The following is a 115,343-nucleotide window of genomic DNA, read 5'->3' on the forward strand; positions in this document are numbered from 1 at the left end:
TCAGTAATGCATTTTCATTAACTGGTTTATTTGCTTTAGCATGAATGGCTATATTTTTAGGATTTTGTAAAAATATAGCAAAAGCTGATAATGTCTGCTGTAATAATTTATCCTGCTGTTGCACTGCAAAAAGTTGTAATAATGCGCCATAAGATCCTAAGATTTGTTGTGGTGTTGTATTTGGATCCCTATTTGTCTGACGAGCTACTTTTTCAAGTAATCCATAGTTAGCAAATTTAACATCGACATTACTTAAACATAACTGGTTAGTACAATCATACAGATTAGTTTGGTTTTGTACATTTGTACCAAGATATGGCAGTAAATTTAGCTTACCATTTACTACTGCATTAGCATTGGCACTTAAGCTAGCCAAACCATCTGCTTTTAGATAAAAGTTAGTATTATAACTAGTACCCTCAAACTGATGCTGTGAAATAATCGTAAAATTAATATTGTTTTTGTCTAAAGCTGAAAATACTTGTGTTATTGGTGAATTTTTAGGGAAAAAGTCTTTTGCAAAATTAAGCTCAATCCGCGAGCTCGAGGTGCTTGACTGTATGTAAGCATTATCTAAAGCATTACTAGAACCAGCAACAATATCATTGATTGTTGAGTTCGCTAAATTAATACCATTAATAACAATATTATATTTAGCATAATTTTGAGAACCTAACTTACTATCAACATTTAACATCAACTTGCCTGGATTTTTACCCAACTGAGCTTTAATGTTTAAAATAGGGGTTTGCTTGTAATCTTTACCAAGGTACTTATTAGTAATATCTCTTAAAACTTCTGAGAAATTAGCATCAAACTCAAGTGTTTTAATCTTAGCACTCATTGATTCATCAAGCAGAGTCGCTAGAAAGTCCGTATTAACATTAGTATTAGATAAATCGATATTATTTAATTGTGCTGCTGCTTTTAGTAATGGCTTGTTATTTATTGTAGAATCAAGATTATAGTTAATTGTACTATTGTTATAATCATAGTTAATTTCTAAATTATAGATAGTTTGTCCTAAACTATTCATAGCAATGCTAAATAATCCTTGATTATCAGCTAACTGTTTAGGATCTATTTCTGCACTGACTAGGTTACTATTAGCCACCGCAGCTGCTAAATTAGCTATACTTAAACCTTCCACTTTGATAGTAAAATTATTTTTGATTGTTTGATTTGCATGTAAGCCTTTGAAGATAAGTTTATTTATAGTTAGATTTGGATTTTTTGAGTCGCTGCTCATTATGAGAATATTTGACGCTACAACACTACCTTTATCAGCTTGATCAATTTTTCCTATAGTTATCTGTGTTTGATATGGGAATAGAGAATCAAGATTACTTTTAAGTGTGCTTTTAATATTATCTTGCTGTTGGCTACTTAACTGCTGAGTATTAGTAGTTGGTGCAGCATATAAGTTGCCTATAGCAAGTGTAGCAGTACATAGTGATGTTAATAAGAATATTTTTTGTAAACGCATCTTATAGCCTCTTTTTTTAATTTATTTTTTCTAATTTTAAAAACTCTAGGTCTTTTTTACGCAATGAAAATGAGCCACAATTAGTTTCAAAAGCAATTGGTCCACCTAAGATTGATTTGTTTGTTACAATCATTTGCTGACCTTCAATCACACCCATTGCGATTATCTTATCTTTGAATGCGGCTGGACAATTTGTATGAAAGCCTCTAACAATAAATTTATCATTTTTGTTATAAGTCATAATAAAACCCTATATATTTACATAACTATTAATTATAATCTTTTCTAGTATAACATTAACATATTAAACACTTACCAAGTTTAATAAATTTATTGAAAAAAATAAAACTTATGAAAGATCTATCAAGACTTGATATTCCAAAAAAAACAGCCAAAGATAGCTTACAAGAGCCACAAAAGCCAAAAAACTCTAAGAAAAAAAAGATTTTGATAGCTCTGATTGTATGTCTTTTATTTGTAGCTGTAGTATCTAAACTTATAAATAAACACTTAAAAAAGATAAAAGCTGAACAAGAAAAAGCTAAAATAGAGCTACAAGCAGAAAAAACTCAAATATCAAAATCTCCAGATAATAAAAAAAATAATCAAACAGCTGATTTAAGCACTAAAGAAAATACTTCGAATGATAAAATGGTATTTACATTTTACAATAATCTCAAACATGATAGTGTAGAAGTAGATGTAGTTCCAGAAGCGCAAAGAGCGCAATACAAATACACTTATATTTATCAAATTGCCTCTTTCAGAAATATGGATGAAACTACTTGGTATGTCAAAAAAATGAAAGAAGACGGGCTTAATCCTCAATTTGAACGCGTAGGCAACTGGATTAGAATGTACATAGGCCCTTATGATAGTAAGCGTGCAATGGCTCCAGATATCATCAAGCTACAAAGAATCGGACTAAATGGCGGTTTCCCTCGTGAGATCAGTCGTACTAAAATAGAACCTAAAGATACTAACAAAGATTCTAATTCTAAAACCTCTAACAAAGATTCAAGTGATAGTAATTCAAAAAACTAATAATAGAGTCTAATTTAGACAATTTTAATAGTTCAACTTAGTAAATCGAGGCTATTTAAGAAAAATATCAATCCCTTAACTAAAAATTATTTTTTAATTGTCTTAATTTAACAAACATTTCTCGACCCAAACTATAATCAGGCAAGGCTTTTAAAAGTGCTCTATCTGACATCGCTCTGATAAAAATATTTAATTTGGCTTCTTCTGCTAAATTAACTATTGGTTTATCTTCAGCTGCTAATTCAGCAACTTGATTTCTATAATAATTAAAATAGCTATCATCAGCAACGATACTTAATGCAAAATCGAGATTACCAAGCCAATAATCATGGGCAGGATATGGCTTAATATCACCATCTAACTTAGTAATTTTGACTAATGAGTCATATAATTGATTTATATCTGCTGATTCTGCTTGAATACCACCTACTCCAGCGTTAAATAATGTATCACCACAGAAAAGAGCTCGCTCTCGCTCAAATAGAAAGCACACATGATCATCTATATGACCAGGCGTATACATAACCCTAAAATTAGTAAAACCAAGATTTATAAAACTTCCATCCTTGACATAAATATCTGGCTTGAATAAGTCATTTTCACTATATGCATAAACTTTAGCATTTGGATATAAGGCTGATAATTTTTTGACCCCAGCAATGTGATCACCATGCTTATGTGTAATCAAAATAGCCTCAAGCTGTAATTTATTTTGTGCAATAAATTCAGCGAAAATATCAGACTTTAGAGGATCTATAACAATAGCATGGGTTTTATCATATAAGAGATACTGATAGTTTCTTAAGCTATTATTTAAAAACCATCTTTTAATTTGCATAGTGATAACCTCGCTAGTTATTGGCGTAAACCAATCTTGCCACTGATAAATCCAATCCTGCTACTTCGCCATTTTTTATAAAGAATTTACATAGAATATGAGAGTATTTTTCTAATTCCGCAACAGATAACAAGTCCTTAAGATATCTCTCAATATAATCATAAATCATTTTAAAACAATAATTATCAGATTTAAGCATCGCAAAATCTAATAAAGTAAGGATACTATCATAATCATGATTTGCTCTATCAAGTACCTTATCACAAAGTCTAGCAATTGGCATATTAAAAGCATTAATATAAAGCTTAAGCATTTCTGCAGATATATTTAAATTTGCTAACTGTTTCTTTGCAAACTTCTCTGCACTAACCATTTCACCAAATTTAATCAGTTGTTCCAAATATACTCTACTTAGAACTTTTGTTGTATCAGACTTATTATAAATATCAGCTAGTTTATTAGCGTCTTTTGCAGCTGTTAAAGCCAAAATTATAAGATTTTCTTCAAGATCCTCTTTTAGATAAGCATCATACTTTTCTAAAATCTTCAACGCAAAAGCATCATCTCCATCTGCTAAAGCAATATTACCAGCAAGATTGACAATATTAGGCATAAATCTTGGATCATTTTTCTCTAACATTACAGCTATCTTTGTTTGCGCTTCACTAAGCTTTTGCACCAGATAAAGCTTATATACTTCGAAAAACTTGTATGTAATGGTTTTAGAATCAATATGCTTAAGAGCTTTTTCTAGTTCTTTAATATCTTTTGTAGCCGCAATTACATTTAGCTTTCTAAAAAGGATATAGTCTTTTAGATGTCTAGGGGTTAATCTCATGATGTGACCAATACTAAACTTTTTAACCAGCCTATTATTTTCGAGAGTCATGTCTGCAACAAGATCAGTAAATCTCTCGTGCTTATCAACACTAAATAGTCCTATAACCCAGCTAAATAACAAGTATGGAAATTTAAAAGCTGATCTAACGATCCTAATACAAAGAACTAATATAAACAGCAGAATAAAAGCTATAAATACAAACGCAACTAAATTCATTTTGATAGTTTTATCTGCTAATACCAGCATGATATAACCATGATACTTAGTTGCCCATATCCCAACTAAAGTAGCTAAAGCAACAGCTATTATAAGTTTAAAAACTTTTATCATTTTTGACTTCCTTCTGCGCTTATATTAGTTTTATTCAAATTTGGTTGTTGAGCTAGAAGTTGATTTTGTTGTTTTGATAACTGACTAATAAGCTTATCGATACTAGTGTTAAAACTATCAAGATTTTGAGCTTTAATACCTTGTATAGCATTTATAAGTTTTTTAGTATCCTCATTTTGAACAAAATATTTTTTAACAATAGCAACAAGATTATTTTTAGCCTTATCTATAGCTTCTTGATTGTTAATATACATAGCACTTTGCAATGAAATTAAAGATCTATACAGACTATCTGCAACAAACTCTTTAGCATATTTAGTTGCTACTAAAGTTTGATTTTTTGGTATATCTTGAATCTCAACAATAGAGCTTAAAAGCTTCATATACTTATTTTTTGAATCTTGAGACTTAACTGTAGTAGAGATATCTTCTGGTGTTAAATACTCAAGTTTAGCAAACTGCTGCTCAATTGCGATAAACTCTTTGATAATTTCATCTCTTGATGAATATTGCGTTAAAGCACTTTTTATATTTTGACGTTCACTGACACTTACAGTCGCCACTCTACTAGCTTGTATTTTATCAAAGGCATCATCCACTAACTCAGATGCTTTTTGAGAATCTCCATCAAAAATCATCACATCTTTAGCTAAAATCAAATAATTTATAGCTGATTGAATGTTTATCACACTCATTTGCATATACAAATCTTTTGCAGGAGTAGCAATTTGATTATTAATAGTTATCAGTTGTGATTGAAGTGCCTTAACACTCTGTGTTAGCGCATCATTTTGTGCACTTAAGTCATTAGCGATATTCTTTTGCTGATCTTGATTTGATTTGATTGCTTTAAGTTGTTTATCAAAAGCTGTGTATACCTGAAAATTAGTATTAGAATTTTTAGCCTGAGATATTGCGTTAACAAGCACATAACTAGACAGTCCTAATGCAGCTATAGATACTACTAAATTAATCTTAGCAAATACTCCTATCGAAGATTTATTGTCTACTATTGTTGTTTTTTTAGCTGGCTTATCTTGAGTGCTATTTTGTTGCTGGGTGTTTTTTTCTACTGACATCTTTTGCCTCTGTAAATTCTAGTATTCTTTGACAGATATAACTATTATCTAGTTTCTCAAGTTTTAAGGTATTTTTAAAGCCTTGTTGATTAACAAATTTTAGCATCTTTGGGCTTGTTATGGTAATTGTTGCAGCCTTTGGAGTAGTTATTTTTTCAAAAACTCTGCTTAACGATTTAAAAACATCAAGGCTCGTAGCGATAATAATATCCGGTTGATGATGTAAAAAAAGTTTATTATAGGTTTCTACCAACTCATCAAGATCTATAAAAACTCGTGAATATGTCTCAAATTTATGGCACTGTGTTAACTTTGATAACTCTTCAAGTAAAAGATTATTCCCTGCAACACCGGAAATTATTGCGAACTTTTCTGTTGAAATATCACCCTGTAATATAATACTCAAAAGCTCTTGTGAGCCATGACTGAGTGGATATATAGCATCAAATCGATATTTTTTTAGTATAGTAGCAGTACTAGCGCCAACACTATAGATCTTTTTATTTTTAAATAATCCAATCGGATATTGGCTAAACAAGCTTTCAACAGCATATTTACTGGTAAAAACTAAACTTGTATAGTCAAGAACACTCTCAGTAATTTTTTGATAACAAATTTTGATAGTTGGTAAACTTAGCGCTAAAAGACCTTTTGTGCAGAGTTTTTCGGTTAAACTAACAGCATCATCCTGAGGTCGACAAACTAGTATTTTCATTTATTGATTTTGTTTAGCTGTAGCATATATATAATCAAGCATTGATCTTAAGCCATTTGCTCGCGTTGTACTTAAGTTATTGCCAAAACCTATTTGCTTAATAAAATCAGTATTTGAAGCCAGTATTTCTGTAGGAGTAGCATTATTATAAACTCTTAATAGCATTCCTATTAAACCAGAGACTATCAAAGCATCACTTGTAGCTATGAAATTTAGTCTACCTTGATCTATATTACTATCAAACCAAACCTGCGACTGGCAACCTTTTACTAAATTTTCTTCAGTTTTTTTGTTCTCAGGGAATTCTGGTAACTGCTTAGCTAATGAAATAACATAATCATACTTATCTTCCCAATCTTCAAAAAATGATAACTCCTCGACTAATTCTTGCTGTCTTTGAACGACTTGATTTCCCATCACTTTATTAATTTATTAATAGTATTTTTTGATTTAGAATATCTTACCATATACATATAAGTATATAAACTTATTAAAAAGTTAACCTATATGTGCCAAAAAAATACAATTGATATTTGATATAGCCTACTAGGTATAAAAATAGCATATTCTATCATCCCGAACTAGTTTCAGGTTGTAAATAAAATCAATACTTATAGTGAGATACTGAAATAAATTCAGCATGAGATTTTTGTGTGTAATTAGCTATAAATACAATAATCTTTCAAGCAATATTAAAATAATTAGTATTAGAGAGAAAAAGTTATAAAAAATATAAAAACTAGTTGACAGTCTCAAAAATCATCCATATAATACTTCACAAGTTCCCCGATAGCTCAGTCGGTAGAGCAGTTGACTGTTAATCAATTGGTCGGCGGTTCAAGTCCGTCTCGGGGAGCCACAAAATTTCAGAAAAATTTTTCCACAATACTAAAAAGTTTTACTTAGGGCTGTTTGGTAGTTTATATTTTTCTCCTCCTTTCTTATCTCTAAATTTATGAATTCTAAATAGCCCTAAGTGTGCCTATTACTAGCATATAAGAGTTATTTATATATCAATTCAGAAGTTTCAATTTAACTTATGCTATAAACTAGAATATAATCTGATTATCTAAACAAACAATTGGTTTTGATAAGATGATACTATTAATATTCTCAACAACTCTACTTAGCCTAATATTTGCGATAACAAATAAATATAAAATAGCTAAAACGCTGTTTTTTATATCACTAGGATTACTATTAGTGGTATTTATACCTCATACTATTAGATACATAAATATTCAGTTATAAGGAGATCAATATGAAAAAAGATATTTTAGATTTTTTTGACTCTTTAGCTATTATTGGCATCTGTATAATCTTAGCTATGGCTTTTTACTATCAGCTATTTCTTCAAGAATTACCTTGCGCCCTATGTGTATTTCAGCGAATGGCTTTAAGTTTATTAGCTTTTGGCTTGTTACTAAACCTAACTCACGGCAATAATTATAAGCATTATCTGCTTATAATTTTAGTTGCTTTATTAAATGCAGCTATGGCAATTACTCAGATACTTTTGCATATTGTTCCAGGCACTGGCAATTATGGTGAGGCAGTATTTTCATTACATATGTATACTTGGAATTTCATTGTAAGTATTATTTTCATCTTGTACGCTGCTATTTGCGGCTTAATCACCCCAAATGAAAATAAAAAGAAAAAACTAAGTATCTTAGCAAAACTAGCTATAATCCTAATCTTAATTCTAACATTAGCAAATACATTAAACGTATTTGTTGAATGTGGTCCACATTTATGTCCATCTGATCCAAATAGTTATTGGCTCTTTAGCCACTAAAATAATCATAAAATAATATTGACAAGCAAATTAATAAGCATATAATTATAAGTCCTTAAGATAATTTCTATCTTAGTACTGCAAATTATTTTAGTAATTGTTTAGAAGCTACAATTACTAGTTATAAAAATGACTCTAGGTAGTACTCCTTAGTTTTTTCATATCTCCTTAACTTCCTTCTACCTAGAGTCAATTTTTATATTTTATAAATTATTTTTTGCTATAATTTAGCTCATATTTTTATTTTTAGATTTATAGATCTTATGAAAGCAACACAAACTCTAATTGCTACAACAAAAGAACTTCCAAAAGAAGCCGTTTTAATTAGTCATCAATATATGCTCAAAGCTGGTCTTATCAAAAAACTAGCTTCTGGTATTTATACATGGATGCCACTAGGTCTAAAGGTACTCCAGAAAATCCAAGATATAGTGCGCGATGAGATGAACAAAGCTGGGGCAAGCGAGTTACTCTTACCAAGTATACTGCCTTCAGAGCTTTTACAAGAGACTCATCGCTGGGATAAATTTGGTCCAGAGCTTTTAAAATTACGTGATAGACATAATAGAGATTTCTGTTATGGTCCAACACATGAAGAACCAATTGTTGATATGGCTAGAGATACTATCAAAAGCTACAAACAATTACCTTTAAATCTTTATCAAATTCAAACTAAATTTAGAGATGAGATTCGTCCTCGCTTTGGTGTAATGCGTGCACGTGAATTTATTATGAAAGATGCTTATTCATTTCATGAAAATAGTCAATGTTTACGCAATACTTATAATATTATGTACACAACCTACTGCAACATCCTTGATAAAATAGGCTTAGCTTATCGCCCTGTTAAAGCTGATACTGGAGCTATAGGTGGTGATAATAGTCATGAGTTTCAGGTATTAGCAAACGCTGGTGAAGATATTATTTGCTATAGTAATGGTTCTGACTATGCTGCAAATATTGAGTTAGCTACTTATGCTAAGCCTGATCTAAGCAAAAGAGTAGTTTCTCAAAATTTAATTACAAAAATCCATACGCCTAATATTAAAACGATTGATAAACTTTGTAATCAAATGAATTTTGATATCAAACAGACAATTAAAACTATGATTATCAAGGATGCTAAAAACAACTTCTTTGCTTTAGTTATTCGTGGTGATCATGAATTAAACGAAACCAAGATTAATAAGCTTGAGCAAATTGTTGCACCATATACGTTAGCGACTAAAGAAGAGATTTTCTCACTATTTAATGCAAATCCTGGTTCACTTGGTATATATAACTGCCCTATTAGTATAATTGCTGACTACAGTGCGGTTGCAATTACTGATCTAGTTTGTGGCGCTAATCAAGATGATTATCACTTTACAAATGTAAACTGGGATAGAGATGTAACTAACTATCAAGTTGCTGATATTAGAAATGTAGTAACTGGTGATATCTCCCCTGATGGTAAAGGAACTCTAGAGCTTACAAATGGTATCGAGGTTGGTCATATTTTTGAGCTTGAAGATGTTTACTCAAAACCAATGAATGCAAATATAATCGGTCAAGATGGTAAATCTAAACCTATGCTTATGGGTTGTTATGGTTTCGGTGTATCACGTGTGATGGCAGCAGCAATCGAGCAATCTCATGATCAGAATGGAATTATATGGCCAGAAGCTATCGCCCCATACCAAGTTGCTATCCTGCCAATCAACTACAATAAATCAGATAAGGTTAAAGAAGTAGCAGATAAACTTTATCAAGATTTGCTTACAAATGGTATCGATGTACTTTTAGATGATAGAGGTGCTAGACCTGGTGTGATGTTTGCTGATGCTGATTTAATTGGATATTCTCATCATGTAGTAATTGGTGATAGGCTACTTGAGCAAGGACTGATTGAATATAAGAATCGCAAAACTCAAGAAAAACAAGAAATAACAGTTACAGAATTGATTAAGATTCTAAAATAAATCTTTCTATAATTTTCTTGTAGTTTATAAAGCTTCGAATATATTTTAAATACTAACGAATTTCGAATAATATTATTATTTTTATGTTTTAAAACATAATTTGCAATAGGTAAAGAAAAGTTAGATAAAGTTTACAACCACGCCATTTTTAGAAGAATAACAAACCAATTGTGTATTTTTTCTAAACAATGGTTTAGAAGAGACTATCTTTTATAGAATAGAATTAATGATACAATCATTACATAACTTACTACAATTCAACGATTAAGGAATAAAGTTATGAGTAATTTTGAATACAAAGTACATATTTCACTTCCAATGAAAAATAAAAAAGAGACTAAAGAGTTTTATACTAAACTAGGTTTTAATGTATTAGATTTTTCACCTTCTGAACTAATGGTTAATTTTTTTGAACAGCAAATAGCATTTCATGAATTAGGACCTTCGGGGATACTTAAATCTCCTAGTATTATAGCTAAAACTCCTAAAAATGATGATATTGCTATTCCATCTGCTCACTTTGGAGCTTTTATTACTGCTAAAGATTATCATGAAATGTTGAATAAACTAGAAAAAATGGATGTAAAGATAATATTTGGTCCAAATGTCTATAGTCAAAAAGATGGAATAGAGGAATATATGACATTTTTTGAAGATTGTAATGGTATTCCACTTGAGATTAAAGCAAGTAGTAATGATAAATATCCTATCGATAAAATCGCAGAATGGAGTCATACTAATACTCATTCATACAACAAATAGCTTTATAATAATTATCTACTCTATCAACTTGTAAATTATTAACTTAATTTATATTTATATCTTCATATTGACCTGGAATCATTAGAGAGCTTGATTTTTATTATTATAGTTAATAATTAGTCTATTGAGTGTAATTTTAAAGCATCAATACCATACAAAAAATCAACAATAGTACTTTATCAAAATTTATACTATAATCTAGTCAATATCTTTGTATCAAAAAAATTACTATGATTCAAGCAAAATCTCATATTGACACTACACCATCTGTATATGGCAAATTTGCTTTGATGGCTACTGAGCATAAAGCTATAAACTTCACTCAAGGCGCTCCTGATTTTGATACCCCAGAGTGGCTAATTGAGCGTACATACTTCTATATGCAGCAAGGCAAAAACCAATACTCTCCAATCCCAGGAGCTGTTACGCTACGCAATGCAATAGTACAAAAAACTAAGCGATGCTACGATATAGATATAACCATCGATAATGTAGCGATTACCGCAGGTGCACAAGAAGGTTTGTTTTGTGTAATTTCAGCTTATGTTGGTCAAGGTGATGAAGTTATTATGTTTGATCCAATATTTGATACTTATGCTGGAGTTACAAAGTTTAATCAAGGTAAATGTGTCAGACTAAAACTACTGCCAAATGGTAGAATTGATACAAAAGCTATTGTAAATGCTATTACAAATCGTACTAAACTTATAATTCTAAACTCTCCTCACAATCCAATGGGAACGGTTATATCCAGAGATGAATTCAAAGAAATTGCAAAGATTGTTAAAGATAAAGAACTTCTGGTAATCTCTGATGAAGTTTATGAACATATCTATGCTGGAGAGAGTTTTACAAGTGCTATACAAATACAAGAGTTACATCATAAGCTAGTAGTATTCCAATCTCTTGGCAAAACTTACAACGTCACTGGCTGGCGCCAAGGTGTAACTATTGCTCCCCCACAAGTAATAAAAAATATGCTTGCAATAAAGCAGTTTGCAACATTCTCCGCGACACATCCAATGCAATTAGCGTTAGCTGAGGGGATCCTAGAACATCCTGAATATTATGAGAACTTACATAAACTCTACAAAAAGCAAAATCAGTTATTAAGAGAAAACCTAAAAGGTACAAGATTCAAAATCCTTGACTGGCAAGGCTCGCCATTCCAAATTCTTGACTATAGTGATATAAGTAATCAAGATGGTGATAAATTCGCTAGTGATCTAATCAAAGAACATGGTGTCGGTTTAGTGCCAATATCATCACTTTTTGAGACTCCTCAAAATGGTCTTTTAAGATTATGTTTCGCTAAAAAAGATAATGACATAATCAAAGGAGCTAGAATCCTAGCGAATATCTAATATAAAAGAACTCTAAAATAAATCACCGATACTATCTTAGATTTTTTGATAGGATTTAAGTAGATTTTGGGTAATTTTAATGGGAAATATCAAAAATAGAATTTTAAAATTACCAATCATTTGTGTATTATACAGCTTAGCATTTATACCAATATCAGGCCATGCCAATAATTTATATTGCTATATAAATGGTGAGCTTCAAGGTGATAAACCTATTAATATTAAAAATATAGCTATAAAAAAAGTAAGATTCTTCGAAAATGGTATGCATAAGGATGGATATGCAGTTTCTCTTAAAGATTCTCAGGCTTTATTAAACTGCTGTAAAGAATTAGACTCAGAATTTAGTATCTTAGAAGGTGTTCCAATAGAAGCTCGAGTTGATAGAAATACTTGGTCTAGTTCAATTACTAATCTTGTCGGTAAACAATATGGTTACCCAATAGTTGTGAAAAATAAAAAAAACGAATATGTTAGATCTGCATATACTGTAGCTAAAGGTAATAAAGAAATTTTAAGTGTTAACAGCTATCTTAAAAAGAATGCTAATACAATAAATAAAAGGTCAGAAACTTATTTAGTTGAAAAGATTTATGGAGGGTTGAAACACTACTTTGACGGAGTTGTCGCAGGCGAAAAAATCTTCGAAGCAAAATATGGTGTTTCTGGTACTAGTAATTTTGTGGCTGATAATTATATAAAGAATCTTGCCAATATCAGAGGAGATAGAGGTATTTATAAACCATCTGAAGATGAAGTTGTTATTTATAGTAATAAAGAAGGAAAGAGATTATCTTTTAGAGCCAAAAACTATGAGCAATATATGACTATTGTTGAAAATATTACAGAATATGCAAATGAATATTTTGATAAAAATATAATAAAGATTTTATATGGAGGAACTGTAATATCATCAAATAATGCACCTCATGCTGTGCTTCTTGAAGTAACTATTGATAATTATGATAAAACAATAACTCTCAATATGGTTGATTCTCTAATATCACATGCTGCAAATAATGCTAGTTTTTCTGTATTACAATCGTTAAAGCAGGGACTTGAAAGAGTAAATTCATCTATTGCGTATATTGATAAAAATGATGCTCATAATATACCAAAGATTGCTAATAATACATACAAAGTAGAAACCTCTTTGGATAATATACATCTTCAAATGCCTTTACAAACAGATTGTGGCAGATATGTCGCGATTTGGATTGATGCTATTATTAATGGTATAGATTATAGAAAACTAAATTCTACAGATTATAATAAAACTTTAACAATTTTAAATTCTGCTAAAAAATTAGCTCTTCAAGATAATAGTTATGCTTCAAAGTCTCTTAATTCAACAGAGCAAAAACCGACAGACACTAAGTCTAGTAATATCGGTGATCTAGGTTTTGATAATATTGATCATCTAGATATAGTAAATGAAAATTTAGTGGAACCAGAGCTTACAGAGAGAGAAAAAATGTTAAGAAATATTTTTGAGATCACTAAAGAATAAATCAATTATACATAAAAGTTTCAAGTTTTATATATTGTTATGTATTAGCGTAGCGAATATTTCCTTCTATTATACCTACTAGAGCTGAAGATCTAATTGAGTTGCCTTGACTACCATATTTAATTGAAATTCTCGTAGCATTATTAGGTAACTTCTTCATTGCTACTTGTAGTGAATCTGTAGGATCACTATCACTAGCAGAATCTATCTCCGCGTCAGTACCATTATTTTTATTAACTGATATATCATATGGGTTACCTTTGTAATCAAATGTTTGACCATTTTGTATTGCTTGAAGAGTAGCATTATAAACAGTGTCAAAATTATAGTTAATAGTAGTTATATAATAACCATCTTCATACTGTGTTCCTTTGTCACTAGCACAACCTGAAATAATAGCTAATGCTACAGCCAAAAAAATTATATATATTTTTGATTTTAATACTTTCATATTATTTTGATATATAGTTTAGTTAAGTGCTATTATGTTATCACCTTATTTATTTGTCAATATACAAGATAGCTTTGTAATAGCATAAATTTACTATTAAATAATTTACTAAAGCTTGCTAAACTCTCTATAAAAATACAACTTTTTTTATATAAGGATAATAGCCATGTCAAAACTAAAAGTTAGTGTAATCCAATCAGATATTATCTGGGGTGATAAACAAGCAAATTATAATAAGCTAGAAAATACTATCGCGAATATTGACCAAGATACTGATGTTATCGTAATGTGTGAGATGTTTAATACTGGTTTTTATAATGAATCCAACTGATCAAGCAAGTACCCAACAAGACATCGTTAATTGGATGTACAGTCAAGTAAAGGGCAAAAATTATGCGATAGTCGGCAGTGCTGCTACTTATAATGATGATAAGATTGTTAATCGCCTGTATTTTGTAACCCCTGATAAACAAGTTTATACATATGATAAAAATCATCTTTTTATCCATGCAGGTGAAGACAAAAAGTATACAGCTGGCAATAAGCGTCAAATTGTTAATTATAAAGGTTTTAACATCCTTGTAACAGTTTGCTTTGACTTAAGATTCCCAGTATTTAACTGCAACAATAATGATTATGATATACTTATCAATGTCGCATGCTGGCCAGAATCTCGCCGTCAACATTGGCAAGCGTTACTAAAAGCTCGAGCTATAGAAAACCAAGCTTTTGTCATAGCATGTAATCGAGTTGGTAGCGATCCTAATTTTGACTATGCTGGTGATAGTATGATTATTGATTATAATGGTGATATCTTAGCTCATCAAGAATTCAAACAAGCTACTTTAAACGCAACTTTAGATAAAGATAAACAACTACAACATCGTAGTAAGTTTAATTTTCTTGCATCTCAGGATAAATTTACTCTTCACCTCTAATCGATTTTGCAAGGTTTTGCAATACTGCATTAACAAACTTATAGCCTTCTTCGGTACCCATACTATAACATATCTCAACATACTCTTTTATAATCACCTGATATGGATTTTCTAGACATTCTATCAGTTCTGCTATAGCTGCTTGTAAAACTGCATAATCAACATAATTAATTGATGCTACACCATTATTTGAGTTTTCTTGAATATATTTGTCTATAGTATCTTGATTTGATTTAACTGCATCTATGAGTCTATAGAAAAGATCCCAATCAGTATAGTGTCTATCAGCATTATCGGCATAGTACTGAACTTTAAGCTCAGCAAATGTATTATCAGCAACTCTCTTTTGGTACAAGGCTTGTACAGTATATAAACGAGCATTATTTCGAGCTCTAGCAGTAGTTTTCATAATTTTATGTAGATGTAGTTGATTAGCGAATTTTATAGCTTTCGATTATACCCTATTATAGATTATATATACAGTTCTTATGAGCTATTAATACTGCTAAAATAGTAAAGTTTTATATACCATTCTCTTAATATCTGTAATAAAATGTTCTCGACTAAAACACTTTATATCATTTCGTGAGGCGATTATGAAATTTAATATTATCTGTATGCTAGGATTAGCATTTATCCTTAACTCTTGTGTGAGTAATACCAACCCAGAAAATGTTGGTTTTGTAAAAACTCCATATACTTCTGGTAATGTCTCTTTAACACTTAAAAAAGGAGTAACTACCAAAGACCAAGTGATAAACGCTTTTGGCTCTCCTAATATAGTTACTCAAAATGCAAATGGTGAATCAGTATGGACATACCAAACCAATGCAACTGTTGAAAATGATGCTTCTAGAGATGGATTTTTAACTCTTCTTATCACAGGTGAAAATACTCAAGAGTCTGGTTTTATGCAATCACAAAAAACCATGACTATTATTATTACCTTCAAAGGTAATGTTGTTTCTGACTATAAATCATTATCAACTAACTTCTAGATGAGGCTTTTATAACTATGCTAAAAAAACTTACCCCATTAGTTTATTTGATTGTTTTAGTTTTATCTGGTTGTGCATCTTCAGGACCACAACAACCTAACTTAACACCTTTACAAATTCAGCTAATGCAAACAAAAGTCTTTAATGTTGATTTAAGAACCGCTTTTGATGCTACTGTCACAGTTATGCAAAATCTTGGTTATATAATTCAAGATGCTAATTTTGACACTGGAATAATCACTGCAAAGAGTACTCAAACCGCAAACTTCTGGGGTGATTCAGAATATACAGAAGCTACTGCCTTTATCCAACCTTATAGACAATCAAATAAAAACTCAAGTATAAGAATAAACTTTGTTGTTTATAACTCGATGCCAAATCCAAACCAGGGTGGAGCTCCGATAAATACTTCTTCAGCAATACTTGACCCGCAAGCTTATGAAAATGCTTTTGCTAAAATTCAACAGCAAATTTTTGTACAAACAGGCATTTCACCTGTTCTAACTCAACCGATTCAACAGGTTTCTTAAACACTCTCTATTTAGTCTAAAAACTAACTACACACAAAAATGTAATGCTGAATACTGAATCAACTCCAGCACATGTTTATTTCAGCATTTCACTATAAGTATTGATTTTATTGAGATCCTGAAACTAGTTAGAATGGAATGTATTACTTTTGTACCTAGTAGACTGTATTTTTCTTAAAGAATTTAGTTTAATATTTTTAAAATTAGCAGAAATAGAAATAAATTATGAGTAAATGGTGGCAACAAATTGATTTGAAGGATATGTCTAGTGAACAATGGGAGTCAATCTGTGATAGATGTGGGCTTTGTTGTCTAAACAAACTTCAAGATGATGAAACAGATGAAGTTTACTACACTAGAGTCAGTTGTAAGCTTCTTGATATTGGCAAATGCCAATGCAGTATGTATCAGAAAAGAAAACAGCTTGTACCTGAATGTGTAAACCTAACCTACAAACAACTAAAAAATCATGCTCATAAGTGGCTACCTAATAGCTGTAGCTATAAACTTTTATTTGAAGGTAAAGATTTACCTGACTGGCATCATCTAAATACTGGCTCAACCGAAGAAATGCATAAACAAAAAAAATCAGCAAAGCATTTTGCTATTTCCGAATATGAATTAGATGTCGATGAGTATTTAGAAGACTTTATTATAAAAATAGATAACTAAGTTAATATTTCTAGTATATAATCCGCTTACTCTATACTATTGGGCATTATGATGTCTGATTTACTTGTGCTTAATCCTTTCTATGAAAAAATAATTAATGATTACCTTAATAAGGGTTTTTGCATCATTGATAACTGGCTAACAACTGATGAAACCAGCAAGCTAAGACAACAACTAGAAGAACTCTATCAAGCAAATTATTTCAAAAAGTCTGCTGTCGGTAATCGTTTAAATGAAAACCTCGAAAGATCAATCCGCAATGATTTTATTTTTTGGCTAGATGAAACAAAATATGCACAAGTATTTTTTGAAAAAATAAATAGCTTTATTGAGTATATTAATAAAACCTGCTTTGCTGGAATTGTTAATAAAGAGTTTCATTATGCTATTTATCCTCAAGGATCATTTTATAAAAAACATATTGATACTTTTCAAAATGATGATCGTCGTACTATATCAGTAGTTTGCTATCTTAATCAAGATTGGCAAGATTATTTTGGAGGACAGCTAAAGCTTTATTTAAAAGATCAAACACTAGAGATATTTCCAACTAATGGCAAAATAATTCTTTTTGACAGCAAAAGTATCGAACATGAAGTCTTACCGGTACTTACTGAGAATAAAAGATTTAGTATTACAGGCTGGCTAAAAACTAATTAATAAAATATAAACCTACTCCCAAAACAACTAGCATAACAGCAAATATTGTTTGCAAAACTTTATCATTGAGGCTTTTTTTGACTTTAGTTGCCAAAAGCATCCCAATAGCACTACCAACTATAAACATACTCGCGATGTACCAGTTCATACTAGTTTCATCATAATGAGATATAAAGCCAGATATTGATACCACAAAAATTACTAACAACGATGTATTAATAGCTCTTTTAAGCGGCATCGCTGTTATAAAAACTAATGCTGGTACAATTAAGAAGCCACCACCAACACCAAAAAAACCAGTCAATGTACCAACGACACCACCACTTATCAATAATGCAACTATACATCTTGGTCCGATACTCTTACAAACTGATTTCCCTGAGTTAGAGATTAATTTTGCTTTTATCAAGCTCCAAACACCTATCAAAATCATCAATATTGAGAAGCTTAGCATTAATAGTTTATCTGATAATCCTTGCGAGATATAATTACCTATTGGTGCAAAAACAACCCCAGTAACAATCATTACAGCTGCTGCTATATAGTGGATGTCATGTTGCTTATAATTAACTACAAGACCAAAAATTGCTGTAAAACCAACCACAAGCAAAGATATTGTAACAGCACTATGAAAATCTAAACCAACACCATAAGTAAGCAAAGGAACTGCCAAAATTGAGCCACCACCGCCTGTCAATCCTAGCGCGATTCCACAGATAAAGCCAAAAACTATCAAAAACATTTATTCTTCCATACCACATTTCAAATTTGCTGGAACTGCAATATCTATATAGTTTGGCGGTGGTAGCTTTAAATCAGCCATTAACTTAGCGTACTCATCTGGTGATTTAACCTTTAACCTTGGATTATTTTGTCTTTCTTCGGCAACACTACTACTGGTTATACCATTATAATCATGACCAGGATAAATAATTGTACTACCTGGTAAAGTCATTAGCTTATTCATAATACTATCATATGCTGCATATGAGTCACCATTTTGAAAATCAGTTCTACCAGATCCTCTTATCAATAAAGTATCGCCTGTGAAAAGCATATTTTCAGTAGTAAAACAGTATGAATCATCTGTATGACCTGGAGTATACAAAGCTTTTAGTTGATAGTTACCAAATTCTAGGATATCACCATCAAATACTTTTTTGGTTGCACACTCTGCTTTGCTTTGACCTCCGATAACGATATCACAACCAGTCTCTTTTCTTAAAATTCCAGCTGCGGTGACATGATCAGCATGGACATGAGTGTCTATTGCATAGATCAGTTTAAGATCTAGCTCTTTTAGCAACTTGAGATACTGATTAACATTAAATCTTACAGAATCTATTATCACTGCTTGTCTTGTCTGCTCACAGCCTAGAATATAAGTATATGTATAAGTATCTCTGTCTATTAGTTGTCTGAATAACATAATTCTCCCTAGATGTAATCATCACATTAGTTAAAACATTCCTTTATCTATTAAAGGATTTTTTTGCCTGTCATACGTTCAATAGTATCATAATAATCTAAGATCATAATATATCCACCAGCAATATTATAAGCATCATAGCCATGTTGCTGTAACAGCAAAACGACATTATATGATCTTTGCCCTGTTTGGCAATGCACATATACAGGCTTATTTTTATCAATTTCTGCTAGTCTAGTTCTTATTTCAGACAACGGTATATTTTTTGCATTTTTGAGCATACCTCGACGAGTTTCGTTAATCTCTCTTACATCGATAATTTGTGCATTTTGTGCTAATAATTCTTCAACTTGGGTAAAAGCAACTTGCTTAAAATCACCTTTAAGCAAGTTATTGGCAACATAGCCTGTATGATTGACTATGTCTTTACCAGTTGAATATGGTGGTGCATAGCATAGTTCAAGGTCTTGTAAATCCTCAACCGTCATCCCTGCTTTGATAGCTGTAGCAAATACATCTGCTCTTTTATCAACAATTCCTCTACCTATAACTTGAGCTCCTAGCAGCTTACCGGTATTTTTCTCAAATAATATCTTTGTAAAGACATTTACCGCATTTGGCATGATACTAACCCTATCAAACGGTGCAGTATAGGCAACTTCATAATCAATATCTAAATTATGAAACTTAATCCAAGCCTCGTTTAGACCTGTTGCAGCGCCAGTATAATTAAATATTTGAATAATAGATGAGCCAATATAGCCTTTATTTACCACCTTATGACCATTGATGTGATCAGCTATCAGACGACCTTGTTTGTTAGCTGGACCTGCCAAAGGCAAGTTGAAATCTTGGGCGGTTAGAGCATTTTTAACCAAAATAGCATCACCTGCGGCATAGATATTTTCATCAGATGTTTGATAGTTATCATTGACAATAATATGACCAGTTTTTGCTAGATTGATACCTACTTCTTTTAGGAAGTTAGTATCTGGTGCAACTCCTATAGCTAAAATAGCCAAATCTGTTTTTATCTCTTTACCTGACTCAAGTAAGACCTTATCAGATTCAAAGCCCACAACTCTTTCACCAAGTAATAGCTTAACACCATTATCTAGTAGCTCTTTCTCTAAGAATTTTGCCATCTCATAATCAAAAGGGCGCATAATCTGATTAGCCATCTCGATTATAGTTACATTAAATCCTCTTTCTTTGAGATTTTCTGCAACCTCAACTCCAATAAAGCCAGCGCCAATTACTGTTATATCTTTGACAGGTTTTTGTTTATCAAAAACTGCTTGATGAATCTTTTTGACATCGACAACATTTCTTAGGATAAAGTGCTCAATCGTCTCAAGTCCTCTAAAAGGTGGCACTATCGGCTTAGCTCCTACAGCCAAGATTAACTTATCATAACTCTCGCTATATTTCTCACCACTATGGCAATTTATGACTGTTACGAGCTTATTTATCCTATCAATAGCTATAACTTCAGAGTTTGTACGTGCATCGATATTATATTGTTTATCAAACTTCTCTGGAGTCATCAAAATCAGCTTTTCAGCTGGCTCGATATAACCACCAAGATGATATGGTAAACCGCAGTTTGAGAATGATACATGTGGACCTTTTTCAAACATGATAATCTCAGCTGACTCATCTAGCCTTCTTAGTCTTGCAGCAGCAGAAGCTCCTGCAGCAACCCCTCCGATAATTAGATATTTCTTAGTCATCATAAGCTCCTATTTACAATTTTATTATCTTCTTTTATTGTATGGTAAAAACTCTAACATCACTGCCAAACCACAAGTCCCAGTCAAGCCTGCAAATAAAAGTCCAGCACCAAAGAAGCCACTTAAAATTGCAAAATATTGTGATACTGTAAACGAAAGCACCACACCTAAAAGTACTAAAAAGCCAACAATGATTTGTACTTGACGCATGATAGGTAGAGGCTCTTTAACATTTTTTTGTGTTGGTTGCTTATGCTGTTTCCAAGCATTGATACCACCATCTAGCAAGTAAACTTTCTTAGCGTTTAAGCCAACAACTTTACTAGCTGCTTGATTTGTTCTGTTACCAGATTGGCAGTGAAGAACCACTACTTCATCGGATTTAATATCAGCATCATAGATATCATCAACAAGGATATTCTCAGCACAATCAATACACTCTCTGCTATGCTCAGCAGGAGTTCTAATATCTATTAGCTTAACCTTCTCTTTTTTTTGTAAATCAAGAAATTGTTTTACTGATATTTTTTCTACTTTATTCATCTTAGTCTCCTTATTTTAACTTTATCTAATTTAGATTTTACTAATATAAACTTTAAATTTTTTAGCTTTTATCACCACAATATATGCTATACAAAGCCTCTAATATTTTTGTTACCGAAGGATCGTTGATACTGTAATATACATTTTGCGCCTCTTTCCTACATTTGACCAGACTATTATTTCTCAATACTGATAAGTGCTGAGAAAATGCCGATTGACTCAAACTAGAGTACTCTGCTAACTCTCCTACCGTCATTTCTCGTCTAAGTAGCAAACATAATATCAATAGTCTTGACTCATGAGATATTGCTTTTAATAATGAAGAAGCTTTACTAGCATTATCTTTCATCTGCATTAAATCCATTTTCATAAGTCTGTAATTCCTCAAGTAAGTTTTATATTAGCAAATTCTAATTTAGAAATCAATAATATATTGGCAGAATTATTTAAGGTTCTTAGACATATTACTAGCTATAACGAAATAAAATATCTACAACAGTAGAAATTATTTAAAGTTCTTAGACATTAATCTAAGTGTTATTAGACATTATATCTACAACAGTAGAAATTATTTAAAGTTCTTAGACCCGTTTTTGCCTAAATGAGCAAAAAAAGACCTAAAATCTATCATCTTTTTAGCATTTTGGTATATAACAACAGTCATATTTTTAAATATCTCTAAGAACTTAATGGTTATTTTAACATAAAGACTAAGGTTTGCAATTTTTAGTCTATAAACACAACCTCTTGTTCTCTATGAATGGCATAACCATATTTTATCACATCCTTGTCTGGAGCGTTAAAAATTAAAACACTATCAGCATTTGTAAATAATGGCACATAGTTGTTTTCTATTTCAGCTAAAATCAAGTCTAACATTCTCTTGCTATATTTGAGCTCAAATACAGAATACTGCAAACGTACACCATACCCTTCCAAAAATTTGGCAAATTTCGCTCTAACTTTATTATTACTAAAATCATAACTGACTATTAACATACACCCTCCTAGTTTCATAACAAAATATCGGATACTCTGCAATTTCTTTATCTCGCATAAAGGCACGATAAAACTCTCTTACATACTCAAATATCTCTAGCTTGTAGCTAATGATCTCGGCAAAGAGTATTTTTGAGTAGTCTTTTGATTTATCTTTTTTTATATAAAACTGTTCATTCTTACAACCAAAATCCTCTATAGAAAATTGTCCAAGGTTCCATGATTTTCTGACTTGATTATCAACAATACATCTAAATGGTTCAACAAAGTCACAAACCAAAGATTTACGCTTATACCAAGTCTGATGACAAAAACCCTTGTATAAATCAAAGCCAAAAAGTCGCAAAAAACACTCTACAAAATTAAACAACATACTATAGCCTAAATCTAAAACAACATTATATGGATCTTGTTTTATTCTTGGTTTGCGTCCTTGCCAATTATCCAAATGCCCATAAAATCCTTTGAAAAAATTTTTTGCAATATTACCCTCTACACCCATTAGTTCGGCTAAGCTTGTTGTATTTTCTAATTCTGCTATAAGCTGTTTATTCTTTTTGACTATCTCTTTCTGCTCTGGAGTTTTATCTCTTAGACTTCTAACTAGATTATGTTGATTATGTATTTTTGATGCTATAAAAATCCTTGCTAAACTTATATCTTGCTCAACTACACTATATTGCTTATATCTAGCTAAAAAATTAGCCTCAGCAATATCACCAAAACATAGATATGGTCTAAAGCTATTTTTCATAAAAACTAGCTGTATGGCATTTTTCTTACAGGTCTCTAAAAGTTGCGATGTCATAGTCATATTACCTACAATGAACAATGCAAGAACTTTATGAACAGAAAGCTTAGTTTTCACCTCATCAGTTTCTTTATCTTTTATAACTATATTCCCCAATGATAGACTAAGCTTCACTCCATCAAAAATATTAACAAAAACTATATTCTTTGATTCAATATCATTTCTACTAAACATAATCTACAAGTCCGTTTTATCACATAAGTTTGCATATATACAAAATTTACATTTTTCAATATTTTGCCTAAATGAGTTATCCATTGGATTATATTGTTTGATTGTTTGAATATGTTTTTCAAACTTTTCTAACTCAGCTGAAGTTGGTATCTCTATTGGGTATGACTTGTTGTCAACCATTGAATAAAATTTGATGGCTTTGACATCATAGCCCATTTCTTGGAGGCAAAAATATTGCGCATAAAGCTGATATTTATAACCATCATAGATAGTCTTGATTTGCCTTTTTCTCTCGACAAGTAAGCCCTTATCTTTATGAAAAATATCAATTTTGCCAACCAAACCATATTTGTGGTTAATAACATCAATACCTATTAGATCATCTTTTTTGGTACTGTATATGCCATTATCAATACTTTTATGAGCTTGTCGCCCTTTTGTTTGGCTAGATGAATAGTATGTAGTATCTGACGCATTACTATAGATATTATGCAAATATATTGAGTATGGACAGAATATAAAATCATTTAACCATGTTATTAGAATATAATTTTCCATATAATCAATAACTCTTTATGTATATTCATTAAAATAGTTCCCCTGCAAATCATTGAAGGGGTAGCAGTCGTTAGACTGAAGCGATAGTATATTTCTGAATGAACTAGTTATTCCTACTCTGCACAAACTCAAAATACTCTTCATTTTTGATAACCAAATTAAGCTTTTTACCTTCTTGATTATTTTTGATCCTATCGAGTAGCATCAGACCTTTTAGCCCTATATGATATGCACCGTTTGCATCAGCATCTTGAGGCATATTTTTTGGCGCCTGTCGCGAATCAAAGAAGTTACCATTTACATCAGCTACTGGTGAAATTAGATAATCTATCTCAGTACCTGTTTTTGAATTACGCATTTGTAAGATAGTATTTAGGATACTAGTTAGTTTGGCAAAAAACTTTTTGTCACCCTCTGCACTAATAGCTGCTTTGATACAGTCACCATGCCCATATTCGATAGAATAATCTTTTAGCAATTTCTCCAACTCTTTAGTCGGATAAACTTCTCGAGTATCCCAATTATGATTTTTATCTGAATTTCTAAAGTTAATTAATCTACTCCCAAAGCTAGCTATAGTCCACTTGTCTTTGGCAGCCTTGTCACCAAAGTTCTTATAATCAAAACTAAACTCAAAATAGCCCTTATCTAAGTTATATCTAATCTTATCAAACTTACTAAAGAACTCCTGAGATTTGCTGACACTTTCATACTTAGGATATAACTGATTTACAAAGCCAGTTACAGGACAAATTTTTGAAGTAAAACCAGCTGGTACATAGTAGATAATACCTGTTTATTTACCCATCTTTTTAAAAGTCTCAAAAGGTGATGTTAGCTGATAAGCTCTAAGCACTCCACCAGCTTTATCAAACTCATTATCTTTAAAAACTAGATAGTTTAGCTTTTCAATTAGCATTTTTTCTAATTTTTGATAGACCTGCTTCTCTACCTTGAAACGTCCTCTTTTAAATCCAAAATTTAAATCCTCAAAAATCACAATAGCGTTATAATCTATCACTAGCGTTGCTATTTCATGAACTACCTGAGATAAATAACCCTCTTTCATCTCTTTGATGTTATTTATCTTTTTCCAGTCTTTCCTAGCTGAATCCCTATCTTTCTCTATTGCAGTAAGCTTATCATGGTAGTTTGTTTTCATTCTATCGTTACCAATGATGTTGAAAGTATCTTGTTTGATAATGTTTCCTTTACCATCTACTAAAGTATAGTAAGCCAAATGTCTTTCACCTCTATCTATACTTAGGATATGAACATCATTTGCTTTTTCTTTTAGCAATAAATTAATTTCATCATTAAACTTATTAGCCCCACTAGATTTGAAATTCATTGTAATAGGACAGTGAAAGAAAAACTTATCTTCAGTAAAGCGTTTATCCTTGATTAAATCATATTCAAAAACACTCTCTTTTTTAGGATTATCTTTATTTTTATTAGCTATTACCTCTTTGGCTGGGTGAGTGATTTTTTTAGGTATTGATTGTTTACGATAAAAAAGCTCTGCCTCACCATTTAGCTTATAAACCACATCTTGAAGATTTCTCTCATCAAACAACGCTTTCCAATATAAAGTATGTAGATTTGGTCGCCCTTTGCTATAAGCTGAAAAATCTTTGTTATAAATCTGAAACAAGTATAGTTTGCCTTCATTGACTAAACTATCAATATAGCTCTTTGATATATTTTCAAATGTAAGTTTGTAGCCTTGATTTTCAACTTCTCTATAAAATTCATCTATAGAATTGTATTTTTTAGTATCAGAAAATCTAAATCCAAAATCTTTCCACTCTGGGTGCCTACTTATAGACTGTTTATAAAAATCTATAAACTTTCTACAATCTTCGATATTAAACTCAAATTTTTCATATCCTTTTTGAGGACTACCATTTTTTGTATGTGTTGAATGGTTTCTTATTCTAAGGATTTCTTTGTCTGGATTATAATAATTTACAGATTTAGCAGAAAAGAAAACCTTAGGTAACATTTTATTTGCCCCAGGTAAAAGTTTATAAACAACTTTCTTATAGTCTTCACCTTTGTTTTCTTTAATAGCTTTATCATTAAAGATTTTGTTATTTTTCTTATCCATCACACCCAGATAATACTTATCATCTTTGATAAATAAAATTGCAGTATTATCAGACTCTTTGTTTTTGTCCCAACCATTAGCTAAAGTTGAGTTATCAAAATTTAACTTAAACTTCTCATCACTATATGGTTTCTGAGTTATATAGTTTCTAACTTTATTATAGATAGGAACTATATTTGCTAATTCAAAATAGCATTCTTCAAATACCAAATAAAAATGCTCATCCTTATCTAAAATATTTGCCTTATCTTCTGATTGGGTAATATGAAATATTTTTAGTTTATGTAAGAGATTATTAGTCTGATCTAAAAGCTCTTTGATAGCTTTAACATCTCCTTCTGCACTAGTTTGAAGTAGGTCTTTTTTATCTTGATTCTGATACTTGACAAATATATGTGCCAAATTGCCTTTATGTTGAGTTATCTCATCAAGTAGCCTTGGAATATCTGCAAAATTTGCAAGTATTTTCTCAAACTGACATTGTTTATCTATATCTCTATGCTTGTTAAACTCATTAAGAGCATCTCTTATAGTTTCTAAAGACAGATATTTTGCTTTTTGAGTTTTTTTGGCTATTAATTCTTGCTCTTTCTTAGTAGGATTATCAACATTTTTTGGTGCTACTTGTTGAGTTATATATTCTAGTACTGCTGTACTAATAACACTATAGTCATCAAAAACTTGTTGCGATAAATCAGTAAGAGATTTATCATTTTTAAAATAGACTTTGCTCAAATCAAGTTTTTGAGCTTTTAAATCATCAAATAGTAAAGATAGTGTTTCTTTAATAGACTTTTCTTCTACTATTTTAAAAGCTGCTATTTGCTCATAAAAACTTTGGATTGTTGTAACTACATCACTATCATCCTCTAACTTGTCAATCACAAAAGATTTAGACTCTGTATCACTTAAAATTTGCTTAAACAAAACACTCATTTTAAATTTTTTGAGTGTTTTATCATTTGTTTGTTGTGAATATAGATTTATATATTCATTTATACCCTTTCTCTTTGCACTTTCACCGTTTACAAATTTACCACCAATAACAGTATTAAATTTGCTAATACCACTTTGATTTAGATAATTGTTAAAATTAGCTATCTCAAAAACTTCATCAAGTGAAAAAACTCTTTGATTAACTTCAGATGTTTTGTAGTCAATATCAAAGGTTAGCTCTTCTGCTAAATCTTTTTTAATTTGTTCATAGTTTATAGCTTCTGGAGCTTTGTCTTTTAAACTCTCATACTTAGCTTTATTTTCTAGAAATTTAGGCAAATTATCATCTACTATTCTATAAATAATAGATGTAGGAATATCATCGGTACTATAGACATTTTTTCTATTATCATGAAATCCTTTAAAATAAGTTGTCCAACCTTTAAAAGATTTGATTATCTCTAAAGCCTCATCTATATCTGTAATATCATTATTTGCTTTAAATAACTCTATGCCATTATCCTTAGATTGCTTTAGCCATAGAATTAAATCTGACTCTTGCCCTTTTTTAGCATCAATAAGGTTTTGATTAAACAAATTCTTAAATCTCTCTGAGTCATTTATATGTTTAGATATTTGTTTCTTTATTGTATCTTTTGCATTCTTGAACTCTTTTTGTAAATTATCATCATCAGTTTTTTTAAGTTTAAAATAAATATTAGAATAGTTTTGTAATAAATCTTCGCCAATACAAACAGAACTTAATATTTCTTCTATAAAAAACTGATGGTATTTATCAATGATTTGTTTAGCTTTTTTGTAATCTTTGGCTCTTTTCTCATCATCTAAGATTAAACCTTTTATTTTTATGTTCTCACGTGTTTTACCTTGTGGAATTAGCTCAAATCTTAGAGTTTTACTTAAATTATATTTGTTAACAAATCCTTGATAAATTGACATAATAAAGACTTCTTATAAAATTCTCTACATTTCGATTATATATAAAGTTATTATAAGAATCTTTATTTAGTTTATAATTTTATCGATCTAAAAATTTTGCCAAACTCTTCGGCATAGTAGACAGTTTGACCTTTTAATTGAGATAGTTTAGCTGACAAATCTAAAACCATAAAAACATCAGCTGGGACATCATATTCACATTTTATCTGATATTCTGTAGCCGGTTTAAAACCAAACTTTGGATAATAACTTGGATGACCTAAGACAAATATTGCATCAATATTATTTTTTGTTGCTTCTTTGATGATTGCTTCTATAAGCTTAGAACCAATTCCTTGATGCTGATATTTTGGTGCTACACACATTGGTGCAAGAGCATATATTTTTAGTTTATCATTTTTCTCAACGGTCATTTTTGAGATAATCGCCTGCCCTATTATACTGCCATCATCAGTTTCGGCAACTAGCGATATCAAACTTTGATGATCAGTATGCAAAAGTCTAACTAGTTTCTCTTCATCACTAGTATCAAAAGCTTCAGAGATCAATTTATAGATTAACTCTTGATCTTTTAATTTTTCATGGAGGATTTTTACATGCATATTTTTTAGTCCCTAATAACTAAATCACGTGTCGAACGAATTTCTAAGTTTATAAATTTACCAACTTTTTTAAATCTGCCAAAAACAGCAAATTTCGCTCTTTTACCTTTATCAAAATCTAAATACTTTATCTGACTTGGTACAACAAATAGCGAAAAGCGTGAATCTTGATCAGCTTTAAAAAACAGCTTCTTGCTATCACCAACATCAGCAAGTGTAATTCCAGCTACTCCATATATCAAACAATACTTATTATTAGGTTGTTGTGTATCAATATCACTTAAATCAATAATATTAATTGTATAAATATCTTGCTTAGCGTACTCTCTAATACGCTTTTCTGTTATCTGTTGTTTTTTTTGTGGCATCAGATTAAGCTCGTCAGCTTTTTTAAGCTCACCATTATTTTCTAATTTTGTGACAAGATTTATACATTTTTCAAGGTTTTTATTAACCAAGAAATTAAGTTTACTCATATCTTTTTTTGATTCACTTAAAATCAACTCTTTGATTTTTTGATCTTGAATTGGTTTAGCTACTCTTGGACAAAGCTCATCATGCTGTTGATCTTGGACAAATACAAAATATGGCTCTTGGTCAGCCTTACGTACTATCTTTACTTTAGCTTTGCCACAATCTGGACAAAAAATATTATCAAAATGTAATTTACTGTTATATTCAGTTGCTTTTATAAAGCCTTTTTTATATCTGGCTATTTTCACTATTTTTCCTTTAACTAATTTAGTCATCCTGAACTTGTTTCAGGATCTCAATAAGACCAATATTTATAGTGAGATGCTCAATTCAGCATGACCGTTTTTATCATAAATTATTTATATTGTTCAATCTTTATTTATTTTCAACCCTTTCAAAAAGTATATCTGATATCGGATAATCGAGATTTTGTCCCCGCTTCTCAAACTTTGTCAAAGGTCGCCACTCTGGTCTTGGCGCAAAGCCACTATATAAATTTCTGTATTTACTATCATTCTCAAGTAGCTCTAAAACTTCCTCTGCATATGGTAACCAATCGCTAGCATAGTGAAACACACCACCATATTTTAATTTCTTAGCAAATAGATCAATATTTGTCTGATTAACAAGCCTACGCTTATTATGCTTTTTCTTATGCCAAGGATCTGGGAAATATACTTGTATACTAGATAAAGATTGATCTGCTATCATATTCTCTAATATCTCAACTGCATCATGGCTCATCACTAAAAGATTAGATATATTTTGATGTTCGATTTCATAGAGAATATTACCCACTCCTGCTTTATGAACCTCGATACCAAGATAGTTTTTCGCTGGATTAGCCAATGCCATTTCAACCAAAGATCCACCCATACCAAAACCTATTTCTAATATTACATCATTAGAGTTTTTAAATATCTGAGAAAAGTCTAAGCTCTTATTTTGATCATACTCAATCATATATTTAGACGCATAATCATCGAGAGCTTGTTGTTGTTTTTTTGTTACTCTACCTGCTCTTTGTACATAACTTTTTATCTGACGCAGATTTTCTTTAGATTTGTCACACATTTTTCTAGATTTATTCCAATTTTATTAATACTATTCTATCTCAACTAAATCAAAAATAAGAGTATAACAGTGCTAATCTTTCTAACAATTCTAGCTTTACAGATAAGTTGCCTTATCCTACCTGGTCCAGATTTTTTTGTAACTATCAGTAACTCTATTAAATTTGGACATAAATCAGGAATATATACAGCAAGTGGCGTTGCTAGTGGAATTTTTTTAAATACCTTTATCGTCTACTGGTTTGGATCATTCTTATTATACAAGCAACCCTTATTATTTAAGATGCTAATTCTCATAGGTGCGGCATACCTTGCATATATCGCTTTTAGCTTGTATAAAAGTATTTTTACAAAACAACAACTTAACCCAAATGCTAATCAACATATAAAAAATCTAGATAATTTTGACAAACCCTCAAATACCAAATTTTTTCTAAATGGCGCTTTTACTAATCTTGCCAATGCTAAAGTATTAGTCTTTTTTAGTTCAATGCTAAGTCTAGTTGATGGGCTAAACAGTTTTGGTAAAGTTGCCATTTGGATAGCTATAGCTCTTACAACACTTGTATGGTTTTGTATTGTTGCGACTTTCTTTGGTAACGATAAACTTAGACAAGTATTTTTTAGAAATATTAAAAAGATAGAGTTTATTTCAGCTATTTTTATCACTATTTTTGTGATAGTTATATTAGTTGAGCTTTTCTAAAACAGAACTTTACTCCATCCTAACTTCTCTCTTAGAGTATCATAATAATTATAATCTTTTGTATGTAATACTGTAACTTTCTTTCGCGCTTTTTGGATAGTTACTTTTTGACTTGCTTTGAGGATAGTATCATGTCTACCATCAATACTTAAAACTGGTTCTGGATCATTATAATCAGTTATATAAATGTCAATAACACTCTCATCTGAGATAACTAAAGGTCTACTGTTTAATGAGTGCGAGCATATTGGCACCAAAACTACACTATTTTGATTAGGATTCAAAATTGGCCCTCCCGCTGACATTGCATGTGCTGTTGAGCCAGTAGGTGTAGAAACAATAAGCCCATCACCTCTTTGGTCAAAAGCGTACCTACCATCGATAAAAACTTTGAGCCCAAACATCAAACCCCTACTAGCTGTTATCGCTATCTCATTTAGAGCGATTGATGCTTCTAATGGTGCACGCAAATTATTATCAACACGACACTTTAGCATACTCATTTTTGTCACCGAACTATCACCTTTTAATATCGCATAGAGATCATTTTTTAGAGCATTATCATCTGCAGCAAGTGTTGTCAAAAAACCTAATTTACCTTTATTTATACCAATAACTGGGATATTACTGTACAAGGCTAAAACTCTAGATGCTTTAAGAAAGTTACCATCACCACCAACTATTATTGCAACATCGCATTTTAGCGCAATCTCTTTTAGGCTAGCAGTAGCAATATTTACAAGAGAAGTATCAGCTGCTGTATCATTTTCTATAGTTATTTCTAAGCCTTGTTGCTGTAAATAAGCCGATAGCGTCTCAATCATTTGACTTACTTCTTTTTTATAATGCTTACCAATGATCGCAACCTTATTATATTTAAAAACCATCTTTTATATCTTTAAGACAAACTTGGATGTATTATAGCAAAAAGACTTAATAGCATAACAATCGTTTGACTTATATTTACAAACAAAAATAAATTATAATTTTTCTTGAACAAAAAAATATATAAGTTGCCCAATCCTATTGATAGATTTAAAATAACTAACAAAATATTTATAAGCAGATTAATTTTATGGATAATAAAGATAAGCTAACAAGTATAATAATACCAGTAAAAGATGAAGCAGAAGGCATAGAGCATTTATTTGCTAGACTTATGCCAATCCTTGAAAAACTTCCAACCAAATACGAACTTGTCTTTATCAATGATGGTAGTAATGATAATACTCTTGAACTACTTTTAGAAAAACAAAAAGATATTCCTGAGATTGCTGTAGTTGATTTATCACGCAACTTTGGTAAAGAAGCGGCTTTGTTTGCTGGGTTTGCAAACTGTAACGGTGATGCTGCAATATCAATAGATGCCGACTTACAGGATCCTCCAGAACTTATTTTAGAAATGGTACAACATTGGTTAGATGGCTATGAGGTTGTCACCGCTGTTAGAGAAAATCGTGATACAGATACTTCAACCAAAAAACACACTGCTGGACTTTTCTACAAAGTTATGAATAGAATTAGTGACACCAAATTAACTCCTAATGCTGGTGACTATAGATTATTAAACAGAGCTGCTATTAATGCTTTTCTAGAACTCAAAGAAAAAATACGCTTTAATAAAGGGCTACTTACTTGGATAGGCTTCAAAGAAAAAATAGTCTACCATGCTCGCGAAGAAAGAGCTGCTGGACAGACTAAATGGAATTATTGGAAATTATTTAAGTTTTCTATAGATGGTATCACAAGCTTTAGCCGCGCACCTTTAGAAATATGGTCTTACATTGGAGTTTGTGTCGCACTTATCAGCTTTATCTACGGTTCTATAATAGTTCTAAAATCACTATTATTTGGTATAGATGTCCCGGGTTATCCATCCCTTGTAACCTTTATACTATTTTTTAGTGGTTTACAGATGATAGGTATCGGAATGCTAGGTAGTTATATAGGCAGAATATTTATCGAAACAAAGCACAGACCACTGTACATTATTCGTCGAGTACATAGAGTAAAAGAATAATCTCTAAGCTTTCAATCTAATACCTTTCTCAAGTAAGTACCAACATAGATAGTATAATAAAAATGTGAAAATTACTATCGCTGCAAATGCAAAGTATGGATTAACTGTAGAAACACCTATAAAACCATATCTAACAAAATCAACAATATAAAATAATGGATTACAAGATGAGATAAAGTGCCAGAATCCAGTTAAATTATCTATATTATAAAACACTCCACCTAAGTAAATAAGTGGTGTAAGTATAAATGTAGGAAATATCGTAGTATCATCAAACTTTTGTGAGAATATTGCATTTATCAAACCACCAAGAGAGAATAAAGCACCACAAAATATAAAACCAGCTAAAACCAATAGTATATTGTGTATAGTAGCGAAGCCACCTAATAAAAACGCCGCTACACTAACAAACATCCCTACGATAAATCCTCTAAATATACCACCAGAAATATATCCTAGTACTATCACATGATTACTAACAGGTGATACTAATAACTCTTCTATAGCTTTACTAAAGCGAATACCAAAAAAAGAGCTGACAACATTACCATATGAGTTTTGAATCACCGCCATGATTATAAGACCCGGAGTGATATACTGCATATAAGTAACTCCATCTCCCATAGTGCCTATACGTGATCCAACAACCTTACCAAAAATCAGAAAATATAAAACTATAGTTATCACTGATGGAAGTAAAGTCTGTGGCCAAATTCTAAAAACCCTTTTACACTCACGATTAAAAATTGTTACGTATGTTATCCAATAATCTCTTAAATTCATAAACTTACCTATTTATTTCTTGCTACTTCAATAAATAACTTCTCTAACTTAGCTGCTTTTGAACGCACATCCAAAACATCTAAATCATACTTACTACTTAATTCAGCAAATATTTGATTAAGTACGACTCCTTTTGAAACCTCAACCTCGATTGTATAATCATCAACTCGCTTAACCTCACCTAAGTCAAGTTGTATCTCTTGCTGACACTTATCTTTAAGGTCAAAGATATAAGTATGTTTATCAGCTGATTTTAAGAAAGTCTTCATATCTGTATTAACACTTAACTTACCCTTATTAATAAGCGCAATATGTTTACACATCGATTCAGCTTCTTCTAAATAATGAGTTGTCAAAATTATTGTCAAACCTTCTCTGTGAAACTCTGAAATCATCTCCCACAATGAATTTCTAAGCTCAACATCAACACCAGCAGTTGGCTCATCAAGGATAAGAAGCTTAGGTTTATGAATAAGCGCTCTAACAACCATCAATCTTCTTTTCATACCACCAGATAAAAATCTAACTTGGGTATTCCTCTTTTCATAAAGATCTACTTTTTTTAGTAATTCCTCTGCATACGGTATAGCATCTTTTTTAGAAATCCCAAAAAATCCAGCTTGGGTTATCAATATGTCTATTGGTTTTTCAAAAATATTAAGATTTATTTCCTGGGTCATTACACCTAGGTGCTTTCTAGCTTGGATATAGTCAGTATCTATATCATGACCAAAAATCTTGATTTGACCAGATGTTTTATTTACAAGTGAAGATATCATTCCTAAAGTTGTTGACTTACCAGCGCCATTTGGTCCTAAAAGTGCAAAAAAATCGCCTTTTTTAACCTCAAAACTAATATCATCAACCGCCTTCAAACCACCTTTATAAACTTTAGTAAGGTTTTTTATTTCTAGTGCTTTTTGATTATCCATAATAATTAATCTATATTAGAAAATATATTGGCATATTATAGCATTGCTAGATAATCATTAACATTAAGATTTATTTATACTAACCCGGTATAACAAGCTTACTATGAAAAATATCGCGTTTTGATCATTAGCAAAATACTTGCACCAACAACAATTATAAATATTGGTCTAACTAATTTCGAACCTTTCAAAATAACCATTTTTGAACCAGCGATACCACCAAAGAAACTTCCTATTGCCATCAAAAGTCCAAAAGCGATATTAACCTGTCCAGATAATGCAAAAACAGTCAGTGAAAAAACATTACTTTTTAGATTAAGCATCTTTGCATAACCTGAAGCTTGCAAAAATGTGTAACCAAGAAAGTATACAATTGCAATAATCCAGAAATTACCCGTTCCAGGTCCAAAAAAACCATCATAAGCCCCTAAAATAAAACCAAATAGTGTAAAAAAAGCTACTTCTGACATTCTTTTTTTGCCCTGAGTTACTCCAAGATTTTTATTAACGATACTGAAAATAAAAACAGCAATCAGCAGTATTGGCACAATATTGTTCATAAAATCATTATGTATCATTAAAGTTAGCAATGTTCCACAACATGCGCCGATAAAGCCTGCCACCAAACCTCTTACTACTGTCTTGATATCAATAAGACCACTTTTATAATATTTAAGGACTGCCATACCTGTACCAATACTAGCTTGAAACTTATTTGTTCCTAAGACAGTAACAATCGGCAAACCTGTCAAACTCAATGCTGGAATACTGATTAAACCTCCACCACCTGCTATGGCATCAATAAAACTCGCCAAAAAACCCATCGATATAATAAAGATACATAAGATATAAAAATGCTCAGCAAAAAAATGTTGCATCATAATCTCCCAAAATGAATTGCTAACCAGATAGTAGGATTACTTGTAAAAGTAACCCAATGTCTTGTATTTTTAGCGATAAATAAATGCTGCCCTTGCTTGAGAGTATAGTACTTATCTTCTAGTTTAAGTCGTGCTTGACCTTTTAATACTACAACCCACTCATCATGAGCTTGTATATATGGCTGATCAGCTGGCGTTACTTGCCCATAGGAAATTATTTTTTCAATGCGGATATCATCACTTTTAAATAAATCAGTAAATATTTCCTGATTAGAGTTTTTAGGCTCCAAATCATAGACATTATTAATACTAGTTTGTTTAATCATATTTGGCTACTTGTAAGGGTTTATTATCGTTATACTAATAACCTGAGCAGTAAGCTTAATAGCAAAGCAATTACTGAAAAATTATTAGTAACTAGATATTAGCACAAAATCTATTTTACTTAAGAGCCTATTGTTAAAATTTGAAAATTTCACAAGTATTTTGATACGTCTGTGTTGCGACTTGCTGGTAAGATACGCCTTTTAAATCAGCTAAAAACTGTGCAACATATTTAACATACTCTGGATAATTTGGTTTACCACGTAACGGTACAGGTGTTAAATACGGAGCATCTGTCTCAATGAGAATTCTGTCTAATGGTAGTTTCTTTGCTGTTTCTTGAATATCTTTAGCATTTTTAAAAGTTAAAATCCCTGAAAAAGATATATACATACCCATATCTAGAGCTTTTTTTGCCATATCGTAATCTTCAGTAAAACAATGCAAAATCCCACCACAACCCTCTACATTTTCAGCTTTTAAGATATCTAGAGTATCTTGCTTAGCAGATCTAGTATGGATTATAACTGGTTTATTGACTTCATTTGCTGCTTGAATATGCTTAGCGAATTTATCTATTTGGGCTTTTTTAGTATCGCAAGAATTATAGTAATAGTCTAAACCTGTCTCACCTACAGCAACACATTTTTGGTGTTGTGATCGTGATATAATCTCATCAACACTTGGTTGATGAGTATCTAATTCGCTAGGATGAACCCCTACAGAAAAATAAACATCGCTATAATCTTCAGCTATTTTTTGTATATCTCCAATTTCATGCCATGCTACAGCTATTGAAACAATTTTATCAATATCGGCTTTTTTTGCATTATCAATAACTTGCTCTAGAGTTATATCGTCAAGCTTCAGATAATTAAGGTGACAATGTGAATCTATTATCATAATTTATCAAATATATTATATCTATGAGTATTATAAATTATTCGCAGTATAAAAACTATTTGCAAAGCTCTTAGATAACTAAGCTTTTTCTCTAAGATTATCCATTCTTAAGGCTATCCATACTACCATAATAAGCTGAACTACAGCACTAGTCGCTACTACACAGAAATAAGCCTGCTCAAATATTTGTAACCAATGATGATACATACCAAAATTATGATAAATGTCGTAGACTAATGTAAAAATGGTTAATGCAAAAGCTGAAGAAATCATATTACCAGAGTTTTTTATGGTGTTAACACTATCTAACTTCTCGTGATCTATCACTGAATACATCACAGCATTTGATGAGGTTTGATACATCCCTAGTACAAAGCCATAAGCCATAGCAACAGTACAAAAGGTTATATAACTATAATGAATATCAAAAATTATAGATATTAGCATTACTACTGATATACCAACTAATCCAAGTATCATACAAATTTTATAGCCATAGATATAAACTAGCTTTTTAGTGATACTTTTTGAGACAATTGTCCCTAACATCAAAGATACTGACATAATCGATATATATATAGTGTTTAAGTGGCTTAAATGATATAAAACAACAGGCCAAGCAAAAAATATCCAGTATGTAGTTAATCGACAAAAAAAGTTTGACATAAAAGAAACTCTAAAGTCCTTATTCAAAAATATACTAAGATCAATTATTGGATTTTTTATTTTATTGTAACTAAAAGCATATAAAGATATGAAAATTATTATAAATATAGTTAAAACTATTTTTATTGTCATAGACACATCTTTTAGGAGTATTTCACTTAATATAAAAAGTGTTGATATCGATAGTCCAAGCAATGTAAGACCAACAAAATCAATTTTCTTATTTTGGTTATTATGCTTTTCATCAGGAAAATGTTTATATATAGCTATCACAGCAAAACAAGCAAACGGCACTTGCATCAGAAACGCCAAACGCCATGACTCAGCAGATATTGAAGCAAAAATACCGCCTAAAACTTGACCGGCGATAGCCATTATCAAAGTATAATTAGATAATGACGCTGTACCTTCTAACATATTTTCAGAAAATTTTAAATATGCTAATCCTGCAACTGGAGCCGAAAATGCTGCAAACAATCCCTGAATTGCCCTATATGTAAAAAGTTGCGTATCTATCATTGCTAAACCAGATAATAATGAGAAAAAGCCAAATCCAGAGGCTGCAAATATAAGAGTATACTTATAGCCTATCTTCTCTGCCATCCATGAACTAAGAGGTAAAAACATACCCATAACTATCATATAGATACTAATTCCCATCTTTAAATGCTCTGGTGTAGTATCAAGGCTCTCTGAAATTTTAGGCAAAATATTATTCATAACTGTAGTATCGATAAGATCCATACCCATGATGGTTATTATTGCCATCATCACAATATTAAAATTACTTTTCTTCATTTATTTTACTTAAGTATTATTATTACAAATAGTAAATTTAACTTATCTAAAAATAGCATAATATTATTTTTATTAAAATATCTAGATTGAATTGTTAAATACTTTAATACTAAACTGATAGTTTCTGAAGGATTAAATTTCTACTCTTTATAACTTGTTAAATAATTTCCTAGCTTAAAAACTTTACAAAGTATGATTTAAGAAGATTATTAAGTGAAAGTATAGGAATTAAATTTTGTTTTGTATTATTAACTTGATTGCTAATATGAATGATATTAGCTAACATGTTAATTGTAATCGTTAAAATTTTAAGTGAAGGAAATAGCAATATGGAACTTAAATTAGAAAATAAACAAGAAATTATTGATCAGTTAAATAAAATTTTAGAACTCGAAATGTCTGGAGTCGTGCGTTATACTCATTATTCTCTTATGATTATAGGACATAATAGAATTCCTATAGTTAGTTGGATGCAGTCTCAAGCAAAAGAAAGTTTAACTCATGCAACACAAGCTGGGGAAATGATAACTCATTTTGGTGAGCATCCATCTTTAAAAATAGCAGATTTGACCGAAACTTATCAGCACAATATTAATGATATATTGATTGAAAGCTTAGAGCATGAGAAAAAAGCTGTTTCAGCCTATTATGAACTTCTAAAACTTGTAAATGGCAAATCAATAATATTAGAAGAATATGCTAGAAAACTCATAGTTGAAGAAGAAACGCATATTGGTGAAGTAGAAAAAATGTTAAGAAAACCTATATAGATCATTATCTCACATGAGTCTTTCTTATATTATCTAGGCTACAACTTTTCTGGTTTTATATCAATTTATAGTTCTAGTACACCTTAGGATACACTTTGACAAGGGTTCTAATGGTTTTTAATGATACTAAATGGAATAGTAAAAGTATCTGTAAGTATTGAATTTAAAGGGTTTTTGGACTATTTAGAATTGTATGAATAATGTTAAATGGTGCCGAAGGCCGGACTCGAACCGGCACTCTGTTGCCAGAACCGGATTTTGAATCCGGCGCGTCTACCAATTTCACCACTCCGGCAGAAGTGATTATAAATCTTGAGGCCAATTTTCAATAATAGTGCCTAAAGATAGGCTAAGCTCAGATAACTTATCCTTAATCTCTGTTAATGATTTTTTACCAAAATTTGGCGCCTTAAGAAGTTCATTCTCTGTCTTCTGTACTAGTTCACCAATTAGTTTAATATTTACAGCCTTTAAACAATTAGAAGATCTAGCCGTAAGATTTAATTCTTCAACATGCTTTAATAAAATAGGGTTTATATCTTTAGTTGGATCTTCTACAAAAATACCCTTATTAATCTCTTCAATATCTACGATATTTCTTAATTGATTTTGGATTTTAGTAGCTGCTAGTCTTAAAGCTTCCTCGCAATTTACATTACCATTTGTTTTAATATTAAGCTCAAGCTTATCAAGATCCGTACGTCTACCAACACGAGCATCTTTAATCTCAAAATCACAAAAAACAACAGGTGAAAAAGTCGCATCTAAGAGGAATTCGCCATCTTTAAAATTATCTTGTGCGGGTCTAAAACCTACGCCTTTTTCAACTTTAGCTTCTATTTTTAGCTTTTTGCCACCATTATAACTACAGATAAATACTTCTTCAGTTATTGCCAAACCTTCAGACAGCTTAGCTTCTTCTGAAAAAATTTCTTCTTCTGATCCTGATAGTTCAAAAGTTATTATCCCAGTTTCAACACCTTCAGCTAAAGTTACAGGTAGAGATTTGACATTTAGGATAATATCAGCAACTGTCTCATCACATGGAATCACATCTTCTAAAGAAGTAACTTTACCGTCATTAATTTTTATACTAGTAACACATGCACCTGCAATAGAGTAAAGCATAGTTTGCTTAAGAGCAAATCCAAGTGTATAACCCACCCCTCTTTCTAGGGCTTCAAAAGAAAACTTAGTAGCATTTTTAGCATATTCATCAATTTTAATATTAGTAGGATGTAGTAAATTTTCTAATGCCATAGCAGTTTAAAACCTAGTTATAATTGTATAGATATAATTTAATTCCAAAGATTATAACATACAAATGCAAAAATTTAATAACTTAATTTTATAACTTCTTGATTTTGTTTATACTATCAAGCTTAGTTTTTATCTTAGCTTCAAAACCACTTGCTGAAGGTTGATAAAAGCTTTGTGTGATATTATATGGTAAATATTGTTGAATAACATATGAGTTTGAATAATTATGTGGGTAGAGATAGTTACTATCCTTATAGTTTTTTAGATGTTGGGGTACTTGGATGTTACCTAAGCTTTTAACAAGCTGCTGAGCTTGTGCTAATGCTTTATAACAAGCATTACTCTTTGGTGCTACTGCTAAATAAATAGCCGCTTGCGCTAAAATTAACCTCCCCTCTGGTAAACCTAGCTTTTCATAAGCATTCCAAGCATCCATAGCTACTCTTAGTGCTTGTGGATCAGCATTACCAATATCCTCTGAGGCGATACATAGCATTCTTCTAGCAATAACTAATGGATCAACCCCATTATCTAACATCAAACTTAACCAAAAGATTGCTGCATCAGGATCTGTTCCGCGTACTGATTTATGGAAAGCTGACAGCTGCTCATAAAACTCCCTACCCTCACGATGAAAATCTCGCGAAGTCTCACCCACAGCTTGATCAAAAAGCTCTTTATTTAGGTAAATTTCATCGCCTCTAGTACTAATTAAAAACATTCTTTCAAGCAGATTGAGAATTTTGCGACAATCTCCTTCACTATAATTATGAATAGCATTATATAAGCCATCATCAATTTTGAATTTATGTTTCGCTAGCACCTCATCTTGTGATAATGCTTTTTGGATAAGTTTTTGAGTGGCTACTAAACTTAATCTTTTAAGACGCAAAATAAATAACCGTGAAACTAAGGCATCGTTTAGATAATATGTTGGATTCTCAGTAGTAGCACCAATTAAAATAATTTTACCTGACTCCACATACGGCAAAAGTAAATCTTGTTGTGATTTATTAAAGCGATGAATTTCATCTAGGAATAATACAAAACTATCTAAATGTTGATTATCTGCAATTATTTTTTTGACATCCTTAACACCAGAATCAACCGCTGACAATTCAAAAAACTCTAGTTTTTTTGAGTTTGCAATAATCCTAGCTAAGCTTGTCTTACCAACTCCTGGTTTCCCACACAGCACTAAAGAGCAAATTCCATCAGCGGCAAGTATTTTTGTTAAAATACCATCTTGTGATAATAAATGTTCTTGACCTACTATTTCATCAATAGATTGTGGTCTTATTCTTGCTGCTAATGGGATATATTTCATTTAGTAAATCCTATTTTCTAAAAAAATTAGTACATTGCGGTTAGCTCTGTTCTGATATCAATCAAAAATGGCCACACCTCTTTTGAAAATAGTTCATTTTGTAGCCACTATTGATTAACAATTAAGCAATAGCTAAGTGCTAGGCAGTTGTGGAATCTTTTCAAATATTAGTTAATAACAATCTTATACTTACTTTTAACAAGCTCATAGAGCATACCTTCACGTACAGCACCATTTGATAGCTTCATCTCAGAAATTCCAAGACAATCAAATATCGTATACAAAATAACAACACCTCCAGCAAGGACACTCTCACGATCTTCCCTAAGTCCTTCAAAACGAATATGCTCAACTTCACGTTTATCCATCATCATAGTAATTAGATCATTTAAAAACTCTTTAGTAATAACAGTATTACCCGTAAGCTCTTGACAAATATTTGTAACTGAAATAATTGTCCCAGAAGAACCCAGAACTGTACTCCAACCTATTCTTTTATATTTGTATAGAATTGGTGCTATTATTTCTCTAGCTTTAGTTGCTGCTGTATGAAAATTGGCAAAATCAAGCTTTTCATTCGCAAAAAAGTCTTTTTGCATTCCGACACAACCCATATCTAAACTACGTGCAATTAATATCTTATTACCTCTACCTATTACAAATTCTGTCGAGCCACCTCCGATATCTATAACTAATGTTTTTTGTTTAATATCGTGATTATCTCTAGCTCCAACATAAACAAGCCTCGCTTCCTCCGGGCCTGAAATAATTTTAATCTTAGTACCAAGAGCTTTATCTAACTTCTTTTTAAAACCTTTGATATTATTTTTTGCTTTTCTAAGAGTATATGTCCCCACAGCACGGACATGCTCAACTTTGTATTTTTGAATTTCCTTTGCAAAAAACTCAAGACATTCAATAGCTCTTTCTTGAGCATCCTTACTAATTGTTAGATTATTATTAAGGCCAGCTCTTAGTTGCACTTTATGCTTCTGCTTAGATAATGTAACAACCTCGCCATCAGGCTTGATTTCACTTATAAGCATATGAAAACTATTTGAACCTAAATCTACTGTTGCTACTATCTTTGACATATAAAACAAAAGCTTATTTCTTAACTACCCCCATTATAAAAAAATATCTGTAAAATAGCTAAAAAAATTTGTCTAAGAAGTTTTTTTGTTTATAATAACTAGCAATTAGTTTAACTTCTTATAAAATTATCAAGTATACAGCAGTGGATTCTGCTTAATCAGTTTTAAAATCAAAAAACTTAAAGGAAAGTCAAAGCATGTCAAAATGTATCGATATATCAGATAGTCAATTTGAAAGTGAAGTAGTTAATAGTGATATCCCAGTATTGTTAGATTTTTGGGCACCATGGTGTGGTCCTTGCAAAATGCTTGCACCAATTCTTGACCAAGTTGCAGAGCACTATGGTGACAAAATCAAAGTCTGCAAAATAAATATCGATGATAATGAAGAGACGGCGATGAAATTTGGTGTACGTGGTGTACCTACGCTTATGGTTTTCAAAGATGGTGAAAACAAAGAAACTAAAGTTGGTGTAGTACAAAAAACTCAGTTAATCTCAATCGTAGACAAATATCTATAATTAGTTATATCAACGTATTATTTTTAATAAATAGAGAACCCAATGAACTTAAATGAATTAAAGTATAAATCTGTTAATGAGCTAATGGATATAGCTCAAAGTCTAGATCTTGAGTCACTTCGTGCCAGAAAACAAGAGCTGATCTTCTCAATCTTAAAATATCATGCTGATAAAGGTGAAGACATTTATGGTGAAGGCATTTTAGAAGTTCTCCAAGATGGCTATGGCTTTCTACGTTCTTCTGATAGCTCATACTTTGCATCTCCAGATGATATCTATGTTTCACCTGCTTTTATTAGAAAATTAAACCTACGTACTGGTGATAGCATAGTAGGTAAAATTCGTCCTCCACGTGAAAATGAGAAATACTTTGCTGTCAAGCACATCGATAGTGTTAACTTTGATTCTCCAGAATTAGCTAGGAAGAAAATTTTATTTGAGAACCTGACTCCAGAATACGCCAAAGAAAGGCTAACTATGGAAATTGGTAACGGCTCAAATGAAGATATTACTGCTAGAGTTATAGATTTAGCTGCACCATTTGGTAAAGGTCAGCGTGGCTTAATTGTTGCACCACCAAAGACTGGTAAAACAATTATGATGCAAAATATCGCCACATCTATTGCTAAGAATCATCCAGAATGTAATCTAATCATGCTACTAATTGATGAGCGTCCTGAGGAAGTTACTGAAATGCAACGCTCAGTTCGTGGTGAAGTTGTAGCCTCTACATTTGATGAACCAGCAGCACGCCATGTACAACTTGCTGAAATCGTAATTGAAAAGGCTAAAAGATTAGTCGAACACAAACAAGATGTGGTAATTCTACTCGACTCAATCACAAGGTTAGCTCGTGCATACAATACTGTATCTCCAGCATCTGGACGCGTATTATCAGGTGGTGTCGAGGCAAACGCTTTACAAAAACCAAAAAGATTCTTTGGTGCTGCACGTAACACTGCCGAAGGTGGTAGCTTGACAATCATCGCAACTGCTCTTGTAGAGACTGGTTCGAAGATGGATGAAGTTATCTTTGAAGAATTCAAAGGTACTGGTAACATGGAACTTCATCTTGATCGTAAGATTGCAGAGCGTCGCGTATTCCCTGCTATTAGTTTTGATAGATCTGGTACGCGTAGAGAAGAGCTTCTTACAACTCCAGAAGAACTACAAAAACTTTGGGTACTACGCAAGATTCTTGGTGGTATGGAAGATGTTCAAGCTATGGAATTCCTAACAGAAAAAATGAAAGGTTCATTAACTAATGAAGAGTTCTTCGAGACTATGAAGAGAGGAGCTATTTAGAACAATAATCTAAAATTAGATACTGATAATTATTAAATAACCTTAAAGCATTTATTACATATAAAATAGTTCACAAGCTACTACAAATTTATCTCTAAGTATTTTGCCTATTAACGATTACTAGTGTCAACTAGGTCCTCGGACAGTTCTCGTCTCGGAGTTCCTAAAGAATTGTTTACCGTCGACACTCATACTTTCGGGATGAACAAGCACTAGCGTTGGAGGACTCCACTTTTTTAATTCGGAGGTTGCCCTAGTTTTTATTTTATAATTTTTCATAACTTTGTTATTTTTATATCCAACTATATCTTAAAAAATCAAATGGACAATCTAAGTAAGTACATTTTATTCTAGATATTGGATTATAGCGCATTATAAATAAAGTTGTCAATTTTTTGAATTTTCTTATATGTAAATAAGCCTGTACATAACTAAAGAAAATAGTTAACCCAATAGGCAAAAGCATTCTCTCTTTACTCAAAAATTCAGTAAGGGATTCAACACAAATCTAGAGATTCAAATTTGATTAACAATCATCAAACAAATTAAATAAGTCGATTGCTACTCAAATTTATCTCTAAATATTGCGCCCTGTAGAGTTTCTAATAACTAAAGTAAAGTGGGCAGTACCACACAACCAAACCCAGATTATATCTTAACCGAAAACAACAGCCAAATTTTAGGATAGGATCACTAATTTAACTAGGGATGAAAAAACATTTGAAAGACAAGGTTATACTAAGTATAAAAGTAGTACATTCTGTCATCCTGAACTTGTTTCAGGATCTCAATAAAATCAATACTTATGATGAGATGCTGAAATAAATTTAGCATGACATTTTTATCTGCGGTTAGCTATAGATAAGGTTAGTAATGGTTCAATGGTGAAGAGAAAAGTTAGGGAATATTTTTGACTGGTCTTCAAAAGTTTTTGTTAATCAAATCTACACAACATTGATTAAGTCTCTTAGCGGATTCTTCAGTAGTAGCTTCTGTATAACATCTTAACTCTGGTGCATTACCTGATGGTCTAAGGTGAATAATATCTTGATTTGTCAAAGTTACTCTAACACCATCTGTAATGTCTATATTTTCAATACCATTATTTCCATCAAAATTCTCTGATATAATTTTGTCTAACAAATCAGATTCACTGGCTAATATTGCTTTTAATATTTCTTGGCTTTTCACGGTGGCAAAATTATCAATTTTACTACTCGCTGTATACCTTGATGGTAAGTCAAATAAAAGCTCTGACACTGTTTTATTAGAGTTGATAGATAGCATCATCACAGCCAACATTGGTATAACAGCATCTCGGGTCGCTAATGCTTTTAGGACTTTTCCATCTCTAGCTATATCACTAGCTAATAGAAACCCACCGTTTGCTTCATAACCAACTACAGTATTTTGATTACTAGAAACTAATTCATTCATCGCGGCGATGACATATGGTGAGCCTATTTTAGTTCTGACAACATTACTAAAATAACCTATCTTTTCAGCTACAGTATTACTACTTATCGGTGTTGCGATAACATTGGCTTGTAAATATTTAGCTGTCAATACACCTAAAATATCACCTTTTAGCCAGTTACCATACTCATCACTAACTAATGGCCTATCAGCATCGCCATCAGTTGATACGATACTATCAATTTTATATTCGCTTGCCCACTGCTTGGCAAGCTTCACATCTTCTTGACGAATTGCCTCGGTATCTACAGATACAAATCTTTCAGAGAACCCAAGCAAAATAATCTTAGCTCCTAATTTCTCAAGAATTTCTTTGACTATTTTACGTCCTACAGATGAATGTTGATAAAGCCCCATAGTTTTATCTACTAGACAATTTTTTGGGAAAAAATCTACATATCTATCTACATACTGCGTATATGCTTGCTTACAAGGTTCTGGTAATTCTAATTTTTGTAAAAACATACCATTTTTATCAAAAATACCTTCATCAATGCTAATAGTTTGAGTAACTATCAGTTCTTCATCTTCTTTGAGGACTTCACCATAAGCTGTATTAAATTTAATACCATTTCTATCCTCTGGAATATGACTACCAGTAACCATAACCGAAGGAAGCTGATTAGATATACCATACAACATCACAGCTGGTGACGGTATCTCGCCACAATATATTGGCTCATAGCCACTATCTAATATTGCTCTGATAACAGCTTTTGTTATTCTAGGGCTACTTTCGCGCAAATCATGAGCTATTGCAAATTTAGTACCTTTAGCAATAGAATATTTCTGCTCTAGAAATTGAATAAAAGCTTTTGTATAAAGCCAACAGATTTTATCTGTCATAGCAGAAACAAGTCCTCTAACACCGCTAGTGCCAAACTTAACGCCACTTGATTGGATTATTTCTTTTATTATAGTTTGTCTCATTATATTTTTTCTATTTAATAATTTTTATTATTAACTACTTGTATCTAGTCTAATAATATCATCTTCACTTATATATTCTCCGACTTGCACTTCTATAAGAATGACTGGAATTTTACCATTATTTTCAAGTCTGTGAGATTCACCTATTTTTATATATACTGACTCATTTGGTCTAACAATTGACTTTGTAGTACCGATAGTTACAGTAGCAGTTCCAGAAATTACAATCCAATGTTCACTACGATGATAATGTTGCTGTAATGATAACTTCTTGCCTGGTTCAAGCTGAATCGCTTGTATCTTATAGCCAGATTTATCTTCTAATATCGTCGCTGAACCCCAATGTTTATAAATTTGTTTATGCTGTAATAGCTCACTACGTTGCTGATTTTTCAAAGTTTCAACTATTTTTTTGACATCTTGAGTTTTGTTCTTATCCGCCACAAGTATAGCATCTGCTGTTTCAACAATTATTAAATCATTAACTCCAACTGCTGCTAACAAACGATCATGTGAGCGTAAATAACTATTTTTAACATTACTAGTAATCACGTCTCCAATAACCACATTACCACAATTATCTTTTGCAGCAATATCGTACAAAGAATCCCAAGAACCAACATCAGACCAGCCACTTTGTTGCATAGGTACTATAGCAACATTAGTCGCCTTCTCCATAACTGCATAATCTATTGATTGTGATTGAACTGTAGCAAAGCTTTGTTTATCAAAACGCACAAAATCTAAATCTCGTTGTGATTTTTGATAAGTTTCTTTACATCCCCTGTAAATCTCTGGCTGTAATTTCTCTAAAGCCTCTAAATAAGCTCTAGCTGTAAACATAAACATACCGCTATTCCAATAGTATTGTCGACTATCTAAATACTCTTGTGCGACAGTTGCGCTAGGTTTCTCAACAAACTTATCTACATTATAAACTCCATTTACAGTAGTCTGTACTCCTTGTTTAATATAACCATAGCCTTCATGAGGACAAGTTGGCGTAATACCAAAGGTAACTAAAGAATCATCTTTAAGAACTTTTTGCTGTGCTTTTTCGATAGCTTGGTGAAAAACCTTTAAATTTTCAATATGATGGTCGGCAGCTAAAACCAACATAATTGTATTTGGATCATTAGCAGCCAAATGTAGTGCTGCAAGTGCAATTGCTGGGGCAGTATTTTTGGCTAATGGCTCTAGGAGTATATCGCCTTTTTTATTGATTTTCCGTAACACTTCAGCAACTTGGAACCTGTGATTTTCATTACAGACAACTACAGGTGAAGTTATATCCTTGACATTATCTAGTCGCTTAATTGTATTTTCTAGCAGGCTATGTTCATCAACTAAACCTATAAACTGCTTTGGCGATGCTTCACGAGATAATGGCCACAATCTCGAGCCAGACCCTCCAGATAAAATAACAGGAGTAATCATCATAAAAACCTAAATAACTTTGATATTGATTAATTATATAGAAAGCTAATATATTCAACAATAAATCAGCAACTTAAATATTGTAATAACTTAACTTGTTAAATAAATTTAGATAGTAGGTTTATAATAGGATCTCTAAAAATTAACTTTGTGTGTTTGTTTAGATAATAGTAGCAAACCTTATACAAAGTAGTGCATGATTCTACTAGGCTTGACCACAGAATCCCAAAAATGTCTTAACAGCAAGATATTCTTGTAAACACTATAGTTTCAACAAAAAAATAAATTGAAGTAGATACTCATAAGATAAACCGTTACGCTATAGATAAAACTCTATAGTTTGTCTAAACATCTTATCAAAATCTTGTGATGGCTTCCATCCTAACTCATTCTGAATCTTACTGTTATCAATAGCATAACGCCAATCATGACCTTTTCTATCTTCCACAAATGTGATTAATTTAGAATGTGGAGCATTTTCTGGTTTATATTCATCCATTAGTTTACAGATAGTTTTTACCAGGGTTAGATTATCAACTTCATTAATACCACCAACATTATAAACCTCTCCAACTACTCCTTTCTCAATAATTGTCTGGATAGCATCACAATGATCTTCTAGATATAGCCAAGTAAAACCACGCCTAAGAAGCTCTACATTAAACTTGTAAATTTTAAATGGGTCTAGATAACTTTAGCTTCTCAAAAATGATTGATAAAGCTATATTTTATCTATGTTTGGAAGGTATAAAAAACGTTCGCATATTTCAGATGCTAAAATTAGAGAATTTTTAAAGTGTTTTTGTTTAGATTTAACAGCAACAAACACGAGTAAAATTACTAATGTTAGTAGAGTAACAATTAATCGCTATTTTGATAGATTTCGTAAAATAATTGTATTGTCTGATGAAAAATTTTTAGCATCTGCTGGAGAGTTTGAGTTAGATGAATCTTATTTTGGAGCTAAACGAGTACGAGGTAAATGTGGCTGTGGAGCTGTTGGTAAAACACCAGTTATTTGGCGTTTTAAAACGAAATGAGCACAATAAAGCCTATGTTTCTATTGTACAAACCGCTCTAAAGAGTCCTTAATGCCTATAATACAGGGCAAAATACTCGAAAACAGTACAATCTATACCGATGGCTGGAAAACGTATGATGGCTAATTCTTAACGGTTATGATCACTATCGAATTTATCACTCTCGTAACCAGTTTGCTCGTGGTAAGAATCATGTTAATGGTATTGAATCATTTTGGTCTTTCTCTAAGAAGAAGACTTGCAAAATTTAATGGATTTAATGATGATAAGTTTGTTTTACACTTATAGCTAAATCAATATATTTTAGTTATAATATTTTCTATTTGTAACGATGACTTATTCTTTAGATTTCCGTCAAAAAGTACTATTGGTAAAAGAGTCAGAAAATTTAACGTTTGAAGCCGCAGCAAGCAGATTTGCATAGGTAAGAATACGCTATATCTGTGGAGTAAAGAAATAAGACCTAAGCAAGGTAAATCAAGACCAGATATAAAATTAGATAAATCTAAGTTATTACAAGATATTAAAGATCGTCCTGATGCTTACCAGTATGAACGAGCTGAAAAGTTTGGTGTAAGCCAAAATTGTATATACTACACTTTAAAAAAACTTAATATAACATATAAAAAAAGACTTATACTCACCCTAAAGCAGATCCTATTAAGCAAACTGAATTCCAATAGAAGTTAGAAACTTATATCTGTATGGACAAGAATATAGTTTATGGTGATGAAAGTGGCTTTGCATATAGTATGGCTAGGACACATGGTTATACACCTAAAGGACAAAAGTGTTATGGTGTTAAAGACTTTGGTAATAAAAATAGAACAAATGCAATTGGTGTTTTATATAATGGTAATTTAATATGTGTAGGTTTATTAACTGTAATATCGATACAAGCTTATATACTCAATGGATTAAAGATGACCTATTAGATCAATTGCCTGACAATTGCGTTTATATTATTGATAAATGCTAGGTTCCATAAAGAAACTGAAATTAGACCATTATTAGAAGCTAGAGGACATATACTTTTATATCTACCTCCATATTCTCCTGAATATAATAAGATTGAAAATAAATGGGCTCAAGCTAAACACTACAAAAGAAAATATAGGTGTGATGTTGATACTTTATTTAAACAATACATGTAACTAAAATATATTGATTCAACTATAAAAGAGTGTGAATTTAGATGGAATAACAAAGATAATGATTTGTATAAAATCATGTGTGCTTTAGTAAAAAAATTCAGTACTAAAGTTATCTAGCTTTTAAATATATAAAAAAATAATAAGATATAGATAATAAAACAAATAATATACGTAACCATAAATCCAAATGATAATCCTTCCAATCCAAATATTTTAAAAAAAACTAGAGAAAGAATCATTAAAATAACTGATGATACAATCTGAAGAATAATATAGATAAGAATTTTACCTTTCGCCATAAATGCATTTATAACTATCCATGAAGCAATCATGAAAATATCTCCTATCAACTGGAAATGAAAAAGAATGGACATAGGCATAAATTCTCTGGAAAAAAGTACAACTATGACTACTTTTTTAAGGAAAAAAATAATTAATGCTGAAAAAGCTACAAAAGGTACGAAAATCACCAACAACTTTAGAACTTCTTCTTTTAATAAATCACTCTTCTTAATAGCAGAATACTTTGGTATAGTATACGCTGCAATTATAGTGGTAAATATTATTAGATAAGCATTAGATACCTTATTCATTGCATCCCAATAACCAACTTCAGACCAACTAGAGTTACTTGCAACATAAAGCCTTACTATTATTAATGATAAAGGCAAACATATCGCAGCAAAAACTGACATTACTGAAAATTTTATCAACCTTTTAATTATGGATACTTTCATTGTTATACTAAACAATGACATCTTTACATTTAATCTATATAAATATATCAATGTAGCAACAAACATAAGCACCTGTCCTAATATAAACCCAGAAATAACACCATTCGTAGAATATTTATAAACCATAAATGGAATAGCTATAATAGACATAACTGATGATATTATTGATAAAATCATATAATCAAACATCTTATTCAAGCCATTTAATACAGAAAGAACAAAATTATTAATCACATAACCCCAAAGAGTCACCCCAAACAAATAAAAAACCCAAATATAGTCAATAGAGTTAAAAGTTAATACTGCTAAATACTTTGCAAAAATAATAACCACTACTCCTGTTAAAATTGACATAAGAAAGCTTACAGATGAAGCTGATGATATAATCAAACCCAAAGTTTCTTTCTTTTCTCTAAACTGAGATGTGTATTTAACTATTCCATTACGAAAAATTCCACCAGAAAAAACTTGTACTAGTGCCACAAATGATAAAAATTGTCCATATAAACCATATGTAACTACACCGCAGAATGAAGCTATAAATTTAGCAATTACAAAACTAGATAAAACACTAAAAATAGTTGATACGAGTATATATACTGAAGTACTAGCTAATCTCACTTTATTATAAGCCTTCTTTTTTAAACCACTCCTGAAACATTAGAATATTCCATAATATAGCTTGCCAATTTCTTTTACCACTCAAATGCTCTTGCCAATATTTTTGCACCACCTCAGGACTTAAGTAACCTTGCTTTTCTATTTTACTATAATCCAGTAAATTATCTGCCCATTCTCGTAAATCCTCCCTTAACCATTTAGCAAGTGGGATGCCAAAACCCATTTTTGGCCTTTCTACCAAATCTTTTGGCACATATTTATATAACAAATCTTTCAAAACCCTTTTTCCATTACCTCGTTGTATTTTATAGTCAATTGGTAAGGAATAAGCAAATTCATAAATATTATGATCTAAAAATGGCACTCTTGTCTCTAGAGAGTTAGCCATAGCTGCTCTGTCAACCTTAACTAATATATCGTCTATCATATATGTATTAGAATCAACAAACATCATCCACTCTTGGAAAGTTAACTGTGGAATATCATAAATATTCTTATCTGTTAATATGTCATACTCTTTTGCTCCTAACACAAAGCTAGTATCATTTGTTTGAGAACAAAGTAGGACATAGAGTTCTTTATTTGTTTTTGCTTTTTCGAGAACTCTTTTTAGTTTTAGTAGTTTATCTGCTAATAAAGCGAACTTACCAAAATTTAATATCTCAGTTTTTTTTATCCAAGCATCTGGTGCATATTTAAGTAACTTAGCAAATTTGATTTTTTTAGCGATATTTGGCGCTAAAAAGTATCTATTATAACCACCAAACAGCTCATCACCAGCGTCACCTGATAGTGCAACTGTTACTTTTGACTTAGCTATTTTACTCACAAGATATGTTGGTATTTGTGATGAATCAGCAAATGGTTCATCATATATTCCAGCAAGGTTTGGTATTACATCAAGAGCATCTTTCTCTGTCACATACATATCAGTATGATTAGTCCCTATATGCTTTGCTACTGCTCTTGCATGCTCAGCCTCATTATATTCTTTTTGATTAAAGCCTATACTAAAAGTATTTATCTTATCTTTAGACATACTTTGCATAAGGGCAACTATAGTTGTTGAGTCAATTCCCCCGGATAAAAATGCTCCTAGAGGAACATCTGACTGCATTTGTATTGATAATGTACTTTTAAGCTTAATTTCTAAATCTAGGATTGCTTGATCATACGAATCTTTATATTTTTCTGAATCTAGTACTTTTTTAGAATCCCAATATTTATACTCTTTACTATTACCCTTAGCATCAAATACTACGTAACTACCTACATTTAGTTTAGATATATTTTTGTAAATAGAGTATGGTGTTGGTACATAAGCATACCTCATATATGTTGCTAAAGCATCTCTATCTATATCAAACCTCCAGCCACATTCGTTTAATGGCTTAAGTGCCTTCAATTCTGATGCAAAACCCAAAATACCATTTTGGATACCAAAATATAATGGTTTCTCGCCAAATCTATCTCTAGCTAGTATTAAACAACTAGTTTTTCTACTGTAAACTCCAAATGCAAACATTCCTATGCATTTTTCTAAAGTTTTATCTATACCCCAAAGTTCAATAGCATTGACCAAAACCTCAGTATCACTGTTACTTTTAAATTTAAGATTTGAATATTCACTTAATAGCTGATTTTTTATTGATAAGTAATTATATATTTCTCCATTAAAAACAATAGCAGTATTACCGCTATTAGATAACATTGGCTGATGTCCAGCGTTAGATATATCGTGTATTGACAATCTAGTATGCCCCAAAGTAACTTGATCGTCGCACCAATACCCACTATCATCCGGCCCTCTATGCTTTATAGAAAGCAATGATTGGTTAATTATTGATGTAAAATCTTCATTTCTTTCAAATAAATAAAAACCTACTATTCCACACATATTACATACTTCTCATAAATTCTATTAACTTTTTTTGTTCTGTCTGGTTATTAACTAAAACACTAATAGTTTGCATTATATTATTGTTTTTAAAATCTAATATCTTTTTAGATGTATCATTTATATCAATTATTATTTGATTCTCACTAAGTAGTTTCCTATTGTCTCCAACATCAGTTGATAGTGAAAAAACTCCACAACTGACAGATTCATATAAAGTATTACTAAACCCTTCATTTAAAGATAGTAATACGTATACATCCGCAATATTATAAAATTCTTCAATATTAAATCTAATATCCCCAGCAAAGATAACTTTTGACTCTAAATGATATTGACTTATCATTCTATCCAATTCTTTCTTATATGATTCAGAATACTTGCCTACAATTAGCAGCTTATTTCTTTTATTATCAGAGTCTTCACTATCAAACATATAAAATTGATGTATTATCTCGTCAACATTCTTTTCAGGAATAACTCTAGATACAGACAAGACTATAAAATCACTTTCTAAAAAGCCATATTTTTTTCTTAATTTATTTTTTTTATCTAAACATACTGGATAAAATTTTTTATCTTCAATAAAGTTGTAGATAACTTCTGATTTACTAGCTTTATACTTTAAATTCTCCATATAAAAGTCTAATCCTCTTTTAGAGTTAGCAATAAGCAATATTTCCTTAGAAAAAATTCTATTAAGTTTCTGAATAAAAGACAACTTTCCACTCACTATAGAGCTATTCCTAATTGCCCATACATTTCTAACATTCTTTTTAAAAATACTTGCTACCCCTGATATAAAGTTTGGTATCTCAAGCCAGCTATACAAAATAATTTGTTCATTTTTCAGTCTTCGTCTTAAAAGAAAAAGAGCTTGTAATAACAATACTATTTTTTTAATTTTAGATTTATTATTTAAGTCAACTAAATATTCTATATCTAGATTACTTTTTTTATCTCCTAAAAACTCCATATCATTTTTTTTCTTTTGTAAACTATAAATAGTTACATTATATCCAAAAGCTGACAAAAACTTTGCCTGTAATAAGAACTGCTTCTCAGCTCCTCCACCATGCAATGACCCAATAAACATTACTATTTTTTTATCCATAAAGTCTCTCATGCATATCAACAACATTTTTAATTGAATAATTACTTTTTACATAATCTCTCATTGCACTTCTTATATTCGAATCTATTTTCAAAACATTTATTATTTTTTCAACGACTTGCTTATTACTATCTGCAAGCTCAAAAATTTCGCCATATCCATTAAGTATATCTTTACAATCTCCAACATTAGAAGCAACAATAGGAACTTCACATAGGATGGCTTCTGCAAGTATATTTGGAAAACCTTCAACTTTTGATGTAGACAAATATAAATCTAATACTGGTAAATATTCACTAGAATCCACAGATTCAAATACAAAAAACTTATTTACATTACTTTTATTATCTAGATAACTACCTATATCTATTTTCGAACACTCTCTTCCAGCAATCAAAAACCGTAGATTAGAATCATTTTTTACCAATAAATTAGCTATTTCCAAGAAACGAGAAATATTTTTATTAGCATGATTTCTTGCTATGATACCTATAATTTTAACATTATCATCTAAATCATTATTTAAACGAAATTTTTCATACTTAAAAAAGCTCGGTTTAAAAACATCTTTATCAAAACCATTTGCTATAAAGCATTGGTTTTTAAAACCTATATTTTGATGATCTTCCAATGATTTCTTTGAATTATTTAATGTTAAATCTGAGAACTTAGAAAGTTTCGCATTCAACTTTATCATAAACTTTGTAAGATTCTTATGACCATCATAATTTTCTAATCCAGTTCTTATACTATTTATATATTTAGCCTTTCTATAAAAAGGCTTGCATAATATAGAAATTACATTTGCATGATACATCCAAGCATGAATAACATCTGGCTTTATTCTTCTGATAATCTTAATATATTTAAACAATACAAATAGTACATTAAATTTATTTAAATCTAATGTATAAACTTTAACACCACAAGCTTCTAACTTATTTGCAAATACCCCCCTACCCATAAGTGATATAACCGTAATATGATATGTTGACTTATCCATAGATTTGCAAAGTTTATAAAGCATTGCTTCAGCACCACCTTGGTTAAGGTTTATTATTAAATGAACTATTTTTTTCATAACAATATACTCTAACAAAATAGTCAAACAAAATTATTGCTATAACTATAAACAATATTCTTTTTTCAATATTGATTAGATAATTAAAGTCATTCCTAAAATAATAGTAGGAAAATATAGTCGCACCAAAGAGTATAACTAGCCTCAACTTTTCTGGTATCAAATAGCCATCAATTTTGACTCTGACTCCACTCAACAGTAGGTAACTAGCAACCATAACAGAACAAGAGAATAGGAATGAAAATAAAATAACCCCGCCACCACCACCTAAAATATAAAACTGTGCAATGATATTATTAGCCATACCATACCCCACGTCAGGAAAAAGAATGGGCTGAAAAAAAGAATTAAATCCTTCAACATTTCCTTGCAAGTTAATTGGCAAAATAACTGAAATAAAATTATCAAAAAAATTGATAAAATTATAATGTATCTGATGAGAGTGCGATGCGATACTGTTGAAAACTTGAACAGTAACCATTCCTTCATAATTCATTATTGATTTTAAAAAAACATTTCCATGTAAAAGACTGTCCCATGCATTACTTATAGCTAAAGCTTGGATCATAGCACTAATCTGCTTGTATACAAAAGCATACATAAACAAAATAAAAAGTCCTATCATAACTTTTCTTGTAAAAATTTTTTTTGATAGAATCTCGTTTGTTCTATTAAGCATTATAATTAGTTCTATAATAATAAAAAACACTAGAGGCGTTCTATCACCAATAAAAGAAAACCATAAAATAATCACAAATATCATAAGGAAAGATATATATTTTTTGTTATTAAATGATATTACCGCGAAGAATACAACAATAAATTCAAACAATATATATACTCGAGCAGAAATAAAATTTTCTGCAATATACATCTTATCACCTAGTATCAACTCATTATTATTAGCAAGTATAGCTATAAAAGTCACAAATACCAATATACTTAAAAATGATGTTGTAATACTAGCTATTCCATTAAAAAAATTTAAATCGAGACACCTATTTTTTCTAATGAAAAAGTCATAATAAATCATCATAAGCAATATAATTAATATAAATACAAAATAGTATAGATACACTATATTATTTACATTCTCATATATCCATTGACCATGAATTGCATACCCACACTCACCTATAAGTAATGGAATAGAATAAACCCAAAACATTACTACTGATAAACTAAAAAAATCAAAAACATTTCTTTTTAAGAGCAAATAAGCTGATAATAAACATATTAACCAAGATAAAAATATCATAACTCAGAACTATACCACTCAACAGCATGCTTTATGCCTAATTCAAAATCAAACTCAGGTTCATATCCGAGCATATCCCTAGCCTTCGAAATATCAGCATTACTATGCTTAATATCACCCGCTCTATCTGGGCCAAAATTTGGCTCTATTTTTTTACCCAAGGCATCACAAAGATTATAGTACAAATCTATAAGATACTCTCTACCTCCATAAGCTATATTAAAAGCCTCTCCGGCATACTTACTATCTGCTAAACATGCTTTAAGATTTGCCTCAATAACATTCTCTATATATGTAAAATCTCTCGACTGTTTACCATCTCCATTTATAGTTGGCGCTTCATCATTTAATAACTGTTTGATAAATTTAGGTATAACTGCTGCATACGCACCATTAGGATCTTGTCTTCTACCGAAAACATTAAAATATCTTAGACCATAAGTATCTAGACCATATAACTTTGTGTATAGTCTCGCCCACTCTTCATTAGCTTTCTTTGTAAATGCATAGGGTGATAAAACATTTCCTTCTCTACCTTCTTTTTTAGGTAAATTTAGCTCATCACCATATACTGATGAACTAGAAGCATAGACAAATTTTTTAACACTATTTTGCCTAGCCGCTTCAAGCATATTTAATGTACCTTTGACATTTATATCTTCATACACTAATGGCATTTCAATACTTCTTGGTACGCTTCCCCAAGCAGCTTGATGTAGAACATAATCAATACCTTCACAAGCTTTCATGCAAGTACCTAAATCTCTAATATCACCTTTTATAAACTCATAATTAGAATTAGTTAAAAACGGCTCAACATTATGATAATGACCATTTGAGAGATCATCTAAACACCTAACTCTATAACCCTTATCAAGTAAAACCTCACATAAATTAGAGCCAATAAAGCCCGCACCTCCGGTCACCAAAAAAAACGAACCCTGAGGAAATTTAACATTATCGTAAGCCACTACAATCTCCAATAAATATAATCTTTTTCAAACTCAGATTTATCTAAACCACCTTTGATATCAAACATAATCTTTCTAGAATTATGCGCATATAGCCCATCAAACTGTTGCTTTGTTATATCTTTAAACTGTTCATGACTAACAGCAATAATGATCGCATCTAGATTGACCATTTTACTTAGATCATCAAACTCAAGTCCATACTCATGCTTAGCCTCTTCTTTATCAGCTACCGGATCTATAATATATGGCCCTATACCATACTCGTTGAGCTCTTTCACCATATCTATAACTCGAGTATTCCTAGTGTCAGGGCAGTCTTCTTTAAAAGTAAAGCCGAAATTGCTACTCTAGCTCGCTTAACAGGTATATCTGCAGATATCAGTTTTTTTGACTAAATTCTCAACTACAAATTTGCCCATGCCATCATTTATCCTACGACCAGATAATATAACCTGAGAATGATATCCAAGCTCAGCTGCCTTGTACGTTAGGTAATATGGGTCAACACCAATACAATGTCCACCTACTAAGCCTGGCTTAAAGTTTAAGAAATTCCATTTAGTTGCAGCAGCTTCTAAAACCTCTAGAGTATCAATACCCATCTGATTAAATATTATCGATAACTCATTAACAAAAGCTATATTAACGTCTCTTTGAGAGTTTTCTATAACCTTAGCAGCTTCAGCCACTTTTATACTACTAGCTCTATAAACTCCTGCATCTACTACTAGCTCATAAACTTTTGCTATAGTATCCAAAGACTCTTCATCCATACCAGATACTACTTTGATAATTGTTTCTAACCTATGAACCTTATCACCAGGATTTATCCTCTCAGGAGAATAACCAACTTTGAAATCTTCACCAGACCTCAAGCCAGACTCTTTTTCAAGTATTGGTACGCAAACATCTTCTGTAACACCAGGATAAACAGTTGACTCAAACACAACATAAGCGCCTTTGACAAGATTCCTACCAACCGTCTCACTTGCCTTAATAATCGGCGTCAAATCAGGAGTTTTATCTGCTTTAACTGGTGTAGGAACTGCAACAATATGAAACTTACACTCTTTAAGACTTGTTTCATCACAACTAAATTTCATTGTCGTATTTCTGACAGCCTCATCTCCTACTTCTTTTGTTGGATCAAAACCATCCTTATAATGTTGAACTTTTGTTTCACAAATATCAAATCCTAACACATCTATTTTTTTTGCAAATGCAATAGCTATTGGCAAACCAACATAACCCAAGCCAACCAATGAAACCTTTTCTCTTTTAGCGACTATATCATCATATAAACTCATAATTTAAACCCTTACTACTAATTGCTGTAAGTATACATTGACAACAATACTTCTATCAAAATCTTTTTCTATCTTAGCTCTAGCTTTATAGCTCATAGCCATTTTATCATTATACGACATATTTATAAACTGTTCTAATGAGTTACGTAAAGAACTCACATCATTAGGATTACATGATAAGCCAGAGAAACCATCATCAAAAACTTCTCTACACCCAGGAATATCTGACGCAATTACAGGTCTACCTATCGCAGCTGCTTCTAACAGTACATTTGACATTCCTTCATGGTAGGATGGCAAAATAACTGCATGTGCACTAGCTATTTTTTCTTTAGTATTATCAGTGAAACCATAAAATTTTACTGATTTTATCGCATTAATTTTTTGCATAAAATTAGATTTGTTTTCATCACAAAAACCATAAATGTCTAGACTAATATTTTTATATTTTTTCTCAAGTATAGCAAAAGCTTCTAACAATTCATAAATTCCCTTTTCTTTCATTATTCGACCAAGAAAAACGAATTTTAATATTCCTTGATCTTTAGGATAGTCAACATATTTATTTTCATCTAGATTTACTCCAGAACCTGGTAATAATATTGATTTTTCTTCACTGATTATTTTCTTATCTATAAATAACTTTTTATTCTGCTCATTCTGAAAGAATACTTTTATGGCGTTTTTAAATGATAACCTATATAAAAATATAATAAATTTTTGAATAATACCATCATTAGCAAAAACACTTCCTAAGCCAGTCACATTTGGATAAAACTTCTTTCTAAAAAACAAATTCACTAATCCAACATACAAATTTGGTTTAATTGTATAGCTAAAAATGCAATCAGGTTTTTCTTTTTTTATTATTTTGAAATAGTTAAATAAAAGAAACAAATCCTTAAAAGGAATTTTGCCTCGTCTATCTATATCAATATTTATATATTCAACACCAACACTTTTACAAAAATCTATTACTTTGTTAGAATATGGTGTTACTAGTATTATCTCATACTCTTTAGCAGCAAAAGCCTCGATTACTTCTCGTCTGAAACGATATATTACAATATCAAAATCATTAGCTATGAATAATAACTTACTTCTCATAAGTCAAATTCCCAAAAACTTTATTAACAAAATCTACTTTTTTAGCAAGCACTCTAATAATTGGATTAAATATTGCCGTTAGATAAGTGCTCTTAGCCAAAACATTTTTCCTGTAATCTCTAATAAATTTTGATGTATTAAAATATTCACTATCTTGAGGTAGAAAAACCCCATGTTTAGTTTGTAAAATTATTTCTGCAATCTCTTTAGATAAATTATCTATCGATATAACACTTCTTTGGTTATTAATATTAGGAAAAATAAAAGCATACTTTGCAAGTTTTAGCAGCTTTGGATAATTACCTTTAGATCCATTACCATATACCATAGGAAGTCTAATTATAGCAATATCAAAGTCATCACTAATCAATGTATTTAGCTTAATTTCAGCTTGTAACTTACTATCTCCATAAAAGTCATCTGGTTTAGGCTCGGTATCTTTAGTTATAACTTTTTCCTGACCTATAGGCGCACTATCACCATAAACTATAATACTACTTAAAAACACAAACTGTCGAACACCTTGATCTTTAGCCTTCTTTGCTAGATCATAAGTTAGTTGTGTATTTACCTTATAGTATTTTTCTTTTAATTTAGGATCTTTTGAAGTATGGGCAATTCCTGCTACATGCAATATAGCATCATAACCACTCAAATCTATATCCGACAAAGAAACATCTCGCAATGATATTTTATGAATATTAAAATCTGAGTTATATTTAGCCGCAAATGAATTACCAATATAACTACTTAAACCTGTAACTAAGATTCTTTTTTTCATACTACTTTAAATCCTCTTTGTTACCTAAAGCTCCCGTACCTCCCTCAACAACGCCCTTTTTGGCAAAAACAGAAAATACTGTCAAAAAAATACATTTTAAATCAAACCATGTACTTTTATTTTTTATATAATCACCATCAAGCTTAGCTTTATCAGGTATCGGTAATTCATCTCGTCCATTTATTTGCGCCCAACCAGTAAGCCCCACAGGTACAGCATTTGCCCCATATTTATCACGTTCAGCAATCAAATCATCTTGATTCCACAATGCTGGTCTTGGCCCAACGATGCTCATTTCACCTTTTAAAATATTTATGATTTGTGGTAGTTCATCTAGAGATGTTTTCCTTAAAAATGCTCCGACCTTAGTTATACATTTAGATGGATCCTGTAATAAGTGTGTTGGCATATCTTTTGGAGTATCTACATACATAGTTCTAAACTTATATATATAAAAAAACTGCTTATCTTTACCATAGCGCTTTTGCTTAAAAAATATAGGTCCTTTTGAATCTTTCTTTATCATAAAAATGATAACTAAAAAAAACGGGCTTAATAACACCAGTCCAATAAAAGAAAGTAAAATATCAAGCAATCTTTTAAAAAATTTGTAAAACATAAAACTATTACCCATTCAACCTATGTTCAAACTCTGGAACAATTTTCTTTAATATCATGAGATGATTAACATCATCTTTCATCAATAATTCAATATCTTGATTGAGGATATTAATATCATAAAAAGTCCTCCTGCCAATAAAAATATCTTTATAGTCTGTACTAATATCATCCTCTTCTATCAAAAGCTCTTCGTAAAGCTTCTCTCCTGGACGTAGACCAACTATCTCAATATCAATATCATCTCTACCAGAGAGTCTAATAAATTGTTTAGCAAGATCAATAATCTTGACAGGCTGCCCCATATCTAAGACAAAAACTTCTGAATTTTTTGCAATAGCACCAGCTTGTAGGACCAGTTCGCAAGCTTCCGGTATCAACATAAAGTAGCGTGTAATTTCAGGATGAGTCACTGTAACAGGCCCACCATTTCTTATTTGTTCCTCAAATTTTGGAATCACGCTACCACTGCTACCAAGTACATTACCAAAACGCACTGCAGCAAGCTTGGTATTTTTTGGATCAACATTCTGTAGATACAGCTCACAGACCCGTTTAGTAGCTCCCATCACATTCGTTGGTCGCACCGCTTTATCAGTAGAAATCAATATAAATGACTCAACACCTGCTTCTATAGCCAGATCTATAGCATTCTTAGTACCTAAAATATTATTTCTAATCGCTCTAGAGATATTCTCCTCAACTAAAGGAACATGCTTATATGCAGCAGCATGAAAAACTATATTTGGTGAACACTTTTGAAAAACTTCAGCCAATGCTTTTCTATCACAAACAGAACATAAGTTACTATTAATATTAAAATGCCTACATTCTTCCGTAACCTTATACAAATTAAACTCACTATGATCAACCAATATCAGTTCTTTTGCTTGATACTTGATACATTGACGCACAATTTCAGAACCTATACTTCCCCCAGCCCCAGTTACCAAGACCACTTTGCCTTTGATAAAATTAGAGATAGACTCTTTATCTAAACTCTTAGAATCCCTTGATAAAAGATCATAAAGCGAAACAGGCTTTAATTGTGACATAAAACTCTCGTCTTGAAGAATCTCCTCAAGAGGTGGCATAATTCTAATTTGGTCAAAATCTTTCTCAAATTCTCTATATATATTTTTGACTACTTGGTTAGCATTTCTTGGTAATGCAATAACTAGAAGGGCAAATTTTCTAGACAATAACAATCTTCTTAAACCAGCTTTAGATATAACTTTTTTACCATCAATACTTCTTTTTTGCAAAGTCTCATCATCATCAACAAAACATTTGATACGATATCCAGCTGAAGCAAGCTCTTGAGCAATCTTTGCCCCTGCAGCACCTGCACCATAGATAACTGCTGTTTTACTTTTATCTACTGATCTTCTATTCATCAAGTGCCAATAAAGATAAACACTCAAATTTATCAAAAAAACATAAAATAAAAACTCAGAAAATATTAGTGAAAAAGCGACTTTGCCATAAAAAAATAATGTAACTATGAAAAATACTGGTAAATTAATAAAAACCTTACGCAAAAAAGTCTTTTGAGTCGACTTGCGCCAACTAGCCATATAGTCTCTAAGTAGCAAAAAAGATGATAAACACCTCAGCAAAACTACTGCAAGCAAAAAATGCAAATTAACATCTTGTTTGAAAATATAGAAAGTCCAATTAACAGTAATAACAGTTAAAACTATTATCACTAAGAAATTAAGCGTTCTATTATCGTAGAAAGACATTTGTTAATTTTTGGAAAAAATCTTATTAAAACCGATTATATCAAAAAAAATTTTTTTGTGCACAAAAATGTAAATTAGATTAAAAATAGTTAAACAGTTGATATATAAGAGCTGGAAGCACTAAATATTAAGGGAATTAACAAGTTTAATTATCATATAAAAAACAATATCCTACTCAAACATTTCACTATTTTTAAATGGGCAAAAAGCATAATAAGTTCAGGTTATTTATTGTATCTCCTTACACTTAGGACCTAAGTGAAGAACGTTAGCTTTATATGATTGTATAGATTTCAAGCATTCTTTGAAAAAACGACTAAAAATAATACCATGAGCATAGTTTTTTTTACAAATAGTAAATTTTTAATGATTATATAGACTTGAAAATAAGCCTATCATATAGATCGGTAGCCCTCTCACAAAATAAATATTAAACTTATTCAGACACAGAACCTAAATTTTCTTAACTATAGCTGATATATATGAACTAGTATTTTCTTAACTGAAACTGATTCAATAGTTTTTACATTTTGTAAATACCAAGAAATCCATAACTCTTTTATCAGAAAGCCAATTTTGGTTACCTCCTCGCTACTAGCACCAAGATGTTTAGTAACAAGCTTTTTAGCTAGCTTAGCTTTTAGATCGTCAACCTCCAATTGATGGGTCCTATCTCTTTGCAGATTTAGTTTAGCCTTATCTAATCGAGCTTCTAAAGCTTGAATATAATACTTATATCGCTGCAAGTAAATCATAGATTGCGATAGATAATTGTTAGTAAAAAGCTCATTAAGCTCATTTCTAGTAGCTGTAAAAAGTTCAATAAAATTAAGCGGTATTTTTTTAACATTTAGTTTTTTTTCAAGCTGTGATTTAAACTTAGTTATTTCTAAAAACAATGCTTCGACTTTAGCCTTATTTGAAACAAACTTTTGCATCCCTAAAGCATAGAATCTTTCAAAATCTTCTTTAGCATATGGTAGCTCAATATTATCAAAAAAACTCAAATCTATAGCCTTATCAACCACATTATCTTTTGAGTCACTTAGCTTTAATGACATTGATAAACTTGTCAAATCATTGTTTTTAATACTTTTTGATAAGTTATGATGTAAACGTATTTTAATAAGTTTCTTCAAAGCCCTTTTCATACAGGATTCTGATTCTGCCAAAGTTGCTTTATAAGACAATTTCACACCGTCTTTATATTCCTCAAGACAGTTATAGACTTTGACTATTATAGCGTACTCTTTAATTTCGCTAGTCAAAGCAATATCAGCAAAATCCCAATCATAATAAATTTTCTCATCGACTGCTTGCTTAGGTTTATTAACTAGGTTTTTGAGCTTTTGTTTTAAAGTATTGATATCTTTACCCAGCGCAAGTGTTTTACCATGCTCATCAACAACTTTTATATTTAAAACTAAATATTTCTCTAACTCTTCATTCTGCCATACTGTCTCATCAACTACGAATCCAACAATACGCGTAATATGTTTAGCAATGACAGATTTTAAAGGAGTATATGTATCTTTATCAAAATCTAGCGACTCAAATATAGCTTGAGCATAAGTTGGCACTGGCACACAGCTTTTACGAATATTTTTAGGTAAAGCGCGTAACAAAGCGACAATCTTGTCATACAAGAAACCATACACACCCCACTCTAAAACTGTAGGATTTATATCATTAATAAAAACTATCGGTACTGTAACCGTTGCACCATCTCGTTCATCTAAAGGGTCAAAGTGGTATTCTAATGGCAAGTGCATATCACCAATAGTTAATACATCAGGAAACTTCTGTTGTGTAATCTCTTTAGCATCATGTTGCATCAGACTTTTTAAATCAAAAATGAAACTCTTCTGCTGCTCTTTTCTAACTGTTTTTAGCCACTTATCAAATGTTGCACCATCACAAACCCCATCCGGAATAAAAGCATCATAATGCTCAAACATCGTCTGTTCATCCACCAAAATATCTTTTCGGCGTGATTTATTTTCAAGCTCCTCAATATGATTTATAAGCTTGAGATTTTGCTGATAGAAATACGCTTTAGAGTCAAAATTACCATTTACTAAAGCTTCTCTAATAAAAATTTCGCGAGCCTCTTGAGGATTTATCTTTGAGTATTGCACTACTCTTTTTGAAACTATCTCTAAGCCGTACAATATTACCCTTTCATTTACTATTACAGCTCTACGCTTCTTACTCCAAATAGGCTCATCATAATGCTTTTTGACAAGATGCTCCGCTAAGCTCTCTAACCATTCTGGCTCTATTTTTGCAACATTACGAGCGTATGTTTTAGTGGTTTCGACTATTTCTGATGCTAAGATCCATTTCGGCTTAGACTTAAATTGTGAAGATCCTGGAAATATAAAAAACTTAAGCCCTCTAGCTCCTAAATACTCAGCATTTTCATAATTAAAGCCAATATTACTTAAAAAACCGCTGGCTATGGCTTTGTGTAAGTTTTCATAGTTTATATTATCACCAACATTGTCATACCCGTGCAGATGGGTATCTTTCAAACCTTGATCATCAACCATAAGATTCCCACTTGCGTGGGAATGACCAGTCTTTCTTCGCACTGGAGACTCCGCGGTCAAGCCCGACTTAATGACATTATTTAGTCTCCAACCAAATCCATGAACAACTTCAACAATTTGTCGATAAATATCATTCCATTCATTAAATCTAATTGGAGAAATAAAGTTCTTTTTAAAATAATCTTTTTTCTCTCTATTAGATAAGCTTTTAAAATCAGAATTTAGTCTATTTGCTAAATTTAAAATTGCGATAAAATCAGAAGATTTATCTTTATCTATTGAATGTTTTTCATCAGCTTTTTGCTGAAAGTTCAGAGGTCTCTCACGCGGGTCCTGTACACTCAAAAAGCTAACAATCGAGACAATCTCTCTAAGCGTATTTTGCCTATGGCCTTCTATGACTATTTTTGCAAGTTTTGGATCTAAAGGCATAGTCGCCATTTTGATACCATCTGCAGTAATCTTTGGTTTGCTATAGTTAAGCTCTGAGATAGCTCGTAATTCAAACAAGAGTTTGAAACCATCTTTTACAAACCTTGCATCAGGAGCATCAATAAATGGAAAATCTTGTATGCTTCCTAATTTTAGAAATAACATCTGTAAAATAACCGATGCCAAATTAGTACGTAAAATTTCAGGCTCTGTGTACTCTTTGCGATTATTAAAGTCTTCCTCACTATAAAGGCGTATACAGATACCAGCAGATAACCTACCACAGCGACCTGCTCTTTGATTGGCGCTTGCTTGAGAGATTTTTTCTATTGGTAGACGTTGTACCTTAGTACGATAACTATATCTACTTATTCGCGCTAAACCTGAATCTATAACATACTTTATGCGTGGTACTGTCAAAGATGTTTCCGCAACATTTGTCGCTAAAATAACTCTACGTGCAGAACCTTCTGGATTAAAGATTTTATTTTGATCTTTATTTGACAACCTCGAAAACAAAGGTAAAACTTCTGTAAATCTAAGATTTTGTTTATTCAAATATGCTAATGTTTCATGAATGTCTCTTTCTGTAGGCAAAAAGACTAAAACATCTCCTCTGCCGAGCTCATCAAGAGCATACAATATTCTTTCTTGTAATGACAGCTCTTCAAAATCCTCATCATTTTGATAGCGAATTTCGACAGGATATGTTCTACCACTAATTATAATATCTTTAGCATTTTGAAAAAAATTTATAAATTTTTGATGATCTATGGTTGCTGAAGTAATAATTACTTTTAAATCAGGTCTAGATGGTAAAATCTTTTTTATACAGCCAAGTAGAAAATCAATATTTAAGCTTCTTTCATGAGCCTCATCAATGATAATAACCTCATACTGCGACAAAAACCTATCATTCTTGATTTCAGACAGTAATACCCCATCGGTCATTACTTTTATTAAAGTATTTTCAGAAGTTTGATCAGAAAAACGAATTTTAAAAGATACTTTTGACTGATCACCTATTTCACTAGCAATTCTACTAGCAATAGATCTAGCTGCAAGTCTTCTAGGTTGAGTGTGTCCAATTAATCCACGCTTACCAAGTCCTAAATCTAGACAGATTTTAGGAAGCTGGGTTGATTTACCAGAGCCTGTCTCTCCTGCCACAACTATAACTTGATTATCTTGGAGAAGCTTTTTTATATCATCAACTCTTTCAGCAACAGGTAGATCTGGATAAGCTATTTTAGGCAAAATCTTTTGGCTAGTCTGTTCTGCTAAGAGTTGTAAATCAGTCAGTAATTGTTGTTTTGGAAACTTATTGTTATTTATAGCTGATATAAAGTTACTACGAAGCTTAGTAGGTATTTGGTTAAGAAGTGTATCAATAGTTTGTTTAGGCATTATAAAACATCAGAAAAAATTTAAGCTTTTTGTTTAAGGCTTCTATATTCAGTAATCGCTTTAGAGAATATAACCTTCAAGAAAACTACTGCTAGAGCGAAAATCACCGATAATATCACACCAATTATAATTAATTCGAGAATAGATAGCTTAGAGTCTTTTAAATAAATAACCTCACCAACTCTAACTACTTTTGGTTGTAAACTTTCTAAAGTTAGTTTTAAATCTCTTTGGGAATCTTCTAGTGAAAAAACTTTGTTTTGATAGCTATCTATTCGTTCCATATAACTTGCCAATAAAGTTTGACCCTGTAAACTACCAACATTCTTACTAGATGATAATTGCTTTAAATAGTCTTGATCACTTTTAATAATCTGATTATATCTATCAATATTTTGTTGATTAGCCAATAGAGTTCGTTGTAGATTCTCTTTCCATAATTGAATTTGTTTTTGCACTATATATGAGTTAGAGAATTTATCCATAATAGTATTAAAGAGTTTATTAACTGTAGCTTTATCATCCAACTTAGCTGATGTTAATAGTCCAAAGTAGATAGATTTTTCTTGTTTTTTAGAATTTATATTTAGATCATCACCAGGTTCTATAATATCAATCTTACTTAAGATTTTGTCATCTGATTGTGACTGCTGCATATCTTGGAGAATATTGTTTAGTATAGCATTCAATTTATTGTCAGTGATGATATTATTATTAGAATAACCTTTTAGATAATATGGTGGTTGAATCATCTGCATATAAATATAGCTTGGTTTAAAGAACCAAGCTGCAACTGCGGTTAAACAAAAACCTAACACTAACACCACAAAAAATGTCTTTATATTACTAAATAATCCAACTAAAATTTTAGTTAAACTAATTTCTATATACTCATCATTTTTAATATCAGCCATTATTTTCCCTTATATTTGTGCCAAAATTTTGTTTAAAGTTTTGCTAGGTCTCATTACTGAATCTAGCTTTGTTCTATCCATATGATAGTAACCACCAACATCAACTTTTTTACCTTGAGCATCATTAAGCTCTTTAACAATTTTATCTTTATTAGCTTTTAGTTCAACATAAATTGGTTCAAATTTAGCCTTTAGCTCAGCATTACCTGTTTGCTCAGCTAGGGCTTTGACCCAATAGTAAGCCAAGTAGAAATGACTTCCTCTTGTATCTAGCTCACCGACCTTACGACGTGGTGATTTGTCATTATCTAAGAAATCTTGGTTTGCTTGTGATAGTGTCTCAGCTAAAATCTTGATTTTAGCATCTCTAGTTTTGATAGCCAAGTCTTCTAATGATGCTCCTAAAGCTAAAAACTCACCTAAAGAATCCCATCTTAGATGGTTTTCCTCAATAAGTTGCTCAACGTGTTTAGGAGCAGAACCACCAGCACCTGTTTCAAATAAACCACCACCTGCCAGAAGAGGCACTATAGAAAGCATCTTAGCAGAAGTGCCAAGCTCTAAAATAGGGAATAGGTCTGTCAAATAATCTCTTAAAACATTACCTGTCACAGAAATTGTATTCTTACCCTCTTTCATTCTTTTTAGAGAATACTTAGTAGCCTCTATAGGCGATAAAATCTGAATATCTAGACCAGTAGTATCATGATCAGTTAAATACTCATTTACCTTAACAATTAGATTTCTATCATGTGCTCTTTTTGAATCTAACCAGAAAATTGCAGGATTTCTTGTAATTTTAGCTCTATTAACAGCTAGTTTAACCCAATCTTTGACTGCGATATCTTTGGTTTGACAAGCACGCCAAATATCTCCTTTACCAACTTGATGCTCAAATATCACATTACCTTCATCATCAATAACTTCAACTTTACCATCAGCTTGGATTTCAAATGTTTTATCATGAGAACCATACTCTTCAGCTTTTTTTGCCATTAAGCCAACATTAGAAACATCGCCCATAGTAGTCACATCAAAAGCACCGTTTTCTTTGCAGAAATCAATAGTTGCAGCATATACACCAGCATAGCATCTATCAGGAATCATAGCCTTCATATCTTGAAGTTTGCCATCTTTGTTCCACATCTTACCAGATGAACGAATAGCTGCTGGCATAGAAGCATCAATGATTACATCACTTGGAACATTTAAGTTTGTAATACCTTTGTCAGAATTAACCATCGCGATATCAGGCTGCTTTGCAAATACCTTTTCAATATCAGCATTGATTTTGTCTTGAACATTTTGAGGCAGTTGCTTAATCTTTTCTACTGCATCACCCCAACCATTACGAGGATTCACACCAAGCTCTTTAAACTCTTTGGCATATTTTTTGAAAACATCTTCAAAGAAAATCTCTACAGCATGACCAAACAAGATTGGATCAGAAACTTTCATCATCGTAGCTTTCAGATGAAGTGATAATAGTGTGCCTTCTTTTTTAGCTTTAGCAATTTCAGTTTTGTAGAACTCTCTTAGTGCTTTTATTGAAATCTTAGTAGCATCAATAATTTCTTTTTCTTCTAGCGCAAGATTATCTTTAAGTACTGTTTGAGTACCTTTGGTATCTGTATGGACTATTTTAACCTTAGTTGCTTTTGGCACAATATAAGATTTCTCATTAGCATAAAAGTCATTATCAACCATACTAGCCACATGAGACTTAGAATCTTTTGTCCATTCACCCATAGAGTGTGGATGTTTCTCAGCATATTTTTTAACTGCATCAGCAACTCTACGATCAGAATTACCCTCTCTTAAAACAGGGTTTACTGCACTACCTAAGACTTTTGCATAACGTGCTTTAATTTCTTGCTCTTTGTCGTCTTTTGGCTCAAATGGGTAATCTGGGATTTTGTAACCCTTTGACTGAAGCTCTTTGATAGCCGCAGTAAGCTGAGGAATCGATGCACTAATATTAGGAAGTTTGATAATGTTTGCATCTGGAGTCTTCGCTAGTTCTCCAAGTATTGCTAAATCATCAGAACATTTTTGCTCTTCAGTTAAGTAGTCATTAAAGTTAGCTAATATACGCGCTGATAAAGAAATATCTTTGGTTTCTAGTTTTATATCAGCGACTTTAGTGAAGCTTTCAACTATCGGTAAAAATGAGCCTGTCGCTAAAGCTGGTGCTTCATCTGTGAATGTATAAAATATTTTATGCATAAAAAATCTCCTATAAATAGAATTTCATTATTCAAATACTAACATAAAACTAGTAGGTATTTAATATCTCTTGTATTTTCTCATCAGACCTTGCAACTACTGCAAAATCGCCATGTTCAACTATTGGTCGCTCTAGTAATTTAGGATTGCTAGCTACTATTTCTATGAGCTCTTCATTAGTAAATTCACCATCTTTAAAGTTTTCACTCCAGACAGTCTCTTTAGTACGAATTATATCTGTTATAGAAAGCCTTAACTTTATTAGCAACTGTTTTATTTCCTTTGCTGATAAAGGCTTATCTAGATACAACTGTACATCATAATTGATATCGTTTTGATCAAGAAATTGCTTTGCTTGGCGTGATTTTGAACATTTTGGATTATGATAAATCTTCATAAAATTAGTAATACGCTTATGATATCTATAATTATAAATCACATTGGTGTAGAAATCATAAAAAATAATCCAATTAAACTTATTTAATGTATCAACATATACAAATAATATATAATGTTTACTATATATAGTTAGTAAACTAATTCTAGATAAAACATCGGAGGCTTAGTAAGATAAAAAATAACATTAGTAACTAATCTAAAAGCTTCAGGAGGTCTTTATGATCACTAAACCATGGACAAAAAACTATCCTAAGAAAGTCCCTCTTAATATAGATATCCCCGATATTACTCTAAAAGATATGCTTCAACAAGCTACTAAAAATTTTACTGATAAAAAAGCTCTTAGTTGTCACAGCGAGAAATTAACTTTTAGTGAGATTGATAGTTATTCTGATAAATTTGCAGGATTCCTTCAAAATAAGTGGGAATTACAAAAAGGTGATCATATTGCAATTATGTTACCCAACCTATTACAGTTTCCTATTATCATTTTTGCTTTAGTTAAACTTGGCTGTGTTTTTGTAAATATAAATCCACTCTACACAAGTAGAGAGGTCAAGGGGATTATTCAAGATTCTAAAGCTAAAGGAGTAATTGTACTATCTGGGCTTGCCCATAATGTTGAAGCAATAGCTGATGAATGTAAAGACCTAAAATATAAGATGGTTACTGGTATTGCTGATTTATACCCGACTCCAAAAAAACAAATAATCTCCTTTGTAGTCAAATATGTCAAAGGCATGAAGGATAAATACTCAAAAGATAAGTTTGATAGATTTACAGATGCTATAGAGTCTAACCGCACTCCAGACTACTCAAGTATTGGATTAAAACCTGATGATATCGCAGCCCTACAGTACTCTAGTGGTACAACAGGCACGCCTAAGGGTACTATACTATTACATAGAAACATTGTAGCGAATATCTATCAAATAAAAGCATGGACTGAAGGCTTTGATATTGAACTTAGCGAACAAATTGTCTTAACTGCTTTGCCGATTTATCATATATTTAGTTTAACTGCTAATCTATTTCTTTTTTACTGTTTTGGCGCGTTTCAAATACTTATACCTAATCCTAAAGATATCAAGAGCTTAGTTGCTGAAATGAGAAAAAGTAACTTCTCAACCATATTCGCCGTTAATACTCTTTACATTGCTCTCTTAAACAATAAAAAATTTAGACAAAGCAAATTCACTAATTTTAAGCTCTCAATAAGCGGTGGCATGTCAACTTCTGAAGCTGTAGCTAACGAATGGAAAAAAGTTACAGGTGTTAATATCAAAGAAGGTTATGGCTTATCTGAGATGTCTCCCGTAGTTACAGTTAACTCTCTTGAGGATTCAGATTTTAATGGTAGTGTTGGATTTCCACTACCAAACACTGATATCAGAATCTATGATGACAAAGGTAACGAACTACCTCAAGGTCAAACAGGTGAAATATGGGTGACTGGACCACAAAAATCACCTGGATTTTGGAGTCTCCCAGAAATTAATAAAGAGCATTTTACAGATGATGGCTGGCTTAAGACAGGAGATATGGGCTATCTTGATGAGCAAGGTCGTCTAGTAATATCAGGACGCATCAAACACATGATTATTGTCTCAGGATTTAATGTTTTTCCTAAAGAAGTTGAGTTAGTATTAACCGAGAAAGATGAAATCGAAGATGCTGCTGTTATCAAAGGACATTCTAATGAAACAGGGGAAATGCCTGTTGCTTTTATCGTACTAAAAAGTGACAAAAAACTAACCGAAAAAGAAATTTTTAAGTACTGTGAAACTAAATTAGCTCATTATAAACTACCTAGAAAAATAATTTTCATAAATGAGTTACCAAAAAATACTGTCGGAAAAATAGATGTAAATGCATTACAAAAAGAATATGCTGAAAAATATGAAAATAAATAACTAAACGGCTTTTTGCTTAAGGAGCTAAAGATGTTCAATAGAATTTATAAAATAGCAAAAAAAGCTACTCCTAGTATTTCTCAAACTGAGCAAACTGCTCTTAATGCCGGTGACAACTGGTTTGAACAAGATATATTTCAAGGAAAACCCGATTTTAACAAACTACATAGTTTAAAAAAATTTGAGCTAACAGCTGAAGAAAAATCTTTTTTAGAAAATGAAACAACCGAACTATGCAAACTAATCGATGATTGGAAAATTAATTATCAAGAAAAGGATTTAAGTGTTGAAGCTTGGGAGTTTATCAGTAACAAAGGCTTTTTAGGATTAGTAATCGGCAAAGAATATGGAGGCAAAGGCTTCTCAGCAGCAGCACACTCAGAAATAGTAATGAAATTAGCAACTAAAAGTGTCACTGCAGCAATCACGGTGATGGTACCTAACTCACTTGGTCCTGGTGAGCTTCTAGTTCACTATGGTACAGATGAACAAAAAGATCACTATCTACCAAGACTCGCATCTGGTCAAGAGATCCCTTGCTTTGCCCTAACTGGACCAACAGCAGGATCTGACGCTACATCATTACCTGATTATGGTGTTGTCTGCCATGAAGAGTTCAATGGCAAAAAAACTTTAGGGATTAAACTAAAAAACATCAACAAACGCTATATCACGCTAGCTCCAATTGCAACTTTAGTTGGTCTAGCTTTTCAACTCCAAGATCCAGATAATCTACTTGGTGATATAGGTAAACAAGGTATAACGTGCGCACTACTTCCATACAACCATAAAGGTTTAGAGATTGGTAGACGTGGCTTTCCACTAGGGCAAGCTTTTATGAATGGATATATCAAAGCTAAAGATGTTTTTATACCAATTGACTGGATAATTGGTGGACAAAAAATGGCTGGTGAAGGTTGGCGCATGCTAGTTGAGTGTCTATCTATAGGTAGAGCAATTTCATTACCAGCATGTGGTACAGCTAACACTCTAATGTCAGCTGTAATGACCGCAGCTTATGCAAGTGTGCGTGAACAGTTCAAAGTTCCAATTGCTCAATTTGAAGGAGTCCAAGAAAAACTAGCTCAAACGGCCGGTCTTGCATATATTGCCAATGCTACTCGTCAATTCACGGTTGCTGCTGTTGATAGCGGTTTGCGACCATCGGTATCATCTGCAATTGCTAAATATCATCTAACTGAGATGGGACGGACAACTATCAACAATGCTATGGATATCCATGGTGGTCGTGCAATCATTATGGGACCAAATAACTATCTAGCTATCCCATATATGGCAACACCAATTGGTATAACTGTAGAAGGTGCCAATATCATGACACGAAATCTGATGATTTTTGGTCAAGGTGCGATGAAATGTCATCCATATATTCGCAACGAGATAGAAAGCTTAATGAATGATGATGAAAAACAATTTACAGACAACTTCAAAAGTCATTTCAAATATATGGCTCTAAATGGCTCGCGTACACTTTGGTATGGTTTGAGTGGTGGTTTCACTGCTCCTAGCTATCCTTCTAAATTTAAACGTTACTATCGCTATATCTCACATATGAGTACTGCTTATTCTTATATCAATGATATTTCAATAACAGTTTTAGGTGCCGGTCTAAAACGTAAAGAAAGATTATCCGCTCGCTTGGGAGATATCATGAGTTATCTATATATGGCTGTAGCTGTACTAAAATACTATAAGGATACAGGAGAACCTCAAAGTGACGATATCTATGTTGACTGGAGTATTCAGCACTGTCTGTATCAAACACAACAAGCGATGTTAGACTTATTTAGAAATTTCCCAAATAGAATATTTGCTACTAAGATGAAGCTTTTTGTTTTTCCTTATGGTAAAAAATTCAGAAGACCATCTGATAAGCTTGAAGCACAAATTTGTAAATCATTAGTGAGCAATAGCGATACTAGACAATGGATGAAAGATAAGTGCTATATACCAAATGATGATAATGATCCAATTGGTAGAGTTGAGAACGCTTATCTTGCATCACTAACTACACAACCTATTAAGAAAAAAATCATTGATGCTATCAAAACTGCTAAGCTACCAAAAGCAAGCTGGCAAGACTCTATTGAAATAGCTTTAGAGAATAAAATAATCTCTCAACAAGAGGCAGATATTGCTAATGAGATGCTCACAAAGGTTAATAATATAATCCAAACAGATGAGTTTGATGATTATGCTTTAGGACCTAAAAATGCTCATCCAGAATGGCAAAAAAATAGCGAAAAATAATATGTACCAATGTCATTTCGTTTAAATAACGGAATCTAAAAACGATGTATAAACCAACATCGGGAGGAAAATATGACAGAGTTAGAAAAAAAGTTTGAAGAAATGTTGATAGCTGTTCGTGATGCAACTATTGATTTCAAGCCTGATAATAGCCAAAAGCTAAAGCTATATGCTTTTTATAAACAGGTAAAAGAAGGTGATAATAATACAAAAAAACCTTCTGCATTAAAAATGGTTGAGCGCGCGAAGTGGATGGCTTGGGATGCAATTAAAGGCATGTCAAAAGAAGATGCTATGCGAGGTTATCTTAAAGTTTTTGGTGATGAGTATCTTCCAGCTGGAGAAAGTACTGATGATCCTAGTAGTACTATAGCAAATAAGTTAGAGCCAGTAGAGAGCAAATCACAGCGTAAAGCTATTGATAAAATCGCTGTACTTGGCGCTGGAACTATGGGAGCTCAAATTGCTGCTCATTTTGCAAATGCTAGATTCCCAGTTGTATTATTTGATTTAAAATCACAACAAGGTAGTGCTAATGCTATTATTGAGGATTCACTAGCAAAACTTACTAAACTTAACCCAGCGCCTTTTGGTTCAAAAGATTCTATCAAATACATTACTCCTGCAAATTATGAGGATAATCTTGAGCTTTTAGCAGATTGTGATTTAATCATAGAAGCCGTGGCTGAACGCATAGATATCAAAGAGAGTCTTTATTCTAAAATCTCTGCTCACATCAAAGAAAATGCAATTTTAGCATCAAATACTTCTGGTTTAAGTATCACTAAACTAGCTGAAGTATTGCCAGAGAATCTTAAAGTTAATTTCTGTGGTGTACACTTTTTCAATCCACCTAGATACATGCCATTAGTTGAGCTGATTCCTCATATTGATACCAATACTGAAATCTTGGATAAACTAGAAACATTCTTAGTTGAAAAGCTTGGTAAAAGTATAATTCGCGCAAAAGATACACCAAACTTCATAGCTAATAGATTAGGTGTCTTTTCAATGCTTGTCACTTGCTACTATACAGAGCAAATGAATATCCCTTTAGAAGTTGTTGATGAACTTACAGGCAAAAAACTAGGGCGAGCAAAAAGTGCAACTTATAGAACTGCTGATTTGGTTGGTTTAGATGTGTTATCGCATGTTGTTGAAACTATGAAAGATAACCTAGAAGATGGCTGGCAAAAGCTATACAACACACCCAACTGGATTCAGAATCTAATCAATAATGGCTCACTTGGTCAAAAGACTAAAAAAGGTTTATATATCAAAGAATCTGATGGTATCAAAGTACTTGACTTAGATACTAAAGAATATCGCCCTGCTGATAAAAAGGCTGATAAAGAAATCTTAGATATACTAGCTGAGAGAGATTGGAGCAAAAAACTGGAAGATCTTCGTAATAGCGATAATCCTCAAGCCCAATTCTTATGGGCAACTTTTAGAGAGATGTTCTTATATGCTTCTCAACTTGTTGGAGATATCTCAAATTTCCCTAAAGATATGGATTTAGCAATTCGTTGGGGATTTGGTTGGAAACAAGGTATTTTCGAGATATGGCAACTTGTTGGGTGGCATAAAGTAGCTAGCTGGCTAAAAGACGATATTTCAACTGGTAAAGCATTATCAACAAATACTCTACCTAGTTGGATTGATACTCTTGATATCGGTGTTTATCAAAATAATAAAGAGTTTAGCTATAAGGATAAAGAGCTAATATCTCGTGATAGCCTAGATGTTTATAAACGTCAACTATTCGCTGATAATATAGTTGAACATACTAGCACTTTAGCGACACAAACACTTTATGAAAATGATGGTGTCAAACTATGGCAAATTGACGACTATAGCAATATTGGAATACTCTCATTTAAGAGTAAGATGTGTGCTATTGGTGATGAGGTTTTAGATGGTATATCTGAGTCTATCAACTATGCTGAAGAAAATCTTGATGGTCTTGTTATTTGGCAAGAGCAAGATGTATTTTCGGTAGGTGCCAACTTAGAGGAATTTGGTATCAAATTTGCAATGAATGGCGAAGCAGCTATCGAAGAGGTAATCCGTAAAGGTCATAGCATTATCAGTAAAAAATTACGCTATAGCAAAATACCTGTTGTTGCAGCTGTCAAAGGCTTTGCTTTTGGTGGTGGCTGTGAAACTATCTTGCATAGTGATGCTGCTGTTGCTGCGTATGAAAGCTATATTGGTCTTGTTGAAGCTGCTGTGGGAATTATCCCTGGTTGGGGCGGCTCAAAAGAAATGGCTGTTAGAGCATCTCAAGCTCAAGATCACTGGAAAGACTTTGAACGTCGTTATAAAAACCTTGCTCTTGCTCAAGTTGCAAAAAGTGCCTATGAAGCAAAAGAAATGGGCTTTTTACGTGATGATGACATAATCGTGATGAATACTAAAGAAATCCTACTTGTAGCAATTAAGAAAGCTCAACTTATGGCTTTAGCAGGCTATCAACCACCTCTAAAACAAAAAGTCCCAGTATTTGGTGAGACTGGTATCGCTACAATTAAAGCTTTACTAGTAAATATGCTTGATGGTAACCAAATATCTGAACATGATTATAAGATTGCGGTAAATTTAGCAGATACTATGTGTGGAGGTCAGATAGAAAAAGATACTGAAGTTTCTGAAGATTGGCTACTCGAAAGAGAGCTAATAAACTTCAAAGAACTTGCGATATCTGAGAAGACAGAAGCTAGAATGAAATATATGCTAGAAACTGGCAAACCACTAAGAAATTAAGGAGTAATTGACATGAGTGAAAACGTATATATAGTCGCTGCAAAACGCTCTGCTGTTACAAAAGGTAAAAAAGGTGGCTTTGCAAAAAAACGTCCTGATGAGTTATTAGCAGATGTACTTAGAAAAACTGTCGCTGAAGCTAATATTAATCCTAATGATATAGAGGATATAGTTGTCGGTTGTGCGATGCCTGAAGCTGAACAAGGCTTAAATGTCGCAAGAATATCATCTCTTTTGGCTAGACTACCTAATAGTGTCCCTGCTTTTACAATCAATCGCTACTGTAGCTCTGGATTACAGTCAATTGCGATTGCAGCAAATGAAATTGCTCAAGGTAATATTGATGTTGCTATCGGCGCGGGTGTTGAGAGTATGAGTATGATTCCTTTTGGTGGTAACAAGATGTCTTTTAGTAAAGAAATCTTTGCTAAGGATGAAAATGTTGCCATAGCTTATGGCATGGGCATCACTGCTGAGATGGTTGCTAAAGACTGGAATGTGTCACGACAAGATCAAGATGCTTTTGCTCTTGAGAGTCATCAAAAAGCTATCCATGCTATCGAAAATGGTTATTTCAAAGATGAAATATTATCTATAGATGTTGATCATAACAAACCTGATGAAGCCACTGGCGAAATTGTAAATCACAAACAAACCATAACTGAAGATGAAGGCGCTCGAAAAGATACCTCACTAGAGGCATTAGCTAAACTAAAACCTGCTTTTGCAAATGGTGGATCTGTAACTGCTGGTAATAGCTCACAAGTTTCAGATGGTGCTGCAGCTGTAATTTTAGTTAGTGAAAAATACCTAAAAGAGCACAACCTAAAACCTTTAGGTAAGTTTCTAGGGTTTGCTGTAGCTGGCGTTGATCCGCGTATCATGGGTATTGGTCCAATCAAAGCTATACCAAAAGTGCTTAAGCAAACAGGTTTAGATATCGATAATATTGACTGGATTGAGCTAAATGAAGCTTTTGCAGCTCAATCATTGGCTGTAATTAATGATTTGAAACTTGATAAAAACAAAGTTAATCCTTGTGGTGGAGCTATTGCCTTAGGACATCCTCTTGGTGCAACCGGTACTATACTAACAGTCAAAGCATTACATGGACTACAACGTACTGGTAAAAAATATGCTATGATTACGATGTGTATTGGTACTGGTATGGGCGCAGCTGGTATTATTGAAGCTTGTTAGTAGCTAATAATTTTTCTGAACATTAATATAAAAATAACTAATTACCCAATAGGCTAAACTAAAATGATAAATTTAAATGATTATACACCGATTGATTTCCCATGGGATTTTACTTGCTTTAGTGACATAGCCAAGAATCCTCTTGGTGTAAAGTTACCTTTGTATCATGTTGGTGAACATATGTATACAAAGTTCAGATGTCTACCAAATCATGTTGGTTGGGATAATGTTATTCACGGTGGCATTATCGCTCTTATATGTGATGATATTCTTGGTAAACATGTTTTAAGTATTAGTAAGTCATTTTGTATGACCCGTAATTTAAATATCAAATATCTAAAACCAACATATAGCAAGGTAGAGCATATATTCAAAACAACTATAATTCGTAAAGGTCGTACTACCGTGTGGATTAAAGTTGATATTTATAATGAAAAAGGCGATCTATGTGCCTATGCTGATGCAGACTTTGCCCTATTAGAAGAGCATCATGCTAAACAAAAAGATATCGCAAGCTATAAGCTTGATGATTTAGTGGCACATATTAAATAAGCTCTTTATTTGTCATTTCTGGCAAAAACTTATACACAATAATTATAAATGCAACTATGCAAGCTCCCATGAAATATAATACAGGAGCATAACCATAATCATGAGTAAGATCCAAGAATCTTGAGATAAACATACTTTCTATTAATGCTTTTGAAACAAGAGCTACAGATATCCCTATAGCGCGTATATGTACAGGTAGAACTTCTGATAATACTAACCATATACACACACCAGGACCTACTGCCCCTCCAAATACAACAAAAATCAACATCAAAAGACCTAAGTTGTTATATCCAGCTGTTATACAAAAGATCATTGTAAATATAGATACAAATGAAATTAATAACCCTCCAATAATAAGCTTTCTTCGACCAATAACATCGACAAGAAATAAGCCAAATACCGTAGCTATAAGATTAACTAAGGTCATTGCTGTGCCATAATAAGTCGCATCACAACTGCTACAACTACTAAGTTGACCAAACATAGTAGGACCATAACTTATAAAGACATTAATACCAACAAAGCCATTTAAAACTGCCATTAAACTAATCAGTATTACAGATAAATAGTATTTTTGTTTGATAACAATTTTAATAAACTCAACGAAACCTGTTTTATTTTTTTCGGTTAATGAGTGCTGAACCTTGAGAGCTAATTGCTCACTAATAGTTAGTGCCTGTTCATTTCTGCCCTTTAAGATTAACCAAGATGGTGAAAATGGTGCTATTAAGCTAATGATGAAAAGTAAAATTGAAAAAGGAATAGCGCAGGCAAATATCAGTCTCCAACCAAAGCTAGCGACAAATAAGCTTGCAAAAAAGTTAGCTAAAAAAATCCCAGAAACTAGTGATAGTTGAAATATAGCCATAGCTCTACCACGAAATTTAGCTACGCTAGTTTCTGAGATATAAACGGGAATTACTGTTAATAAAAATCCAATTGATATTCCTTGTAGAAGCCTTGATAACATCAATGTTGTATAAGTATTTGAGAACATCATTAAGACCATAGATACTGTAAATAAGAATGCTCCAAATGCTAAAACATTTTTTCTACTTAAAAAATCCATTAAAGGTCCTGATATAAACTTTGATATCAACGCACCAAAAAATACAATACCCGCTATCTCAGATAATTGCGTAAGATTAAGCGATAGTTCATCTTTTATAACTGGCAATGTACCAGAAATTACCCCTATATCAAACCCGGAGCATACACCTGTCAATATAATTAGGCTTATAACAATTTTTTGGTATTTCGTTACTAACATTAGATCCTCTCTACAGAATTTAAATTAAATACTCAACACAGCTAAGTAACAAACTCATAACTATAAAAATACATAAATAAAGTTAAAGTTTTATCATAATATTAAAGAATAAATTATTTGTTAGAGATTTTAGGGTAGTTTTTAAAATTAGCTTTTTAGTGCTTTATAAAGCATATCTTTAATTTCTAGTCTTTGTTTCTTAAGATCTTCAAGTTGTGAGTCTTCAAACATTCCAGTACTTTCAAGATTATATATTTTTTTATCTAGATCTTCATATTTCTTCATTTGATTGCTGATATGATGATTTTCTTTCATATTGTGTAATTGTTCTCTTAATTCAGGAAATTCTTTAACTAACGGATGATGCTCTAACATTTAAACGCTCCTAGCAATTTTTGATTTATAACTTAACTTTATACCTACCAAAAGATAAAAGCAAACATAATTGTATAATTAACTTTAATTAGTGTAATTGCGTATCTGTGCTAAACTCTGCTCAAATTTAATTTCACCATTATCATAATATGTTTGTAGTTGTGACTGAGGATGATATTCGCCAAGAGCATAACTATCATCAAGAACTATTGTTTTATAATTCCCCTTAGCATCTTTTATCAAATCTAGGCGTCCTTGTTTTGATTTTTTTGCTAGGTCTGTAATAGGTTCTTTTTTTGACACCTAATAGATTATTACCACGCATAATAGCTGAGCACTTGATTGCAAATTTGAAACTATCTCTATTTATTGACGATTCATAATTACCTTGCAGCAATGCCCCACCCATACCAAAAGCAATATTCTCTACTGAGTAACCTTGTATCTTCATAGCTTCTAAGACTTTTTTTGCCAGGCTAATACTTACGCTATCACCTTGAATCAATGCAACCTTGTTTAATACTTTATATCCTTTAGAATTTAGTCTACTACCATAACCTTTATCTAATTCATGCAATGCATATAGAATATTATCAACCGCATCTCCTGAATCAGGGCGAATAACCAAGTTAGCTTTTTTAGCTGTAACTTTATCTTTCAGATCAATCCAAGTTTGGATTGCTTTTTTGAAATCCCAACTATCAGAAACACATGCATATAAAACACTATTATCTCCAAATTGTTCTATCATATTTTCAAAAGCTCGGCGCTCACATTCAGTGCCGACACCCCAGCTTGTCATAGTTGAATGCTCACTAGCAGGGATTGAAAATCCAGCCATATCTTCAGCATAAAATTCTTTGCAAACATGCAATGCTGCTAATGTATCTGTTCCTAGAAAATTAGTTAGATGTGCAGCACCTCCAATCCCAGCTGACTCTTCTGACGAAACACCTCTATAGCCAAAATCATGAAGCATAAAACCTAATTTATCCAAACTATCTGCTGTCTCAAGTAGATATTTCTTTATTAGCTGTTTTATATTAAAACTAATTGTTGCTACAGTTGTTGGATACCATACTTTTAAAAGCAAAGTCTCAACAAATCCAGGCAACCAAAATAACTCTTTATCGGTACTTTCTATAGTCATCAACACATTATGCAAAGGAACTAGACTACCTTCTTTAACTGCGCGGATTCTAATCGGTAAATAGCCATTGTAGTTATTTAATATCTTCTCAAAACCACTACGATAAAATGGTAAACCATGAGCTAATAAAATTTTTTCTGCATCATCTATCATTTGTTGAGTTATTGGTTGAGATAAATATTTTTTTATATAATATTGCAAGCCAAAAAATTTAGTATGATTACCCAAATCTTTATTTGCTGTACCACGACTTTCTAGATAAAAATGTAGATAGCTAGTATCTTTAGGATATTGATATGGGTGTGAATGCTTATAACTATCTGTCATTAGAAGCAGATTATCAAAACTCATAGTAAAATTTACTAGTAAATAATAGAAATTATAAACTTATATAAGCTGAGAATAAAATAATAAATATAGATTAAAGAACTGAAAATAGGTTTTTAGGGTCTTTTATAGGTGGAACCATATCCATCTGACTACCAATATTATATTTTTCAGCTAAATCTAAAGTTAAACGCAAAGCCGAGAAATCTTCTATTGCAAAACCTACCGAATCATAAATTGTGATTTCCTTATCATTTTCACGCCCTTTCTTGTCACCTGTTAAGATTTCCCAAACTTCAGCATGAAGTACTTGTTCTACCTCTTGTGGAGATAGATTTTGAATTTCGCCCTCAATCATTGACTGCTCTTTATACTCAACTACAACCTTACCTCTAAAAAGAATATCCATATCAAGCTCGGTTTTACCAGGGCAATCACCTCCTAAGCCACTGATATGAACGCCTTCTTTAATCCAATCATTTTCAATAACTATTGCATGAAGCTTACAAGCAGTACATACAACGATAATATCAGCACCTTCACAAGCCTCTTTAGCACTATCACAAGCTATAAAGTCAAGATCGACATCTTTCATATTATTAGCATATTTTTTCATAGCTTGTGGATCTGTATCAAAATATCTAACTGTCTGTATAGGTCTAATTAACTTATGTGCTAAAGTCTGAAATTCACTTTGAGCACCTGTACCTATTAATGCCATAGTCTTACTATCTTTACGCGCTAGATAATCAGTTGCTAAAATAGTTGCAGCAGCTGTTCTTAGAGCTGTGAGCACTGTCATCTCAGATATAAGCAATGGGTAACCATATTTGATCTCATTTAACTGTCCAGTAGCTACAACTGTTTGCTTACCATCAAATGGATTTGCTGGATGTCCATTTACACATTTATATGTAAATAATTTATTGTCAGCAGTAGGCATAAGTTCTAAAACACCGCCAGGCACATGTGCTGCATAACGTGGTGATTTATCAAATTCACTCCAACGAATAAAGTCTTGTTTTGTATACTCAACAAGATCTGTTATGAAATTATTAAATCCGTGCTTTTGTACTATTTTTGCCATATCTTGGACTGATAAAATTCTCATATTGCCCTCTAATAATCATTAATTCTTAATTTATGTCATTGTAGTTTAGATATATAATACTTGCAAATACTTATATCTAAATGGTAGCTTTATTAATAATAAAATATAACAAGCTAAAATATCATTAAAATCAATTTCTAATATCGTATTACTATAAAAATAATAATAAAAACAATTATATTATGTAAAGTAATTATAGATTAGATACACTGATAAATAGCTCAATCTAGAATTATATCACTAGTCCAGCTATAAAAAAACTTCCGCCAACATACATCTAGCACTCCCCCCACCAACTACCTCGATATTTGTAATATCACAAGCTATAGGTGTTGCATATTTACTAATCAATGCTAATTGATCTTGAGAAAAGCCTTTATATGCAGTTTGCGAGAGTATTAAAAAGCTTTTATCATCTTTATTTTTGACCTCCAAAACATTACCGCACATTTGGTACATCTGTTCTAAAGATATGTCTATTATTTGTTTATTTGACTGTTGCAGAGTTTTTATAACTAATTCTCTTTCTATAGCTGACTTTATTGACTCAAGACAAACTATAGCTAAATGCTCACCTATACTTAACATCACATTCGTATGATAAATGGGACCTTTTTTATCATAACTTGTAAATGTAACTAATTTATATCCTAACTTATCACAAACTTGTTGTGCTAATTGAGCATCTGCTCTTGGAGATAATGACATATACGCAGTTTTGAACTCATGATCAAATATAAAAACTCCAGTTCCTTCAAGAGCTTTTGAATAATCACCACGCAAATCTATAACCTTGTAATTAGTTGTTGTAACTTTGTTAAGTTGCTCCAATAAATTATCTATTTGGACTTCGTTACGACGATTTTGTGTATACATCGGATATATAAAAATATATGGTTGGTTACCTATTAAATGAGTTGAGAACCAGTTATTCGGAAAGACTGCATCAGGAGTATTTGGTTTTGATTCTAAAACAATAACATTGATACCATTAGCACGAATTTTTGCCACCATATTTTTAAATTCATATATAACTCTATTTTGTAGCTCTTCATTTGAAATATCTAATTGGTTTTGAAAAGCATTATTAACTGAAGTCTCTTGATTAAAGCAGAAGTATTTTGGTTCGACCATAACTACAGTGTTAGCAATATATCTATTCATAATTAATTACTTTGTTTTTAGAAACTGTTATAGCTACAAATATATCTCGCTAATTGCTGATTGCAAATATATTTATCGATTTTTTAGTAATATTAATTTAAAAATTGATAACTAAAAATTTTTTAATTAACTAAGTTTAGAGAGATATCACAGAACTTGATTTAATAAAATCCGCTCATAACAACCTTCTTTAGTTAGCCACACAAGGGTTATTTTTTGTGGTTGTAACGTGACCGTTGTAGTTTTATTATTTATTTTTAGAGTATAATTACCTGCAGATAAATCCTTAGAAAATAAATCTACATTCTTAGGTAAAAGATTCCAACTTCTTTGATCTGCTTCAGTCGTTGCCATATTGTAAATAGATATACCAATAGCTGCCATTGCTGCATAGTCACCCGATGATTTAATTGCTGCTACAGAAATTGCAGTTTTGGTAACTAAACGCAGAACTTCTCTAGTCACAATTGCAGGATATTGGTCAGATAAAGATTTAGCTGCCATTGCTGTAGTATCAACTAATAAAGCACTTTTACTATGATCAATAAGCTCTTTTTCTTTAAAAATTTGAATATCAGCATTTTGGGCTAGATTGTAGGAACTGTAGTATGGCAAAGAAATTTTTTGTACACCAGCTTGTTGAAAAAATATCGTTATAGGAATATCAAATTTTTTTAATGGCTCAACCCAACCACTTTCATAAATAACTACAAGCTTCCCTTGCCCTTGTGGATAGATATTGCTACCACTATCAAAGGCTTTTTTAATTTGTTGATAGTCTGCACTGACATATGGATTATTTGGTACCACTCTAAATGCATTACTCATCGATAGGTTAGCATTATTTAAGTCCGTATCATATGATTGATATATTATTGCCTCTAAATAATAGCCAAAAGCATTCTCATAAGAGTTTCTCACTCTACTAGCGATTGTTGCTAACTGTCTGTACTGTTTTGAAGTTGAAATATTTGATGATATCTGCCTAGAGTTGACATGATTTAGCTCTTGATAATTTTTACCTTGAGTTTGAGTAGCTAAATCCTTAGCTTGAAATGTTGCATATTGTGCATAAGATAAATTGCGGATACTTACAGCAGCATTTTCTAAATCATGCTTTTTTAGATAATTAAGTGCTTGATAAGCATATAAAAAAGTTATCTCATAATCAGCTATATAGTAATATCTTTCTTTATCACTTAATAGAGTTGCTTGAGTATCTTTAAGAATATTTCTAACTCTTAATTTTGCTTCAGCTTCAGATTTAGCAACATAATCAGTTGCTTTGGTATATTTTTTTTGTGATAACGCTGTATTACCTATTAGTTGCTCAAAGCGACCAGTCTCTAAAAATCCAATCGCCGCATCCACACCATCATTATCAAAAGTTTTTATAAACTTAGTTTCTATCGGCTTATATTGGCAAGTTTCTATAGCATTTTTAGCATTACCAACTTTACTAGGGTGACTGTCACTAAATGTAGCACAACTTGAGGTAATCCCACACAATAGTAGCACTAAAAAACTTTTAGCTTTCATAATAACTTATTTGGTCAGATAAGCACGTAACCCAGGTTGAACTTTAGCTAAACTACCATCAATCACTATTCCAATAGAATATTTAGGCATAACATCGGTAATTCTAACCTTTGCTAAAACTTTACTATCAAGTACGATATGTTGTCCTGTAGCAGGATCTAATGTAACTCCACCATCTTGACGGACCTCATAGACACTTCCTTTGATAATTCTATTACCACCTTGATTAAAATAAATCTCACCATCATCAACTTTCAAGACTTGAAGAGGATATATAGCTCCAATAACCTGATCTGATATTGTTTTACCTAATTGTTTACCTAAATAGCTCAATAGTTGCATATAATTAGCATCATCAGCATTAGCATACTGGTTAGCAATATTTGTTGGTACTTCAATAGTAACAACATTTGACCATTTAACCTCCATTGTTGCTAACTCTACCATGCGATACGCCACTGTAGAAGAAACATTTAGTGTTGTAAAATCTTCACCGTAATATGAAGTTTTATTTTTAGTTATATTTAGGTTGAGAATATCACCAGTAAGAATAAAATCAGCACCTATTTTTTGATTAAGCATGCTCTTATCATTATCTGTATCAGAATTAAGTATACGCTTAATTTCACTTTCATAAGCCTTCTCATCATTAACATCTCGATTTGACACTCTAAATTTACGTGACTGCGTGATTTGCGCAATTATACTATTATTTAAGCCTGTTTGGAGTTGCTCTTGATTAACATCACCATCTATCTTGGCACCTTTTGTATCAAAAGGTAATATTGCTACTCTAAACATTTTTAGTTTGCTACGCTCATCTACACCTTTGTAACTAACACTACTAGCTGAACTAAGCATCGAACTTGCAGAACTCATAGCTGTACTACCTGAGAGCATGCTTGTGCCAGATAAATTATTCTGTGCTCCAACAGCTATGGCTGTGATAAAAGTCATAGATAATACTAAAGTAATTAACCTTTTTTGCATATTTAAAACCCTAGTATTGATTTAGATACTTATTATCATCACTTTGTCTAATAATTACCTTACCATTTAGGGAACTTTGGCCACTTTCAGTATTTTGAGTATTTTGCTTACGATACTCATCATAACTAAAGTTTTTAATCTTGTTAGCCGTAGCCACTTGCTTAGGATCCCATTTAAGTACCACACCATAAACAATATTTTCAGTACCTGGCAGCTTGTAGCGCCATCTTTTGACAGTTTTAAGACCAATAATATCTAAATTAGCTTTTGTCTTATAATATGTCGATAATGTTTTTTCAATATCTGTAGCATCTATTCTACGAGTTTGTTGAGTCTTTGTATTTTTAGCTAAAGTACTTGATATATTCTCAGACATAGTCAATGCTTCTTGTGTTGACATCTGTCCTGCAATTAGGGTAACAAGATTTGCTCTTGCCATAATTGTTGCCTGTTTATAACCATAATCACCTGCTGAAACACCTTGAATACTCGGACCATTATATGAACCTTGACCATAGGCTAAAATATATGGTTTGTTATCCTCACCAAAACCAACACGGATACCATAGTCGCCCATCATATCCTCACCTGACTTATCTTTATATAAATCAGATGGTGACTGACCACCTTTACCAACTATTACTGGCTGATTACCATGCTTAATATCTTCAAACATACCTTTGATTTTATCTGAATAGATAACCACTACGCCGATAGCAGCATTACCATCTTTCTCAACTACAAAAGTCTTAATCGGTAATAATCCTGATAAATTACCAAAACCTGTAGTCAAGCTTTTTATTGTCATTTGCTGGCTTAATAATGCCTTTTTCTTCTCTTCTGGTGTCGCAAAATCATTAGGATTTAAACCTTGCTCTTTAAGCTGGTTATCTAATTTTGCTTCATCAAGTGCCTTTTGCTTAGCATCAATAGCAGCTTGTGTTCCTTGTTTTGGTTTATCAGCATCTGTATCAATCTCATTCGCAGCTGAGCCCTGCGTACTATCTATATTTAAACTCTTATCGACTTTAGTATTTGCTGAAATAAATGATATGTACTCTGCTTGAGCTTTTATTAATGCTTTCTCAAATGCAAGTTGCGCACTATCAACATAGTTTGAATTTGTTTGATTAACAGATGCTGTACCAATCGCAGAACCAACATAATCATATTTATCTCTGAGATTATTTTGATCAATGTAATTTTCCATAACATCGTTTAATATCTCTTCTGCTGATCTTTTATCTTGACTAGTTGTCGCAACTGGTTTTGAATCCGACGAAATAGCGTTATTTAAATTAGCAACAGCTGCTCCCATATCCACTTTTGCTTGGGTTTGCTGCTGGGTAGTTTTAGAGTCTACAACTGTAGCATCTGCAGCAAATAATGAGCTTGCCAGCAACGATGAGGCAATTAATGAAGTTAAAATTTTCTTTTTTCATATAATTTCTCCTTTTTTATAGATCCTAATAGTAATTAAGGATATCTAATTTTTATATCTTACCAACCAAAAGTCGATTTAGTTTGAGATTTACGAATCTGCTTATCATCTTGCCATACAACAAGGCCCGTTTTTAGGTCCATCATTTTCAGTGTAGCTAAGAAGAACTTAGACCTCTTATCGCCATCAACATTAGTATTATCAATATCTTGGATAGAACCATAGACCATATATCTAGCACCAATATGCTGTCCAATCTTAGTTGCAGTAGTTTGATCAACCATCCCACTATTTGCTTGATAGCCAAGCTGTTCCCGAACATTTTTGATCTGAGACATATCTGTAACTTGGAATAATCCTGATTTTATGATCTGTGTTTGAACAGTGTTTGAGAGCATAGTAGTATTTATATGCTCGCGAGTCTCATTACGAATATTGCTAAAGAATAATGTTGGCGTATCCATAGCAGTAATCCTTTTGACTGCTGGTGAATTAAGCATATCTTCAGCCATCTTATTTGTAATAGCTTGTAAATCTGTTGAACTAAAATTTATCGATGTTGTATCAACACCATTTGGATCCTCATATGCTACAGTAGTTTTGCCACATGAGCTAAGTACTAATACTAAACTGACAGATATAGTTGTGAATAAGAGCCTCTTTTTCATTATTTTTTAAACAGAATAATTTACCTATATTGCGATTATAACAAAAATAATTGAGAATGTTATTGATTATAAATACTAAAGTTTATTTTAAAGGCTCTCTCATAACATACACACAGACTGAACCTATCTGCTCGATTGAATATTGAGCAAAATTGTTTTGCAGATATTTTTCTATTGACTCATAAGTATCATTCTTATTATCAAAAATTCCCTTAGCATTAAATTTATTAGCAACCTTAGCAGCAAGTTTTGAGCTATAATCATTGATTATAGTTGATCCAAAAGCAATACCTTCTTGGCTTAGCATTTTTACAATATTTTCAAATACCTTTTCCTTGTTACCGTTATCCGGTAAACAATGAATTAAATAGTTACAAGATATAGAATCATATTTTGAGAAAAAATTTTCAGGTATATCTTTGAGAATATCAATGTGATAAGTCAATATTTGTTTGTCTTTAAGAACGTTTTTTACATAATCTAAACAATTTTGGTTTAGATCCATAAGTACTACAATTTCTAGTTTATCTTTTACTTTTTTTTAGATAATATCCTGAACTAACACCTATATCTAGATGATTAGGTGAGACATTATTTTTGTATAATTTTAGTAACTGGGATGTTTTACATTTCCATAAGAAATTATTATTAAAAAATAAAACAATAAAATTATAAAGCTTAAGGACTAATCTTGAATAGACCTTTTGACCATCATGCGTACTTTTACTGCTCTATTCTACCAAAATATATTTGAGCGCATTGGCTTAATTGCAAAAACAACTATCAGTATAACATATGTATACCATGGCACTACTAACAAAACTGGTATCAACACTGCCAACATACATGCTAAAAAGAACATACTAAAGAATAAAAGTACTTGATATGACGGCTTATTTGTCTTTAGATATTTATGTGCTTTTTCAATATACGATCCTTCAAATGACAAAAGGTGAATCGCTATTGGAAAAACCGCTGTCAAAAACATTAGCAAATAAAAAAACCAGCTTATTGATGTCAAAATAATATAATTACTAGCTATTAGTAAACCAACTAAAAAGTAGACAATTTTAACCAAAGCGATATCGAGTAAACTAAACTGCTGCAACTTTTCTGCCAAGAATTGTTCCTCATTCATAATCTATTCCCTAGATTAATTATTTATATAATAATATTAACTTATAATGAAAGGATTTTGAATAAATTCACAAGCAGATTAGTTTACCAAAGGTATAGAATACTGCTACTCGACTAAAGCTTAATAGTACCTAACTGATCGGCAGGAATTTCTTTTTCTACAGTTTGGATATCACCATTACCATCCTCAGACTTTTTAACAATCTTTGCTGTTTTTCCATCTGAGTCTATTGTAATCGAACTAAATTTTTTAAATACTTGAGGATTATTCTTAGTTTTAGTTGTGCTAGATTGCGCTTGCATTTGAGCAATACTTTGATCAATATTAGCTAGCATCTTGTTAAAATGCTCGTCTAATAACTGTTGTTGCTTTTGAAAATTTGTCATCATTTGCTCAATTGGATCTTTAGTAATAGTTTGTGAACTTTTATCTTGAGTTTTTTGTTTGACCCAACCAACGCTACCATCTTTATTATCAACCACCTCGATCCAGTCATCTTTTGAAAAAATAGCTTTATAGCGTGAATCTTGATCATCTATAGTTGCAAGCTTTGACGACTTAGTATCTGGTTTTGCATACATTATATAGCTATCCGCATATACTCCAGAAACTACTGTTAATCCTAAAATTGTTGCTAGAACTTTTTTCATTTTAGCCTCCTTTTATCGTTGTATAATATTTTATACATAAAAGATTTTATTATTTAAATAAGTTTTATAGCTATTTTTTCAAGATATAAAGCTATTAATTAAGCTATAATTATACTATTGAACTAAAATTATAAGCTAAACAATGAGTGACAACCCAAAAGTCTTAGTGGCCGATGATGACAAGGAAATAGCTCAGTTCATAAAAACTAAGTTTGTAGAAAATGGTATTGAGACAACTGTAGCTTATGATGGCAAGGAAGCTCTGTTTCTAATCAATACTAATAACTATGATGTAATCGTTATAGACTGGATGATGCCATATTTAGATGGTATTTCTTTGCTTAAGATATTGCGCAAACAAAATGTGAACACTCCTATTATCATTCTAAGCGCTCTTGATAGTACCGAAAATAAAATTCAAGGTCTCAAATCAGGGAGTGATGACTATCTTACCAAACCTTTTTCAATAGATGAATTGATGATTAGAGTAAACATACTCTACAAAAGGACTAAACAAATTACTGAGGCTCAAACTCATAGATTAAGTTGTGGTGATATTGTTCTTGATAAGCTTGCTCATGAGGTACGTCGTAATGGCGATTTAATACTTCTACAACAGCGTGAATATAAAGTTTTACATCTTCTTCTAAAACATAAAAATGAGGTTGTCAGTAAAACAATGATACTCAAAGAAGTTTGGGATTATGACTTTAATCCGCAAACGAATGTAGTAGAAGTACATATCTCTCGCCTGCGTAACAAATTAACTGAAGGAGGACTGATAGATCCGATAAAAACTATACGAGGATTTGGATATGTCATCCAAGAATAGTCTTTATGATAGTATCCAACGCAGATATATAATCAGCTCCAGCTTTAAAATGGCAATGCTTTTTACAGTCTTATTAGGCTTAAGCATAGTCTCTTGGATTTACATAATCTTCTCTGCTGTTGGCGATAGAGTAATTGAGCATATTATCCCTTTAAGTATAGGAATCTTTTGCACCGTAAGTGTTGTGATCATAAGTTACTTGATCAGCGTCTTTGTTGTAAGGAAAATCAATCACATTGCCAGCTCTGCAGCCTCAATAGTAAATACTCGAGATTTTAGCCAAAGAATCAAATCAAATACTAACTGGGATGACCTTAGTAATCTAGCTAATATTCTTAATATTCTTTTAGCTAATATTGAGGAGCTTTTAGTAGATATAAAAAGTGTTTCAAACAATATTGCTCATGATTTAAAAACACCTCTAACACGCTTAAAAAATAAGTTAGAGAACCTCAAGCAAACAAACCCAAATAAAGATTCAAGTGACGCGCTAGCAGAATGCAATCAGTTACTCGATATCTTCAATAGCTTGCTAAGGCTTAATCGTCTTGAACATGGACGTGAGAATTTAATCAAAAAACGTTTAGATATAAAAAATATTATCGATGATGCTATTGAACTATATGAGCCAATCTTTGAGCAGAAAAATATTCGGTTAAAAATTAATATATTACCTAGAAATCTTAATATTGATAAAAATCTTATCTTTCAGAGTATCATAAATATTTTAGATAATTGCTACAAATACTCAAAAGATAATACTGAAATTTCAATTAATACAAAAATACAAAACTCCAAGTACATAATTGAAATAGCTGATCAAGGAATTGGCATAAATAATGAAAATACTAATAAAATCTTTGAAAGATTTTTTCGTGAAGAAAAAAGCCGTAGTCAAACAGGTAATGGCTTAGGACTCTCTCTAGTTAAAAAAATTATCCAACTACATGATGGTGATGTCATTGCTCAAAATAACAAACCCCAAGGTTTAAAAATGATAATATCACTACCGTTACATTAACAAATTTTAACTATGTTTTTAAAAACTAAAAAATTAATCTTATAATTAAATAAAACTCTTATAAATAAATCTAAAAATGGAAAAAATAGCTGTAATAGGAAGTGGAATATCTGGACTCGCAGTGAGTTATCTCCTTAAGGATAAATATCAAATTACTCTGTATGAAAAAAATAACTATTTTGGTGGTCATGCGCGTACTTTAAAGGTAGATAATACGCCTATAGATACGGGTTTTATTGTTTTTAATTATCATACTTACTATCATCTATCAAGATTATTTAAACATTTAGATGTACCAGTCGCTGAAAGTAATATGTCTTTTGGGGTATCTATCAAAAATGGCAAATTTGAATACGGCTCTAGTAGTATCAAGAGTCTATTTGCACAGTGGACTAATATATTTAGACTAAGCTATTATAAGATGATAAAAGATATCTTAAAATTTAATAAAATATCAAGACAACACCTTAAACAAAATACTCTTGATGAAAATATTACCCTTGCAGAGTACTTAGACTCAATAAAAGTTGGTAACTTCTTCAAAGATTACTATCTATTAGCTATGGGAGCTTGTATTTGGAGTACACCACTAGAAAAAATGTATGACTTCCCCGCTCTTAGTTTTATTAGATTTTTCAATAACCATGGTTTACTTACAACTACTAAGCCTGTTCAATGGTATACGGTTAAAGGTGGTAGCAAAATATATGTTGAAAAAATTATCAGTCAGTTAAAATCTGCTAATATCACATTTGCACCTCAAGCAACCAAAGTAACACGATCTGAAAAAACTGTTATCACAGATATAAATAACAATAGTGATGAGTTTGATAAAGTAATATTTGCTTGCCACTCTAACGAAGTTCTTGAGCTACTAGATGATGCTAATAGCTATGAGAAAGAGCTAATCTCAGCTATTAAATATCAACCAAATTCAGTAATATTACACACAGATGCTAATATTATGCCAAAACGCAAAACCGCATGGTCAAGCTGGAATTATCTAAGTGCTGAAACTAAAGATAAGCGTGATGTAGTTTCACTTAGCTATTGGATGAATAATCTTCAACCCTTAGATACGGATATAGATTATTTTGTTACAGTTAATCCAGACCAAAAACCTGATCCACAAAAGATAATTAATGAGCATACTTTCGATCATCCTGTATTTGATAAAAAAGCCATACAAGCTCAACAAGAGTTTGATAAAATCCAAGGGCTTAACAATACATACTATTGCGGAGCTTATCTACGCTATGGCTTCCATGAAGATGGTATACTAAGTGCTGTAAATGTTGCGGCTAAACTAGGAGTTACAACCCCGTGGTAAAAGACTTTGTCCTAAGCTCAAAAGTTTTTCATAAAAGACACCTCCCTAAACAAAACTCATTTAGGTATAGATCTTATTATGTAATCTTGGATATGTTACAACTAAATCAGAACAAAACTAAACTATTTAGCATAAATAAACCTAATCTATATTCTTTCTATGACAAAGATCATGGTCTGAGAGATGGCTCAAGCAGTCTAAAATGGGCAACTGACTTATTAAATCAGTACAAACTTGAATACGATGATATCAAACTAATGACTATGCCAAGAGTCCTAGGTTACTTATTTAATCCAGTTAGCTTTTGGCTCTGTTACAAAAATAACAAACTTATAGCTGTAATTGCTGAAGTTAATAATACTTTCAAAGAAACTCATAGTTACATCTGTCATAAAAATGGACAAGACATAACTAATAAATGTTGGTTTAAAGCAGAAAAAATTTTTCATGTATCTCCATTCTATCCAAGACAAGGCTTCTATAAGTTTAACTTCGCACTAAATTTTGAAAATAGTGCAAAAAATCAAATTATCATAAATTACTACGATAATGATCAACTCCAACTTGGCACTGCGATTAGTGGTAATATGAAACCTTTATCAAGTGCAAATTTGATAAAAGAATTCATTAGATCACCATTGCTAACTTTCAAAGTTATTTATCTAATCCATTGGCAAGCTTTAAAAATTGTGTTTAAAAAAATTAAATATATCCCTAAGCCTATACAACAACATGATCGAATAAGTGTTGCCAAGTTTATTAATTTATAGAAATATAAATCTAGGTCGATAATATTTATTAACAAAATTTAATTTTCTAGCAATATTATCTCAATATTTATTTGTTAATATTTACTATAGAAGATACTAACCAATAGCTTTTTAAGATATGTTTGAGAAAATAGTAAAAAAAAATCTGCTCGAATCACTAGATAAGATTGAGTATGGTGAACTATATTTGACTCCTCCCGAAGGAGAAACAATATACACCAAAGGCGCAAAACCAGGACCAATAGCAGATTTGAAGCTCAAGGATTGGCGTACAGTTGTCAACCTTAAACTAAAATCAGATATTGGCTTTGCTGCTGATTATCGCGATGGTTATTGGGAGACTTCTGATCTTAAATCCCTCATACATCTAGGCTTAGAGAATGAAGAAGCTTTTGGACAATATATGAAACCGAACATTTTCTTCAAACTTTTTCACAAAATTGGCTACTTGACTAAAAGAAATAGTATCAAACAAAGTAAAAAAAATATCTATGATCATTATGACTTAGGTAATGATTTTTATAGCCTATGGTTAGATAGAACTATGACCTACTCCTCTGCTTTATATAAAAATCAGAATGAAACATTAGAACAAGCACAAATCAATAAATACAAAAATATAGTTGATAAGTTCGATAAAAAAGATGGTTCTATAATCGAGATAGGTTGTGGTTGGGGTGGTTTTGCTGAAACAGCTCTAACTAGTGGTAACTATTTCCTAAAAGGCATTACACTTTCTGAAGAGCAACATGCTTACGCTAAAAAGCGCTTAACTGGCAAAAATGCTGAAATTGTAATCGAAGACTACCGCATCCAGACTGGCAAATATGATTATATTGTCTCTATTGAGATGATCGAGGCTGTTGGTAGAGAATATTGGAATACATATTTTTCAAAGCTTAAATCACTACTTAAAGAAGATGGTAAAATTATCATTCAAGCAATAGTTATTGATGATGCGCTTTTTGCTGAGTATGCTAAAGGTACTGATATGATTAGAACCTTTATCTTCCCAGGTGGTTTTCTGCCATCTATGGAGCAAATTAATCTTGAACTTGATAAAGTTAACTTAAAATGTGTAGGTAAAGAATCTTTTGCTAAAGATTATGCAAAAACTCTTGACGAGTGGGACAAAAACTTTATAAACGTTGAGCAAGAGCTTATAAAACTTGGTTTTGATAAGCGTTTTCAAAGGATGTGGCGTTTTTATCTAAACTCTTGCAGTGCTGCATTCACACATGGTCGTATTGATGTCGTACAACTGGAGATTGTTCATGCTTAGGAAACTACTAATAATTATTTTTATTAGTTTACCTCTATTTAGTGTGGCTGAAGAGCTAACTTTACAACAAATAAAATCACAACAATCACAACAAGTTGGTAAAGTACATTTTACTAAATGTTTTTTTGATGTTTATGATGCTGAGCTTTACAGTGAAAATGGTCATTTTAGCTGGGATAAACCTTTTTTACTCAAAATTCATTATCTCAGAAGTTTTAGTGGTAAGAATATTGCGAATCATACGGTCAAAGAAATTGCTGGCCAACATCCACAACTAGCACATACTACCCTTGATAAATACAAAGAAATTTTTGCCAGATTAATGCCAGATGTAAAAGATGGCACAAATCTATATGGTTACATGGATAAAGATGGTAATGGGTATATCTATTCAGATAAAGGTTTACTTGGTGAAATACCAACTAAAACTCTTTCAAAATATTTTTTTGAAATATGGCTTAGTGATAAATCATCTCATATTAAACTATTAAAACAGTTGAGGGGCTTATGAAGAAATTAATATCTAAAATAGGAGTAATTATTATGGCGCTAGGATTATTTGGCTGCTCTGCTGATATATTAAGTTATAAAGGTGAAGGACCAAAGCTTGATTTGCAGCAATACCTACAAGGTAAAATTGTTGGCACAGGAATTATTCAAGACTATAAAGGTAAAGTTACCAAGCAATTTGACTTCTCTGGTACTGCTAGCTGGGATGGTAATCTTGGCACATTTGATGAGTATATGGTCTACTATGATGGTCAGAAAGATCATCGCATTTGGAAGATTAAGAAGATATCTGATAACTATTATGAAGGTACTACAGCTGATGTAATTGGCATAGCCAAAATCTATGTTGAAGGTAATGCAATGAATTGGCAGTATCAAATGGATATCCCTGTTGGCGATAAAAAATACAAAATTAATTTTGATGATTGGATGTATTTGATGAATGATGGTGTACTTATAAATAAAAACTCATTTAAGAAGTTTGGTTTAACTGTAGGTTCTTTAACATTATTCATGCATAAGGAAAAAACAGGAGCATAATATGCAAAAGTTTGCAGGTAAAACAATCTGGATAATTGGTGCAACAGATGGTATTGGTAAAGCAGTTCTAAAAAAGCTTGATAATTCTATCAAAGCAGAATTTATTATATCAACACGCGCTCTAGATAAACTACAAAATATAGCAGCCAATCTTAAAAACACCTCTCATATACTAAGCTTTGATGTTGCTGACTTTGCAGAATTTGAGAAAGCCGCAGCTAAAGCTCTTAACTATAAACCCGATTTTATTATATACTTACCTGCATTTTATGAGCCATCATTAATTGCTGATATTGCAATCACCAATCTTAACAAGACTATCCAAACTAATTTAACTGCAGTTTTCTACTTAATTAGATTTGTGCTACCTTTTCTGAAGAAAAATCCTGATTGTCAACTTGCCATAACAGCAAGTGTTGCAGGCTATATTGGACTTCCTAGATCACAACCTTATGCAGCAACTAAAGCTGGTGTAATAAACTTAGTTGAAAGTCTCAAAGCTGAAAATCCAGAGCTTGATATTCGCCTAATCAATCCTAGCTTTGTCAAAACTAAACTTACTGATAAAAATAATTTTAAAATGCCAGCATTACTGAAGCCAGAACAAGCTGCTGATAGTATTATTAAAGGTTTGGAAACAAGTAAATTTGAGATTCACTTTACAAAAAAATTCACTATAATTCTAAAACTTATTGCGGCACTACCATATAAGCTATACTTCAAGATTGCTAAGAAAATGATCTAAAATTGGAGAAATCATGGAAACACAGTCTAATAAACTGACGATAATAGCATTTGCTATTATGCACTTAGCCTGTTTGGCAATATTTTTTGTAAATTATAATATTACAGCGCTAGTTGTATTTCTTGTTACATTCTCAGCTAGAACATTTGCTTTGACAGCTGGATATCATCGTTACTTTGCACACAAAGCTTTTCAAACCTCTAGAGTGTTTCAATTTATCTTAGCGTTAGTAGGTACTTGGGCGTCTCAAAAAGGACCGCTTTGGTGGTCAGGTCATCATAGATATCACCACATTCATTCTGACAAAGACACAGATCTACACTCACCTAAAAATGGTATCTTTCAATCACACGTAGGCTGGGTTTTTGAATCTAGAAGCGACCATGTAGATCCAAAATTTACCAAAGACTGGGTTAAATATCCTGAGCTAGTATGGATAGATAAATATGCTCATGTATCATTTGCTCTATATCTGGTAGGGCTTTTTGCTTTAGGGAGCCTAGTCAGTCACTTTTATCCTAGACTTGAAACATCTGGACTGGCATTTGTCTTCTGGGGAGGGATACTAAGTACCGTCTTGCTATACCATACCACTTTTAGTGTAAACTCAATTTGCCATATTTTTGGCTCTAAAGATTACGAAACTTCAGATAATAGTCGCAACAATTGGTTTATAGCTCTAATTACATTTGGTGAAGGTTGGCATAATAATCATCATAAATTTGCTTACTCGGTTAGAAATAATCTTAAAGTGTGGCAAATAGATATTACCTATATGATTTTATGTGTCTTGAGAAAGTTCAGAATAGTTTGGGATTTTAAACAACCAAAGAAAACAATTTAGATTAAATTTAGTGTGCTAATTTTGCTTTTGTTTTATTCTTTTTTCTACTTCTTACTTTTTTCTTTTTAGCTTTTTTAATTTTTTTTAGTTTTTTTGCAAATGGCTTAGCTGAGCTATTCTCAACAAATGACTTACGTGGATCATACAGCTCAAAATCTATATGAATTCTTTCAAGATCAGCTCGGACAACTCTTACCGTGATATCTTGACCAATTTTATAGACTTTATGGGTTCGTTTACCAATTAATATATCTTTAGCTTCGTCATAAATATAGTAATCACCAGGAATAGCTGAGACATGTATTAAACCTTCTATATACATATCTTTTAGCTCAGCAAATAGACCTAAACCATTAACATGCTTAATTTGAGCTTCTAAAACATGACCAATATAATCTTGCATAAAGTAGCACTTCAACCAATTCTCAACTTGCTTAGAGGCTGCATCAGCATTTCGCTCTTGATCAGAAGCATTTTCACAAATATTTGCTAATTCAGAAGGTTTATAGTCAGCAGCGCCATGCTCATATTCACCAATAATTGATTTTATTATTCTGTGTACCACTAAATCTGGATATCTACGAATTGGTGAGGTGAAATGCGTATATTCACTATATGCTAATCCAAAGTGTCCATCATTATTTATGCTATATACAGCCTGATTCATACTACGTAAAGTCATCATCTGAATATCGTCATAATCTGGACGATCTTTTATACTAGCTAGCATTTGTGCTAATGCTTTCGGAGTAACTTTACCATTCTTGCCATAAGCAAAATGAATACCATGCTTAGCAAGATACTTCTTAAGAGTTTCCATTCTATCTTCTTTAGGCTCACTATGAACTCTAAATGGTGATGTCTTTTTGTGCTTAATAGTAAACTTAGCTGCCGCAACATTTGCTACAAGCATGCACTCTTCTATAAGTCTATGTGCATCATTACGATGTCTTGGTATGATTGATTCGATATGATTGTAATCATTCAGTATAATTTGTGTTTCAACTGTATCAAAATCTATAGCACCTCGCTCTTGTCTAGCTTGATGAAGTACTTTATACAACTCGTATAAATCAAATATATTAGGTACCAACTCAGGAGTATTCTCAACTATAGTATTTTGTTTCTTTTCTAGAAGTTTGGCTACTTCTGTATATGTTAAGCGAGCCTTTGAATTTATTACTGCTGAATAAAACTTATATCTAGAAAGCTTACCTTCCTTACTAATATTCATCTCACAAACTAGAGAATATCTATCTTCATTTGGTCTTAATGAACACAAACCATTTGATAGCTTCTCTGGTAGCATTGGTATCACATAACCAGGGAAATACACTGAAGTAGAACGACGCTTAGCGTCTAAATCTAAAGCCGAATCTTTCTCAACATAATTTGAGACATCTGCAATTGCCACATATAACTTCCAACTACCACTTTTAGTCTTGTGTGCATAAACAGCATCATCAAAATCTTTAGCATCTTCACCATCAATTGTTACAAAGTGTTCATTACGTAGATCAACCCTATTGCCAACAACCACGTCATCAGAAATATTATCTAAATAGTGTAAAGCCTTTTTACTCCACTGCTCAATTAAATCATATTTCTGTGTTGCCATCATCATCGCTTCTTTAACTGGAGATACTGCTTCGACCTCTTGCTTAAATTTAGCAACAGCTGCACTACTTATACTAGGATAAACAACAATCTCAGCTTCTATTAAAGAGTTATGCTCTATTTTTTGCTTTGGTGGTAATAGCACTATGTCACTTGTTATGCTTTTGCTTATCGGCTTAATAAAATCACAGTCAAAGCTCTTATAATAATAGCCCGTGACTGTCTTCTGAGCTCTTGTCACTATGGTTTTAATTTCCGCATCTATTCGACCACGCTTATTAAGCCCAAGAACTTTTGCGGTTACCTCATCACCAACCATTACCATTTTTGCTTGATGCGATACTATACCCACCTTTGTATTTAGAGTATGACTAAATAACTCTAAACGAGAATCTCTATCTGCAGTAACCTTAGATGTGATATATATTGGCGCCATTTCCGGCAAATTATAATATGATCTATCCTTCTCTAGCTGACCATCCCTAACCATTGCACCCAAACGATTTACAAGCCCTTCGAAAAGATTTTTTTTAAAAATCTCTAAAACATCTGCTATATTCTCAATGCTTACAGGAAGCTTTACGTCTCTTATATAGTTTAAGATCACTTCCCTACTTGGAATTGGGTTTTCATATTTTTGCGCTTCAATATCCTTATTCGGATCATTATGTATGCTGTACTTACTCACTTATCAATATATCCTGATCAAAAAATTTTTTATTAATCAACTTACCTTTATCAAACTCTGCTATAGCAACAAACTTCTCAACATCATATATCCTGACCGTTCCATCAAGATGAGGTTTGTCAGCGAGGAGTCCTCTTTTATATAAATCATCTTTTTCTTCTTCTAATAAAGAATATATTGGTTTGTCGATAAATACACTCTCTATATTAGTTATACTAGCAATTTTTTGCTCAAAACTTAAATCTTTTAGTTGTTCTAACTCAAAAGCTTGGGCTAATTTAAAAGGTCCACTTTGAGTTCTTTGTAAAGCTATCAAATGTCCACCACAATTTAGTTTCTTACCAATATCTATCGCCAAACTACGGATATATGTTCCCTTTGAACATTTAACTCTAACTTTCAAAGTATCTTTGTCAAAATCTAATAGCTTTAACTCATAAATTTTAATATTTCTTGGTTTAATCTCAACACTCTTACCTTCTCTGGCAATCTTATAAAGGGGCTGTCCATTATATTTAAGTGCTGAGTACATAGGTGGAATCTGTGAGATATTGTCACGAAAATTTGCTAAAACCGTTTCTAAATATTCCGCAGATAACTCAGGGATGTTAGTGCTTTTTGCTATTATTTGACCCTCATCATCACCACTATCAGTTTCAATACCGAGTCTAATTGTAGCTATATACTCTTTATCAGCATCAAGTAGGTATTGTGCTATTTTTGTAGCTCTGCCAAAACATATCGGTAGAACCCCGGTCGCCATAGGATCCAAAGTACCCGTATGACCTGCTTTTTGTGCATTAAATAAATACTTTAGCTGCTGTAAAACTTTATTTGAACTAACACCTTTAGTCTTATTAATAACAACTACGCCATTTAAGTTTAGTCTATTTTTTTTCATGTAAGCCTTGTTGTGATAACATTTCTATCATTTTTTCAGCCGCTTTTTGCTCAGCTTTTTTCCGTGAAGTACCCTGAGCTTTAACTTGAAGATTTAAATCTTTTGACATAGCAACTACAGTAAATTCCTGCTCATGGTCTTTACCCTCTATAGTTTCAATACTATATTCTGGCAAACTCAAAGCATTCTGTAGCAAAATCTCTTGAAGCTTTGATTTGCTATCTTTGACCTTGATAGTATCTAGATTGATACTCAATATTATTGGCTGATACCATCTTAATATGACTTTCTTGACTGTTGCAAAATCACTATCCAAATAAATAGCTCCTATCACAGCTTCAAAAACATCCTCTAATATTTTCTCACGCTTGTGACCACCCTGTTCACTAGCACCTAAGATAATGTACTCATCCATTTTAAGACTTGAAGCTAATTGTGCTAAAGTTGCTCCTTTGACTAATTTAGATCTTAGTTGCGATAGTTTTCCTTCATCCAAATCTGTAAATTGTTTATACAAAACTTCAGCAATTACAAAACTTAGAACAGAGTCACCAAGAAACTCTAATCTTTCATAATTTTTCTTAGTCTTACTTCGATGTGTTAAGGCTCTTATAAGAAGAGTATAATCTTTGAATTTATAGCCAAGAATGTTATAAAATCGTGAATATTCAGGAACCATTTTTAATTAAAAGACCTTACCAATTTCATCCCAGCGAACCTTTTTATCTATCTTATCCCAGCTCATCCAAACAACTTTTGCTTTGCCAACTAAATCTTTCTCAGGTACAAAACCCCAATAGCGACTATCTTCACTATTATCACGATTATCTCCCATGACAAAATAACTACCAGCTGGAACTTTAAGATCCTCGAAATCAGTCCCCTTGACAAACTCTATCCAATCAACCTCATGCTTAACACCATCAAGGTTCTCAGTACATACTGTATCACCGCTACCAGCAGCTAAAGACTGATTATAATAGTTCATAGCATCACGATTACAGTTAGTATACTCAAGCTTTTTACCATTTATCGTTAGCATTTTATCTTTATATGAAATTACATCACCTGGTAATCCAATCACTCGCTTGACAAAATCAACATTAGGATTAACTGGAAAATGAAATACTACAATATCACCTCTTTTAGGTTCACCAACTTTTATTAAAGTTTCATTAGTAAATGGTGCTCTGATACCATAAGCAGTTTTATTGACAAAAATAAAATCACCAACTGGAAGAGTTGGTGTCATTGATGCAGTTGGAATTAAAAAGTTACCAATCAAGAAAGTTCTAAGTATAAATACTACAAAAAATACACTAAATAAAGACCTCGCCTGATCAGCAATAAAAGGTGCTTTTAATCCTCTATCTTTATAGAACTGGCGTTTTTGCTTCTTAGAAAGACCTTTTAATTCATCAGCATATGCCGCTAATCTTGATTTTTGGAAGAACACAAAATCGATAATATAAATTAAGCCACTAGCAATGGTTAAGAATAAAAGCCAAAAAGTAAATCCCAAATTTAAAATATAGTTTAAGATTTCCATGAGAAGTTACTTAATTACTTTATCCTTTTGTACAAAGTAACCAACACCTCTAATAGTCTGTATAAAATTAGGAATGTTAATTTTCTTTCTTAAATTATGCATATGTACTTCTAGGGTGTTTGTATCCATTTCCTTATCAGTAGAATATACTTCTTCTAAAAGCTGTGTCTTTGGTACTACTCTACCAGCATTTTGTACCAATATAGCTAAAAGCGCTAACTCTTTTTTTGAAACTGGAATTATAACACCATCTTTAGTTACTGTTTCAGAACTTGGGTTAAAACTATAATCACCAAATCTAATCTCTTCATTAACACTTTTACCAGATCTAGTATCAATACGACGAGAAATAGCTTTAATTCTAGCAACTAGCTCTTTTAACTCAAATGGCTTAGTTAGATAATCATCAGCACCAAGATCAAGACCTTTAATCCTATCTTCGAGACCATCTCTAGCTGTCAACAGTATTATTGGTACTTTAATACCTCTATTTCTAACGTTTCTTAGAACTTCCAATCCTGTTTTTATTGGCATACCAATATCCAAAACAATGATATCATACAATCCAGATTCTATAAAAGTCTGTGCTGCCTCACCATCTGAAACGAGATTTACAATCAAACCCTCTTTTTGCAAAGCTTCTAATAAGCCTTCACCCAAATGAAGATCATCTTCAGCCAACAATATTCTCATAATTAACCCTTGCTATTTAAAGTAGTATTGTGTATCATTAATCCAATTATATACAATAAGGTATATAAAATAAATATTTATTTAGTACTATTCTAGATAAGCCCAATTTAAATTCCCTTTATCCCAATATTTAATAGTTTTAGTACCACTTAGAAGCACTATAATTAAAACATAATCTACATTTCTTGTAACCAAATTAAAATGTTCTCTAAGTATTAAATATTACATCAAACTTTTTAGAACTTACATTAGCTAGTATATATAATCTAGATCAATTATAACATGTCAAGACAAAAACATTTACTAAAAAAAGCATGGATTAAGATATGATAGCCAACTCTGTTCAAAAAACTATCTTCATTAACAAATAATTTTAGATTAGTTTTTAAAATATTCAGTAAAGCTACTAAAAGCTAAAATTATCCCATATATATTATAATTTATAGAAAAAAATTCCTCTCACTAACTCCCTTGCTGTCCTGAAAAAACCCATTTTGATAATTTTAATTTTTCTTACATCTTGATTATTATCTACCTGATAAGATATAGGGATTATTCCTGATGGGTGTTCTATGTTGATGATGCCAATATCATTTTCTATTCTGTCATTTATAACCTGACAGGCAATCGAACCTTCAATAAATAAGCTAGATGCTAAGCACATGGCTCCAGATACTGAATGAGTCGAATGACAATCAAAAGGAGTAAAGTATCTTGAACATATAGAATTAGCTTTGCTAGCAGGTTTTGATATTAAGCAGACTTTAGGAATAACTTTCTTACTACAATCGCCCAAGCCCATAAGATAAGATGCCTTTTTTCTTATCTTTTCTATTTTTCTTAATAGCTCTTTATCTTTATCTAGAAGATCTTTCGTCTCCTTCCCTGTTTTATCAAATTTAGTAGAATCAATAATAATCATAGGAACTGCCACATCTATGCATGACACATCTATTCCATCTATATGATCCACTACATTACCTGTTGGTAAAAGTTTTCCTGTTTTGGCACCTATTGGATTAAAAAAATTTAACTCTATCGGCGAATAGGTATTATTAACTCCATCTATAGACATATCACCATCCGAAAAATAACTACCATTTTTTACACATATTTTTGTTTCAAAAATCACATCAGTATTTATATTCTTAACTTTCAAATTAGCTGATGATAAATTATCTTCGATATTGATTATTTTTGAATTTACTGCAAAAGGAGCTATTGAAGAAGCTATATTCCCACAGTTTACAGTTTTATCTACAAACCTATCATTAACACTGACCTGCATAAAAAAATATTCTAAATCAACTCCCTCATCTAATGATTTACTAACAATCGCTACCTTACTACAAAGAGAATCTCCATTTCCTATACCATCTATTTGCCTTTTGTGTGGTGAGCCCATAATACTAATAACAATATCATCTATATGATTTAATTGATAATCTGATAAGTCTTCTTTATTTAATAAGAGAGCTTTAGAGGTACCTCCTCTAAAAATACTGCCTTTTACAAAGCTTTCCATACAAAAAAATTTAATAGCTTAATTTATTCATTAATATGCATTATTGATGAATAAATTAAAATAGTATATACAGCCAAATGTATTAGGTTCCATGAACAAAATTTTTTAAAAAAAGTTATTAAGTATATTTAAATATTTTTTGCGAAAAAAACACACTTAACTATATGGAATATTATATATCAGAAACAAATTGGTCAACTATTTTAAAATTTTTAAAATCTCAAAAAGGTCTACATACAAAAAATGTTTTTAAACTTAGAAGATTTATAGAAGCCGTCTTTTACATTCTCAAAACAGGTGCTCAATGGAAATACCTTCATAAAGAATATGACTGTAGCAGAGCATTGCATAAGCGTTATAAATACTGGGCTGACAAAGGTGTATGGTGTGATTTAATGACTTATGTTTCAGAGGTTGACTCTCAACAATTTATGATTGATTCATTATCAGTAAAATCTCATGCTTGTGCATGTGGATATGAAATAAATGGTAATGAAATTCATGCCTTAGGCAGAAGTGTTGGTGGACTTTCAACTAAGATACATACCTTGACTGATGCTCTAGGAAATCCTGTGAAATTTATGCTTACAGCTGGTAATGTACATGACATTGTTCCCTCTTTAGAGCTTTTAGACGGCATAAAAAATGCTCATATTTTAGCTGATAAAGCTTATTTTTCTGAAGAAAATATAAAAATCTTAGCTGAAAATGGAAACACTGTTGTTATCCCAGCCAAATAAAATTACACAAAAAAGCATAATATTGATTGGCATATTTACAAAGAAAAACACTTAATTGAGAACTTTTTCTCTAGATTTGATAAGACTTGCTCTGCATTTTTAGGATTTATTGCTTTGGCAAGTACTCTTATTTGGCTAAGATATTTTTTTGTTCATGGAACCTAGTAAGATTTAAGAAAGAATTAAAAATGTAATGTCTAAATATGAAAGACAATTATTGTAAATTATATAGTTTTGACTATATCACATTATTATTCTAATATGCTGATAGAGTTTGGATATAAGTTTTTATCAGCTATCTCAACTTTTTTGTCATTAGAGAATATTATTAAAACTTGTTCAAAACCTTAGCTATTTAACTATCTATTGCTTTTGTAAATTCTATAGCTAGTTGTTGTGCTCTAGCTATATTTGCCTGGATTGCTTTGTCTACAATTTCACCAAGATTAAAGTTCTCAAAAATAGTTAATGCTTCATAAGTTATACCTTTTTTAGAAGTAACATTTTTTCTTAAAGTTGTCATATCATCATTAGTATTTAATGCCATTTGTGCAGCTCCTAAGCATGTTTGAGCAACTAGTTTTTCAGCTTGTTTTTTATCCAGGCCTTGCTTGACTGCTGCATTAACCATATGCTCCATAAATTGGAAATAATATGCAGGTCCAGAACTAGCTATAGCAGCAATAGTATCAATTTCTTTCTCATTATCTACGACTGTTACTACTCCGATTGTCTGCATAATATCTATAACTATAGCTTTTTTATCAGCTGTAATGTTGCTATTAAAATAAATTCCAGTAGCACCATAACCTAAACTACTAGGCGTATTAGGAATTGTTCTAGCAAAAGATATCTCTTTATTAAATAATCTCTCGTATGCATTAGTCTGTATGCCTGCAGCCACTGTAACTATAAGTTGTTTAGATGTAACTGCATCTCTGATATTTTTGATAAGCTCTGGCATATTTTGTGGCTTAATTGCTAAGATAAGAATATCAGCAAGTTTAACTGTATCTAGTAATGAAGTAGATGTCTCGATATTATATTTTCTACTTAAGTTTAAGCACTTATGTTCATTTCTATCAAAAACAATTATATCTTGACTTTTATAACCATGTGATGCCATACCAGCAATCATTGCTGCTGCCATATTACCACCACCAATAAAACATATTTTCATGAATTTAACCTATCAATATTTTAAAAATATATATACTAAAAGGATAACATTTACGATAAATATTGCTAATATATCTTAGGAAAATAATTTTATTTAAAAACCATAGGATGAAAGAAATAGTTTTAGCCTCTAGTAATAAAGGCAAGATTAGAGAATTTACTAATATCTTTAGGCAAAAGAATATTAAGATCGTCCCTCAAACTAATTTTAATGTTCCTGATGCTGAAGAAGTTGGACTTAGCTTTATTGAGAATGCCATTTTAAAAGCAAGAAACTGTGCTAAATATACGGGTCTACCTGCTATTGCTGATGACTCTGGACTTGAAGTATTCTCTTTAAATGGTCAACCTGGAATATATTCAGCAAGATATTCAGGAGAACATGGCAATGATAAAGCTAATATAGAAAAGTTACTAATTAACCTTATTGGTAATGATGATAGAAATGCTAGATTTGTTTGTGCCTTAGCATATGTGAAATATGAACTTGATCCAAGCCCAATCTTAGCATATGGTTTTTTAGAAGGAAAAATAGCTCATCAAATGAGTGGTTCAAATGGTTTTGGTTATGATCCAATATTTCTATTGCCACAACTACAAAAAACATTAGCAGAAATAACTGAATCAGAGAAAAACAAAATAAGTCATAGAGCTATTGCACTTGATAAAATAATAGAATTACTTTAAAACTAAATTTTACCAGTTCAGATTATATAAATATTATTGTTATGTGCTACAATGTATCAACAGGGTTACCAAGTGATTGTTAATAGCTTTAGGTTAAATAGTGGAACATTTGAAAAGATTCTTTTATGTTTTTTTAGCTCATATATATTCGAGCATGTTTATAACATTAATACCTATTTTATATCTAAAAAAATTTAAAAGAAGTTTTAAAAATATCAATTACAGAAAAAGATGGGCCGAGAGATTCGCCCAAACACAAATACGACTTAATAATAGTATATGGATTCATTCAGTTTCTGTAGGTGAGGCTGTTTCTGCTGAACCACTGGTAAAAGAATTACTAAAAAATTTTCCTAATGAAAATTTCGTCATAACTACAACGACACCAACAGGTAGTGATGTGGTAAATAATCTATATTGTAAATATCAAAATGTACATCATGTATATATACCTTATGATATAATTCCATTTGTGAATAGTTTCTTTGCTAAGACTAATCCAAAAATTTTTATAATTGTTGAAACAGAAATTTGGCCAAATATCCTAAATAAGTGTTTTGCTGAAAAAATACCAGTGATAATAACAAATGCGCGACTCTCAAAAAAATCTATGCGCAACTATACCAAAATTCCCTTTGCTAAAGAATTTTTATTTAAGAATATCTCTCATATTAACGCTCAGACAGAAAAGGATGCTAAAAGATTTTATTCTCTAGGGGTAGATAAAAACAATATTTCTGTAACTGGAAACTTAAAATATAATCTTATTACTCCAGAAAACCTAGAAAATAAAATGTTTAGCTTGAAAGATAGCTTAAGGGGTAGACCAATATGGATCGCAGGAAGTACTCATCAAGGTGAAGAAGAAGCAATCCTTGAAGCACATAAGGAAATTCTAAAAACACATCCAAATTGTTTATTAATATTAGTTCCTAGACATAAAGAACGCTTTCAGAAAGTAGAAAAACTAATTGCTTATAATTCTTTGAGATACCAAAAAAGAAGTAATTTAAAGTCTCAAATCTCTAATGATACGCAAGTATATTTAGGCGATACAATGGGTGAGCTGCTGCATCTTTATTATATTTCAGATATAACTTTTGTTGGTGGCAGTTTAATAGATAATGGAGGACATAACTTACTTGAGCCTGCTGCATTAGCAAAACCGATTTTAAGTGGTTTAAGCCTTTTTAATTTCAGTCAAATATCCAAGGAACTAATTCGTAATAAAGCTCTAGTACGTGTAAGAAATCAACAAGAACTTGCAAATAACATTCTGAAAATATTAGAAGACAAACAATTATTAGAACAGATGTCTTTAGGTGCACTTAAAACTTTCAAAGCTCATAGCGATGTGCTTGAAAAACAATATAACAATATCATAAGATTTTTATGACTAGTGAAAATATAATAAAAGATTTCGAAATTTTTGCTGAAAATGTATTTGCTCAGTTTGACTGCGTGTCCAAAACATTAGTAAAAGCAATGCATTATAGTTTTTTTAGTGGTGGTAAAAGAATAAGAGCACAATTCGTTTATGCAATTGGTGAAGCTTTAGCTATTGATAAGGCAGATTGCGATAAAGTTGCTTTTGCAATAGAGTCTATCCATACCTATTCGCTAATACATGATGATCTCCCTGCTATGGATAATGATACGCTGCGTAGGGGTAAGCCTACTTGTCATATCAAATTTAATGAAGCTACAGCAATATTGGCCGGTGATGCTTTACAATCTTTAGCTTTTGAAATACTACAAGATATCAACTGTTCGGATATAGCTAGACTAAAAAAAATAAATAAATTCTTTGCCCAATGCTGTGGCGCTGATGGAATGGTCGGTGGTCAACAACTAGATATTGAGGGTGAGAATAAAAAGCTCAACCTTGAAGAATTACAGATATTACATACTAATAAAACCGCAAAAATGTTTAGGGCTTGTATAGTTTTACCTTATATTCTCTCACAAAACCAAAATGACGAAATAGAAAATTTATTAGTAAAACTAGCTGATTTAATAGGTTTATGCTTTCAAATCAAAGATGATATCCTAGATGTCACTAAGACAACTATTGAATTAGGAAAAACTAGCGCTAAAGATATACATGCTAACAAATCTACTTATGTATCATTAATGGGATTAGAAGTCGCAAATAAATATTTATTAGATAAAAAAAATGAAATTACTCAAATTATCACTAAGCTCAAAAATAACAAAATCAGTTCAAATAGACTTGAAAAACTTATTGATTTAGTAATTAATAGAAACTGTTAGTTATTTTTGCTACAATTTCGTAAATTTATTTATAAAGTTAGTTTAAAATGCAAGTACAAACCGTACAAAAAATATATGCTTGGCTAGTGCATCTTTTTACATCCTTAGGTGCAGTATTTGGTATCTTAGCTATTATATTTTCAATAGAAGCTGCTAAAACAATAGTATTAGGTCAAACAGAACTGCATCACTACTATATTAAACTTTCAATGTTTAGCATTATAATGGCAATATTTATTGATTCAATAGATGGTAGCTTAGCGAGACTAGTTGATATCAAAAAACTTGCTCCTATAGATGGTGCCCTTCTCGATAATATTATAGACTTTACAACATATTCAATTGTTCCTTGCATTTGGATATATGTATCTGCAGTAGTTAGTCAACAATGGCTAATTCCAATAATAATAATGATAACTATCTCTTCTTCGTATCAGTTCTGTCAACTAAATGCTAAAACTGATGATCATTTTTTTGTTGGCTTTCCAAGTTATTGGAATGTGATAGTAATTTATATGCTATGTTTTCAGTCAAGCCAATTAACTAATGAAATAACAATAACAATATTAGCAATATTCTCTTTTATACCAATAAAATATATTTACCTATCAAGAACAGAACATATTAGCAAAAGTAAATTTATCAAAATATTTACTTTTATTTTTACAATGTTAGCAGCTACTGTAACTTTTATAGCAGTATTGCTTTATCCATTAAAAACACCAACACCATTAATAACAATAATATTAATATTCTCAATATTCTATATAATTTTTAGCCTAAAACTGAATATTAAACCCGTAAAAGATTGAACAGTTTACCTCTTAATCATTTCTATATGATAATATATTAGTAGGATAGACTGTTGTTGTAATTTTAGATGAAAGTTTTAAGTCAAGAAGAGCGCCAAAAACTCTTTTTAGAAAATATTTTTCCATATAAGCATAAAATTCCACGTAGCGTATACGAAAAACAAAAACATTATCTTCAAATAGAGCTATTAAAATTCCAGAAATGGGTAAAAGAAAATAATAAAAAAGTTTTGATAATTTTTGAAGGTCGAGATGCTGCCGGTAAAGGTGGAACTATAAAAAGAATGATGGAGCATCTAAATCCACGTGGTGCTAAGGTAATTGCTTTAGAAAAGCCATCAGAACGAGAAAGAAATCAATGGTATTTTCAAAGATACATAGAACATCTGCCATCTGGTGGAGAGATAGTTCTTTTTGATAGATCTTGGTATAACCGTGCTGGTGTTGAAAGAGTTATGGGCTTTTGTACAGAAAGAGAATATTTTTTATTTTTAGAACAGGCACCGCAACTAGAAAAAATGCTAGTTGATAGTGGTACTATGATAATAAAATTTTGGTTCTCAGTCAGTCAACAAGAACAAAAAAACAGATTTGCTGCTAGAGAAAGTCATCCTCTAAAACAGTGGAAACTTAGTCCCATAGATAAAGCGTCCTTAGATAAATGGGATGACTATACTGAAGCTAAAGAAAGAATGTTTATATATACCGACAAACCATACGCCCCATGGGTAATTGTTAAATCTGATGATAAAAAACGCGCCAGACTAAATGCAATAAGATATATACTTAATAATGTTGACTATGATAACAAAGATTACGAAGTAGCAATACCTCCTGATCCCCTTATACTAGGTACATCTTCAAAAATATATAAATAACACTCTAAAACAAAAATATCTATTGACTAACAGCATTATTTAAAATATAATCCTCTCTAAGTTTTGGGCCTATAGCTCAGTTGGTTAGAGCGCCGGACTCATAATCCGTAGGTCGTAGGTTCGAGTCCTACTGGGCCCACCAAAAACATTCTTAATATTTTTCATAGAATACTGATAAAACTAACAGACTAGATTTCAAGACAGCTAATATAATTAGGTAAGATTCTTGAGATATACTCATAAAGTGACTTGTTTGTTACTCACGCCTATATATTCAAAAAATGTCATTTGTTGCTTTTTTTATAAATGATCATAAATAGTTGCAACAACAGTTACTGATTGATATCGTTTCTTCTGTCAAATAATTCTGCTTATATGCTATGATATTTTCGTATGATTGTTTTATTGTTGCTTCTGTAACCTCTCCGGACTCTACAAGTTTTGCGATATTATCTATTATAGTATCTGGGTTAGCATCACTGAATATAAACATATTAACACCCGCATTAATAGCTAATTTCAATGATTCTAACTCCATAATATTCTGTCACAGCTTATTTCATAGCATCTGATATTATAACTCCATCGAACTTAATATCTGTTCTTAATATTTTAATTATTTTGCTGGACAGTGTTGCTGGATTAGTTTCATCGATTTTCCTGTTCATAACATGTGCGGTAACCATACAATGCTTATTTTCTGGCAATAGCTTTATATATGGAATAAGTTCTTTTCTGTCCATATATATCAGCAGCACCTAAATGAGAATCATTAGTAGAGCTGCCATGACCTGGAAAGTGCTTTAATACAGAACCTATTTTGCGTTTTCAGTAGCTTTACAAAAAGATTAGCACAATCTACAATAGTATTAACATCAGTAGAAAACTACGCTCATATTTACCAATAATAGGCAATTATCGTTGTGAATGTCACACAAGGCTAAATTAATTACTTTATACATGGTTTCAGCCATTTCCTAGCCACATGAGTCTGTTCTTGTATATCTAGCTCTGAAAATTTTTGCAGTAAATGTTTCAGGAAATCCATATTTTGCTTTCAATCGATTTACTTTGCCTTCATAATCAATAGCAATTATTAATGGTACCTGTGGGCGCATATATAAATCATTATAAATGTTATTATATTTTCAAGTTACTATTTAAAGTCTCTAATTGTTCTGGACTTTATGTTATCCTTACCTTTTCTATCAAACAATATTACTCCACCAATATTGTTATCTTTAATATGTTGAACAATTTCGATTTTCATCAATTGCTTGACCAGAGAAACCTACAATCAACATTTGACCAATCATTTTTTTAAAGAAACGGCATATATAGTGTCCGTAAAATTAAAAAGTACTGCTATAATAAATCTTACTTGTCTACACATAAAATATACTTGATAAATTTATTTATTTTTAATATAGATTAATAATTAATTATAATAATATAACTTCACAGCAAATATAAATAAATTCACTTATAGAAAAGCTAGGCTAAAAAGTAATACTTAACTGAA

99 protein-coding genes, 3 tRNA genes and 11 pseudogenes (1 of these 113 only partly in view) are annotated in these 115,343 nt (G+C 31.6%); 43 read left to right on the plus strand and 70 right to left on the minus strand.

What is annotated here, in order from left to right:
* A protein-coding gene (locus FSC454_RS07150; RefSeq protein WP_066047368.1) for a hypothetical protein crosses the window boundary here: on the minus strand, window positions 1–1,486 show its 5' portion. The gene continues 167 nt to the left of window position 1, outside the view; the window shows 1,486 of its 1,653 coding nt (coding positions 1–1,486); its start codon is at window positions 1,484–1,486; its stop codon lies off the left edge, out of view.
* A 16-nt stretch (window positions 1,487–1,502) separates the two neighbouring features.
* Window positions 1,503–1,727 carry a FeoA domain-containing protein gene (locus FSC454_RS07155; protein ID WP_066047365.1) on the minus strand — a complete coding sequence of 75 codons (225 nt, stop codon included), beginning with the start codon at window positions 1,725–1,727 and terminating at the stop codon, window positions 1,503–1,505.
* Between the two features lie 110 nt (window positions 1,728–1,837).
* On the opposite strand from FSC454_RS07155, the gene FSC454_RS07160 reads away from it, so the two are divergent.
* A complete protein-coding gene (locus FSC454_RS07160; protein WP_066047362.1) occupies window positions 1,838–2,530 on the plus strand; it encodes an SPOR domain-containing protein in 693 nt (230 codons plus the stop codon).
* Between the two features lie 79 nt (window positions 2,531–2,609).
* Here FSC454_RS07160 and FSC454_RS07165 read toward each other — a convergent pair whose 3' ends face one another.
* Genes FSC454_RS07165 through FSC454_RS07185 form a run of 5 tightly spaced genes read right to left on the minus strand, consistent with a single transcriptional unit; the run spans window position 2,610 to window position 6,750 of the window.
* A complete protein-coding gene (locus tag FSC454_RS07165) occupies window positions 2,610–3,368 on the minus strand; it encodes a hydroxyacylglutathione hydrolase (protein ID WP_066047360.1) in 759 nt (252 codons plus the stop codon).
* Between the two features lie 13 nt (window positions 3,369–3,381).
* Window positions 3,382–4,539 carry a hypothetical protein gene (locus FSC454_RS07170; RefSeq protein WP_066047358.1) on the minus strand — a complete coding sequence of 386 codons (1,158 nt, stop codon included), beginning with the start codon at window positions 4,537–4,539 and terminating at the stop codon, window positions 3,382–3,384.
* Window positions 4,536–5,618: a hypothetical protein gene (locus FSC454_RS07175; protein ID WP_066047356.1), complete on the minus strand. Its 1,083-nt coding sequence runs from the start codon at window positions 5,616–5,618 to the stop codon at window positions 4,536–4,538. The genes FSC454_RS07170 and FSC454_RS07175 overlap by 4 nt, the downstream gene beginning before the upstream one ends.
* Window positions 5,584–6,333 carry a uroporphyrinogen-III synthase gene (locus tag FSC454_RS07180; protein WP_066047354.1) on the minus strand — a complete coding sequence of 250 codons (750 nt, stop codon included), beginning with the start codon at window positions 6,331–6,333 and terminating at the stop codon, window positions 5,584–5,586. The genes FSC454_RS07175 and FSC454_RS07180 overlap by 35 nt, the downstream gene beginning before the upstream one ends.
* Window positions 6,334–6,750, minus strand: coding sequence for a SufE family protein (locus FSC454_RS07185; RefSeq protein WP_014548721.1), 417 nt, complete (start codon window positions 6,748–6,750; stop codon window positions 6,334–6,336).
* Between the two features lie 366 nt (window positions 6,751–7,116).
* Here FSC454_RS07185 and FSC454_RS07190 point away from each other — a divergent pair.
* The 7 genes and pseudogenes from FSC454_RS07190 to FSC454_RS10185 all read left to right on the plus strand — a co-directional run bounded on the left by FSC454_RS07190 (window position 7,117) and on the right by FSC454_RS10185 (window position 13,728).
* Window positions 7,117–7,192, plus strand: a tRNA-Asn gene (locus FSC454_RS07190).
* Between the two features lie 402 nt (window positions 7,193–7,594).
* Window positions 7,595–8,131: a disulfide bond formation protein B gene (locus tag FSC454_RS07195; protein WP_066047351.1), complete on the plus strand. Its 537-nt coding sequence runs from the start codon at window positions 7,595–7,597 to the stop codon at window positions 8,129–8,131.
* Window positions 8,132–8,394: 263 nt separating this feature from the next.
* Entirely contained in the window at window positions 8,395–10,092 is a 1,698-nt protein-coding gene (locus FSC454_RS07200) for a proline--tRNA ligase (protein ID WP_066047346.1), read from the plus strand.
* Between the two features lie 279 nt (window positions 10,093–10,371).
* Window positions 10,372–10,854 (plus strand): VOC family protein, encoded by a 483-nt coding sequence (locus tag FSC454_RS07205; protein ID WP_066047343.1) that lies wholly within the window; start codon window positions 10,372–10,374, stop codon window positions 10,852–10,854.
* A gap of 230 nt (window positions 10,855–11,084) precedes the next feature.
* Window positions 11,085–12,218 (plus strand): aminotransferase class I/II-fold pyridoxal phosphate-dependent enzyme, encoded by a 1,134-nt coding sequence (locus FSC454_RS07210; protein WP_066047340.1) that lies wholly within the window; start codon window positions 11,085–11,087, stop codon window positions 12,216–12,218.
* Between the two features lie 17 nt (window positions 12,219–12,235).
* Window positions 12,236–12,712: pseudogene (locus tag FSC454_RS10180) on the plus strand (hypothetical protein).
* 107 nt (window positions 12,713–12,819) lie between these two features.
* Window positions 12,820–13,728 (plus strand): hypothetical protein, encoded by a 909-nt coding sequence (locus tag FSC454_RS10185; protein WP_066047336.1) that lies wholly within the window; start codon window positions 12,820–12,822, stop codon window positions 13,726–13,728.
* A gap of 37 nt (window positions 13,729–13,765) precedes the next feature.
* On the opposite strand, the gene FSC454_RS07225 is transcribed toward FSC454_RS10185, so the two are convergent.
* Window positions 13,766–14,179: a DUF3568 family protein gene (locus FSC454_RS07225; RefSeq protein WP_014548727.1), complete on the minus strand. Its 414-nt coding sequence runs from the start codon at window positions 14,177–14,179 to the stop codon at window positions 13,766–13,768.
* A gap of 166 nt (window positions 14,180–14,345) precedes the next feature.
* Between FSC454_RS07225 and FSC454_RS07230 the strand changes: the two are divergent.
* Window positions 14,346–15,117, plus strand: a pseudogene (locus FSC454_RS07230) (amidohydrolase).
* Here FSC454_RS07230 and nusB read toward each other — a convergent pair.
* Complete coding sequence (nusB, locus tag FSC454_RS07235; RefSeq protein ID WP_066047333.1) at window positions 15,101–15,526, minus strand: transcription antitermination factor NusB; 426 nt, start codon at window positions 15,524–15,526, stop codon at window positions 15,101–15,103. The pseudogene FSC454_RS07230 and the gene nusB sit on opposite strands and share 17 nt — an antisense overlap.
* A gap of 187 nt (window positions 15,527–15,713) precedes the next feature.
* On the opposite strand from nusB, the gene FSC454_RS07240 reads away from it, so the two are divergent.
* From FSC454_RS07240 to FSC454_RS07255, 4 genes are all read left to right on the plus strand, one after another.
* Window positions 15,714–16,115, plus strand: a complete 402-nt coding sequence (locus FSC454_RS07240) for a hypothetical protein (protein ID WP_014548730.1) — start codon at window positions 15,714–15,716, stop codon at window positions 16,113–16,115.
* Between the two features lie 17 nt (window positions 16,116–16,132).
* Window positions 16,133–16,645: a hypothetical protein gene (locus FSC454_RS07245; protein ID WP_066047331.1), complete on the plus strand. Its 513-nt coding sequence runs from the start codon at window positions 16,133–16,135 to the stop codon at window positions 16,643–16,645.
* A gap of 225 nt (window positions 16,646–16,870) precedes the next feature.
* Entirely contained in the window at window positions 16,871–17,317 is a 447-nt protein-coding gene (locus FSC454_RS07250; protein ID WP_003022238.1) for a YcgN family cysteine cluster protein, read from the plus strand.
* A gap of 51 nt (window positions 17,318–17,368) precedes the next feature.
* The gene (locus FSC454_RS07255) at window positions 17,369–17,977 is read left to right on the plus strand and encodes a 2OG-Fe(II) oxygenase (RefSeq protein WP_014548732.1); all 609 of its coding nucleotides are present in this window, start codon (window positions 17,369–17,371) and stop codon (window positions 17,975–17,977) included.
* Here the strand turns inward: FSC454_RS07255 and FSC454_RS07260 are convergent.
* The 12 genes and pseudogenes from FSC454_RS07260 to trmB all read right to left on the minus strand — a co-directional run bounded on the left by FSC454_RS07260 (window position 17,970) and on the right by trmB (window position 30,380).
* Window positions 17,970–18,719, minus strand: a complete 750-nt coding sequence (locus FSC454_RS07260; RefSeq protein WP_014548733.1) for a sulfite exporter TauE/SafE family protein — start codon at window positions 18,717–18,719, stop codon at window positions 17,970–17,972. The genes FSC454_RS07255 and FSC454_RS07260 overlap by 8 nt on opposite strands.
* Window positions 18,720–19,406: an MBL fold metallo-hydrolase gene (locus FSC454_RS07265; protein WP_066047329.1), complete on the minus strand. Its 687-nt coding sequence runs from the start codon at window positions 19,404–19,406 to the stop codon at window positions 18,720–18,722. It lies immediately after the preceding gene.
* Window positions 19,407–19,456: 50 nt separating this feature from the next.
* Window positions 19,457–21,139 (minus strand): FAD-dependent oxidoreductase, encoded by a 1,683-nt coding sequence (locus FSC454_RS07270; protein WP_066047326.1) that lies wholly within the window; start codon window positions 21,137–21,139, stop codon window positions 19,457–19,459.
* A gap of 24 nt (window positions 21,140–21,163) precedes the next feature.
* The gene (locus tag FSC454_RS07275; protein WP_066047323.1) at window positions 21,164–21,682 is read right to left on the minus strand and encodes a rhodanese-like domain-containing protein; all 519 of its coding nucleotides are present in this window, start codon (window positions 21,680–21,682) and stop codon (window positions 21,164–21,166) included.
* A gap of 61 nt (window positions 21,683–21,743) precedes the next feature.
* A complete protein-coding gene (locus tag FSC454_RS07280; RefSeq protein ID WP_066047320.1) occupies window positions 21,744–22,046 on the minus strand; it encodes an ArsR/SmtB family transcription factor in 303 nt (100 codons plus the stop codon).
* A 362-nt stretch (window positions 22,047–22,408) separates the two neighbouring features.
* Window positions 22,409–22,681 carry a CRISPR-associated endonuclease Cas2 gene (gene cas2 / locus FSC454_RS07285; RefSeq protein ID WP_066047317.1) on the minus strand — a complete coding sequence of 91 codons (273 nt, stop codon included), beginning with the start codon at window positions 22,679–22,681 and terminating at the stop codon, window positions 22,409–22,411.
* Window positions 22,662–23,666 carry a type V CRISPR-associated endonuclease Cas1 gene (cas1, locus tag FSC454_RS07290; RefSeq protein ID WP_066047313.1) on the minus strand — a complete coding sequence of 335 codons (1,005 nt, stop codon included), beginning with the start codon at window positions 23,664–23,666 and terminating at the stop codon, window positions 22,662–22,664. The genes cas2 and cas1 overlap by 20 nt, the downstream gene beginning before the upstream one ends.
* 3 nt (window positions 23,667–23,669) lie before the next feature.
* Window positions 23,670–24,224, minus strand: a complete 555-nt coding sequence (gene cas4 / locus FSC454_RS07295; protein ID WP_231865174.1) for a type V CRISPR-associated protein Cas4 — start codon at window positions 24,222–24,224, stop codon at window positions 23,670–23,672.
* Between the two features lie 103 nt (window positions 24,225–24,327).
* Window positions 24,328–28,230: pseudogene (gene cas12a / locus FSC454_RS07300) on the minus strand (type V CRISPR-associated protein Cas12a/Cpf1).
* A 71-nt stretch (window positions 28,231–28,301) separates the two neighbouring features.
* Window positions 28,302–28,832, minus strand: coding sequence for a GNAT family N-acetyltransferase (locus tag FSC454_RS07305; protein WP_071794822.1), 531 nt, complete (start codon window positions 28,830–28,832; stop codon window positions 28,302–28,304).
* Window positions 28,833–28,837: 5 nt separating this feature from the next.
* Window positions 28,838–29,554, minus strand: coding sequence for a hypothetical protein (locus tag FSC454_RS07310; RefSeq protein ID WP_071794844.1), 717 nt, complete (start codon window positions 29,552–29,554; stop codon window positions 28,838–28,840).
* A gap of 127 nt (window positions 29,555–29,681) precedes the next feature.
* A complete protein-coding gene (trmB, locus tag FSC454_RS07315) occupies window positions 29,682–30,380 on the minus strand; it encodes a tRNA (guanosine(46)-N7)-methyltransferase TrmB (protein WP_066046440.1) in 699 nt (232 codons plus the stop codon).
* 69 nt (window positions 30,381–30,449) lie between these two features.
* On the opposite strand from trmB, the gene FSC454_RS07320 reads away from it, so the two are divergent.
* Window positions 30,450–31,085 carry a LysE family translocator gene (locus FSC454_RS07320; RefSeq protein WP_066046441.1) on the plus strand — a complete coding sequence of 212 codons (636 nt, stop codon included), beginning with the start codon at window positions 30,450–30,452 and terminating at the stop codon, window positions 31,083–31,085.
* Here FSC454_RS07320 and FSC454_RS07325 read toward each other — a convergent pair.
* Complete coding sequence (locus FSC454_RS07325) at window positions 31,082–31,972, minus strand: NAD(+)/NADH kinase (protein ID WP_066046442.1); 891 nt, start codon at window positions 31,970–31,972, stop codon at window positions 31,082–31,084. The two genes, FSC454_RS07320 and FSC454_RS07325, sit on opposite strands and share 4 nt — an antisense overlap.
* 188 nt (window positions 31,973–32,160) lie before the next feature.
* On the opposite strand from FSC454_RS07325, the gene FSC454_RS07330 reads away from it, so the two are divergent.
* Window positions 32,161–33,105 carry a glycosyltransferase family 2 protein gene (locus FSC454_RS07330; RefSeq protein WP_014548747.1) on the plus strand — a complete coding sequence of 315 codons (945 nt, stop codon included), beginning with the start codon at window positions 32,161–32,163 and terminating at the stop codon, window positions 33,103–33,105.
* A gap of 3 nt (window positions 33,106–33,108) precedes the next feature.
* Here the strand turns inward: FSC454_RS07330 and FSC454_RS07335 are convergent, their stop codons facing one another.
* From FSC454_RS07335 to FSC454_RS07360, 6 genes are all read right to left on the minus strand, one after another.
* Window positions 33,109–33,888 (minus strand): ABC transporter permease, encoded by a 780-nt coding sequence (locus FSC454_RS07335; protein WP_066046443.1) that lies wholly within the window; start codon window positions 33,886–33,888, stop codon window positions 33,109–33,111.
* Between the two features lie 8 nt (window positions 33,889–33,896).
* Window positions 33,897–34,820 carry an ABC transporter ATP-binding protein gene (locus FSC454_RS07340; protein ID WP_014548749.1) on the minus strand — a complete coding sequence of 308 codons (924 nt, stop codon included), beginning with the start codon at window positions 34,818–34,820 and terminating at the stop codon, window positions 33,897–33,899.
* Between the two features lie 101 nt (window positions 34,821–34,921).
* Window positions 34,922–35,698, minus strand: a complete 777-nt coding sequence (locus FSC454_RS07345; protein WP_066046448.1) for a TSUP family transporter — start codon at window positions 35,696–35,698, stop codon at window positions 34,922–34,924.
* Window positions 35,698–36,027, minus strand: a complete 330-nt coding sequence (locus FSC454_RS07350; protein WP_066046444.1) for a cupin domain-containing protein — start codon at window positions 36,025–36,027, stop codon at window positions 35,698–35,700. Before FSC454_RS07350 ends, FSC454_RS07345 begins: the two co-directional genes overlap by 1 nt.
* Window positions 36,028–36,160: 133 nt before the next feature.
* A complete protein-coding gene (locus FSC454_RS07355) occupies window positions 36,161–36,928 on the minus strand; it encodes a TatD family hydrolase (protein WP_066046445.1) in 768 nt (255 codons plus the stop codon).
* Window positions 36,929–37,006: 78 nt separating this feature from the next.
* Window positions 37,007–38,392, minus strand: a complete 1,386-nt coding sequence (locus tag FSC454_RS07360) for an MFS transporter (protein WP_066046446.1) — start codon at window positions 38,390–38,392, stop codon at window positions 37,007–37,009.
* 329 nt (window positions 38,393–38,721) lie between these two features.
* Between FSC454_RS07360 and FSC454_RS07365 the strand changes: the two genes are divergently transcribed.
* Window positions 38,722–39,162, plus strand: coding sequence for a ferritin-like domain-containing protein (locus FSC454_RS07365; protein ID WP_014548754.1), 441 nt, complete (start codon window positions 38,722–38,724; stop codon window positions 39,160–39,162).
* Between the two features lie 208 nt (window positions 39,163–39,370).
* Here the strand turns inward: FSC454_RS07365 and FSC454_RS07370 are convergent.
* From FSC454_RS07370 to FSC454_RS07385, 4 genes are all read right to left on the minus strand, one after another.
* A tRNA-Leu gene (locus tag FSC454_RS07370) sits at window positions 39,371–39,457 on the minus strand.
* Between the two features lie 8 nt (window positions 39,458–39,465).
* The gene (locus FSC454_RS07375; protein ID WP_014548755.1) at window positions 39,466–40,422 is read right to left on the minus strand and encodes a DNA-directed RNA polymerase subunit alpha; all 957 of its coding nucleotides are present in this window, start codon (window positions 40,420–40,422) and stop codon (window positions 39,466–39,468) included.
* An 88-nt stretch (window positions 40,423–40,510) separates the two neighbouring features.
* Window positions 40,511–41,749 carry an AAA family ATPase gene (locus FSC454_RS07380; protein WP_066046763.1) on the minus strand — a complete coding sequence of 413 codons (1,239 nt, stop codon included), beginning with the start codon at window positions 41,747–41,749 and terminating at the stop codon, window positions 40,511–40,513.
* Window positions 41,750–41,916: 167 nt separating this feature from the next.
* On the minus strand, window positions 41,917–42,843 hold the full coding sequence (locus tag FSC454_RS07385; protein WP_066046765.1) for a Ppx/GppA phosphatase family protein: 927 nt from the start codon (window positions 42,841–42,843) through the stop codon (window positions 41,917–41,919).
* Between the two features lie 197 nt (window positions 42,844–43,040).
* Between FSC454_RS07385 and trxA the strand changes: the two genes are divergently transcribed.
* Both trxA and rho read left to right on the plus strand, forming a co-directional pair.
* Window positions 43,041–43,364 carry a thioredoxin gene (trxA, locus tag FSC454_RS07390; protein ID WP_003018147.1) on the plus strand — a complete coding sequence of 108 codons (324 nt, stop codon included), beginning with the start codon at window positions 43,041–43,043 and terminating at the stop codon, window positions 43,362–43,364.
* A 42-nt stretch (window positions 43,365–43,406) separates the two neighbouring features.
* Complete coding sequence (gene rho, locus FSC454_RS07395) at window positions 43,407–44,669, plus strand: transcription termination factor Rho (protein ID WP_003015002.1); 1,263 nt, start codon at window positions 43,407–43,409, stop codon at window positions 44,667–44,669.
* Between the two features lie 921 nt (window positions 44,670–45,590).
* Here the strand turns inward: rho and FSC454_RS07400 are convergent.
* The 3 genes and pseudogenes from FSC454_RS07400 to FSC454_RS07410 form a co-directional block, all read right to left on the minus strand.
* Entirely contained in the window at window positions 45,591–47,075 is a 1,485-nt protein-coding gene (locus FSC454_RS07400; RefSeq protein WP_066046767.1) for a phosphomannomutase, read from the minus strand.
* Between the two features lie 30 nt (window positions 47,076–47,105).
* A complete protein-coding gene (locus tag FSC454_RS07405; RefSeq protein WP_066046769.1) occupies window positions 47,106–48,512 on the minus strand; it encodes a mannose-1-phosphate guanylyltransferase/mannose-6-phosphate isomerase in 1,407 nt (468 codons plus the stop codon).
* A gap of 319 nt (window positions 48,513–48,831) precedes the next feature.
* Window positions 48,832–49,143: pseudogene (locus FSC454_RS07410) on the minus strand (GDP-mannose 4,6-dehydratase); the annotation flags it as partial.
* Between the two features lie 103 nt (window positions 49,144–49,246).
* Between FSC454_RS07410 and FSC454_RS07415 the strand changes: the two are divergent.
* The 4 genes and pseudogenes from FSC454_RS07415 to FSC454_RS09695 form a co-directional block, all read left to right on the plus strand.
* Window positions 49,247–49,840: pseudogene (locus tag FSC454_RS07415) on the plus strand (IS1595 family transposase).
* 168 nt (window positions 49,841–50,008) lie between these two features.
* Entirely contained in the window at window positions 50,009–50,242 is a 234-nt protein-coding gene (locus FSC454_RS10250; protein ID WP_425268617.1) for an IS630 transposase-related protein, read from the plus strand.
* Window positions 50,243–50,304: 62 nt separating this feature from the next.
* Window positions 50,305–50,706: pseudogene (locus tag FSC454_RS10190) on the plus strand (transposase).
* A 21-nt stretch (window positions 50,707–50,727) separates the two neighbouring features.
* Window positions 50,728–50,823: pseudogene (locus FSC454_RS09695) on the plus strand (IS1595 family transposase); the annotation flags it as partial.
* Here FSC454_RS09695 and FSC454_RS07430 read toward each other — a convergent pair.
* From FSC454_RS07430 to FSC454_RS07500, 15 genes and pseudogenes are all read right to left on the minus strand, one after another.
* Window positions 50,820–52,064: an O-antigen translocase gene (locus FSC454_RS07430; protein WP_066046775.1), complete on the minus strand. Its 1,245-nt coding sequence runs from the start codon at window positions 52,062–52,064 to the stop codon at window positions 50,820–50,822. The pseudogene FSC454_RS09695 and the gene FSC454_RS07430 overlap by 4 nt on opposite strands.
* Before the next feature lie 4 nt (window positions 52,065–52,068).
* Window positions 52,069–53,961: an asparagine synthase (glutamine-hydrolyzing) gene (gene asnB, locus FSC454_RS07435; RefSeq protein ID WP_066046777.1), complete on the minus strand. Its 1,893-nt coding sequence runs from the start codon at window positions 53,959–53,961 to the stop codon at window positions 52,069–52,071.
* A 1-nt stretch (window position 53,962) separates the two neighbouring features.
* Window positions 53,963–55,075 carry a glycosyltransferase gene (locus FSC454_RS07440; RefSeq protein WP_071794845.1) on the minus strand — a complete coding sequence of 371 codons (1,113 nt, stop codon included), beginning with the start codon at window positions 55,073–55,075 and terminating at the stop codon, window positions 53,963–53,965.
* On the minus strand, window positions 55,068–56,156 hold the full coding sequence (locus tag FSC454_RS07445; RefSeq protein ID WP_066046939.1) for a glycosyltransferase family 4 protein: 1,089 nt from the start codon (window positions 56,154–56,156) through the stop codon (window positions 55,068–55,070). The genes FSC454_RS07440 and FSC454_RS07445 overlap by 8 nt, the downstream gene beginning before the upstream one ends.
* Window positions 56,122–57,414, minus strand: a complete 1,293-nt coding sequence (locus tag FSC454_RS07450; RefSeq protein WP_066046941.1) for an oligosaccharide repeat unit polymerase — start codon at window positions 57,412–57,414, stop codon at window positions 56,122–56,124. The genes FSC454_RS07445 and FSC454_RS07450 overlap by 35 nt, the downstream gene beginning before the upstream one ends.
* The gene (locus FSC454_RS07455) at window positions 57,411–58,385 is read right to left on the minus strand and encodes an SDR family oxidoreductase (protein ID WP_066046943.1); all 975 of its coding nucleotides are present in this window, start codon (window positions 58,383–58,385) and stop codon (window positions 57,411–57,413) included. Before FSC454_RS07455 ends, FSC454_RS07450 begins: the two co-directional genes overlap by 4 nt.
* Window positions 58,385–59,695 (minus strand): annotated as a pseudogene (locus FSC454_RS07460) (nucleotide sugar dehydrogenase). Before FSC454_RS07460 ends, FSC454_RS07455 begins: the two are co-directional and overlap by 1 nt.
* Before the next feature lie 3 nt (window positions 59,696–59,698).
* Window positions 59,699–60,802: a glycosyltransferase family 4 protein gene (locus tag FSC454_RS07465; RefSeq protein ID WP_071794823.1), complete on the minus strand. Its 1,104-nt coding sequence runs from the start codon at window positions 60,800–60,802 to the stop codon at window positions 59,699–59,701.
* Window positions 60,792–61,583: an NAD-dependent epimerase/dehydratase family protein gene (locus tag FSC454_RS07470; RefSeq protein WP_066046949.1), complete on the minus strand. Its 792-nt coding sequence runs from the start codon at window positions 61,581–61,583 to the stop codon at window positions 60,792–60,794. Before FSC454_RS07470 ends, FSC454_RS07465 begins: the two co-directional genes overlap by 11 nt.
* A 1-nt stretch (window position 61,584) precedes the next feature.
* Entirely contained in the window at window positions 61,585–62,202 is a 618-nt protein-coding gene (locus tag FSC454_RS07475; RefSeq protein WP_066047018.1) for a sugar transferase, read from the minus strand.
* Window positions 62,203–62,209: 7 nt separating this feature from the next.
* Window positions 62,210–63,946, minus strand: a complete 1,737-nt coding sequence (locus FSC454_RS07480; protein ID WP_066046951.1) for a polysaccharide biosynthesis protein — start codon at window positions 63,944–63,946, stop codon at window positions 62,210–62,212.
* A gap of 467 nt (window positions 63,947–64,413) precedes the next feature.
* Entirely contained in the window at window positions 64,414–68,337 is a 3,924-nt protein-coding gene (gene hrpA / locus FSC454_RS07485; protein WP_066046953.1) for an ATP-dependent RNA helicase HrpA, read from the minus strand.
* Window positions 68,338–68,357: 20 nt separating this feature from the next.
* Window positions 68,358–69,251, minus strand: coding sequence for a GumC domain-containing protein (locus FSC454_RS07490; protein WP_066046956.1), 894 nt, complete (start codon window positions 69,249–69,251; stop codon window positions 68,358–68,360).
* 9 nt (window positions 69,252–69,260) lie between these two features.
* The gene (locus tag FSC454_RS07495) at window positions 69,261–71,477 is read right to left on the minus strand and encodes an NADP-dependent isocitrate dehydrogenase (protein WP_066046958.1); all 2,217 of its coding nucleotides are present in this window, start codon (window positions 71,475–71,477) and stop codon (window positions 69,261–69,263) included.
* Between the two features lie 49 nt (window positions 71,478–71,526).
* The gene (locus FSC454_RS07500) at window positions 71,527–71,874 is read right to left on the minus strand and encodes an arsenate reductase family protein (protein WP_066046960.1); all 348 of its coding nucleotides are present in this window, start codon (window positions 71,872–71,874) and stop codon (window positions 71,527–71,529) included.
* Window positions 71,875–72,094: 220 nt separating this feature from the next.
* Between FSC454_RS07500 and FSC454_RS07505 the strand changes: the two genes are divergently transcribed.
* From FSC454_RS07505 to FSC454_RS07525, 5 genes are all read left to right on the plus strand, one after another.
* Window positions 72,095–73,789 carry a long-chain-fatty-acid--CoA ligase gene (locus FSC454_RS07505; protein WP_066046962.1) on the plus strand — a complete coding sequence of 565 codons (1,695 nt, stop codon included), beginning with the start codon at window positions 72,095–72,097 and terminating at the stop codon, window positions 73,787–73,789.
* A 30-nt stretch (window positions 73,790–73,819) separates the two neighbouring features.
* Window positions 73,820–76,060, plus strand: coding sequence for an acyl-CoA dehydrogenase (locus tag FSC454_RS07510; RefSeq protein ID WP_066046964.1), 2,241 nt, complete (start codon window positions 73,820–73,822; stop codon window positions 76,058–76,060).
* A 72-nt stretch (window positions 76,061–76,132) separates the two neighbouring features.
* Window positions 76,133–78,826 (plus strand): acyl-CoA-binding protein, encoded by a 2,694-nt coding sequence (locus tag FSC454_RS07515; RefSeq protein WP_066046966.1) that lies wholly within the window; start codon window positions 76,133–76,135, stop codon window positions 78,824–78,826.
* A gap of 12 nt (window positions 78,827–78,838) precedes the next feature.
* A complete protein-coding gene (locus tag FSC454_RS07520; RefSeq protein ID WP_066046968.1) occupies window positions 78,839–80,026 on the plus strand; it encodes an acetyl-CoA C-acyltransferase in 1,188 nt (395 codons plus the stop codon).
* Window positions 80,027–80,089: 63 nt separating this feature from the next.
* Complete coding sequence (locus tag FSC454_RS07525) at window positions 80,090–80,578, plus strand: PaaI family thioesterase (protein ID WP_066046970.1); 489 nt, start codon at window positions 80,090–80,092, stop codon at window positions 80,576–80,578.
* Here the strand turns inward: FSC454_RS07525 and FSC454_RS07530 are convergent.
* From FSC454_RS07530 to FSC454_RS07585, 12 genes and pseudogenes are all read right to left on the minus strand, one after another.
* Complete coding sequence (locus FSC454_RS07530; protein ID WP_066046972.1) at window positions 80,571–81,851, minus strand: MFS transporter; 1,281 nt, start codon at window positions 81,849–81,851, stop codon at window positions 80,571–80,573. The genes FSC454_RS07525 and FSC454_RS07530 overlap by 8 nt on opposite strands.
* 147 nt (window positions 81,852–81,998) lie before the next feature.
* Window positions 81,999–82,226 carry an HP1242/YdcH family protein gene (locus FSC454_RS07535; RefSeq protein WP_066046974.1) on the minus strand — a complete coding sequence of 76 codons (228 nt, stop codon included), beginning with the start codon at window positions 82,224–82,226 and terminating at the stop codon, window positions 81,999–82,001.
* A gap of 84 nt (window positions 82,227–82,310) precedes the next feature.
* Window positions 82,311–83,727, minus strand: a pseudogene (locus FSC454_RS07540) (nicotinate phosphoribosyltransferase).
* Window positions 83,728–83,797: 70 nt separating this feature from the next.
* Window positions 83,798–84,814, minus strand: a complete 1,017-nt coding sequence (locus FSC454_RS07545) for an ornithine cyclodeaminase (protein ID WP_066046978.1) — start codon at window positions 84,812–84,814, stop codon at window positions 83,798–83,800.
* 249 nt (window positions 84,815–85,063) lie between these two features.
* The gene (gene ctlX / locus FSC454_RS07550) at window positions 85,064–85,978 is read right to left on the minus strand and encodes a citrulline utilization hydrolase CtlX (RefSeq protein ID WP_066046980.1); all 915 of its coding nucleotides are present in this window, start codon (window positions 85,976–85,978) and stop codon (window positions 85,064–85,066) included.
* A gap of 147 nt (window positions 85,979–86,125) precedes the next feature.
* A complete protein-coding gene (locus tag FSC454_RS07555; RefSeq protein ID WP_066046982.1) occupies window positions 86,126–87,517 on the minus strand; it encodes a COG3014 family protein in 1,392 nt (463 codons plus the stop codon).
* Between the two features lie 6 nt (window positions 87,518–87,523).
* On the minus strand, window positions 87,524–88,507 hold the full coding sequence (locus FSC454_RS07560; protein WP_066046984.1) for a penicillin-binding protein activator LpoB: 984 nt from the start codon (window positions 88,505–88,507) through the stop codon (window positions 87,524–87,526).
* Between the two features lie 10 nt (window positions 88,508–88,517).
* Window positions 88,518–89,936 (minus strand): DUF6844 domain-containing protein, encoded by a 1,419-nt coding sequence (locus FSC454_RS07565; RefSeq protein ID WP_071794824.1) that lies wholly within the window; start codon window positions 89,934–89,936, stop codon window positions 88,518–88,520.
* 71 nt (window positions 89,937–90,007) lie between these two features.
* Window positions 90,008–90,616: a penicillin-binding protein activator LpoB gene (gene lpoB, locus FSC454_RS07570; protein ID WP_014548799.1), complete on the minus strand. Its 609-nt coding sequence runs from the start codon at window positions 90,614–90,616 to the stop codon at window positions 90,008–90,010.
* Window positions 90,617–90,698: 82 nt separating this feature from the next.
* Entirely contained in the window at window positions 90,699–91,121 is a 423-nt protein-coding gene (locus FSC454_RS07575; protein WP_231865171.1) for a class I SAM-dependent methyltransferase, read from the minus strand.
* Window positions 91,122–91,352: 231 nt separating this feature from the next.
* Window positions 91,353–91,754, minus strand: coding sequence for a hypothetical protein (locus FSC454_RS07580; RefSeq protein ID WP_066046988.1), 402 nt, complete (start codon window positions 91,752–91,754; stop codon window positions 91,353–91,355).
* Window positions 91,755–91,867: 113 nt separating this feature from the next.
* The gene (locus FSC454_RS07585; protein WP_066046990.1) at window positions 91,868–92,404 is read right to left on the minus strand and encodes a hypothetical protein; all 537 of its coding nucleotides are present in this window, start codon (window positions 92,402–92,404) and stop codon (window positions 91,868–91,870) included.
* Between the two features lie 142 nt (window positions 92,405–92,546).
* On the opposite strand from FSC454_RS07585, the gene bfpR reads away from it, so the two are divergent.
* The 9 genes from bfpR (at window position 92,547) to FSC454_RS07630 (ending at window position 100,278) form a co-directional block, all read left to right on the plus strand.
* The gene (bfpR, locus tag FSC454_RS07590; protein WP_066046992.1) at window positions 92,547–93,236 is read left to right on the plus strand and encodes a two-component system response regulator BfpR; all 690 of its coding nucleotides are present in this window, start codon (window positions 92,547–92,549) and stop codon (window positions 93,234–93,236) included.
* A 49-nt stretch (window positions 93,237–93,285) separates the two neighbouring features.
* Window positions 93,286–94,257 carry a HAMP domain-containing sensor histidine kinase gene (locus tag FSC454_RS07595; RefSeq protein ID WP_231865172.1) on the plus strand — a complete coding sequence of 324 codons (972 nt, stop codon included), beginning with the start codon at window positions 93,286–93,288 and terminating at the stop codon, window positions 94,255–94,257.
* Between the two features lie 76 nt (window positions 94,258–94,333).
* A complete protein-coding gene (locus tag FSC454_RS07600; protein WP_066046995.1) occupies window positions 94,334–95,587 on the plus strand; it encodes an NAD(P)/FAD-dependent oxidoreductase in 1,254 nt (417 codons plus the stop codon).
* Complete coding sequence (locus FSC454_RS07605; protein WP_066046997.1) at window positions 95,581–96,357, plus strand: DUF1365 domain-containing protein; 777 nt, start codon at window positions 95,581–95,583, stop codon at window positions 96,355–96,357. Before FSC454_RS07600 ends, FSC454_RS07605 begins: the two co-directional genes overlap by 7 nt.
* Before the next feature lie 118 nt (window positions 96,358–96,475).
* The gene (locus FSC454_RS07610; protein ID WP_066046999.1) at window positions 96,476–97,639 is read left to right on the plus strand and encodes an SAM-dependent methyltransferase; all 1,164 of its coding nucleotides are present in this window, start codon (window positions 96,476–96,478) and stop codon (window positions 97,637–97,639) included.
* A complete protein-coding gene (locus tag FSC454_RS07615; protein ID WP_066047001.1) occupies window positions 97,632–98,150 on the plus strand; it encodes a chalcone isomerase family protein in 519 nt (172 codons plus the stop codon). The genes FSC454_RS07610 and FSC454_RS07615 overlap by 8 nt, the downstream gene beginning before the upstream one ends.
* The gene (locus FSC454_RS07620; RefSeq protein ID WP_066047003.1) at window positions 98,147–98,689 is read left to right on the plus strand and encodes a DUF3833 domain-containing protein; all 543 of its coding nucleotides are present in this window, start codon (window positions 98,147–98,149) and stop codon (window positions 98,687–98,689) included. Before FSC454_RS07615 ends, FSC454_RS07620 begins: the two co-directional genes overlap by 4 nt.
* Before the next feature lies 1 nt (window position 98,690).
* Window positions 98,691–99,434, plus strand: a complete 744-nt coding sequence (locus FSC454_RS07625; protein ID WP_066047005.1) for an SDR family NAD(P)-dependent oxidoreductase — start codon at window positions 98,691–98,693, stop codon at window positions 99,432–99,434.
* Between the two features lie 13 nt (window positions 99,435–99,447).
* Complete coding sequence (locus tag FSC454_RS07630; RefSeq protein ID WP_066047007.1) at window positions 99,448–100,278, plus strand: acyl-CoA desaturase; 831 nt, start codon at window positions 99,448–99,450, stop codon at window positions 100,276–100,278.
* Between the two features lie 7 nt (window positions 100,279–100,285).
* Here the strand turns inward: FSC454_RS07630 and rnr are convergent, their stop codons facing one another.
* The 6 genes from rnr to FSC454_RS07660 all read right to left on the minus strand — a co-directional run bounded on the left by rnr (window position 100,286) and on the right by FSC454_RS07660 (window position 107,251).
* Window positions 100,286–102,583, minus strand: coding sequence for a ribonuclease R (gene rnr, locus FSC454_RS07635; protein ID WP_066047009.1), 2,298 nt, complete (start codon window positions 102,581–102,583; stop codon window positions 100,286–100,288).
* A complete protein-coding gene (truB, locus tag FSC454_RS07640) occupies window positions 102,576–103,484 on the minus strand; it encodes a tRNA pseudouridine(55) synthase TruB (protein ID WP_066047011.1) in 909 nt (302 codons plus the stop codon). Before truB ends, rnr begins: the two co-directional genes overlap by 8 nt.
* Window positions 103,471–104,163, minus strand: coding sequence for a ribonuclease III (rnc, locus tag FSC454_RS07645; RefSeq protein ID WP_014548814.1), 693 nt, complete (start codon window positions 104,161–104,163; stop codon window positions 103,471–103,473). Before rnc ends, truB begins: the two co-directional genes overlap by 14 nt.
* A gap of 6 nt (window positions 104,164–104,169) precedes the next feature.
* Complete coding sequence (gene lepB, locus FSC454_RS07650; protein ID WP_066047013.1) at window positions 104,170–105,033, minus strand: signal peptidase I; 864 nt, start codon at window positions 105,031–105,033, stop codon at window positions 104,170–104,172.
* Between the two features lie 6 nt (window positions 105,034–105,039).
* The gene (qseB, locus tag FSC454_RS07655; RefSeq protein WP_014548816.1) at window positions 105,040–105,726 is read right to left on the minus strand and encodes a response regulator QseB; all 687 of its coding nucleotides are present in this window, start codon (window positions 105,724–105,726) and stop codon (window positions 105,040–105,042) included.
* Between the two features lie 433 nt (window positions 105,727–106,159).
* Window positions 106,160–107,251: a PrpF domain-containing protein gene (locus FSC454_RS07660; protein WP_066047016.1), complete on the minus strand. Its 1,092-nt coding sequence runs from the start codon at window positions 107,249–107,251 to the stop codon at window positions 106,160–106,162.
* Window positions 107,252–107,415: 164 nt separating this feature from the next.
* Between FSC454_RS07660 and FSC454_RS07665 the strand changes: the two are divergent.
* A pseudogene (locus tag FSC454_RS07665) lies at window positions 107,416–108,156 on the plus strand (IS5 family transposase).
* Window positions 108,157–108,346: 190 nt separating this feature from the next.
* Here FSC454_RS07665 and proC read toward each other — a convergent pair.
* Window positions 108,347–109,171 (minus strand): pyrroline-5-carboxylate reductase, encoded by an 825-nt coding sequence (gene proC / locus FSC454_RS07670; protein WP_014548818.1) that lies wholly within the window; start codon window positions 109,169–109,171, stop codon window positions 108,347–108,349.
* 107 nt (window positions 109,172–109,278) lie between these two features.
* Here proC and rdgB point away from each other — a divergent pair, with 107 nt between their 5' ends.
* From rdgB to FSC454_RS07700, 6 genes are all read left to right on the plus strand, one after another.
* Complete coding sequence (gene rdgB / locus FSC454_RS07675; RefSeq protein WP_014548819.1) at window positions 109,279–109,857, plus strand: RdgB/HAM1 family non-canonical purine NTP pyrophosphatase; 579 nt, start codon at window positions 109,279–109,281, stop codon at window positions 109,855–109,857.
* A 100-nt stretch (window positions 109,858–109,957) separates the two neighbouring features.
* A complete protein-coding gene (gene waaA / locus FSC454_RS07680) occupies window positions 109,958–111,253 on the plus strand; it encodes a lipid IV(A) 3-deoxy-D-manno-octulosonic acid transferase (protein WP_066046527.1) in 1,296 nt (431 codons plus the stop codon).
* Entirely contained in the window at window positions 111,250–112,131 is an 882-nt protein-coding gene (locus FSC454_RS07685) for a polyprenyl synthetase family protein (RefSeq protein ID WP_066046529.1), read from the plus strand. The genes waaA and FSC454_RS07685 overlap by 4 nt, the downstream gene beginning before the upstream one ends.
* Before the next feature lie 47 nt (window positions 112,132–112,178).
* The gene (locus FSC454_RS07690) at window positions 112,179–112,943 is read left to right on the plus strand and encodes a CDP-alcohol phosphatidyltransferase family protein (RefSeq protein WP_066046531.1); all 765 of its coding nucleotides are present in this window, start codon (window positions 112,179–112,181) and stop codon (window positions 112,941–112,943) included.
* A gap of 68 nt (window positions 112,944–113,011) precedes the next feature.
* On the plus strand, window positions 113,012–113,821 hold the full coding sequence (gene ppk2 / locus FSC454_RS07695) for a polyphosphate kinase 2 (RefSeq protein ID WP_014548823.1): 810 nt from the start codon (window positions 113,012–113,014) through the stop codon (window positions 113,819–113,821).
* Between the two features lie 65 nt (window positions 113,822–113,886).
* Window positions 113,887–113,963 (plus strand) — tRNA-Ile (locus FSC454_RS07700).
* Window positions 113,964–114,131: 168 nt separating this feature from the next.
* Here the strand turns inward: FSC454_RS07700 and FSC454_RS10195 are convergent.
* Window positions 114,132–115,125: pseudogene (locus tag FSC454_RS10195) on the minus strand (glycoside hydrolase family 3 N-terminal domain-containing protein).
* Window positions 115,126–115,343 lie beyond the last annotated feature (218 nt).

The sequence above is a fragment of the Francisella hispaniensis FSC454 genome (assembly GCF_001885235.1).
Classification (GTDB): Bacteria; Pseudomonadota; Gammaproteobacteria; order Francisellales; family Francisellaceae; genus Francisella; species Francisella hispaniensis.

Excerpts from the sequence above, each read along its gene's own strand:
- FSC454_RS07155 (WP_066047365.1), bottom strand. The coding sequence starts at position 1,727 with ATGACTTATAACAAAAATGATAAATTTATTGTTAGAGGCTTTCATACA.
- FSC454_RS07160 (WP_066047362.1), top strand. The coding sequence starts at position 1,838 with ATGAAAGATCTATCAAGACTTGATATTCCAAAAAAAACAGCCAAAGAT.
- FSC454_RS07165 (WP_066047360.1), bottom strand. The coding sequence starts at position 3,368 with ATGCAAATTAAAAGATGGTTTTTAAATAATAGCTTAAGAAACTATCAG.
- FSC454_RS07170 (WP_066047358.1), bottom strand. The coding sequence starts at position 4,539 with ATGATAAAAGTTTTTAAACTTATAATAGCTGTTGCTTTAGCTACTTTA.
- FSC454_RS07175 (WP_066047356.1), bottom strand. The coding sequence starts at position 5,618 with ATGTCAGTAGAAAAAAACACCCAGCAACAAAATAGCACTCAAGATAAG.
- FSC454_RS07180 (WP_066047354.1), bottom strand. The coding sequence starts at position 6,333 with ATGAAAATACTAGTTTGTCGACCTCAGGATGATGCTGTTAGTTTAACC.
- FSC454_RS07185 (WP_014548721.1), bottom strand. The coding sequence starts at position 6,750 with ATGGGAAATCAAGTCGTTCAAAGACAGCAAGAATTAGTCGAGGAGTTA.
- FSC454_RS07195 (WP_066047351.1), top strand. The coding sequence starts at position 7,595 with ATGAAAAAAGATATTTTAGATTTTTTTGACTCTTTAGCTATTATTGGC.
- FSC454_RS07200 (WP_066047346.1), top strand. The coding sequence starts at position 8,395 with ATGAAAGCAACACAAACTCTAATTGCTACAACAAAAGAACTTCCAAAA.
- FSC454_RS07205 (WP_066047343.1), top strand. The coding sequence starts at position 10,372 with ATGAGTAATTTTGAATACAAAGTACATATTTCACTTCCAATGAAAAAT.
- FSC454_RS07210 (WP_066047340.1), top strand. The coding sequence starts at position 11,085 with ATGATTCAAGCAAAATCTCATATTGACACTACACCATCTGTATATGGC.
- FSC454_RS07225 (WP_014548727.1), bottom strand. The coding sequence starts at position 14,179 with ATGAAAGTATTAAAATCAAAAATATATATAATTTTTTTGGCTGTAGCA.
- nusB (WP_066047333.1), bottom strand. The coding sequence starts at position 15,526 with ATGAAAACTACTGCTAGAGCTCGAAATAATGCTCGTTTATATACTGTA.
- FSC454_RS07240 (WP_014548730.1), top strand. The coding sequence starts at position 15,714 with ATGAAATTTAATATTATCTGTATGCTAGGATTAGCATTTATCCTTAAC.
- FSC454_RS07245 (WP_066047331.1), top strand. The coding sequence starts at position 16,133 with ATGCTAAAAAAACTTACCCCATTAGTTTATTTGATTGTTTTAGTTTTA.
- FSC454_RS07250 (WP_003022238.1), top strand. The coding sequence starts at position 16,871 with ATGAGTAAATGGTGGCAACAAATTGATTTGAAGGATATGTCTAGTGAA.
- FSC454_RS07255 (WP_014548732.1), top strand. The coding sequence starts at position 17,369 with ATGTCTGATTTACTTGTGCTTAATCCTTTCTATGAAAAAATAATTAAT.
- FSC454_RS07260 (WP_014548733.1), bottom strand. The coding sequence starts at position 18,719 with ATGTTTTTGATAGTTTTTGGCTTTATCTGTGGAATCGCGCTAGGATTG.
- FSC454_RS07265 (WP_066047329.1), bottom strand. The coding sequence starts at position 19,406 with ATGTTATTCAGACAACTAATAGACAGAGATACTTATACATATACTTAT.
- FSC454_RS07270 (WP_066047326.1), bottom strand. The coding sequence starts at position 21,139 with ATGACTAAGAAATATCTAATTATCGGAGGGGTTGCTGCAGGAGCTTCT.
- FSC454_RS07275 (WP_066047323.1), bottom strand. The coding sequence starts at position 21,682 with ATGAATAAAGTAGAAAAAATATCAGTAAAACAATTTCTTGATTTACAA.
- FSC454_RS07280 (WP_066047320.1), bottom strand. The coding sequence starts at position 22,046 with ATGGATTTAATGCAGATGAAAGATAATGCTAGTAAAGCTTCTTCATTA.
- cas2 (WP_066047317.1), bottom strand. The coding sequence starts at position 22,681 with ATGTTAATAGTCAGTTATGATTTTAGTAATAATAAAGTTAGAGCGAAA.
- cas1 (WP_066047313.1), bottom strand. The coding sequence starts at position 23,666 with ATGTTTAGTAGAAATGATATTGAATCAAAGAATATAGTTTTTGTTAAT.
- cas4 (WP_231865174.1), bottom strand. The coding sequence starts at position 24,224 with ATGGAAAATTATATTCTAATAACATGGTTAAATGATTTTATATTCTGT.
- FSC454_RS07305 (WP_071794822.1), bottom strand. The coding sequence starts at position 28,832 with ATGCATGTAAAAATCCTCCATGAAAAATTAAAAGATCAAGAGTTAATC.
- trmB (WP_066046440.1), bottom strand. The coding sequence starts at position 30,380 with ATGTGTGACAAATCTAAAGAAAATCTGCGTCAGATAAAAAGTTATGTA.
- FSC454_RS07325 (WP_066046442.1), bottom strand. The coding sequence starts at position 31,972 with ATGGTTTTTAAATATAATAAGGTTGCGATCATTGGTAAGCATTATAAA.
- FSC454_RS07330 (WP_014548747.1), top strand. The coding sequence starts at position 32,161 with ATGGATAATAAAGATAAGCTAACAAGTATAATAATACCAGTAAAAGAT.
- FSC454_RS07335 (WP_066046443.1), bottom strand. The coding sequence starts at position 33,888 with ATGAATTTAAGAGATTATTGGATAACATACGTAACAATTTTTAATCGT.
- FSC454_RS07340 (WP_014548749.1), bottom strand. The coding sequence starts at position 34,820 with ATGGATAATCAAAAAGCACTAGAAATAAAAAACCTTACTAAAGTTTAT.
- FSC454_RS07345 (WP_066046448.1), bottom strand. The coding sequence starts at position 35,698 with ATGCAACATTTTTTTGCTGAGCATTTTTATATCTTATGTATCTTTATT.
- FSC454_RS07350 (WP_066046444.1), bottom strand. The coding sequence starts at position 36,027 with ATGATTAAACAAACTAGTATTAATAATGTCTATGATTTGGAGCCTAAA.
- FSC454_RS07355 (WP_066046445.1), bottom strand. The coding sequence starts at position 36,928 with ATGATAATAGATTCACATTGTCACCTTAATTATCTGAAGCTTGACGAT.
- FSC454_RS07360 (WP_066046446.1), bottom strand. The coding sequence starts at position 38,392 with ATGAAGAAAAGTAATTTTAATATTGTGATGATGGCAATAATAACCATC.
- FSC454_RS07365 (WP_014548754.1), top strand. The coding sequence starts at position 38,722 with ATGGAACTTAAATTAGAAAATAAACAAGAAATTATTGATCAGTTAAAT.
- FSC454_RS07375 (WP_014548755.1), bottom strand. The coding sequence starts at position 40,422 with ATGGCATTAGAAAATTTACTACATCCTACTAATATTAAAATTGATGAA.
- FSC454_RS07380 (WP_066046763.1), bottom strand. The coding sequence starts at position 41,749 with ATGAAATATATCCCATTAGCAGCAAGAATAAGACCACAATCTATTGAT.
- FSC454_RS07385 (WP_066046765.1), bottom strand. The coding sequence starts at position 42,843 with ATGTCAAAGATAGTAGCAACAGTAGATTTAGGTTCAAATAGTTTTCAT.
- trxA (WP_003018147.1), top strand. The coding sequence starts at position 43,041 with ATGTCAAAATGTATCGATATATCAGATAGTCAATTTGAAAGTGAAGTA.
- rho (WP_003015002.1), top strand. The coding sequence starts at position 43,407 with ATGAACTTAAATGAATTAAAGTATAAATCTGTTAATGAGCTAATGGAT.
- FSC454_RS07400 (WP_066046767.1), bottom strand. The coding sequence starts at position 47,075 with ATGAGACAAACTATAATAAAAGAAATAATCCAATCAAGTGGCGTTAAG.
- FSC454_RS07405 (WP_066046769.1), bottom strand. The coding sequence starts at position 48,512 with ATGATTACTCCTGTTATTTTATCTGGAGGGTCTGGCTCGAGATTGTGG.
- asnB (WP_066046777.1), bottom strand. The coding sequence starts at position 53,961 with ATGTGTGGAATAGTAGGTTTTTATTTATTTGAAAGAAATGAAGATTTT.
- FSC454_RS07440 (WP_071794845.1), bottom strand. The coding sequence starts at position 55,075 with ATGGATAAAAAAATAGTAATGTTTATTGGGTCATTGCATGGTGGAGGA.
- FSC454_RS07445 (WP_066046939.1), bottom strand. The coding sequence starts at position 56,156 with ATGAAAAAAATAGTTCATTTAATAATAAACCTTAACCAAGGTGGTGCT.
- FSC454_RS07450 (WP_066046941.1), bottom strand. The coding sequence starts at position 57,414 with ATGATATTTTTATCTTGGTTAATATGTTTATTATCAGCTTATTTGCTC.
- FSC454_RS07465 (WP_071794823.1), bottom strand. The coding sequence starts at position 60,802 with ATGAGAAGTAAGTTATTATTCATAGCTAATGATTTTGATATTGTAATA.
- FSC454_RS07470 (WP_066046949.1), bottom strand. The coding sequence starts at position 61,583 with ATGAAAAAAAGAATCTTAGTTACAGGTTTAAGTAGTTATATTGGTAAT.
- FSC454_RS07475 (WP_066047018.1), bottom strand. The coding sequence starts at position 62,202 with ATGTTTTACAAATTTTTTAAAAGATTGCTTGATATTTTACTTTCTTTT.
- FSC454_RS07480 (WP_066046951.1), bottom strand. The coding sequence starts at position 63,946 with ATGTCTTTCTACGATAATAGAACGCTTAATTTCTTAGTGATAATAGTT.
- hrpA (WP_066046953.1), bottom strand. The coding sequence starts at position 68,337 with ATGCCTAAACAAACTATTGATACACTTCTTAACCAAATACCTACTAAG.
- FSC454_RS07490 (WP_066046956.1), bottom strand. The coding sequence starts at position 69,251 with ATGGCTGATATTAAAAATGATGAGTATATAGAAATTAGTTTAACTAAA.
- FSC454_RS07495 (WP_066046958.1), bottom strand. The coding sequence starts at position 71,477 with ATGCATAAAATATTTTATACATTCACAGATGAAGCACCAGCTTTAGCG.
- FSC454_RS07500 (WP_066046960.1), bottom strand. The coding sequence starts at position 71,874 with ATGAAGATTTATCATAATCCAAAATGTTCAAAATCACGCCAAGCAAAG.
- FSC454_RS07505 (WP_066046962.1), top strand. The coding sequence starts at position 72,095 with ATGATCACTAAACCATGGACAAAAAACTATCCTAAGAAAGTCCCTCTT.
- FSC454_RS07510 (WP_066046964.1), top strand. The coding sequence starts at position 73,820 with ATGTTCAATAGAATTTATAAAATAGCAAAAAAAGCTACTCCTAGTATT.
- FSC454_RS07515 (WP_066046966.1), top strand. The coding sequence starts at position 76,133 with ATGACAGAGTTAGAAAAAAAGTTTGAAGAAATGTTGATAGCTGTTCGT.
- FSC454_RS07520 (WP_066046968.1), top strand. The coding sequence starts at position 78,839 with ATGAGTGAAAACGTATATATAGTCGCTGCAAAACGCTCTGCTGTTACA.
- FSC454_RS07525 (WP_066046970.1), top strand. The coding sequence starts at position 80,090 with ATGATAAATTTAAATGATTATACACCGATTGATTTCCCATGGGATTTT.
- FSC454_RS07530 (WP_066046972.1), bottom strand. The coding sequence starts at position 81,851 with ATGTTAGTAACGAAATACCAAAAAATTGTTATAAGCCTAATTATATTG.
- FSC454_RS07535 (WP_066046974.1), bottom strand. The coding sequence starts at position 82,226 with ATGTTAGAGCATCATCCGTTAGTTAAAGAATTTCCTGAATTAAGAGAA.
- FSC454_RS07545 (WP_066046978.1), bottom strand. The coding sequence starts at position 84,814 with ATGAGAATTTTATCAGTCCAAGATATGGCAAAAATAGTACAAAAGCAC.
- ctlX (WP_066046980.1), bottom strand. The coding sequence starts at position 85,978 with ATGAATAGATATATTGCTAACACTGTAGTTATGGTCGAACCAAAATAC.
- FSC454_RS07555 (WP_066046982.1), bottom strand. The coding sequence starts at position 87,517 with ATGAAAGCTAAAAGTTTTTTAGTGCTACTATTGTGTGGGATTACCTCA.
- FSC454_RS07560 (WP_066046984.1), bottom strand. The coding sequence starts at position 88,507 with ATGCAAAAAAGGTTAATTACTTTAGTATTATCTATGACTTTTATCACA.
- lpoB (WP_014548799.1), bottom strand. The coding sequence starts at position 90,616 with ATGAAAAAGAGGCTCTTATTCACAACTATATCTGTCAGTTTAGTATTA.
- FSC454_RS07575 (WP_231865171.1), bottom strand. The coding sequence starts at position 91,121 with ATGGATCTAAACCAAAATTGTTTAGATTATGTAAAAAACGTTCTTAAA.
- FSC454_RS07580 (WP_066046988.1), bottom strand. The coding sequence starts at position 91,754 with ATGAATGAGGAACAATTCTTGGCAGAAAAGTTGCAGCAGTTTAGTTTA.
- FSC454_RS07585 (WP_066046990.1), bottom strand. The coding sequence starts at position 92,404 with ATGAAAAAAGTTCTAGCAACAATTTTAGGATTAACAGTAGTTTCTGGA.
- bfpR (WP_066046992.1), top strand. The coding sequence starts at position 92,547 with ATGAGTGACAACCCAAAAGTCTTAGTGGCCGATGATGACAAGGAAATA.
- FSC454_RS07595 (WP_231865172.1), top strand. The coding sequence starts at position 93,286 with ATGGCAATGCTTTTTACAGTCTTATTAGGCTTAAGCATAGTCTCTTGG.
- FSC454_RS07600 (WP_066046995.1), top strand. The coding sequence starts at position 94,334 with ATGGAAAAAATAGCTGTAATAGGAAGTGGAATATCTGGACTCGCAGTG.
- FSC454_RS07610 (WP_066046999.1), top strand. The coding sequence starts at position 96,476 with ATGTTTGAGAAAATAGTAAAAAAAAATCTGCTCGAATCACTAGATAAG.
- FSC454_RS07615 (WP_066047001.1), top strand. The coding sequence starts at position 97,632 with ATGCTTAGGAAACTACTAATAATTATTTTTATTAGTTTACCTCTATTT.
- FSC454_RS07620 (WP_066047003.1), top strand. The coding sequence starts at position 98,147 with ATGAAGAAATTAATATCTAAAATAGGAGTAATTATTATGGCGCTAGGA.
- FSC454_RS07625 (WP_066047005.1), top strand. The coding sequence starts at position 98,691 with ATGCAAAAGTTTGCAGGTAAAACAATCTGGATAATTGGTGCAACAGAT.
- FSC454_RS07630 (WP_066047007.1), top strand. The coding sequence starts at position 99,448 with ATGGAAACACAGTCTAATAAACTGACGATAATAGCATTTGCTATTATG.
- truB (WP_066047011.1), bottom strand. The coding sequence starts at position 103,484 with ATGAAAAAAAATAGACTAAACTTAAATGGCGTAGTTGTTATTAATAAG.
- rnc (WP_014548814.1), bottom strand. The coding sequence starts at position 104,163 with ATGGTTCCTGAATATTCACGATTTTATAACATTCTTGGCTATAAATTC.
- lepB (WP_066047013.1), bottom strand. The coding sequence starts at position 105,033 with ATGGAAATCTTAAACTATATTTTAAATTTGGGATTTACTTTTTGGCTT.
- qseB (WP_014548816.1), bottom strand. The coding sequence starts at position 105,726 with ATGAGAATATTGTTGGCTGAAGATGATCTTCATTTGGGTGAAGGCTTA.
- FSC454_RS07660 (WP_066047016.1), bottom strand. The coding sequence starts at position 107,251 with ATGGAAAGCTTTGTAAAAGGCAGTATTTTTAGAGGAGGTACCTCTAAA.
- proC (WP_014548818.1), bottom strand. The coding sequence starts at position 109,171 with ATGAAAATATGTTTTATTGGTGGTGGTAATATGGCAGCAGCAATGATT.
- rdgB (WP_014548819.1), top strand. The coding sequence starts at position 109,279 with ATGAAAGAAATAGTTTTAGCCTCTAGTAATAAAGGCAAGATTAGAGAA.
- FSC454_RS07685 (WP_066046529.1), top strand. The coding sequence starts at position 111,250 with ATGACTAGTGAAAATATAATAAAAGATTTCGAAATTTTTGCTGAAAAT.
- FSC454_RS07690 (WP_066046531.1), top strand. The coding sequence starts at position 112,179 with ATGCAAGTACAAACCGTACAAAAAATATATGCTTGGCTAGTGCATCTT.
- ppk2 (WP_014548823.1), top strand. The coding sequence starts at position 113,012 with ATGAAAGTTTTAAGTCAAGAAGAGCGCCAAAAACTCTTTTTAGAAAAT.